The following is a 107,641-nucleotide window of genomic DNA, read 5'->3' as shown; positions in this document are numbered from 1 at the left end:
TACGGAAGTGAACCGCAGCCTTCGTGGATGGATGGAATACTTCAAACACTCCTCCAGGTGGACGTTTCCCCGTCTCGACTCATGGGTTCGTCGGCGACTGCGCAGTATTCTGCGTAAGCGCAGCGGACGAAAGGGGATCAGCCGAGGCCGCGATCATAACAGATGGCCGAATGCTTTCTTTGAGCGCCATGGGTTGTACAGCCTCGTGGCAGCCCATCGCGCAATGCTCCAGTCCTCAGCGGGGTAAAACCACCAACCGGAGAGCCGTATGCGGGAGATCCGCACGTACGGTTCGGAGGGGGGAGGGACTCGGCAACGAGTCCTTCCTACCCCTATCAGCGGTCTCCTGCGCCAAGGTGCGCTTCCTTCGCTGCGGAGCCTCGGCTTGCCGGGTACCGCGGTAGGGATGGAATCTTGGAGCGAATCCCATGGATTGTCGAGGTAGCGGCGCAGCCCAGGGGCTTTCATGACCGTCTGTCCTGAACCGGTTTCCTTTCGCCACAAGATCGGGGACGTCCTTCTTCTCAGTCTCCTCTTCCTTCTGGGGTTCCTGGCCAGGTTCGTCTTCGTTCCCCTGATGCCTCTGCTGGAAGGGGAACTGCGCATGGGGCACGCGCAAGCCGGTTCGCTCTTCCTGTGGATGGCCGTGGGGTTCGTCTCCGGCCAGATCATTTCGGGTTTTCTCTCGTCGCGCATCCACCATCGGGGCACCCTCATCCTGTCCGGTTTGTCGGTGGGAGGCGTGCTGATCTTCACGCCCTGGGCCCACTCCCTGGCGCTCCTGAAGCTTCTTCTGACGGCGCTGGGATTGGCCGCCGGGATGCACCTGCCGTCCGCCGTGGCCACGCTGGCCGCTTCCGTTTCCCGCCGGGACTGGGGAAAGGCCATGGGGCTCCATCAGACGGCCCCGAGCCTCGGCATGGTGCTGGGACCGCTCCTGGTGGAAGGGGCTCTGGCCTGGATGTCGTGGCGGGTCCTGGTGGTGACGCTCGGTGCCCTTTCGGCGGGGGCCGGGATCCTCTACGCCTGGAAGGGCGGAAGCGGCGCCTTTCCGGGAAGGCGCCCCGATATTGCTTCGCTTGGGGACGTTCTGCGGCTTCCTGGGTTTTGGATCATCGTGGTCTTGTTCGGGGCGGGCATCGGCGCGGCCGTCGGCGTCTACAGCATGCTGCCGCTCTTTCTGGTGCACGAAAAGGGCTGGGCCCCGGGGCCGGCCAACATTCTTCTGGGCCTGTCGCGGCTGCCGGGCCTGCTCTTGACCTTCCTCGGGGGGTGGCTGGCGGACCGTTTGGGTATCCGGATCACCATGGGAAGCGCCCTCATCCTGTCGGGTCTGGCCCTCGTCGGGATGATCCCGGCGCAGGGACGCCTCCTGGTGGTTCTCGTCTTCCTGCAGCCGGCGCTCATCACCCTCTTTTTCGCCCCGGCCTTCGCGGCCCTGTCCCAGGCGGTCCCGCCCGTCCGGCGAAGCATCGCCACGTCCTTCGGCCCACCGCTGGCCTTCGTCATCGGAGGCGGCCTCTTTCCCTTCCTCATCGGCCGCTTCGGCGACCTGGGCGCCTTCTCCACCGGCCTTCTGGGCGCCGGGGCCTATGTGGCGGCCGTTTCGGCCCTTCTGCCCCTGCTGAAGTTCCACCCCTCGGCCGACGCGGAAGGCTGCTGATCCTTCCCCTTTCCCTCAAACCGGGCGGTATCTTCTTCGGGCGTCTCTGACACCGCGTGATGAGCGGGCGGGGATAAACCCCGCCCCTACCCAACAGATCAAGGCATCTTGTAGGGGCGGGCTTTACGCCTGCCCTTCAGGGCCTTCCGTGACAAGGAATCGTCCAATTTAGGTTTCCATTAGTGGCTCGACAGAGAGGACGGGTTGTTCTCCCCTTGGCCGGTTTTACTTGCGCTTTGCTTGAAGGATCGGCGGTGATTGGCGATCGGCATGGCGAAAAGCGGGAAGGGGGTGTATGGTAGGCCGTCGGGGAGGGCCGAACGGCGGAGTCGGCTGGAGCTTTTCTCATGGAAGGGGATCTTACGGTGAAACCTCTTGTGCCAGGCGCTGCGATGTCTTCCGGGTTGCCGCTCATGCTGGCCGCGGCCTTCTTCTTCACCTTGGGAACCCTTGCCATCAAGCTGCTGGGGCCGCGATTCCGTGTGTGGGACATTGCGTTCTTCCGCTTTTCCGGAGGATTGGTGCTCCTGGTGCTTCTCTTTTTCCGGCACACCAATCCCTTTCGCGGGAGCAACCGGCGCCTGCTTCTCATCCGCGGCTGCACGGGCTCGTGCGCCTTTCTGTGTCTGGTGGCCGCCCTTCAGCTGCTGCCCATTTCCACGGCCATGGTGATCTTCTATGCCTTTCCGGCCTTCGCCGCCCTCTTTTCCTACGTCCTTTACCGGGAGGAGGTATCCCCTCTCGGCGCACTGTGCATCGCCGGAGCGCTGGCGGGCATCGCACTGCTTTTCGACTTCCGCTGGGACGGGGCTGCCCAGGGAAAGGCTCTGGCCGTCTGCGCCAGCGCCCTGGCGGGCCTCACCGTGGCCTTCATCAAGAAGCTTCGGGCCACCAACGGATCGGCCACCATCTACCTCTACCTGTGCGCCATGGGCCTCGTGGTGGTTTTCCCCGGATTCGTCTCCCATCCCATCCTTCCTTCTTCCGGGCTCGAATGGGGCCTCTGCGCCGGTCTGGTGGCGGCCACCCTGGCGGGCCAGCTCCTCATGAACCAGGGCTTCGCCTATTGCCGAAGCTGGGAGGGCGGGGTCTTCATGAGCAGCGAGGTGGTGCTCACCGTGGCGGCCGGCATCCTCGTCTTCGGGGATCCGGTTTCCCTCCGGTTCTGGATCGGGTCCCTGCTGGTTTTGGGGGGCGCGGTGGCCCTCAACCTGGAAAGGGCTTTGCCCGCCCGCACCGCTCCCGCCGCCCGTTCCTGACGACTGCGACGGTCGGCCCTGCATCGCGTCCCTTTCTGCCAGGTCTCAACCATTCGTGATACCGGGGGGTGTCTCCGGCCAGAAACGGTGAACGGCATTTCCGGACAGGGCTCCTGAGCGGCTGTTCGACAATGGCCCAAATTGGGCGATCTTTTCATGGGGTTTTCCTATCACCAAGGATGAGCGGGCGGGGATAAACCCCGCCCCTACCCAACAGATCAAGGCATCTTATAGGGGCGGGCTTTACGCCCGCCCTCGAAGACCGCACTAGGAACAAGAATCGTCCAATGTGGGAATTGCTGATTTGCGCCTTTCAATGGTCCTCCGTCCGCCGCGCGAAATCGGGGTCCTGGATGGATGGTGCATTTTGGACTCCCGCTGACGCGGGAGTGACGGTTTATGGGGTTCTCGGACAGGCTCCTACCGGGTGATCGCGATCCAAAGGGCCAGGAGGGCCAGGGACGCCAGGGTGACGGGCACCCCGTAGCGGGCGTGTTCCCGGAAGGAGAGGGACACGCCGTGGGCGGCCGCCTCCTCGATGACGATCAGGTTGGCGATGCTTCCGATGGTGACCAGGTTGCCCGCGAAGGTGCTGGAGGCGGCGAGAACGTACCAAAGGAGGTGGTTTCCCGCGGGAAGGAACTTGGAAAGCAGCATGACGGCCGGCACGTTGCTCGTCACGTTGGAAAGCACGACGGAGACCCCGGCCAGCACGTAGGGGTTGGTGACGTGCAGGCCCCCGCCGCCCAGGGCGGCCATGATCCGGTGGGGAAGCCCCGCCTTTTCCACGGCCGCCACCAGGATGAAGAGGCTGCAAAAGAGCGTGATGAGGTGCCAGTCCACCAGGCCCAGGATGGAGCGGGTCTTCATGCGGCGGCTGCACAGAAGGCAGGCGGCCACCGCCAGGGCCGCCATGTGCCGCGGGACGGGAGTGAAAAAGAGGACCAGGAGCACCCCCGTGTAGAAGAGCGCTTTGCGGGTTTGGTGGGCGTCCAGAGACGGCCACGTGCCGTGGGCTTCCTCCACGGAAGGGCCCGTCCAGGGAGGACAATTTCTTGACAGCACCCGGATGATCCCGTAGGCCGCCGCCAGGGAGGCCAGAACCGGCGGCAGGTTCCACAGGAAGAAGTCCCGGAAGTCCAGATTTCCCACCTGACCGATCAGCATGTTCTGCGGGTTGCCGATGATGGTGGCCGCCGATCCGATGTTGCTGGAAACCGCGAGGGCCACCAGGTAGGGCACCGGGTTGAGGGACCGTCGCGCCAAAGTGACGGTGAGTACGGGCGTGAAGGCCAGGCAGACGATGTCGTTGGCCAGGACGGCCGAAAGCCCGGCGCTGGTGAGCATGAGCAGCCAAAGGAACCGCCCGGGATGATCCAGCTGACGCGCCACCTTGAGGGCCACCCAGGTGTAGAAGCCCGCCAGCCGGAACTGAGCGGAAACCACCATGAGGGCGTAGAGGAGCAGGATGGTGGGAAGGTCGATGGCGTTCACGGCTTCGTGGGTGCTCACCGCCCCCAGGGAAACCATGGCGATGGCGCCCAGGAGGGCGATGCCCGTGCGGTCCAGGGCCAGACCGGGAACGCGCCCCAGGGCCACCCCCGCATAGGTCACGAGAAAGATCAGCACAATGGTCGTGTTCATGGCCGCCCCGCACCTCCCGTCGTTTCTCCAATGGAAACGGGCGGTCCATACACCAAAACGTGGGGCAGGGAAACTGCTTTTTCAAATGGCGGCTTCCGCCGCCGGCCCATCGTCTTCCGTCCCCGTTCCTTTGCGGTTTTCCTCTTCGTCCTGCGAGGCTTTCCGAGAACTCTGGAGATAACCGTTTTCGCCGTAGCGCAGCCCTTTAGGGCTGCGGAAGATCCCCCGGGCATCGGGTGGGCCATCGCTTATTTCTTGTCACTTCATGGGGTTACGATAACCCTTTCCGCGGGGCTGAAGCCCCGCGTCTACGACCTGAATTGGACGATTCTTTCTCATGGACAGGTTCCGAAGGGCGGGCGTAAAGCCCGCCCCTACAAAAGGGCACGGACCCATTGGGTAGGGGCGGGGTTTATCCCCGCCCGCTAATCACGCGGTGGAAAAGACACCCGAAGAAAAAATCGCTCAGTTTAGGTACGAGGAGGACAAGAATCCCCGTCCGGTTGCGCCGACAAGGTGTCCGAAGATTCTTCCCCCGGGCGCGCGGGCCATCGGCCCGCACGAGGAGCGGGCGAGACGCCCGCGCTCCCGGGAAAAACACCGTTCTCGGACAAGCTCCCAGGCTCGTTCTGGGTTTGGCATCCGATTTGCTAATCAGTGGAAGCACCTGGCAAGGCACGCCGTTTGGGTTGGAAGTGGAACCGGAGCTGTGAATCACAAGGAGAGAGGGCGCGCAGTGGAACCCACCCTGGATTGGCTGCTGACAAGCAGGAACAACAAACACGGGCCATGGAGTCGCGGGTCGCTGCAGCGGTATCCCTGAAGGCCATGGTCCCCGGACCATGGCTTTCGTGTCTGGGGGCGATGACAAGGGGCGGCGGCACCGGGCACCGTGGCGGTCATGAGGAGAGTGACCATGAATGGAAACGGTGCAAAATCCCTGATGGACCATGTGGAACAGGTGCGCGACGGCCGCCGTCGCTTCGAAAACGCCTACCAGGCCGTCGCCCGGATGATTCTGGACGACGGGGCGGGGATCGAGAAGGTGGTGGTCAACGGCAAGACCACCTACGACTTCAAGGTGTTCCGCCGGGGCCCCAAGCCCGTGGTGGGCATGTACGACGAGATCAACAGCTTCGTCTCCTTCGTCAAGGACGCCGCGGAGGGAGGTTCGTCCCGGGAGATGGCCTTCGTGCTGGTGGGCGAGCCCGGAAACGGCAAGACCTTCTTCGTGGAGACTCTGTGCTCCCTCTACCGCCAGTTCATCGCCCGGCCCGAAAACCGCCGCTACACCTTCCACTTCACGGGCCTGGACCGTCTTCCGGGCTACGGGCGCATCACCACCATCCAGTCCCAGACCTTCGAAGACCCCATGGTCCTGGCCATGAACCTTTTCGAATCGCGCCGGGACACGGAATCCTTCCTCCAGGGCCGCGTCGGGTTCAACGACGAGCAGCTGGAGGCGCTCTTCGCCGACTACCGCCCCCTGGGCGCCTGCAGCGAATACATCTGGAACGACATCCGTCAAGCCTGTGACGGCGACCTGGAGCGGATGCTCTCCTTCGTGCAGGTGGTGCCGGTGCCTTTGAGCGAGAGCCTGGGAACCATCACGGGAAAATACTCGGCCAAGGACAAGATCACCTCTTCCGCCGTGGATCTTCTGGGCGAAGAGTCCATCCAGAGGCTGCTCCACATCGCCGACGCCAACAACCCCTACCGGTTCGACCTGCGTCGGGGGGCTCTGGCCCGGGTGGCCGGAGGCGGCATCCACTTCAGCGACGAGATCTTCAAGAACAAGAAGGACCTGGTCCAAGTCTATCTGGGCGTGATCCAGAACCGCAACATCGAAATCGACGGATTCCGCTGGCCCCTGGACACCCTCATCATCGCCACCAGCAACAATTCGGAATTCAACCGCTTTCTCGCCGAACGAGAGGAAGCTCCCATCGTGGACCGGTGCCGTATCTGCTACGTGGCCCACAACACCGACTACAAGCTCCAGCAGAAGCTCACCGCCTACGCCATCGGAAGCGAGACCAAGACGACCCTCACCAAGGAGCGGCTCCACCAGGATCCCAACCTGAACTACGCCGCCTCCGTCATGGCCGTGCTCTCGCGCCTGTCCCGCTCGGAAAAGCTCACCCCCGTGGAGACCATGAAGCTGGCGGCGGGCGAGGTGGCCGGGGAAAAGAGCGTCAAAACCCTGGCGGAGCTCATCGACCAGCTCAACCACGAGCCGGACATCACCAAGCGGTTCGGCCAGAAGGGGCTGGGCCAGCGCAACCTGGGCCGCGCCCTGCAGCTGGCCATGGAGACCTCGGAGACCAACGAAGGCCAGTGCATCTTCGCCTACGACATCTTCAAGGCCTTCGAGCGGGTGATCCTGGACTACGTTTCGGAGGCGTCCGATCGGGCCAAGTACCTGGAGGACTTGAAGATCGCCAAGGGCCTCTACCGGGAGCGGATCACCACGGAGATGTTCAACGCCTACATGGACGAGCCCCAGGCTATCCGAAAGGACGTGATGAACTACGTGAACATGATCATCGGGATCGACGCGGATACGGTGGGGCCGGACCGCATGTGGAAGTACCGGGATCCCCAGACGGGTGAGCTCAAGGCCATCAAGATCGACGAAAAGTACGTGCGCAGCGTGGAGGAGCGCCTGGGGCTCAAGACCCGGGAGCAGCAGGAGTCGTTCCGGACCACCATCCGCAAGATCTACGGCCAGAAGATGTCGGTGGATCCCGACTACGACTTCATGGACAACCTGGAGCTGGTCAAGGCGGTGACGGACGTGCGGCTGAAATCGGATATCGCCGGCGCCGGGAGCCTCATCGGGGCCCTGGCCAACCGCACCAACGAGGAGAACCAGAAGCTCTACGACCGCATGATCCACACCATGCTCCACAAGCTGGGCTACTGTACCACGTGCGCCCAGAAGACCATCGAATACTTCTGCACCCAGGACGACGAGAACTGACATGGACCGCTACGACGACTGGACTTTACTGCAGATGGGCCGACCCGCCGGGGCCTCCTACATCCACAGCCTGAGTTCCGTGGAGGAGCTTTTGGAGCGGGACCGGCAGCGGGAAAAGGACGGCTTTCCCCGAAAGATCCGCATCGGGCGGCTGGTCAAGCCCAGCCGGGGCGGCAAGGAGCGGGTGATCCTGGTGCCCACCACGGTGGAGGAAAAGTTCATCCACGACACGCGCCCGCCCCAGGACGAAGGAGGCGGCGCCGGCGGCGGGGCCGGGGACGGGCAGGAAGGCGACGTGGTGAGCGAGGAGCCCATCCACGGCTCCAACGGAGGCGGCCAGGGCGGCGCCGGCCAGGGGGAAGGCGCCGAGCACGAGATCGAGGCCAGCGCCTACGATCTGGGGCGGATCCTGAGCGAGCAGTTCGAGCTGCCCAACCTCAGGAACAAGGGAAACAAGAGGACCCTTCGACGGATCGCCTTCGAGCTCACCGACCGCCACCAGGGCGCCGGACAGATCCTGGACAAGAAGGCCACGCTGCGCCGCCTGGTGGCCACCAACATCGCCCTGGGCCGCATCGGGCCGGACGCGGAGATCGATCCGGCGGAGCTCCTCATGGGACCGGACGACAAGGTCTATCGGATCCTTTCCCGGGAGCCGTCCCTGGAGGCGCAGGCCCTGGTCTTCTTCGTCCGCGACTATTCGGGGTCCATGAGCGGGCGGCCCACGGAAGTGGTGGTGGGCCAGCACGTGCTCATCTACAGCTGGCTCGTCTACCAGTACGAACGGCGCGTGGAGACCCGCTTCATCCTCCACGACACCGAGGCCAAGGAAGTGCCCGACTTCTACACCTACTACAACTCCACCATCGCCGGCGGAACCAAGGTGGCGTCCGCCTACCGGCTGGTGAACGAGATCGTGGAGCGCGACAACCTGGCCCGGGACTACAACATCTACATCTTCCACGGCACCGACGGCGACGATTGGGATTCCGACGGCAGCCAGACCCTGCCGGAACTGGACAAGATGCTCACCTACGCCAACCGGGTGGGCGTCACCGTGGCCCACGGCCACGGAGGCAACGGCTACCGGTCCCGCGTGGAGGAATACATCGGCCGGGCGAAGCTGACCGAGCGGTTTCCCGAGCGGTTCCGCCTGGACACCATCGAGGAGGGCGCGGGCGAAGATCGCCTGGTGGAAGGCATCCGCCGGCTGCTCTCCTGAAGAACTTGTCTGAAAACCCCTGGAATGCCCGCTCTTCTCCTAGGGCAGCCCTCGAATGCTGCGGAGGAATCCCCGGACGCTGGACGGCCCATCGAGTATCGCCCGTTATCTCCTTGGATTGCGGTGTCCCCTTTCCGCGGGGCTGAAGCCCCGCGCCTACGAAAGAAGATGGGCCCCCTGTCGATTGACTAGGAAGACCCGTTGCCGGACACGCTCTGGAGGCGGCGGGGGCGTCGCCACGGAGGCAAGAATCATGGAACTCATCGATCAACACACCAAAGCCATCATGGAAGGGTGCAAGGAAAGGGCTTGGGACGCGGGACTGCGGTTCGCCCCCGAAACCCTGGAATACATCGTCACCAACCGGGACCTGCTGGAACTCACCCCCAGGCACATGATCCCCACCCTCTACGACTACTGGGTTCACGACGTGGAGGTGCACCGGGAAAAGGGCCGTTACGAACTCTATCCCAACAACCCCTACGAGACCGTGATCAACACCCGTCCGGCCATCTCGTTCTACAACGACAACAACCCGGACTGGCTCAACGTGATGATCTTCTACCACGTGCTGGCCCACATCGACTTCTTCCAGAACAACCTGCACTTCGAAAACACGTGGGGGGAAGACTTCGCCGGCAAGGCCCTTTCCGACAAGCGGGCCATCGCCATGCTCCGCTCCGAAAAGGGCCGGTGGGTGGACTATGTCATCGAGTTCAGCCGCGGGATCGACAACCTGGTGGGCTACTACAGGGAGCTTTCGGGAAACGGCGGGGAGCGCCGCCCCAAGCCCTCGCGGCTCGATTTCTACTTCGACCACTTCCTGCAGCAGGTGCAGAAGATCCCCGTCCACGAATACCTGCGGGAAATCGACCGCTACAACGCGTGCCGCAGGCAATACGGGGACCTGGCCGATTCCTTCTTCTTTGCCGAGGTGCTCACCCGGTATCCCGAATTCGATTCCCTCTACGAAAGGCACCTTGAGCGCGATGCCGTTCGCCCCACGGATCTCCTGGAGTACCTGCAACACCATTCGCCGTTCCTGCAGCGGGAAGAAAACCGTTGGATGAAGACGGTTATGGAGATCGTGCGGAGCACGTCCCTTTTCTTCCAGCCCCAGATCCGCACCAAGATCATGAACGAGGGCTGGGCCAGCTACTGGCACGAAAAGCTCTTCCTGGCCGACGACCGCATTTCGGGCCACGAGGTGGGATTCGCCCGCATTCACGCCCTGGTCACCTCCATGCCCCGGGTGGGCCTCAACCCCTACGCGCTGGGCATGCGGCTTCTGAGCTACGTGGAGGAGCTGGCGGACAAGGGCAAATTGTCCCTGCCGTACCGGCAGATCACCGATGCCCGGGAACGGGTACGCTACGACGCCGGAACCGGCCGGGGGCTGGAGACCCTTTTCGAGGTTCGGCGGCATTACAACGACTTTCTCTTTCTCAACACCTTCATCGACCAGGACTTCGTGGACCGATACAGGCTCTTCGTGGTGGGCCGGCGCCTCAATCCCCACAAGGGGGTGTGGGAATACTTCGTCCAGAGCCGACGGGCCGAAGACTACAAGCAGATGCTCCTGGAATCCCTCTACCACCCGCCGGTGGTGGAGGTGGACGAATCCCTCATGGACGACGGATGCCTGTACCTGCGGCACCGGTTCGAGGGAAAGCCCCTGGTGCGGGAGTTCATCGGCAACACCATGCTGGGCATCTCCTTTCTGTGGGGCGGGCCGGTGAAGCTGGAGACCACCGAATGGGTGCGGGAACGTTCCGAAGCCTCCTCGCCCTACGCCACGCCACAGCAGGAGCAGGCGGAGCCGACGGCGCGCCGGGTGCTCTACACCATGGAGGACCGAAAACTCACCAGGGTCCTCCTGTGATCGAGGAAAGACCATGAACAAGAGCCAACAGACCCTCAACCGCCTCTTCGAGAGGATCCGGGAGCGGGAATCGTGCCAGCCCCTCACCTTCCAGGAATTCCTGGAGATGGCGGGGCGGCGCCCCGAGCGGATCTTCCGAAACGTCCACCAGCGCTTCCACGACATGGTCATGACCTACGTGGGAGAAGGCGTGGACGAATACCCGGACGATCCCGAATCGATCCACTTCGTCTACTACGACTGCAGCCGGCTCTTCGTGGAGGGAACGGATCATCCGTTCTTCGCCGACCGCCTCTTCGCCAACCGATTCATCAACCAGGTGGCCGCCTTCCGCCGCGGAGCCCAGCAGAACCGGATCTACATCTTCGAGGGACCGCACGGGTGCGGCAAGAGCACCTTCCTCAACAACCTGCTGCTGAAGTTCGAGCTCTACACGGGCACGGAGGAGGGGGCCTGCTACGAGGCCCTGTGGCGGATCGACAAGCGGGAGCTGGGCGCGGGGGCGGACCGGGAAGCCCACTACCTGCTCCACCAGCTGAAAAGCCTGGTGGAGGGACCGCCCGGGATCCGGTCGGGCACGGCCGACGAATCCCCCTTGCCCTTCACGGGAAAGGACGTTCTGGAGGTGCCGTGTCCGAGCCACGACAACCCGCTGCTGCTCATCCCCAAGGCCTACCGCCGGGACGTGCTGGAAGAACTCATTGAGGACGGGGATTTCAAGAAGCGCCTTTTCGGAGAAAAGCAATACGATTGGGTCTTCCGGGACCAGCCCTGCACCATCTGCCAGTCCCTCTACCAGAACCTGCTGGAAATCCTGGGAAGCCCGGAAAAGGTCTTCCCCATGATCTTCGCCCGGCGATACCGGTTCAACCGGCGCCTGGGCCAGGGCATCAGCGTCTACAACCCCGGAGACGAACCCACCCGGGACCGGGTGCTCACCAACCCCCAGATCCAGCAGCAGCTCAACGCCCTGCTCCGGGACAGCAACCGCGTGCGCTACCTCTATTCACGCTACGCCAACACCAACAACGGCGTCTACGCGCTCATGGACGTGAAGGCCCACAACCGGGACCGGTTCGCCGATCTCCACGGGATCATCAGCGAAGGGGTGCACAAGGTGGAGGAGATCGAGGAAAACGTCCACTCCCTCTTCCTGGCCCTCATGAACCCGGAAGACCAGGTGAACATCGCCGAAGAGCGCTCCTTCGCCGACCGCATCACCTACATCAAGATCCCCTACATCCTGGACTACAACACGGAGGTGAAGATCTATAAGAACATCTTCGGCGAGGACATCGAGCGCTATTTTCTGCCCCGGGTGCTGCCGAGTTTCGCCAAGGTCATCATCTCCACGCGGCTCAAGCCCCAGTCGGAGGCCATGGGCGAATGGATCAGCCGTCCGGAAAAGTACCACGCCTACTGCGACCGCAACCTGCATCTGCTCAAGATGGAGATCTACACGGGGCAGATCCCTCCCTGGCTGGACGAGGCGGACCGGAAGAACTTCACGGCCAAGCGGCGCCACCGGATCATCGGCGAATCGGAAACGGAAGGCGATCGGGGGATCACGGGGCGGGATTCCCAGAACATCTTCATCGACTTCTTTTCGGCGCACGCCCGCCCGGACCGGCTCATCACCATGGACATGGTCTACCGGTTCTTCCGCAAGATCCCCAACGGGTCCAGCGGCTATATTTCCCCGGACTTTCTGGACAGCCTGGTTCGCCTCTACGACTACACCGTGCTGGAGGAGGTGAAGGAGTCCCTCTACGACTACAACGAGGAGCGGATCGCCCGGGAGATCCAGAACTACCTGTTCGCGGTCAACTTCGAGCCGGGAAGCACGGTGCGCTGCATCTACACCGGGGAGATGGTGGAGGTCTCGGAGCAGTTCTTCGAAGGTGTGGAAAAGAGGCTCCTGGGAGGGCGGGCGTCCCCGTCGGACCGGCGCGCCTTCCGCCGGGACGTGCAGCACCGCTACACGTCCCGGACCCTCGCCCACGAGATGCGCCTGGAAGGGAAGCCCATCGAAGAGACGGAACTCTACCGGGATCTCCACGAGCGCTACGTGCACAACCTGAAGGAAAACGCTCTGGATCCCTTCCAGGGAAACGACAACTTCCGGGGGGCGGTGAAGGACTACGAAACGGACGCCTTCCGCACCTACGACGCCCGCCTGCGCCACGATGTGACGCACCTGATCGGAAATTTGACGAAGCGCTACGGGTACACGGTGCAGGGCGCCAAGGAAGTGACACTCTACGTGCTGGACAAGAACCTGGCCGAGTCCTTCCGTTCCTGATTCCCACCCGAAAGGAACGGTTCTTTCGCTGTGCTCTTCTTGTCTCCGCGCGATGGGCGGGCGCGGATAAACCCCGCCCGCTCAACAGGTCCATCCGCCTTCGGAGGGGCGGGCTTTACGCCCGCCCGCCGGAACCTCGAGACGGGGAGATTCGTTCATTCGTTCAATTGAGGATCTACGTCAGTGGATGGCCGGCAATCGGTCGGCAAAATCCGGATCGGTGAGCAGTCGGCGGGCGAACTTGATGTACTTGGAAACAATGGACCGGACGGCGAGTTGGAGGGCGTAGGGCCGCATGGGCTTTTCCAGGAGATGGGTGATGTCGGCCTCCACGCACGCGTTCACCACCTCGTCGCTGGCGTTTCCCGTGATGATGACGGCGTCCTGGGGAGCCATGGGGAAGCGGACCCGGACCCGCTCAAGGAAGTCGAAGGCCGTGCAGGATCCCATGTACACGTCCAGGATGAACACGGCCACCCCGGGCGGCTGCTCCAGGCAGTAGGCCGCCGCCTCATCGGGATCTCCGAATGTCAGCACATCCCCCCAGATGTAGAAGGACTCCAGCACTTCCTGCAGGAAGGCCAGCACATCGGGATCGTCGTCCACGATGATCACGTTGAGTGCACCGGGCATGGCCTACCTCCTTCACTTTCCGCGTAACGGTCATGGCAAGCTCGCCACTCCGCTCTCCCCATCGGCGTCCAATCGGGTTCCTTCGCGGTTCTCTGCCCCGTGACAACGGAGAATGAAACGCGCCCTTGAGAATCGGATCCCTGTAGGGGCGAATGGTAGGGGCGAATGATCCTTCGCCCCTACAGTCTGAGAATCCATTGTCGGACAAGGCCTCGGGGCCACGACCGACCTTCATGGTTGCAAAAAGATGAGGCTCCGGCAGGGGAAGCCGCTCCCGGTTCGCTACTTCTCATCCACAGGGAATTGGGCCCTGTGCCACTCGTGCCAACCGCCCTTGAGCGCATAAACCTTTTGGAAGCCCATCTCCATCAATTGCCGTGCCACACTGGCACTGGTCGCTTCGTTGGGTCAGGCGCAGTAGAGGACGATGGTCTTGGTTTTGTCGTATTTGCCGGCCCAGGAAGCCACGTCGCCCGGGTCCCCCCGGACGGCTCCCTGGATCTTGAATTCGCTGGAAGTCCAGTCCCTTCCGGCCCGAACGTCGACGACGATCAGGTCGGAGGATCCCAACATCCCTTTCAGTTCTTCCTTGGTCATCCTGGGCGCATCGGCGGCCCGCACTTCGGGCACAAGGGAGGCCGCGAAGAAAGCGAGCGAGATCACCAGGATGAAGGACCAAAGGACTTTGTGTCTCATACCGTTCCTCCCGTCCGTTGGTTGAAGGGCCCCTGCCGGAGCGTTCACGGGGAAGCGGAGGAAACCCGTTCTCCGCCGCGCCCTGATCTAATGTAACCACGAACCGCCGGGACGGCGAGAAGGGCGGGTGCGATTGCCGCCGCCGCGACCTTCCAGGGCGAGGGATCCAAGACGACCAGAGCGAGGCTCGATACGGCGTAGCCCGCGGCGGCCGCCGCGGAAAGAGTCAGACCGGGCGGTCTTCCGCCCTCGACCGTCGTTTTCTGGATTCGGTAGGCCGCCAGGTGGAGGATCCCGTAATGGAAGAGCCAGAGAATCCATCCGGCCCGAATGAGGACTTCCAGATTGGGGGATCCCGCCATGCCGGACACCAGCCAGCCCAGGATCCACGCCGCGGAAAATCCCTCGAAGATCCGAACCCGGGTAGCCTCCGAAAGGTAACCCTTCGGCAGAAGCCCCCTTCGGCTCATGCGCCGAAGGGTTCCGGAGGCTCCGGCCATGAGGGCGTTCACGACGGCGACGGATCCTGAGATGATGACCAGGCCCATGATCGTCCGCCCCGGCGGGCCTGCGATGCGACGCGCCGCCAGAAGATGGGGAAGGGTGGATGCGGCCAGCTTGGAGGCCGGAACGACCGCAGCGGCCATCCACGTCCAGGCAATGAGCACGAGGGCTCCGATGGCCAGGGCGAAGACCATGGCGCGGAAGGCTTCCGGCCGGTTTCCCTCCCCGGGCTCCAGGGCCAGTTCGAAGCCCGCCAGGGCCGTGAGCGCCAGAAGGCAGGTGCGGATGCCGGTGGCCGGCGTCGTTTGGGCGGTCTCACCCGGGGCAAAGGCGTCGGGAAGAAGAAGCGCCCAGGCCACGAGCACCAGCAGTCCCGCCAGGGCGATTGCCACGGCGCCGACCTGGATGCGCTCGGCCAAATCCCGCCCCCGGATCCTCAGGAGCCCGAGACCGGCGGGGATCAGGGCGGCAAAGGCGAAGTTGGGAAAGGCATGGTAAAAGATCTCGTTGAAGGCGAACCCGGCGCCGGCGCACACACCCGTGGCCAGTCCCGCCGTGAGCGTCCATCGGGCGGCGAGAAGCACGCCGGTCCAAGCCCCGCCCAGCCCCGCTTCCAGCACCTCTTCCGGAGAGGCCCTTCGTCCGATTGCGTCGCCGGTACGGCCAAGATTCCAAGCCGTCAAGCCGTGAAGGATCCCGGCGGCCGCCAGCGCCCCGGCAAAAGCCGGGCCGATCCGTCCGGCCGCGTTTCCCGCCAGGGCCAGGGTTTCGGGGCATACCATGAATCCAGCCGCCATGGCGGCCAAAGTCAGCAGATGCTTCACGGATTTTTCCCATCAAGAGCCGCTTCGGCGGGCCGCCTCAGAGGAGCGCCGGAGCAGGCTCTCTGCGCCATGGGACAGCGCCTGTCCTGTATCCGAATTGGACGATTCTTCCCCATCGCGAGGCTCCGGCGGGCGGGCGTAAAGCCCGCCCCTACGAAGGCGGATGGACCCGACCGATGGGGCCACCGAGAGCGTGATCCGCAAGCCCGCCCCTACGAAGGCGGATGGACCTGTTGGGTAGGGGCGGGGTTTATCCCCGCCCGCTAATGGCGCGGAGATAAGAAGAATCGGCAAAAGAATCGCTCCATTAGGCTCTACCGGTCTGTTGGGGATCCCCGTCACCTCGCGACCCTCGGGAACCTGACGTCGTTTGGCGGATCGGGCGGGAACTTGGAATCTCCGCCCCGCCTTTCAGTCCTGGTAAGTTTCGCGCATGAAGAAGGTGCAGGCAAGCACTACCAGGGAGGACAGGAAGAGGCAGGAAAGAAGCACCGTGTAGGCTTCCAGGGGATACCCGAAGGCCTTCCCGCCGCCGGCATAACGGTCCAGGATCCATCCCAGCAACGGCATGGCCACGGCGCCGCCCAGAAACGGAAAGAGGTTGAGGGATCCCAGGGCGGTTCCGGCGATCTGGATGGGAAAGAGCTCCTTGACGGCCGTGAAGGCGATGACCACCGTGGACGACGAGCTGATGGAAAAAAGGAGAAAGAAGGCCATGAGAGCCCACGTGGGAAGTCCGGAAGGAAAGATCCTGAGGAATCCCAGTTCCAGGGTCATGGCCAGGGCACAGGCCACCAAGGGTTTCTTGCGGCTTCGAAGAACCCGGTCCGACAAAAAGCCCAGGGCGGGGCTTCCGAAGATCATGCCCCAAGCGATCATGCTCAGCACGGACCCCGCCTGCTCCCGGTCCATGCCGTAGGTGTGCATGAGGTAGGGGCCGCTCCACAGGGCTCCGAAACCGAAAAAGATTCCGTAATTGACAAAGGACCAGAGGGAGAAGAGCCAGAACTGGGGCGAGGAGAGCACATGGCGCACCCCCTGGCGAAGGCCGCCGGCCGCGCCGGGACTGGATGTGGCACCGGTGGCCGGCTGGGCCGCCAGGGGCGGCCAGCCCTTGGCTTCCGGCCGGTCCCGCACCACCGCCCACACCAGGCCGGCGATCACCAGGGTGACGCCCCCGATGAGCTGAAAGGACAGACGCCATCCGAAGGCCGTGGTGAGCCGGGCCAGGAGCCAGGTGGCGGCCAGGATGCCCAGGCCGCCCACCGCATTGAGAATCCCGGAGACGAAGGCGAACTCCCGGGGCCGAAACCACTGGGAGAGGATCTTCATGGTGGGGATGAACACCATGGCGGCCCCCATGCCCACCAGGAACCGGCCGGCAAAGGCGGCCGTCAAATGGGGGGCCGTCCCGAAGAGGACACTTCCCGCCGCGGCCACCACCGTGAAGGCGCTCACCGCCTTGCGCGGCCCGATGGAATCGGAAAGAAGCCCGGCGGGAAACTGCATGAAGGCGTAGCAGTAGAAGTAAACGGATCCCAGGAACCCTAGGGCTCCGGCCGATGTGGAGAACTCCCGGGCCAGCTCCTCGGCCACCACGGAAAGACTCAGCCGGTGGAAATAGACGAAGAGATAGGCGAAAGCCAGCGTGGCGAAGATGTACCACCGATACCGAAGAAGCTCCCGCCTGTCTCCGTGCGTCACCGCGAACTCCCCACCATCTCCGCCCTGGCTTGCCGGATACGGCTGACGAAGAGCTGCGCCGTTTCCGTCACCAGATCGTAGTTTCCGTCCTTGGCCCCGGAAGTCAGCTCGCTTCCGGCTCCCACCGCGAAGCTGCCCGCGCGGATCCACTCCCCCACATTGTCGACGTTCACTCCGCCCGTGGGCATGAGGAGCGCCTGGGGGAACGGGCCTTTCATGGCCTTGATCACGGCCGGTCCGAAGAGAGAAGCGGGAAAGATCTTACAGACATCCGCTCCCCCCTGCAAGGCATGCATGAGTTCCGTGGGGGTGAACACCCCGGGCATGACCGCCACCCGATATTGATTGCACAGTCGGATGGTGTCCACGTCGGTTCCGGGCGAGACGATGAACCGGGCTCCGGCCATGAGGCACGCCTTGGCCGTTTCGCTGTCCAGGACCGTGCCGGCCCCCACCAGCACCTCGTCTTTGGGATAGGCCCGGCATAGCTCCCGGATCACCTCCAGGGCTCCCGGCACCGTCATGGTGATCTCGATCACGTCCACCCCGCCTCTTTTGACCGCGTCTGCGATCCGAAGGGCCCGGTCCGGGCTCTCGGCCCGCACCACCGCCACGATGCCCGTCTTTTCGATTCGTTCCAGGCAAATTCTCTTGTCCAGCATGATCCGTCTCCCGTTGAAAAGATCCGTGATCCGTAATCCGTATCCCGTGATCGGTGAGCCGTGATCCGGAAACCGTCATGGGCATGATTCCATCCCGGCCGGTGGCCTTCCTCGGCGATTTCCGGCAGCCTCCCAGGAGGCTGTCCGAAAACGTCGCGGATGATCTCTTTTCTCGTAGCGCTGCCCTTTAGGGCGGCGGAGGAACCTCCGGACGTTGGATGGGCCATCGCGTATTCCCGGTCATTTCATGAAGGTGCGATGGCCCTTTCCTCGGGGCTAAAGCCCCGCGGCTACGAAAAGAGCGGCCATGGCTCGGGCTCTTGTTCCGGAGAGCCATTGTCCGACGGGCTCCTAGACGCCGGAGAAGGCCGAAAAACCACCGTCCACGGGAATGACCGCCCCGGTGACGAAGGCGGCCGCATCGGACACCAGCCAGATGACGGCACCCAACAGATCCTCGGGGGTTCCGTAGCGCCCCATGGGCGTGGAACGCAGGATGGCGCGCCCCCGGTCCGTGGGCTTCCCGGTCTCTTCGTCCGTGAGCAGGTATCGGTTCTGCTCGGTCAGGATGAATCCCGGGGCCAAGGCGTTGACTCGGATGCGCGGGGAGTAGTGGTGGCTCACGTGCACGGCCAGCCATTGGGTGAAGTTGCTCACGGCCGCCTTGGCCGCCGAATAGGCGACGGTGCGGGTGAGCGGCCGGAAGGCCGCCATGGAGGAGATGTTGAGAACGGCCCCGGAACCCTGGCGGACCATGGGATCCAAAAAGACCTGGCAAGCGAGGAGGGTTCCCAGGAAGTTGAGGTCGAAAACCCATCTCAGGGCGTCTTCGGGAAGATCCAGGAAGGAGAGCTCTTCCGAGGTGGTGGCTTCCTTTTTGTTTCCGCCGGCGCCGTTGATGAGGATGTCCACCCGGCCGAAGCGGTCGAGCACCGCTTCCCTGGCCCTCAGGAGGCCGGCCTTGTCGAGGACGTCCACTTCCAGTCCCATGGCCTGGCCGCCCCGGGATTCGATTTCTTCGGCCACCGCCTCCGCCTTGTTCCCGTGCCGCCCCATCACGGCCACCCCAACGCCTCGTTCGGCCAGGGCGAAGGCCATCTCCCGGCACAGAATGCCGGCTCCGCCCGTCACGACCGCCACCTTGCCGGCGAGATCGAAGAGGGGATCGGCCTTTCTGGGGTCTTCAGATTCATGCATGGCATCACTCCATATTTAGGGTAGATACGCCGACATGGGACATGTCATCTCGGGGCCCTGGACGATGCTCCGCCGGCTCCGGGAGGCTGTCCGACGATGTCACCGATGACCGTTTTTCTCGTAGCCCAGCCCTTCGGGGCTGCGGATGGGCCTTCGGGCGTCGGATAGGCTGTCGGGTACTGCCTGCCCCATCCAGGGGTTCCGATGGCTCTGTCCCGCGGGGCTGAAGCCCCGCGGCTACGGAAGGAACGGAAACTTCCCTGCATCTTGAACAGGAAAGGGATTCCCTGACAAGCCCCCAGGCCCGTGCGACCCCCCAGGACGGTTGGTTGGGGCTTCCTTCTGGGCGGCGGCTCAACGGGGTCCCGAACCGCCCGAGGCGGCCAACAGGCGAAGCAGGTTTTCCGTCGCCGCCTTGGCCATGCGCGTCACCGCCTCGTGGGTGTGGGCGCCCACATGGGGGGTGAGGAGGAAGTTGTCCAGGCGGAGCAGCGGATGGTCGCCGGGGGGTTCCTTGGAAAAAACGTCGCAGGCGGCTCCGGCGAGCCGGCCGCTGCTCAAGGCCCAATGGAGGGCTTCTTCGTCCACCAGCTCCCCCCGCGCCGTGTTGATAAGATACGCCCCCGGCTTCATCAGCCCCAGCCGCTCCCGGTTCATGAGCTTTCGGGTTTCCCCGGTGAGAGGCACGTGCAGGGAGACGAAATCCGATACGGCCAGAAGCTCCTCCAACGAAAGCCGCTCCAGCTCGTGTTCCCGGATGAACCGTTCATCCTGGAAGTAGGGATCGTAAAAGCAGACCTTCATCAGGAGTCCCCGGGCGCGGCGGGCCACTTCCCGGCCGATGCCGCCGCAGCCCACCAGCCCCAGGGTCTTTCCGGTCAGCTCCGTACCCCGCACCCGGGACCACCCTCCGGCCTTGACCTCCGCCGCCGCCGCGTAGAGGTTTCTGGCCAGCACAAAGAGGAGCCCCACGGTCAGTTCGGCCACCGACACGTTGTTGGCGCCCGGGGTGGTGGCCAGCGGAATCCCCCTTTCCTCAAGGGCTTCCCGGTCGATGTTGTCCACGCCGACGCCGTACTTGGAAACGGCCTTCAGGCGGGGTGCGCCCTCGATCACCTTCCGCGACACCGGGTCCACGCCCACCAGAATCCCGTCCGCCCCGGATGCCAGGCGGCACATCTCCTCCTCGGTGAGGGTCCGGCCGGTTTCGTTGTAGATCACCCGGCAGCCCTTCAGCAGAGGTTCCATCTCTTTTCTGACTTCGTAGTACGATTTGGGAGTGATCAGAACGGTCCACACGGTGATGTCCCCCGTAGGTCTTGAAGCCTTTCGATCACGGCACGGGTGCCGTCGTAGGCCTGCTGGAAAAGGGCAAAGAGTTCCCGGTAGATCCCGTGGTTGTTCGGGTCGGGAGAGACGGTCCGTTCCGCCTTGTCGGGAAGGGGCGCCTGTGAGTAGTCGTCCAGGATCCCCAGGGCCTTGAGTCCCATGAGTACCGCGCCCAGGGTGGAGTTTTCCGCTCCGGGATACAGGAGGAGGGGCCTTCCCAGGACGTCCGCCAGAATCTGGAGCCACACCCGGGAGTGGGTGACGCCGCCCGAGATGATCACATCGCGGGCTTCGCCCGCCAGCTCCTGCAGGACGAGGAAATTGGCGTTCAGGCGGAAGGCCACCCCTTCCATGGCGGCTCGGACCAGATGCCGGAACCCGTGTTCCATGCCCAGGCCCAGGACGACCCCGCGGGCTGCGGCGTTCCAGTCGGGAGTCCGTTCTCCTGTGAGAAAGGGCAGGAACAGGAGACCGCCGGCGCCCGGCGGAACTTCCTCCGCCATGCGGCTGAGATCCTCGTACACCGGAACCGCCACGCCGTCCTCGCCGTACTCATAGGCCAGGCGGCTCCGCAGCCAGCCCAGGACAATGCCCCCGTTGTTGATGGCTCCGCCGGTCACGTAGGTGTCCCGGTCCAGCATGTAGCACCAGGTCCGGCCCCGGGAATCCAGCCTGGCTTCGGGTGAAAAGACGCGGACCGCTCCGCTGGTCCCCACCGTGGCCACGAAGCGGCGCGACGCATAGGTGCCCGCCCCCAGGTTGGCCAGTTGCCCGTCTCCGCTTCCGAGCACCAGCGGGAAGCGGGCCCCGATCCTTTCCTCCCATTCCCTTTTCATGGAAAGCACCGTGGTCCCGTCCGCCAGGGGGGAAAGCGAGTCCTCCTGCAGTTCCAGAGCCCGAAGCAGCTCCCGGTCCCATCCCTTCTCATGGAGGTTCAGGAGCCCTCCGCCGCTGGCCACCCCGAAGTCCGCCACCCAGCGCCCGGTGAGGCGGTGGAGGATGTATTCCTTGAGCGTGACGAAGCGCGCCGCCTTCCGGTAGGCTTCGGGCCGGCGCCGGCGGAGCCACAGGATCTTGGCGGGCGTGTAGATGGCGTGGGGCGGGCATCCGGTCCGCTCGTAGATGTTGCCGAAGGACCGAACGGTGCCGATGGCTTCCATGGGGCGCACGTCCGCCCACGTCAGGCACCCGCCCAGGGGATTTCCGGACCGGTCCACGGCCATCAGGGTGTGGAGCGCCGAGCTGAAAGAGGCGAACGCCAGGGGGGTTCCGGCCTGGGCCCCATGGGCGGCGCATCGGGAAAGGCACCGGATCGCCGCATCAGCCACCTGGTCGGGGTCCAACTCGGCGGCGCCTTCCCGGGTGTCGGTGAAGGCGTAGGGCACCGAGACGGAAAAGACCTTCCGCAGCGATGGGTCGAAGACCACCGCCTTGGTGGACGAGGTGCCGATATCGATGCCGCAGGTGTAGTGTTCCACGGGCGTTCCTCTCAATCCATGAGGCATCCGCCGTTGACGTCCAGGATCTCTCCGGTGATGAAGCCGGCATCCTCGGAGGCCAGAAAGACCACGGCGGCCGCCACCTCACGGGGTTCGCCCAGGCGCTTGAGAGGAATGGCCTCGATGACCTCCCGGCGCTTCTCCTCGGACCACTGGGCGCTCATCTCGGTGCGGATGGCGTGGGGCGCCACGCCGTTGACGGTCACGCCGTATTCGGCCAGTTCGCGGGCGAAGGTTTTGGTGAGGGCGTCCATGGCCGCTTTGGACGGGCCGTAGCCCGGGGCCGACGTGATGTCGCCCAGCTTGGCGGCGATGGAGGAGATGTTGATGATGCGCCCGCTTCGTTGCCGCTTCATGACCGGCGTGACGTGCTTGCAGAAGAGAAAGGCGCCCCGGACGTTGACGGCGAAGACCGCGTCCCAGTCCTCGGTTCGGATCTCTTCACCGGTGCGCCGGCGGATGATCCCGGCGTTGTTGACCAGGATGTCGATCCGGCCGTGGTCTTCCAGGACGGCCTGGACGACGGCGGCCACGTCGTTTTCGTTGGAGACGTCGCATTTGCGGAAACGGATCCGGGGGTTTTCCTGTTCCAGCTGTCGACCCCGTGCTTCGTCCACGTCACAGGCCGCCACCCGGCAGCCGTTTTGGGTGAGGGCTTCGGCCACGGCCCGACCGATACCGGTCACGGCTCCGGTGACCACAGCGATTCTTTCAGTCATGGATGCGCCTCCTTTTTAATATCTGATATACCAGTTGGCGTGTGCAGCTTCCCGCCGCGGCGTGCGCCGCTTTCTCCTAGCCTCCGAACCTCCGCGCCGCCGCCTCAAAGGATGGCTTCCGCCACCCGGTTGATGTGGCTGCGGAGGATGTCCACCGCCTTCTCCTTCTTCCCTTCCAGAATGGCTTCCAGGAGCCGGATGTGCTCCCCATGGGCCACCTCCATGCGGTCCCGGTCCAGATGGCGGCAGATGATGATCTGGTTCTTCACGTTGTGGTAGCTCTCGATCAGGTAGTCGTTGTGGGACGCGGTAATGATCAGCTCGTGGATGGCCTCGTCCAGCTCGTCGAAGTGGCGCCGCGACAGGGTCTCGGTCTCCCGGCAGGCGTTGAGGATTTCCCGGAGCTTTTCCCGATCCAGCTCGTGGAAGTACTGATCCAGGCAGTAGAGTTCATAGAGACGGCGCACTTCCATGATGTCCTGGATTTCCCGGCGGGTGAAGGAGCGGACGAAGAAGCCCACCCGCGCCTTGTTGACCACCAGGCCCTCGTTGACCAGGCGCCTCAGCGCGTCCCGAACCGGCATGACGCTCACGTTGAATTCCGAGGCCAGTTCCCGGGGGTTGATCTGCTCCCCCATCTTGAGATCCGTCAGGAGAATCTTCTCCTTGATGATCCGGTAGATCTGTTCGGTGATGCTGTCGGTCACAAGGTGCATGAGCAAGTGCGAAACTCCTTTCCCCGACGTGGGGGGACCGCTAGTCATCCAGACGCCCGGCGGCCGCCCACAGCCCGGTGGCCGGATTGGCGATGTAGTAGAAAGGCGTCCCGTCGGAGGCGGTATGACGGCCAGGTGTCCGTTCCGTGTATCGGTACCGCTCCCGGGCCTCTTCCAGGCTCATGTGCCCGAAGCCCACCGATTGGATCACCCGGCGGTCCACCGTGTCCGTGGCGATGGTCACGTGGAAGCGCCCCTCCGTGGACCCGTGGATGAGATGGGCGGCCACGGCCAGGTTTCGGCGCAGGTCTTCCCGGGTTTCCACCAGGCGGGTGATCCGCTCCGTTCCCACGTAACCATACTGGCGGATGATCCGGTCGAAAAGCGGGTCTTCGCCCAGCCTTTCCAGGCCGGGGGCGATCATGACCACGTGGCCTCCGTCCGCCACCGCCAGCCGCGTTCGGTAGACGGCCTTGCAGCCCAGCCAGGTGCTCCGGAATTCCTTCTCGTCCAGGTAGACCACGAAGGTGGAGACGGGTTCTTCCAGGCGCGTGATGTTGACGGAGCGGCTCAGGGCCACGGCGCGTTCGAAGAGCTTCCGGTCCCGTCCGATGTAGAGACCCGCCAGGCGCGAGGTGCCCGTGGCCGGGTCCACCAGGGTGTGGTTTACCGTGAGAAGGTAGCGGATGGCAAGGCCGTCCAGGAACCGGGTCTCGGCGTAGTCGTAGAGCTCGCGAACGGGGGTGCGGTCCCGGCCCAGGGTGCGTTCGATGCCGTAGACGGCGCTGATGTAGTGGGACTTGTTGATGATGTCCTCGCCTCCCAGGCCCACCACGATGTTCTTCGTGTAGTTGGCCATGCCCACCACTTCGTGGGGCAGCACCTGCCCGATGGACAGGATCAGGTCGAAGCCGCCTTCCGGCAGAAGCCGGTTGACGGCCACCACGATCTCGTCGGCGACCGCTCCGCGCGACACCCGGGCGGTCACCTCCCCCGGGATGGTCCCGATGGGCACCGTATCCCGGCGCCAGTGGTGTTCCAGGAAGGCCTCCAGCGGAATGTCTCCGAACATGGCGTGCAGCTCACCCGGATCCATGGGCCGGTGGGTTCCCGTGGCGGGCAGGACCTGCACCCGGGACCGTCGGGCCAGCAGGTGATAGAGCACGTTGGTGAGGGTCCCGGCGCCCGAATGGCGGCGCGTGCCGTCGGGAGGGACCAGCAGAACGCGGGAAGGAGCCGGTTTTAGGGAATCCACGAAGCGCCGCAGCAGGTCTTCCCATTCCCGCCGCTCCAGGGATTTCCCCGGGGGTGCTTCCAAGACGAATTCCGCCATGATTGAGAGGCCTCGCTATCCGAAGATCCAGTTGGGCACGAAGAGCACCAGCTGCGGGAAGAAGACCAGCACCACGATCACCGCCACGACGGCCGCGGCGAACGGCCAGCTCTCCCGGATGTATTCCTCGATGGAACATTCCATGATACTGCACACCGAGTACATGGAAACGCCCACGGGCGGGGTCAGAAGCCCGATGGCGCAGGTGAGCACCATGACCACGCCGAAATAGACCAGGTCCACGCCCACGTGGGCCATGATGGGCACCAGGATGGAGGTGAGCAGCAAAATGATCACCGTGGAGTCCACGATCATCCCCAGCACCAGCAGAAACGCCAAGACGATGGCCGTGATGGCGTGTCGGTCCTCGCTGAAGTTCAGGAGCACCTGGGAAAGGGTCTGGGGGATCATCTCCCAGGTGATGCCGTAGCTGATGAGGCCCGAAAGGGCGATGAGAAACATGATCATGCCCACGTCCATCACCGTGAACCGCACGGCCGAGACGAACTTTTCCCAGGTGAGTTCCCGGTAGGCCGCCACACCCACCACCAGGGCGTAGATGGAAGCGAAGGAGCCCGCTTCCGAGGGGACCAGCAGGCCGAAGCGAAGGCCCACGATGAGGATGAAGGGGAAGAGCAGGGCCCAGAGGCTCCGCACCGCCGTGGTGACCACGTCGCTCAGGGGGGCTCTCGACGGCCTTTCCGGCGCGTAGCCCTTGGCGCGAGCCGTCATGGAAACGGCCGCCATGAGAAAGATCATCATGAGGAGGCCGGGGACGATGCCGCCGGCGAAGAGCCTTCCGATGGAGACCTCCCCGATGCTGCCGTAGAGCACCAGGCCGATGCCCGGCGGGATGGCGACGGTGATGAGGCCGGTGAACCCGTTGATTCCGGCGGCGTATCCCCGGGAGTAGCCCCGTTTGAGCATCTCCGGGCCCAGGATTCGGCACTGCATGGACGCGTCGGCGATGGCCGACCCGGACACTCCTCCCATGAGGGTGCTCAGCACCACGCTGGTCTGGGCCAGCCCGCCGTGCATGTGGCCCGCCAGCACCGACGACAGGGCCATGAGGCGGGACGTGATGCCGGTGTTGTTCAGAAGATTGCCGGCGAAGATGAACATGGGGATGGCGAGCAGGGCGAAGTTTTGCGTTTCCGCCAGGATGAGCTGGGCCGGCATGGTGAAGGGCAGGCTGGGCTGCTGGACGAAGAAGACGAACCCGGAGATGCCGATGGCGAAGGCCACGGGCATGCCGAGAAGGAGGAAGAAGACAAAGACGATGAAAACCCAAAGCATGGGAGACTCCGGCGTTTAGGGTCGTGACGCGGCTTGCTCGGCGGTCGGCGCGCCCTCGGTTTTCCATCTTCCCACGGCGACGCGTCCCTTGATCAGGGTCGTGATGAGCAGCAGGAAGCTCCCCACGGGCACGCTCAGGGTCACCCACATGTAGCTGAACCCCGGGATCCCCTGGAAGGTCCGGAACCGGCTGGTGTAGCTGAGCTTGATGCCGTAGACGATGAGAAAGACCAGGAAGGCGGTGATGGCCAGGTAGTTGAAGATTTCAATGGCGATCTGCACCCGCGGGGGGAATTTCCGGACCAGGGCTTCCACTCGGATGTGCTTGTCCTTGCGAAGGGCGATGTCCGCACTGAAAAAGGCCGTCCAGGCGAAGAGGAACGTGGCCATGTCCATGCCCCAGCCCAGGGGGTGCCCCACCGTACGGGCCACGCCGCTGGCAAAGATCAGGACCATGATGGCCACCAGGAAGACTCCGGCCGCCAGCTCTTCGCCCTTGCACACAAGGTCGTAGATTTTCTTGATTCGTTCCATGGGGATCCTCGGCCTCCGCGCCCGGGGGAAATCAAAGGGGGGGCGACTGCGGAAGATGCCGCCGGGGATTCCCGGCGGCGACCGCGACGTCCACTATTCCTTGATTTCAGCCAGTTCCTTGTAGATCGTGTCCCGGGCCTCCAGGAGGTTCAGCTTTTCGTAGGCCGCCTTGCCTGCCGCCTTGAAGGCTTCCAGGTCCACGTCCGAAATGACGGTCATGCCCTTCTGCTGGACGATCTGCTTCACCTTTTCGGTGTTTTCCTGGATCATGTAGGAAGTCTGCAGACCCGCCCGGTCACATTCCTCCACCAGGATCTTCTGGTATTCTTCGGGCAGGCTGTTGAACCACTTGCTGCTGATGACCTGGAAGTTGATGAGCAGGAAGTGGCCCGTTTCGTTCACGTACTTGAGGACTTCGTAAAGCTTGCCGGCGGTGATGTTGTCGTAGACCAGCTCGGCCCCGTCCACGGCGCCCTGCTGCAGCGCGGTGTAGATCTCACCGAAGTTCAGCGCCGTGGGCACGGCCCCCAGGGCCCGCACCGATTCCTGCCAGATGGGCGCGGGAGGGGTGCGGATGCGCAGGCCCTTGAGGTCTTCGGGTTTGCGGATGGGCGTGTTGGTCATGAAGTGGCGGAAGCCCTGCACCCAGTTGAAGCTGAGCACCTTGAAGCCGAACTCGTCTTCCAGTTGCTTTTCCCACTTCTTGATGGTGGGGCACTTGTTGAGCTTGACCACCTCTTCGATGCTGCTCACGAAATAGGGAGCGTTCATGACGGCGATGCCCGGCACGTAGTTGCCCAGCCGTGCCGAGTCGGTGTTCTGTCCCACGGGAACACCCTGGCGGACCTGCTCCAGGATGTCTTCCTCCACGCCCAGCTGGGAGCTGTGGAAGACCTTGATTTCCAGTTCGCCGTTGGTTCGTTCCTTGACCCTTTGGGCCCATTTGAGGAAGCCGGCATGGTAGGGGTGGGTGGGGCCCAGCACGTGGTTGAAGCGCAGTTCATACTTGGCCTTGGCCTGGGCGGTGGGGCTCAGCGCCAGCACCACGGCCGCCAGCAAAACGGTGACGAATGCAAACCTGCGAGCCATTGGAAACCTCCTGTCTGTGAGTGCACTTGGGTGGATCGGACCTGTCTTTCGTAGCCCAAAGCGGTGGATCATCGCAACGCCATCACCCCCCCCTTTTGCTTCCCGACGGCCGGTGGGACGGGGTGGTCGGGCCGTCGGTCCGCGTCTTGTGGTGGCTCCACGGAGTCTCCAGGAGCTTGAGGACTGCCGTCTTACCTCGCATATCATATCTGATATATCAGATCAACCGTAAAAGGATCCCCCTTCTTCAGGTCGCTCCCGCGCAAGCGGGAGCCCACAGCTTATTGGCAGCCAGATTGGACGAGTCTTTCTCATGGACAGGTCCTGCAGGGCGGTCGTAAAGCCCGCCCCTGCAAAAAGGCACGGACCCCTTGAGTAGGGGCGGGGTTTATCCCCGCCCGCTGATCACGCGGTGTAAGAGACACCCGAAGAAAAAATCGCTATGAGATTTCAGCTTTCGGGCACGTTCCTACCAGAAGGACGCCCGGTACCAGGCGGGCAGCCGGTCCGTGGCGCGGTTCAGTTCGGCGTCCAGGCGGCGGCAGTCCGGTTCGTGGCGGGCCACCAGGTTCCAGAAGGCGGCGTCGTGGCGCAGGTGCCGGCTGTGGCAGAGCTCATGGACGATGACCAGCCGGGCCAGCTCCCGGGGAAGGAGGAGGATCGCCGCGTTTAGGCTCACGGTGCCCCGGGTGGAATAGCTCCCCCAGCGCGTCTTCTGGGTGGCGATGCGAACCGTCGTGTAGGAAAGGCCCGTTTCCCGGCTGAGCTCTTCCACCCAGGGAGGAAGCACCCGCTTCGCCTCTTCCCTCAGCCACCGGCGAAGGAGCCGGCAGCAGACGGGCACCTGCGAAAGGTCCCCGTAAAGGCGGATGCGCGGCTCGGGCCGGTGGCGCCAGGAAATCTCCATGCTCTCCGGCGGGCCGTCTAGGTAGGAGACGGTCCAGACGGTGCCCGCGGCCCGGAGATCAATCCTTTGGGGAAGCACGTCGGCGCGGGTCAGATCGCTTCGCCGGGCATCCAGGCCGGCCAGGCCCTCTTCGATCCAGCGGCGGTGCCGGTCCAGGATCCGGGGAAGGCGGCGCCGGTCGAAGCCCCGGGGGACGGTGAGCACCAGGCCCGCTTCCGGAACAATCCGGAGCGTCACCCGCTTGGCTCGGGCGTTCTCCTTGATCTTGTAGGGTGGGGGCCATGGGCCGCCGTGTGGTGGGGCCACGTTTCTTGTCTCCTGCTGTCTCATGAATTCCCATCACGGGGAGCCCGTGAAAACAAAGGATGTAGCGCACGTTTGGCTATCAGGTCCCTGTAGGGGCGAATGATGATTCGCCCCTACAGGCCGTTTTTTGCGCGCTGGGCTTCGCCCGGCGGCCCGGTGGTCGGAAACTCCGTCTCGGCCCCGAGGGCCGTTGCGACGCCCGCTCAGCTTCCGGAAGCCCGGGCGAAGAGCCGGTCGTAGAGGCCGGACGTTCGGGCGGTGGCCCGGGAGGCGGCCAGCCGAAGGATCTGCTCCGATCCCCATATCTCCACGGACTCTTTCGCCCTTGTGACGGCCGTGTAGACCAGCTCCCGGGTGAGCACGGGGCTGTCGTCTTCCGGAAGGATGAAGAGCACCCGCTGGAATTCGGATCCTTGGGCCTTGTGGACCGTCATGGCGAAGGCGGTTTCGTGGGGCGGCAGCCGAAGAGGCCGCACCTTCCTGAGGGATCCGTCCGCCAGGCGGAACCAGGCGCACAGGCGGCCCTCGTCGTCGGGGTCGGGCCAGATGAGGCCCACGTCGCCGTTGAAGAGCTGCACCTGGTAGTCGTTTTGGGTGATGAGCACGGGCCGGCCCTTGTAGTGGCGCGGACGCCCGCGGTCGCCCGCCCCTCCGACCCCCAGGGCCTCCTCCACCGCCGCGTTCACCGCCTTCACTCCCGCGGGGCCTTCCCGAAGGGCGCACAGGATCCGGAAGGAATCCATCCGTTCCAGGGCCCGGTGGATATGGCCGGAATCCAGGAGGCGCCGGTGATGGTCCAGGGCCCGTTCCCGCACTTCGAGGGGAACCCGGGAAGCCGGAACGTTTCGCATGCGGACGCCTTCGGAAGGGAGCTTGTGGTCGGGCGGGTCCGGTTCCAGGACGGACGCCACGTCCGATCCGGTTCGCACGGCCGCTGCCAGCCGCCCGATGCCGCTTTGGGCGTCGAACCGGTAGCTCTTTTGCAAAAAGACCGTGCAGTCGTCCAGCGGGGAGGCGTGGGGCGGGGGCCCGTGGAAGTCGAAAGGCAAACGGATTCCGGCCGCCTCCTCCATCTTCCACCGCCACAGCTCGCTGTAGGCGGGCGTTCGCCCGCGGCCGCACAGGTCCGCAAAGACGCTTCCGGCTTCCACCGACGCCAGCTGGTCCTTGTCGCCCAGAAGGATCAGGCGCGCGTGGGAAGGGAGCGCCGCAACGGTTCGGGCCATGAGGGGAAGATCGATCATGGACGCCTCGTCGATCACCAGCACGTCCACGTGCAGGGGGTTTTCCGGGTTGTGGCGGGGGATGGAGCGGCCCTCGCGGATGCCGATGAGCCGATGGAGCGTCACCGCGGCGCGGGTCAGTTCCTTTCCCGGGAGCGCATCCGGCTGCAGGGACCCCGCGGCTTTTTGGATCGATTCGGTGATCCGGACGGCGGCCTTTCCCGTGGGGGCCGCCAGGGCGATCCGGGGCGGCCGGTCGGGCTGGAGCGCATGAAGAAGGGCCAGGATGGCCGTCACCGTGTGGGTCTTTCCCGTCCCGGGGCCTCCCGAGATGATGCAAAGCCGCTTCAGGGCCGCCACGGCGGCGGCCGCGCGCTGCCAGTCCACCTCGTCCGGTGAGGACGGGGCGGGAAAGAGGCGGTCCAGGTGGGGCCGGAGCCGGGCCGGGTCCACGTCCGTCCAGCCTTCCGCCAGTTCCAGCAGGCGCCGGGCCAGGTCCTCTTCGAAGGCCCGGTAACGGGCGAGGTAGAGCCGCGTGCCGTCCAGGACCAGCGGCGTGAGGGAGTGATGAGTGACCAGTGATGAGTGACCAGTGGAGGCCATGTCCGGGGGCGTGGATACGGCCGGAGAGCGGCTGAGGGCCTGGATCCAGGGGTCCAGGGGGGGAGCCGAAACGGCGCCGTCTTCGCCCGACGGATCACCGAAGAGGGGCTTTCCGGCGTACTGCGCAAGATCCACGCACACGTCGCCCTCCGCCACGCGGAGGCTCACCAGCGCCGCGGCCAGGAGCACGGGCTCGCTTTCGTCTCCCGATATCCGTCCCACCCAGCGGGCGAACTGCCAGTCCAGTCTTCGAAGTACCCCCTTCCGGGCCAGCTCCTTGAGTCGTTCCAGGATCATGTCTCGCACCCTTCCCGCACCGATCCGTCCGCCGTCCGTTCCCCGTCGACGCCGCCCCTCCGGGGCCGCGTTTCAACATTCCCCGCTAGTTTGGCGCCAATCGCCCCCTCCGCGCAAGCGGACAATTGTCTGCACGCAAAGTCGTGGGCAGCGACTTTGACCTTGCCGGCTCGGGCGGCATTGTCCCCTTCATGCAGCCGCCATGTAGGGGCGGGGTTTATCCCCGCCCGCCTCCCGCTTTCTTGACAATCCTCTCGCTGAACCTAACTTAGTCGTGTAAATCCGGCCAAATACAAATCTCACGGCTCCTTCTCCATTCTCTCACCGCCGCTTCGCGGCAGCAGGGGGACCGGTCTTCATTCAGTGAGAAAGGAGGACAAAATGGAAGATCGCATCAAACTCTGGGACAGAATCAAACGAGGAATGGAAGCCGGGTTCGATGCGGCCATCGCGTCCGTCCACAAGATCACTGAAAAGGCGGGAGAGGGCATTGAGCTTACCCGGCTCCGACGCGAAAAGGCCAGGCTGGAGACGGAGGTCACCCGGCGATTGGCGGAGCTTGGAAACAAGGTGTACGAAAAGATATCGGCCGAGCGCCTTGACCACATCGCCGAGGAATTGGGGATCAAGGATCTGCTCATCGAGGTTGCCCAGGACGAGGCGCGCATGGTCGATATCGACCGGCGGATCAAAAAGGAACTGGAAAGGTCCGGCAAGAACTAGATCGGATTGGGACAATTCTTTCTCATGGATAGGTCCTGAAGGGCGGGCGTAAACCCCGCCCGCTCATCACGCATCATGCGAACGCAGGCCGGAACGTTTGCCTGCACATTTCGGGACCGTCCAGAGCCTTCCAACTCCTAGGAGCCTGTCCGAAAACGCCTGAGATGACCGCTTTTTTCGTAGCGCAGCCCTTTAGGGCTGCGGAGGAATCCGCGAAGTTCGGGCAGACCTTCGGGTATTCCCTATGACTTCATGGCGTTACGATGAACCGTTTCCGCGGGACTGACGCCCCGCGGCTATGAAGGCAACCCAAATCTCCGGCATCATGAGGCGGAGGGCCATTGTCGGACAGGCTCTTAGGAGCTTGTCCGACAATGGCAAATTTGCCTCGTTCAACGCCCACTCGTCATCCCCGCGAAAGCGGGGATCCAGTATTTCCACCAAGTTATGGACTCCCGCTTGCGCGCGAATGACGGTTGGGGGAGTTCTCGGACAGCCTCCTAGCCGAAAGCGATTCCGTCCCGGCGATCCGGGAGCGCTTCTCCTTCACTTATAGATCATCGTTGTCTCAAGGCTTTTATGGCCCACGAGTTCTTGGATTTCGCGGACATCCCTACCACTTATCAAAAGGTGGGTTGCAAAGCTGTGTGGAAGGGTGTGCGCCGAGGCCCGTTTGGTAAGTCCCGCCCGGCGTACCGCACGACGGATGGCACCTTGCAAGGTTTTCTCGTAAACGTGATAGCGGCGCATCTTGCCGTCCGCCGGATCGACGGCAATCTTGTCGGCCGGGAACAGGTACTGCCAGCCCCATTCCTTCCCGGCATCCGGATACTTTCTCGCCAGGGCACCCGGAAGAGGGGCCTCTCCGTAGCCTTTGGCCAAGTCGGCCTCGTACCATTTACGGACCTTGGCCAGGTGGGCCCGAAGCTCCTCCCGCACCGACTCGGGCAATAACGTCGTCCGATCCTTGTCGCCCTTACCACCCCGCACAGTTATCAACTCCCCATCGAAGTCGATATCCTTCACCCGGAGACGCAGCAACTCCATCAGGCGCAAGCCGCTTCCGTAGAGCAGCTTCACCATCAGCCTGTAATCGGGTTCTACCGCCTCAAGCAAGGTCTGCGCTTCGCTGACCGACAGCACGGTGGGAAGTCTTCGTCCCCGTCTGGCCCGAAGGGTCTGGCCCATTCCATTTAGATCCTTTCGCAAGACTTCCCTGAAAAACAGGAGCAGCGCACTGAATGCTTGATTCTGTGTCGAAGCGCTCACGTTCTCGATCATCGCGAGACGGGTAAGGAAGGCTTTCACATCGGACGCAGCGGGTTCCCCCATAAGCCCGGCGTGCTTGCGATAGGCCAGAAATCTCCGCGTCCACTGCAGGTAGGATTTCTCCGTACTCTTTGCGTAGTGGCGGAGTCGGATAACCTCCCGAAGCCGATCGAGTAACTTCTCATCCCCTCCGGGAATGACGACGTTTTTCCGTGTACCATCTTTGTGCCCACTTACGCCGCGATACTGATAACGGTAGATGCCAATGGCGTCCCCCGCCTGCTCAATTTGCCACGCCTTGACACCGGGACGTTCCCCCAGTGCGCTCAGGAACAAGTCCAAGGTTTGGCTCGAAAGTGCAGTCGCGGTGCTTCTCAGCAAAGACAACGAACTCCCGGACCCACCGTACCAGGTGGGATCGGTGTTTGAGCAGAGCCAACTTCTTTTCCCTCAGGAAGTTGGCGTATCCTTGCAGCACTGCCTTCAACTTTTCGTCCATCCCGGCCATCTTCAGTCTTCCGATTCTACACAATCTCCGTAACACTGCGCTTTTCTTGATTGGGTTAACCGAGATCATGAGTCCGGCCGACGCGTTTTCTCATTGTTATGATTGACAATAAGGCACTTGAGGGGTAGTGTGCTATGCTATGCGTGACGAACACAGCCTTGCTAGTGAAGATTGTGTAGAATAGGGAGTTCGTGGGACGCTGCAGCGAAAAGACTCGCCTCCGCGTCCGCCGTTGATCCGCGGCGCCCGCTGGGCGTCAAGATGACCCCGGGCCACTGGCGATAAAATTGAAACTATATGATTGATCCTGCCAGCCAAAAGGAACTCAAACAGGCGATTGCCGATTGTATCGGCACCGACCAAGGGGTGCTGAACGCGCTGCGGGAAGAGATCCGCCCGCTGAAAGGCGCCACGCGCGGCATTCAGCCGCGCGCCACGACGTCGATCTCTCTGGTCGGCACCGATGGCGGAAATAATCAGCTCCGGTTCGACCCCTTCCTGATCCAGCTGATACGGGTGGTAGACAGCAGCAACAACGAGTACTGTTTGGAGGCGGTCTCGCCAACGACGCCTATCGACAAACTAAACACGCGCCAATTCGCACCAGATGGATCGCCTCGGACGGCTCTGGGCGAGATGATGGCCTTTCTGGGCGTAGACAGCCTGCCGGTGCTCTCCCACATGATTCGGCCAACCGACACGGGCAAGCCGGTTTCCCCCAGCTGGGTGCAGGTTTACCGGGAACTGGTCGAGTGGGCCGTCTTGTTCGCCATCCTCAAGAAGGACTTTGGCACCGACACGTTGATCATCTGCGACGGTCTGTTGCGCAGCAAGGTCTTCGCCAAGGACCTTTTCCAGCGCTTGCTCCAAGGCATGAAGGACCATATTGAGACGCATTGGAACAGGAGCCGGCGTCGGGTGTATCTCGCAGGCGTGGCCAAACACAGCAAAGTTCTCTCCAGGTATCGCCTCGCCATGGCCCTGGAAGGCGTGCTTCAGACCGATTATCCGGCCTACGTGGAAGTGCCGCGCGAAGTGGAGGAGAATGCCTACGTCTGGTCGGAATTCGCACGCGGCGATGACCGCGTCGGTGAAGGAGGGGAGATCAACAAGTTCGTCGGCGGCAAAATGTTCCTAGTGAAGTTCGGCTCACAGCGCCGTGACCCAGTGTGGCCGGTGGACATCTTTGTGCCGCAGGTCGGGGAGGCCCAGGCCATCCTTGGCTCGATGCTCGCCGACGCGATCAACGGTTTCCCGGTGCCGCACTACCCCCGTTGCCTGCAAAAGGCGCATGAAAACGCCGCCCTGGTCGATTTCGATTTCGACATTCTACAAGACTTCATTTACGAGGGGGTGCGATCCAGTCTCGGTAAAGACGCGGGGGCTCTGGACGCGTTTCAGTTGCAGGATGCCGACCCCGCACAACGACGGTACGGATAGGAGCACAACATGGCAGAAATCGAACTGTTTCCCAGGGAAAAGGTCGTCGGAATCTTCCGAGGCTTCCAGCAAGGTGGCATGGAGTTTCATGCTGACTTGGTGCTGCCGTACCGAAACGAGTTCCAGAACATCCCGATGCACGGGCAGTTTCTTCTTGTCCAATTGGAAACGCCCGATGAGGCCGTTTTAGGACGCATCGCATCCTTCTCCTCGGAAGGCAAGCTGTCGTACGGATCAGGCGAAGAATTCAATATCCGCGCGGTCCGCGAAGACCGGCCAATCCCTGAAGATCTGCGCGAGCAGTATCTGAAGTACCGGGTGAACATCCGCGTGTTGGGCGTGTTACGCAAGAATGGGATGGGGCTGACCTTCGTCCCCTCGCATCGCCGACTTCCCCATGTGGGTAGCAAGGTGGCGTTCCCGAACAATGAGGTACTGCGCGAGATAGCCGGTCATAACATCGATGGGGCGCCCATCGGCCATCTGGCATTCGGCGAGTACATCTACGCAGCAGGCAGCAAATTATTTGAGGCGCAGGACTGGATGCAGGTGCTTAGCCCGGAGATTTTGGTGCGATTCCCGATTGAGTCGCTGGTATCGCGCCGTAGTTTTATCTTTGCCCGGGCCGGCTTCGGCAAATCCAATCTCAACAAGCTGCTTTTCTCTAAGCTCTACGAGACGACGCCTCACGTCAAAAAACGTGCTGGCAAGCAGGTCCCCGTGGGTACAGTGATTTTCGACCCGGACGGCGAGTATTTCTGGCCTGACGATAAGGGCCGTCCGGGGCTGTGCGATGTTCCGGCCTTGGAGGACAAGGTCGTCGTCTTCACCGACAGGAAAAACCCGAGTCCCTTCTACCAGTCGTTCGTTGCCGGCGGCATCAAGTTGGATATTCGCCGTCTGCGTCCAGGCGATGTAATTTCAATCGCGCTCGGGCCGGAACGTCAGGAGCAGCAGAACGTTCGCAAGCTGCGTGGGCTTCCGCAAGACCGGTGGGAATCGTTGGTCAATCTGATCGATAGCAACGGCAACAGCGCGCCGCTTGACGAAATCTGCCGACTGCTCGATCTCGAATCCCAACGGCAGGAGGCCGAAGCTCTGGCCGCCCGAGGCAACATGACGGCGATCGTGAAGATGCTGCATGACAAGAGCAGCCAGCTCATGGATATGCTGATTTACGCCCTCACCGAGGGGAAGCTGTGCGTTATTGACGTCTCGCAGATGCGCAGCGGCCAATCCCTCGTGCTTTCGGGGCTAATCCTGCGGCGGATTTTTGATCGCAATCAGCAGGAATTTACCTCAGCCGATCCAAAGACGATCCCGACCATCGCGGTCGTCGAAGAGGCGCAATCGGTGCTGAACGAGAAGGCACCGGCTGCGGAGCCCTACATCGCCTGGGTGAAGGAGGGTCGTAAGTATGACCTGGGTGCGCTGCTGATCACCCAACAGCCAGGCAGCATTCCGGTCGAGATTCTCAGCCAGGGCGACAACTGGTTTATTTTCCACCTATTATCGGCGGCGGATCTCACGACCCTGAAACGACCCAATGCCCATTTTAGTGATGACTTGTTGAGTTCACTCCTCAACGAGCCCATCCCAGGGCAGGGTGTGTTTTGGAGCTCGGTGGGTGGCAAACCTTATCCAGTCAGCCTCCGAGTCCTTTCATTCGAGAAGATGTTCTCGATGCGGGATCCAGACTACAACCAGCCTGCCGGCAAAACCTACGCTCAAAAGTTACGCAGTACCTTCTCGGGGATGGGGCAGATGGCGACTACAGCCCGCATTCCCGAAGCCGAGGGAGTGGTTGATTTTTCTGCTGAGAATGAAGTCGAAGGTTACGAGCCGGTGGACGTCAAGGAAAACATTGAACATCAGGCTATCGAAGCATTGCGAGCCGATGCCGACTTGCTGCGGAAACTCAAATCCCAAGATGGTATGCCTTGGTATGGCGTGCAAAAGTTTTTAATGGAACACTTACCAGAACATCTGGAAGATCGCCATCAATTTGCATACAACCTGGTACCGAAAGCGATGAACACGGTGTTCGGGGCACAACCCACGGCGTGGGAGACTTTCAAGAATCCCGCTACAGGGAAAACTTGGATAAAGGTTAACAAGTGACCGACGGTTTCCAGCCCAGCGATAGAGCTCTAAACGGAATTTGCCCCTACTTCACGATGTTCCCGCTCGATTTTCCGCACAACATCCTAAAGCGGCGAGCACAGGCAGGGGATGTGGTGCTTGACCCTTTTTGCGGGCGGGGCACCACCAATTTCGCCGCACGACTGGTTGGCCTCCGTTCCCTTGGGGTGGACTCCAGCCCGGTAGCCGCAGCTATCACAGCCGCGAAGCTCGCTAGGGTCACGGCTGATGACATCCTTGCCGAAGCACGCAGGATCCTGAGCGAGCGTGCGGCGCGTCACATCCCGACGAGTGAGTTTTGGCAGTGGGCGTTCCACCCGACCGTGCTGGACGCACTGTGCCGATTCCGGGAGGCATTCCTGGAGGACTGCACCACAGATGCCCGCATCGCACTCCGCGGCATCGTCCTGGGTGCGCTGCATGGCCCGAAGCAGAAGACCTTTCCGAGCTACTTTTCCAATCAATGCCCCCGCACTTACGCTCCAAAGCCTGCCTATGCAATCCGTTTCTGGCGGGAGAGAGGCCTTGTACCTGAGCCTATCGATGTCTTGGCCGTGATTGAACGGCGGGCGAAGCGCTACTACGCGACGTCTTCCGACATCACTGGAACCGTGCGATTGGCGGACAGCCGGGAGGCCGAGGCACTCCAGCCAGACACGCCGGAAACCCGATTTAGATGGGTGATCACTTCCCCGCCATACTACGGTATGCGAACCTATATCCCTGATCAGTGGCTTCGCAACTGGTTTGTGGGTGGTCCAGACGCTGTTGATTACACCAATTGCGCTCAGATCGTTCATTCAAGTCCAGAGGACTTTGCGGCCGACCTGCGTAAGGTATGGCGCAATGCGGAAATTGTATGCGCGGAGGATGCCAGAATGGTCATCCGGTTCGGCGGCATTACGGAGCGGCGCGCCAACCCGCTGGACATCATCAAGAACTCCCTCCGCGGCAGCGGCTGGCGCATCAGCACCATTAAGAAAGCTGGGTCTGCTACAGAAGGTAAGCGTCAAGCTGATGCTTTCCTTCGAAACAAAACTAAGCCCATGAACGAGTATGATGTTTGGGCTGTCAAGCAATGAAGCGTTACGTCAGTAATCTTTGGAGGCTAATGACGCCCAACAAGGCGCTCCACCGGACGGCAATTCTGCTGCGTTCCATTACCGCCGGTGAGCTTGGCCGTTCGTGGGACGCTACGCGTCCCACGAACGGGCGCTGCGGAATGGCATCCACGTGTTCGGGGACGCGCGATGCGCGCCCTCGAACACGCGGCTGCAGCGGACGGACGCTGCGGCGCTAAGACTCGCCTCAGCGTCCGCCGCTGATCCGCGGCGCCCGTTAACAAGCCAAAACAGATGAAAGCAGATGTTCGAATCCAGTACTGACGCCAAGAAGAAGATCTCGCAGATGCTCGTGAAGCTGGGTGAGGGCTACATCCAAATGGGTGCTACCCGAGAGCTGAGGGAAAACTACCTGCGAACGTTGGCCACGGCATGGAATATTGCCTGCTTGGATCCAAAATTACGAGCCAAGGCGATGAGAGATGCCGTTTCCAAATTCATCGAGGCGAATCCTGGTAAAGAGCATGAGGCATCATGCTATGAAGAGGACATGAAGAAGCTGATTCAAAGGAAACTCAAGCTCTTTCCTCGCTCAAGGGTTCAGGTGGTGGACGTGAAGATTTTTGAGGAAGACGACCAAGAAAAGGTGGCCGTGCTTTCGCTCAGGATATAATTGCGAACAACTGCTTGCACAACGGACCGCCTATGGCGCCGGCCGCCTCCGACGAACAACGGTTGGGGCCATTTTCGGCGCCCTTCCGCGACTCGGTCTCCCGGCAAGAGGGCGTCCTGTGGGGCAGGTGGAAAAGCCGGGTACTCAAACCGAGACCAGAGACGAAGGAAACGGGAAGCAGGAGCGTCTAGAACCGAGACAACACCTTAAGTGTCTCCAAACGCCGTCTTGACAAGGGGGTCCGCCTCACCCTGCAGGGTCCGGTCGAGGCGTTCCACCAGGTCGCGGCGCGGTTTGGTGAAGAAGACGCCGGCGCCGGGGCCGGTTTCGGGGCGCATGCCGCGAAGGAAGAGGTAGAAGACGCCCCCGAAGTGGCTGTCGTAGTCGTAGCCGGGAAGGCGGGCCCGCAGATACCGGTGGAGGGCCACGGTGTAGACGAGCACCTGGAGCGGGTAGCGGTGGGCGTGCATGGCCCGTTCCAGGGAGTCCGCGGCGTAGTCTTCCACGCGGTTTCCCAGGTGGTTGGACTTGTAGTCGGCGATGTAGTAGCGACCGTCGGATCGAAAGGCCAGGTCGATGAAGCCTCGCATGAGCCCCCGCAGGTACCCGAAGCCGAGCCCTTCCAAGGATCTTTCGTAGAACGGCTCTCCCCGGACGGCTTCCGCCAGGGAATCGGGCGTGAGAAGCCCGAGGGAGTAGTGGAATTCCAGCTCGTCCAGCCGGTTCCGGCTTTCGATTCCTCGAAGCTTCAGGCCGTCCGCGTTGAGCGGGGTGTCCAGGACCCGTTCCATCCATTGGACAACCGTGGGCGTCCAGGTTGAATCCAGGCCGTGCCGTCGCAGGGCGTCTTGCACCACCGCTTCCAGTTCCCGTCCCGCGGCCGCGGGAAAATCCAGGTTTTCCAGGATTTCGTGGAGACATTCGCCCGGGCGCGGTCCCCGGGGAAAGAGAAAGACGGGGTCGTCGGCCTCTTCGACCGGGGCCTCCGCGGCGTCGGCCGGGACGGAATCGTAGTCGGGCCCGTGGGGGTCGGCGCCGGAGACCAGGTTGGTGTAGCTGGTGATCCGCCATTCGGGTCCCCAAGCCCGGGAGAAGTTCCGGGCCGCCAGGGAAGGGGCGGTCGCGGCCTGCTGCTTCAGCCTTTCCGGGGTCTCCCAATGGGCGTCTTCCAGGGAGATGATTCCTCCGGAATCCTTCGCCAGTTCGGCCAGCTCCTCCCGCAGGGCCTCTTCGGTCAGTGCATCCATGCGGTTTCCGAAACCGCCCGCGGAACCTTCGCCATCCGGATCCGGAAAGAGCAGCCGGGCCATGGCGGACCGGGACGCCTCGTTGATCTTTCCCCAGGTGGTGACGCACAGGTGCTTGGCGCGGGTGAGGGCCACGTACAGGAGGCGCATCCGCTCGGCCAGGTCCTCCCTTTCCTGCAACGCCCGGTGGTCCTCGATGTCATCGGACCCCAGGTCCACGCAGAGCCTGAGGTCTTCGGGGTCGTGAAACCTCACCGCGTCCCCGTCCCCGGAAGGGCCTCCCGACCAGGGAAACGGCACGAAGACCACCGGGTATTCCAGGCCCTTGCTCCGGTGGATGGTCACCACCTGCACCAGGTTTTCGTCGCTTTCCAGCCGGAGCTGTTCTTCTTCGGCCGCTCGGTGCGAGGCCCTCTTGTCCTGGAGCCACCGCAGGAGCTTTTCCGTTCCCGGGTGGGTCTGGGAGGCCGCGTGCAGGAGTTCCAAAAGATGCAGGATGTTGGTGAGGCGCCGTTCCCCTTCCGGAAGGGAACGCACCCGGCCGGTCACGCCTTCCCCCTTGAGCAGTTCCAGAAGGCCCGAAAGGAATCCGTAACGCCGCCACAGGTCGTGGTAGCGGAAAAACCGCTGCTGGAGGCTTTCCAGGAGCGCTTCGTCGGCATCGAGCCTTCGGATCGAGGGGGCGTCCCAGCCGAGCATTTCCGTGGCCAGGGCTGCCCGGAGGAGCCCCTCGTCGCCGGGATCAGCCAGGGCGGCCAGGATCGCGAGCATCTCTTCCGCTTCTCCGGACGAAAAGACGCTTTCCCGCTGCAGACTCACGCTGGCGATTCCCCGCTTGCGGAGGGCCTTTTGGACCATGTCCCCTTCCCGGTGGGATCGCACCAGCACGGCGATGTCCCGGGTCTTCAGGGGCGCATCGCCGATCCGGGCGCGGCCTTCGGCGGCCAGGTTGAGAAGCCGCGCGATCTCCCCCGCGCAGTCGGCCGCCGCGGCGTCGTAGGCGTCTCCTTTCGTGATGTTCCCTTTGTTGAGCTTCAGCCCTTCGGAGCGGAGAAACCGGATGCGGAAGGCGGCGGGCCGGGTTCCGTCCACCAGGAGGGGGCGGGCGTCGGTTTTTCCGGCGCTTTTCACCGGATGGAACGGGATGTCCTCATCGTAGACGAAGGGCGCCGGGGCCCGCCTGAAAAGGAGGTTCACGGCTTCCACCAGGTCGGACGCCGACCGCCAGTTGGTGTCCATGGTGTAGATGCTGCCTGCGCCGGCATCGCGGCGGGCCTGCATGTAGGCGAAGATGTCCGCCCCGCGGAAGCTGTAGATGGCCTGCTTGGGGTCGCCGATGAGGCACAGGGGCTCGGGGTTTTCGGGAAGATCGTAGATCCGCTGAAAGATCCGGTACTGGACGGGGTCGGTATCCTGGAATTCGTCGATGAGGGCCACGGGAAACCGGTCCCGGATCCGCCGGGCGAGATCCGCCCCGCCGGGCCCGCACAGGGCCTTGTCCAGCGCGTTCAGAAGATCGTCGAAGGAAAGGAGCTCCTCCTGTTCCTTTCTCCGGGCCGTTTCTTCTTCCACGAAGCGGGAGGCGTCCCGGAGGATTCGGATCCTCTGCAGGCGGCTTGTTTCCCGGAGGCGGTCCCGGAACCGGCCGCACAGGTCGAAGAAGGGATGGGACGGGGTGGGCCGGCCCGCCTTGGTCCCCTTTTCTTCCAGCATGGCGGGAGTGAAGCGATAGAAGCCTTCCGGAAGGTCCAGCGGGGTCTCTTCCTGGCCCGCCAGGGCGTCCATGGCGTCCAGGGCCTTTTGGACGACGGAGCTGTTGTAGGACCTTCGGTTGAGGGCGTCGGATTTCCGGAAGAGATCGACGACATCTTCCCGGTACCGTTCCCAGCCGCGCCGGACTTCCCGGAACATCCGGTCCAGCTCGTCGAATCCGGGAACGTCTTCGGGTTGGAGTTCAGGCAAAATCTTCGGAGCGGGGGTTCCCCGTAGCACCTGGAGCGACTGCAGGAGGCCGTCGGGGCCGTTCCAGGTCTGCAAGAACCACCGCGTTTCCGTTTCCCCGGCCCCGGCCAAGGCGCGTCGCCAGAAGTCCGCGGCCGCCTGGCGCCGGAGTTCCTCTTCGTCGGTGGTCAATTCCGGGTGAAAAGGCGCCCCGCTTTCAAAGGCGAATTCCTGGAGCATCCTCATGCAGAAGCCGTGGATCGTGAAGATGGCCGCTTCGTCCAGGCGGCCGGCGGCGTCCCTAAGCTTCCAGGCGGCCCGGGCGAGTCTTTCCGGGTCCAGACGTCCCGCCAGGCCGTCCAGCAGCGGATCCTTCGCCGGGCCGGCTGTCCCGGCCGTCTTGCAAGCGAAATGGTCGGCGGCTTCCCGCAGCCTTTCCCTGAGCCGCCCCCGCAGCTCCTCGGTGGCCGCGTTGGTGAAGGTCACCACCAGGATACGGCCGATGTCCAGGTCCCTTTCCAGGAGGGTCCGGAGGAAGAGGAAGACGATGTTGTAGGTCTTTCCCGTGCCGGCGCTGGCCTCGATGAGGCGCACGCGTTGCGGTGGCCGTTTCCGGGGGTCTGGGGGTTTGCTGCTGTGATCTGCGGGGTGCTTGCCGTGTCTCCTGGCTCTTTGTTGGCTTGTTTGGCGCGCTCCTGGGTGGTTGTCCTGTCCTTTTTTTTCTGTTTGCGTTGCTTTGGGGTTCTCTTTGCTTTTTTCGGCGCGGTTTTTCCGGGTTTCTGTCTCGCGGCGTTGTTCGCGGTTGGGGTTCCAGGCCGTCCCTGCGCGGCTTTTCTATGTCTGGGGGGGCTTTCGGCGCGCTCTTGGGGTGCGCTCCGTGGGAGAACGTTGTTCCGTCCGGTTTTCGGACGGGCTCGTGTGGGACGCGCCGGTGGTTGTTGGGGTTCTTTTTGCTCTTGCTCCGGTGGCCTGGAGGATGGGATGGAAGACGGCGCGGGCGATCCGGCGAAAGTCGTCGTCCAGGGGATCCCTTCCGCGGAACGCCGTGGCGACGCAGGCATGGAAGCCTTCAGCCCTTTGGTTGTAGTCGTTCTTTAAGGTGCCCTCGCACCGGGTCCGGAGGGTGTCCGGCGGCTGGCCCTTGGCGGCTCCGGCAGCGAATTCCCAGCTGGTGTCGGGAAAGAAGGGTATCGGTCTTTCCTGCCCTTGCCGCCAGAGGTCCAGGAGGGTGCGCAGGTGATCTTCGGGCTCCGGCACTTCGCCTAAGCGAAAGACCACGTCCTTGGCCACGTGAACACTTTCCAGGGCGACTCCCGGGGGACGTACGGCTCAGAGGGCCAGGTGGCGGATGCCCAGGCGGATCCGGTCCTTGCCCTTGATTTTCGCCGGGCGCACCTGCATCAGGCCCCGTTCCGTCACCTGGGGAATCCAGCCCCGGAGCCGCACACTTCCGAGATCCAGGTCCACCTCCACCGCCTTCCTGGATGTTCCCGCCCATTCCCGCGCCCTTTCCGCCATCTCCTCCATGGCCCGAAAGGTGTCTCGAAAGACCACCTTCCCGGCCGCTCCCTGGGGGAGCACCCCCCGGGCGCGGAGGAGTTCCCAGGTTTCTTCGGGATCCCGCCCGTCCAGGACCGCCTGGAAGATGTCCGTTTCCACCCGGTATCGGTCCAGCCCCGCCACGGTGAAGGGCTCTTCGTCCTGGATCGGGTCTTCCTCCCGGTAGGGGGTCATGCCCAGCGCCTTTTCCAGGAACCACCGGGACGGGTTTTCGAAAAAGCGCACTAGATCCTCCAGGTTCACTTCCGGTACGGTATGGACTCCCGCTTGCGCGGGAGTGACGGTTTGAGAAGTTCCCGTATGGTTTCCCGGGTCCGTGTGGCCGGGAAAGAACGGCGGCGTCTCGTCCCGTTCTTCCGTCCTGGCGGCTTCCAGCCACTGCCGGTCGTAGGAGAAAAGCCTCGGGTCGGATCCGTCGTAGAGGCGGCGGCTGAAGGGCTGGAGCGGGTGGCGCACCACGATGTCCGCCGACGGCGGCCGCCCGTCCGAAAGCACCCGGGATCCGTCCAGGTAGTCCAGCAGTTCCGACACCAGGACGCTCGGAACCCGCTCGCTGTCGTCCCGGATGTCCCGGCCCACGTAGCTCACGTAGAAGACGTCCCGGGCCGAAAGCAGGGCTTCCAGAAAAAGGAACCGGTCTTCCCGGTTGCGCAGCCGGTCCCCGGGCTGCGGATCCCGGGCCGCCAGGTCGAACTGCGGCGGGTGGTCCATGCGGGGAAAGTCGGAGTCGTTCATGCCCAGAAGGCACACCACCCGGAAGGGAATGGTGCGCATGGGAACCAGGTTGCAGAAGGTGACGCCTCCGGAAAGGAAGCGGCGGATGCTGGGGGCCGAATCCAGGAGCGCGCCCAGGTGGGCCTGCACCACCTGGACGGAAACGGGCTCGGTCATGCCGGCCAGGTCCGCGAAGCCGCGGAACCGGTCCAGGGCCCTGCGGAACGAACGGAGGCTCCCTTCCCATTCCCCTTCCGGGTGGAAGAAGTCGTCCAGGAGCCGGTTCAGGAGTTCCTGCCAGCGGGACGGAGGGTGGGCTTCCTTGAGGGTTTCCTGCCAGAAGGCGATCCGGTCCAGCAGGTCCTGGAGCTTTCCCAGGCACTCGGCCCAGGCCGCTTCCACGTGGGGATAGGCGAGTATCCGGCCGCAGAAGATCTCCCGGGGCGGCAGGGCGTAGCCCGCAAAGAGCCGGTCCAGGCCCATCTGCCACGTGTTGGCGGGGTCCGCCGGCAGTCCCCATTGCTTCTTTCTCTCGCCGTCCAGGCCCCACCGGATGCCCGTTTCCCGGACCCAGGTGCGGATCCGGGCGAGGTCGTCCGGGGTGAGGTCGAACCGGGCGGCCACGGCGGGCGTTTCCATCAAGGAGAGCACATCGGAGGCGGTGAGGCGCCGGCGGGGGAGGCTCAGCATCTCCAGGATCTTTTCCAGCAGGGGATCTTCCAGGGGGGCTTTTCGTTCCGACAGGTTCCACGGGATGCGCGGGTCGTCCCGGGTGCCGAAAACGGCCTCCACGTAGGGGGCGTAGACGTCGATGTCCGGCGCCATGATCACGATGTCTTCGGGTGCGAGGTCCGGCAAGTGGTCCAGCATCCAGGCGATCCGGTCGTGGAGCGCCTGCACTTCCCGCATGGGGGAATGGCAGGCGTGGACCTGGATGGACGCATCCGGCCCGCTGAGGGGCTGCTTCGCGTCGGGGTCTTTGGGGCGGCCATCTGCCAGGTGAAAGATGTCGTGTTGCACGCATCCCAGAAGGGAGGCGGGGGCGGGTTCTTCGAAGAGGTCTTCTTCCAGCGCCTCCGTCTCTTCGTGGATCTTCTGGAGGCTGTCGAAGAAGAATTTCCCGGACTGGGCCCACGATCCCATGAGCGGGTTGGCGTCGTCGGCGAAGGCGGACGTCGGGGCCCCGGTTCGGGCTTCCCGCCGGATCCGCTGCTTTTCCGTTTCCACGTCGCCCCAATAGGCGCCGCTGGGATTGGGGTAGTAGAGGGTCACGGGAAGTTGGGAGGCCAGGCGGACGAAGACTTCCAGGTGCACGGGGGCCAGATGGTTCACGCCGAAGAGGCTCACCCGGCGCGGAAGGGCTTCCGGCCGTTCGGGCGCCCGGCCGCCGCCCGCGGCCTTGCGGAACTGTTGGTGAAGACGGGCCTGGTGCGGTTCTCCGATGGCTTCCGCCAGGCGGCGCCACAGCACCGGTTGCCAGCCTTCCCCGTTCCCGTCTTCCCAGGAAAGGAGCATCTCCTGCCGATAGACCAGGTAGCGGTCGAAGACGGCGGCGATCCGTTCCGCCAGCTGGTAGGCCTTGAGGCCCAGGGGATCTTCCGAAATGTAGCGCCGAAGGTCCGCGAATTCCTCCCGATCCAGGAAGTCGGGAAGGTGCCGGAAGATGTGCCAGGTGAGCACCGGGCGGCTCCAGGATTCCGGCTGGATCTCTAGGCCCAGCCATGCCCCGTAGACCGTCCGGACCAGGTCCGCGGGGACGAGAAAGCGGATGTTGGCCGCAACGCCCGCGGTGACGGCCAGCCGGTGGGTGAGCCACCGGGCCATCCCCATGTCCTGCACCACCACGGTTTCCGGTTCCAGGGGATCCGGAGGCGGCGAAGAGATGTCCCTCGCAAAGGCTTCGAAAAGTCTTTCCGTTCGGTTGCTCTGAACTGTCCGCCACATCGTTGGGATCTCCCGGGGGATGGGTCCGCGCGTTGTCACAGGGTCGACGATGGATGCCGCGTCCGAAGATATGCCACAGGGCCGCCCTCATCACAAGCCGTTGGGAAGGGAGTCGGGCGACGTCCGCCTTTTCGTGGGGGCGGCGGGGTGTGGAGGGATGTGAGCTGAAAATGTAACGTGAGAGAGAACCGCGAATGGGCGCAAATGGGCGTCTTGCGTCGCGGGAGCGGCCTTGGCCGTCGGATCGCCGGCCAGCCGGCACCTACTTACATCTGACGATCATGGCGAAGCTCGCCATCCCGTATGGATGAAAGAGGGGGCCCGGGCGAGGGCCTTTCGTGGGAGCGCCGCAAGGCGCGATTTTCTTTGCGTGACCGCGCGGCTGTTGGATTGCCGGCCACCCCCATCGCGGCTTGCGCCGCTCCCACAAGAGACCCAAGCCAAAGTTGTTTTCACAACAAGATGTCCCGCTCCCTCATTTCTGATCATGATGCTTTCTTTGCGCCTTTGCGTGAGACTTTTTTGCCTTCCGCCAAGCCGCCATTTTCTTTCACATTGAATTGGACGATTCTTTCTCATGGGCAGGTCCTGAAGGGCGGGCGTAAAGCCCGCCCCTACGAAGGGGACTGGACCTGTTGGGTAGGGGCGGGGTCTATCTCCGCCCGCTAATCGTGCGGAGATAAGAAGAATACAGTACCCGCGAGGCTTGTCCCCGGCTTGAACGGGGAGCAGGGATCCAGGATTTCCAGTAAGTTATGGACTCCCGCTTGCGCGGGAGTGACGGTTGGGGGAGTTTTCAAACAGGCGCCTACTCCACCTTGAAGAACTTTTCCTTTTTGGCGCCGCACACGGGGCAACGCTCGGGGGGCTCGTCGGCCACCGTGTAGCCGCAGATGGGGCACAGGAACCAGTCCTTCACGGGGAAGTTTTCCGGATCCTTCAGGGCCTCTTCATAGAGGGACGCGTGGACCTTTTCCACCTCGTTGGCGTAGGTGAAGCTGATCTCCGCCTGGCGATGGCCTTCCGCCTTGGCGTCTTCGATCATCTGGGGATACATGCTCTTGAATTCGTGGGTTTCGCCGGCGATGGCTTCCTGGAGGTTCTCCTTGGTGCTCCGGATGCCCTTGAGAACCCTCAGGTGCTTGTGGGCGTGGATCGTTTCCGCCGCGGCGGCGGCTTCAAACAGCTTGGCGACTCCGGGATAGCCCTCCTCACGGGCCTTTTCCGCAAAGGCCAGGTACTTGCGGTTGGCCTGGGATTCGCCTGCAAACGCTTCCTTCAGATGTTCTTCCACCTTTGACATACGTACCTCCATGGTCCATGTGGTTTCACGTTAAAGGGGCTCTTGTCGGATGGTCGGCCCGGGACGGGCCGTGGAAACCAATCCCTTGAAAGCTAAGAGCGGGCCCGTGGGGTGTCAACACGCGCGGGCGGCTCCTTTCTTGACACATTCCGGCGGATTTGGAAGGATACAAAACCGAATGTTCCCGCTCTCCCTCTGACGATTCCCCGCGAAAGATCCTTTGATTCCATTCCCGCTGAAGCCGGTTCCTTTCGACTTTCCACAGAGGTCTGCAGGCGTTGTCCATCGTCCTTTGATCAAAACAGGAGGTGACCATGAGTGAGGTCTTTACCGTGGGCATGAAGAAGGAACTGACCCTGAAGACCCAGCCGGAACATTCGGCCCGCCGCTTTTACGAAAACCTTCCCGACGTCTTCGCCACCCCCTTTCTGGGGGGACTCATGGAGCAGGTTTCGGCCATGCTCATCGACGAGCACCTGGAGCCGGGCATGCAGTCCGTGGGCATGTCCATGAACCTGAAGCACCTGGCTCCCACGCCCCTGGGCATGGAAGTGCGGGTGGTGACCGAGGTGACGGCCGTGGAAGGGCGCAAGCTCACCTTCAGGCTGGAAGCCTACGACGAGGTGGAAAAGATCGGGGAGGCCACCCACGAGCGGTTCATCATCAAGGCGGACAAGTTCAACGCCCGGGTGGAGGAAAAGGCCCGCAAGGCGGCCGAGTCCTGAGAGCTTGTCCAAAATGTTTTTCCGGCATGGAAGGCCGGGACCCCCCTTCTCATTGTAGCCGCGGGGCTTCAGCCCCGCGGAAAGGGTCATCGTAACTCCATGAAGTGACAGGAAACAGGCTATGGCTTATCCGACGGCCGGGGATTCTTCTGCAGCCCTGAAGGGCTGCGCTACGAGAAAAGAGGTCGTCCGCGGCGTTCCCAGGCAAGCTCCTGAGGGGGCCGCCCGAGCGCCGCACCGCGCGGAGAAAAGAGGTCCCCGTGCGAGGGCCTTTGCCGTCCTATCACACGAACCCGAACCGGGAGGGCGCCATGGGAGTGCAGCAGCTGGATGCGTTTTTTCGGCCGCGGAGCGTGGCCGTGATCGGCGCTTCGGAAAGTCCGGAGAAGCTGGGTCACGAGATCCTGCGGAACATCCTGGAAGGGGGATTCCCCGGGGCCATCTATCCCATCAATCCCAAGAGTGAGACCATCCTGGGGCTGCAGTGCTTCAAGAACGTCAAGGAGGTTCCCGACGGGGTGGACCTGGCCGTGATCATCATTCCGGCCCGCTTCGTTCCGCAGGCCGTCGCCGACTGCGGAGAAAAGGGCGTGCAGGCCGCCGTGGTGATCACGGGAGGATTCAGCGAGGCGGGGCCGGAAGGGGAGGCGCTCCAGCAGGAGGTGGTGCGGGTGGCCCGGGAGGGCGGCGTGCGCCTCATCGGGCCCAACTGCCAGGGGGTGAACAACCCCTACCATCCCCTGTGCGCGTCCTGGCCGCTGCTCCAGCGCCAGGGCCGGGTGGCGGTCATCAGCCAGAGCGGCACGGTGGGCGCGGCCATGATGGACTGGTTTTCCGACGAAGAGCTGGGCGTGTCGTGCTTCGTCAGCCTGGGGAACCGGGCGGACGTGGACGAGACGGACCTCATCCGCTACTTCGATCAGGATCCCAACACCCGGGTGATCGCCTTGTACCTGGAGGGGATCAAACGGCCGGCGGAGTTTCGCCGGGCCATCGACGAAGCCGGCAAGCCCGTGGTGGTCCTCAAGGCCGGACGCACTCCCAGGGGAAAGGTGGCGGCCGAATCCCACACCAAGTCCCTGGCGGGGGCGGATGCGGTCTATTCGTCCCTTTTCAAAGCGCACCGGGTGGTGCGGGCGGAAACCATCCAGGAATTCTACGACTTCGCCAAGGCTCTCGCCTACCTCAATCCGCCGCCGGGAAACCGCATCCTTTTCATCACCACGTCGGGAGGAGCGGCCATCCTGGCCACCGATACGGCCGAAAGGGAGGGGCTGGACGTGGCGCCGCTTCCCGCCGAACTGGCCGACGCCCTGGAAGGGGTGATTCCGGCCCACGCCATTCGGGCCAACCCGCTGGATCTCACCGGGGACGCCCATGCGGCCATGTACCAGGCGGTCCTGGAACGGGCCCGGCCCTATTACGACATCATGGGCATCATCTTCGGGGATCCGGTGGCCGACGCCTCCACGGTGGTCACCCCGGGCGCTCATGAAGTGGTCATTTTCCTGGGCGGGGCGGACGTGGAGAAGGTGGAGCGAAAGAAGATGCACCTCAACGGCATTCCGGTCTTTCCAACTCCCGAGCGGGGTGTGCGCGCCCTGGCGCAGCTGCTCCCGCCCGAAAAGAAGCGCAAGCCGGCCCGAACCACGGTTCCCGCGTCTCCGGCCGGCGGCAGGCATCCGAGCCTCAGCGAATGCCTGGAGTTCCTTGAAAACCATGGGTTTGAGTGCGTCTGCCATCGGTTCGCGGAAAGCCCGGGCAAGGCGGTCCATCTGGCCAACCAGCTGGGCTTTCCCGTGGCGCTCAAGATCGACAGCCCGGACATCCTCCACAAGTCCGACGTGGGAGGCGTGCGCCTGGGACTCCGGTCGGGCCAGGAGGTGCGGAAGGCCTATGAGGAGATGATGGAAAGCGCCCGAAAGGCCCGGCCCGACGCCGACATCCGGGGCGCGGTGGTGAGCTGCATGGCTTCGGCGGGCCTGGAGGTGATCCTGGGCATGAACCGGGATCCCCAGTTCGGCCCGGTGATCCTCTTCGGTCTGGGCGGCGTGACGGTGGAGCTCTTCCGGGACGTGGCCATGCGGATCCTTCCCATCACCCGGGAAGACGCCTTTGCCATGATGGAGGAGATCCAGGCGGCGCCGCTTCTCGACGGCTACCGCGGCGCGCCCCCGGTGGACAAGGAGGCGCTGGCCGACGCCATCCTCAAGCTGGCCCATCTGGCTGAAACCCACGAAGACATCATGGAAATCGACCTGAACCCCGTCTTCGCCTATTCGGAAGGCCTGGTGGTGGCGGACGCCCGGATCATCTGGCGGGGAGCGTGAGTCGTGAGTCGTAAGTCGTGAGGCGTGAGGGAAAACGCGGGACGGTAGGGGCGAAAGATCTTTCGCCCCTGCGCTCCCGGATTTCCGCCGGATGCATCATTCCCGCGGAAGCGGGGATCCGAAGATCGCCTCCAGTTCACCGAGTCTTGCCGGATCCAGCGGCTCGGGCAGACGCCCGCCGAAGAGCCTTGCGGCCAGCAGGCACCGGGCCGCATGTTCCAGCTTTTCCAGCCGGTAGAAGGCCTGGCGCAGGTTTTCGCCCACGGTGAGAGATCCGTGGCGTTCCAGCAGAACGGCCTGATGCCGATCCACGAAGGGGGCGATGGCCCGGGGGACCTCTTCCGTGGACGGGGTGGCGTAGGGCGCCGTGGGGACCGGGCCCACCGAGATCCAGACTTCTGGAAAGACATCGGCCGGGAACGGAATTCCGGCCAGGGTCAGGGCGGTGAGAAGGGGCGGATGGGCGTGGACCACCGCGTGCACGTCCGGACGCCTTTCGTAGACCAAAAGGTGCATGCGGATTTCGCTGGAGGGCTTGCCTGCGCCGTCTCGCACCTCACCGTGCCGGTCCACCACCAGGAGCTCTTCCGCCTCCACATCACCCTTGGGCCGTCCGCTGGGGGTGATGAGAAAACGATCGTTATCCAGGCGGCAGCTCACGTTGCCGTCGCTTGCCGCCACGAGCCCTTCCCGGGCGAGCTGCCGACAGATCCGGATCATCTCCCGCCTCATGGGGCCGTCCGGCCCGCCTTCCCACCTCTTGCGCATGAACGTCTCTCCGTTTTCTTCATTTTCCGGGGGGTGTGTGCTAGATTCGCCGGGATCTTTCCAAAATACCGCCATCTCATAGCACGGGACCGCCCTGGACGCCAGATGCGCCGGGGGCGGCCCCATTATCAAGGAGGAAAAGAACCCCCATGATTCGTTGGTTCAGAAGGAAGAAAGAGGACGCACCGGCGCAAGAGCCCCCGGTGGAAAGGGAAGAGGCTGCGGAAGTTCCTGAAGGTGAGCAGGAACCGGCCGGCCGGGATGCCGTCGAGATGTGCGAGGACGAGAGGGGCCGGGAGGCAGCGGAAGCGGCCGCCGGCCATGAGGAGCCCGAAGAGGCACCCTCTGAGGAAACGACGGAGAGCGCCGGCGAGATACCGGAAGAGAGCGCCGAAGAAGCGGAAGAGAGCGCCCAAAGGGGGCGCTTCTTCTCCCGCCTCCGGGAACGCCTCCACCGAAGCCGGGAACGGCTGGCCGACCGGGTGGACCGGCTGGTGCTGGGCAAGAAGACCATCGATGCAGACGTGATGGACGACCTGGAAGAGATCCTCATCACGTCCGATCTGGGCGTGCAGGCCACCCAGTTGCTGCTGGAAAGGGTGAGCGATCGGGTCAAACGCAAGGAGCTCCAGGATCCGGCGCGCCTCCGGGAAGCCCTCCGCGAGGAGATCGCCCGGATCCTTTCCGTGGACGCGCCCCCCTTTGATCCTGCCGCCGCCAAGCCCTTCGTCATCATGGTCATCGGCGTGAACGGCGTGGGCAAGACCACCACCATCGGCAAACTGGCCCGTCGGATCAAGACGTCCGGGCTTTCGCCCCTGCTGGTGGCCGGGGATACCTTCCGGGCGGCGGCCATCGAGCAGCTGGAACGATGGGGAGAGCGGATCGACGTGCCGGTCATCCGGCAAAAGAGCGGAGCGGATCCGTCGGCCGTGGCCTTCGACGCCCTGGACGCCGCCCAGGCCCGCAAGGCGGACGTGGTCATCGTGGACACCGCCGGGCGCATGCACACCAAGGTGAACCTGATGGAGGAACTCAAGAAGGTCCACCGGGTGATCCAGAAGAAGATGCCCACGGCGCCCCACGAAATCCTTCTGGTCCTGGACGCCACCACGGGTCAGAACGCCATCAGCCAGGCGCGCCTCTTCCGGGAAGCCATGAACATCACGGGCCTCATCCTCACCAAGCTGGACGGCACCGCCAAGGGGGGCGTCATCGTCCCCATCTGCCATGAGCTGAAGCTGCCCGTGCGCTTCATCGGGATCGGAGAAGGGATGGACGATTTGCGGCCCTTTGATCCCCGGGAGTTCGCCGAGGCCCTTCTCTAAGAGCGTGTCCGAGAACGCCGCGGACGACCTCTTTTCTCGTAGCGCAGCCCTTTAGGGCTGCGGAGGAATCCCCGGTTGTCGGATAGGCCATCGCATACGGCCGGCGACTTCAAGGTGTTACGATGGCCCTTTCCGCGGGGCTGAAGCCCCGCGGCTACGAGGAGGACCCAAATTCCTCGGCCTTGTAAGTCGGAGAGCCATTGTCGGACGGGCTCCTAGGAGCTTGTCCGAGAACGGCAAATTTGCCTGGTTCAACGCCCATTCGTCATCCCCGCGAAAGCGGGGATCCAGGATCACCGGCAAGTTATGGACTCCCGCTTGCGCGGGAGAGACGGGTGGAGGCGTTTTTGGACAACCTCCGAGGCGGGCGAGACGCGCATGGATCTTTCTGCACGAGGCGGCTTGCCGGCCATGCGGATCGGGACTCGCGCCCACGGGCGCGGAAGGTGTGGCCACTGTAGGGGCGAAAGATCTTTCGCCCCTGCGGGCAGCGCCGCGATCAAGTCCTCCGCGCCTGGCTTCTTGCTCCTTCCCCATACGCTCTTGGCCCTCAAACAAGGAGACGTGCCATGTCGGGCCCATTTGAAGGCATTCGGGTGTTGGATCTTTCGCGGCTGCTTCCCGGCCCCTTTTGCTCCATGCTCCTGGCGGATCTGGGAGCCGACGTGATCAAGGTGGAAGATCCCAAGGTGGGGGACTACATCCGGTGGTGGCCGCCCAAGATCGGCGCCAACAGCGGCTTCCACGTGGTGCTCAACCGAAACAAGCGGTCCCTCACGTTGAACCTCAAGGAACCGGCCGGCCGCGACGTGTTCGTCCGGCTGGCGGCCTCGGCGGACGTGGTGCTGGAGGGCTTCCGCCCCGGCGTCATGGACCGCCTGGGGGTGGGCTATGGGGCTCTGCGGGAGGTCAATCCCCGGATCATCTACTGCGCCATCACCGGATACGGCCAGGACGGACCCAGGGCGGATCGCGCGGGGCACGACATCAACTATCTGGCCCTGAGCGGCGTTCTGTCCTACTGCGGCCGGGGCGGAGATCCCGTGGTGCCCGGTGTTCAGATCGGCGACCTGGGCGGCGGGGCGCTCACGGCCGCCTTCAGCATCGCGGCGGCTCTCTTCTGGAGGGAGCGGACCGGGGAAGGCCAGATGATCGACATATCCATGACGGACGGAGCCGCCGCCTGGAACTGCCTGAGATGGGGAAAGTTCCTGGCCGACGGCCGGGTTCCCGAACCCGGCGACGACCTTCTGAACCACGGCCTGGCCTGCTACGACGTGTACCGCACCCGGGACGGCCGGCACATGAGCCTGGGGGCCCTGGAGCCCCAGTTCTGGAAGGCGTTCTGCCGGGTGATGGGCCGGCCGGACTGGGACCGGCCGGACTACTTCCAGCCCGGACCGCACCAGAAGGAACTGAGGGATCAGGTGGCGGAGGCTTTCGCCGGGAAGACCCAGGCCCAGTGGGTCCGGATCTTCGAGGCGGAGGATTGCTGCTGCGAACCCGTTCTGAACCTGGCCGAAGTCCTGGACGATGAAGCCATGCGGCACCGGCGGATGGTGGTGGAGCTGCACCACCAGGCCTGGGGCGCCTACCGGCAGATGGGGCTGGCTCCCAAGTTTTCAAAAACCTCCGGAGAGATCCGAACTCACGCCCCCGACCTGGGAGAACACACCCGGGACGTGCTCCTGGAGGCGGGCTACGACGAGGGGGCCATCGAGAAACTTCGGGCGGAAGGTGTCGTTTGATGTGAAGAAAAACCGCGAATGAACGCGAATAAACGCCGATGGAAATGACTGGTATGTGGGAGCGGCCGGCGCCCCGGCGCAGGTTCTTTCATGCAGACGGGGTGGCGTAAGGGAGACCGTGATCGTTTATATGAAACGCGGCCTCGTTCCGTTCGCGCGCATGGCGTGTAGGGGCGAATAATCATTCGCCCCTACAGGGGGGCTGCTTGCCAGAGGGGCGTTTTATCCTTCGTTGTCACGGGCCGTCCGTGATGGGGGTTGATCTGAAGGAAAGCCGCCAATGAGCGCCGGCAGGCGCCGATGGAAATGACGGGGATGGGGCAACACCGGTGTCCAGGGACGAACGAACCTTCCCCTTCAGCGGGTGTGGCCGGGAAGTTCGATGGTGGCGCAACTGCTGCCCGGGGAACAGCTCTTGGTGGTGACCTTGGCGCCTTCGCCACCGGAAGAAGACGATCCGCCCATCATGTAGCTCACCCGGCTCAGGACCCGCTCCAGCTCTTCTCCCTGGCACTTTTCGCACTTCATTTCCACGGGGGCGCTGCTGCTGGATACGAGAACTTCCTGGATATGATCGCACCGGATGCATCGAAATTCGTAGATCGGCATGGCTTCACCTCGCGTGTTCATGGACTCGTGCCTTGCAGCACCGCCCGCCTCTTAACAAACCCATGCCGGCAAGTCAATCCGGGATGGCCGAGCGGACCGGCATAGAGCCCGCCCTTGCGGAAACGGCTCCACTTCTTGGGTAGGGGCGGGGTTTATCCCCGCCCGCTGAGCGCGCGGTGGTGGAGAGACCTGATGAAAAAAGACTCCCCGCTTAGGATTTTGTCCCTGTGTGCTCCGGATGAGGAGCGGTCGTGTTTCGGGTGCTGCCCTCCCATCCGACCCGCCCGCTACGACCCTCTCGACTGGGTCGGAAGTCTCAAACGGGAATTTCGGGACAACCGGGAGTCCCTTCTTCGGCGGTCCCGTCCGTGGCGGCCCGTCGTGGGGTTTTCCTGCTGGGCCCTGGGGTATCTGGATGGGCAGGGCCGGCGGATCGGCTGCCTGCTCCACCCCGCGCAAAACGGCGGCCGGGATCTTCGGGACGCCGTGGGATACCGGGCCAAGTGCGCGCGGGAGCAGTGCCTGGCGTCCCGGGTCTTTTCGCGACTGGATCCCCGGGAGCAGCGATTCTGGCTGGAGCCGGCCGCCGGTCTGAACGCCTTTTTCTACTCGAGCCCCCGGGCCAACCCCCTTTTCCACGTCCTCTTGTGGGGCGAGCGAGTTCTGGGCGCCCTGGCGTCCCTTGCGTCCGTCCGGGGCTGGTCCGCCACCGAACTGGTCTGGCGCTATCCCTTCCTCACCGATTCCCGGTACCGCCCCCGCGCCCATCGATTTCTCGCGGAAGTGCTGCTGGAAGGCCGCCCTTTGCAGGACCTGCCGGAAAACGACCGCCTGGAGGCGGCCATGGGCCGGCTGGCCGATCTTTTGGAATCGGGGCTTCGGCGCCGTTGGCCCGAAAACGACCAACGGGACACCGTCCATGTGCATCGGGCCGGGACGCGGGAGAGCTTCGCCGACTTCGTCCGCCTTCGGCTGGGGTGCTTCAAGGCGCCCCGTCAGATCCTGCGCTCGTTGGAAAAGGAGGCCGTGAACCACGCCCGACACCTCCTTTCCACCCCCACTCACCCGTCCTCTAATCCTCTAATCCTCTAATCCTTTAATCCTTCCATCCTTCCTTCCGCGAGTCGTTCCGTCACCTGCTCGCAGGCAAAGAGGAGGGATTCCAGATCCAGGGTTTCCAGCACCCTTTCATCGAAAAGAAACTTCACCCGGGCCGGGAATCCGTCTTCCGGATCTTCCGGCCACCACAAGAGGCGAAGGGGGACCTTGGGAAGAACTTGGCACTCGCCCATCCAGTCGGCTTCGCCGTTTTCCGCCTCCAGCTCCACGAACCAGGGGGCGGCGGCCCGGACCAGGGCGTTGCGGTCCGCCGCGAAAGCCTTGGCCAGCGGTTCCTCGCAGTGAGCCCGGAGGCTCTTGATCTTGGAGATGGAGTTGGGAAGGCTTTCCATTCCCACCCAGGTGCCGGAAGGTTCCACGGCTCCTCCGATCACGTAGTTGAAAAGAAAGATCTTTTCCCAGGGGTTGATCTCGCGATCCGACAGGGAGACCACATCGGAAGGGGAGATTTGGACCACATCGTCCAGATAGGGGAGCGTGAGTCGCACCTGCCCGGTGTCGGGATCCTTTTCCACCTCGGCGCCCAGCCGCGGGGCCAGGGCTTCCAGGTCCCACCCGGCCAGTTCCTTCCTCAAAAATTCCAACGTCTTTTCGAAGCTTTCCCTCTTTCTTCCGATGCCCGCTTCGAGCTGCCGATCCAGGCGGCTTTTCAGGCCTTCCAGGCCCTGCGAATCCAGATGGGGGCAGGAGTTCACGGGGATCTCGCCGACCACCGCCTGGGTGGCATAGGCGAGACAGGTGGGCCGGCCGCATTCGCCGCAATTGGTCTTGGGAGTTAGTTTGAAAAGGTCGATGGGGGTGATCCTGTTTTGGATCATCCGGCGTCTCTGTTGGTCCATGGCCGCCTCCTGAGATCTCACCGTTTTCTTTCATGCATAAGTACGATGGCTCCGCTTGTCAGGGGGCGGGCGGGAAAAAGCGGCTTCATGCCGATCTTGACGGTGGCAAGGCCTCATCTTAATTTTTCAGTGGCTCTTAAATCCTGCGTGGTGGATCGGCGCAAGCCGCGATTCGGATTCAACACAAGGAGAGAAACAAGGGAGTGAAATGGTGGTAGCCCCGGCTGCAAACGTGGTGGACGAGATCCTTCACATGAAAAAGCGCATGGATGCGCTCTACCGCAGCTGCCTGGAGGCGGCCCGACGCGGCCCGGAGCCTGACGAAGGCGAAGGAAAGGCCCGTCCATGGGAGCCCGCCGTGGATGTGTACGAGGACGAGCGCACGTGGATCGCCGTGGTGGATCTTCCCGGGGTTTCGGAAAAGGACCTTCTGGTGGAGGCGGCGGAAGGAGAAATTTTCGTCCGAGGAACAAGTTCTCTGCGAGAACCGGCGGGCATGAAGGCGGTCCTCCGGGAACGCTCCTGCGGGCCCTTTCAGAGGAGGCTCGTGATGCCCAAGGAGGCGGCACAAGACCGGGTCTCGGCCGAGTTCCGCGACGGGGTGCTCACGATCCGCGTTCCCAAGAAGGAAGTGGATTCCAGAAAGATCGTGGTGCGGTCCGATCTCTGAGCATCCCCCGATTTTCCTTGACACGTCCGAATATCTGAAGACATAGGAGCACGGAAAAGGCGAGCTCCGTGCCGGCCCGGCCGGCGCTCGGGGCGGTTTCAGAAAACCCTCAAACAACACTTGTCAGAGGAGGCTTAAAGACGATGGGAAACCGATTCCGGACCACCCTGCTTTTGGCGGCCTTGACGGTCCTGATCGTCGGGATCGGAAGGCTTCTGGGCGGCCCGCAAGGGATGGCGATCGCCTTGGTGTTCGCCGTCGTGATGAACTTTGGGACCTACTGGTTTTCGGACAAAATCGTGCTGGCCATGTATCGGGCTCAACCGGTGGACGAGCGGGAGGCGCCCGAACTCTACAACATGGTGCGGGAGCTGGCGGCCAGCGCCGGACTCCCCATGCCCCGGGTCTATATCATTCCCAGCGAAACCCCCAACGCTTTTGCCACGGGTCGAAACCCGGAACACGCGGTGGTGGCGGTGACGGAGGGCCTTTTGCGGCTCCTTTCGGCCCATGAGGTCCGCGGCGTTCTGGCCCACGAGCTGGCTCATATCAAGAACCGGGATATCCTCATCGGAACCATTGCCGCCGCCATGGCGGGGGCGGTGATGTTCCTGGCGGACATGGCCCGCTGGACCGCCATCTTCGGCGGCTTTCGCGGAAACGATGAAGAGGGGGAAGGGGCCGGAGGCCTCTTCGGAACCCTGGTTCTGGCCATCGTGGCGCCCATTGCGGCCATGCTGATCCAGATGGCCATTTCCCGATCCCGGGAGTACCTGGCGGACGAGACGGGAGCCCGCATCGCCGGACATCCCGAGTCCTTGGCCAGCGCCCTGGAAAAACTGGCGGTGGCGTCCGAGAGAATCCCCATGGTGGAGGCCAAGCCGGCCACGGCCCACATGTTCATCGTCAATCCCTTGTCGGGAAGGAGCCTGGTGAACCTGTTCAGCACCCATCCGCCCATCGAGGAGCGGATCCGCAGGCTTCGCTCCTTCGCCTACTGATTATCCGGGCGACGGCGAGAGGCACCCATTCGAGGCACGGCTCAGGCCGTGCCTTTTTGCTTTTGACAGGCCTTCCTTTTTTCATTAAAGGTGGCCGTTGGGCCTCATGTGCGCCCTTTCACATCATTCACCAGGGGTCCGGTGATAAGAAAACAAGGATGAAACAATGGCTACCGTGATTGTCGTAGGAGTGCAGTGGGGCGATGAAGGAAAGGGCAAGGTGGTGGACCTGCTCACCGGGGACGCCCACTGCGTGGTTCGCTTTCAAGGGGGCAACAACGCCGGTCACACGCTGGTGGTGGGCGGAAGAAAGATCATCCTCCACCTGACGCCTTCGGGCATCCTGCACCGGGACAAGGTGTGCATGATAGGAAACGGGGTGGTGGTGGATCCCGGAGTGCTCCTCCATGAGCTGGGGCGCCTCAAGGAATTCGGCGTGGACGTGACTCCCGAGCAGCTGGTGCTGAGCCAATACGCCCATGTGATCATGCCCTACCATCGGCTCCTGGACGCGGCCCGCGAAGTGAAGAAGGGAGCGTCCAAGATCGGCACCACGGGGCGCGGTATCGGGCCGTGCTACGAGGATAAGGCGGCCCGTTCCGGCATTCGAATCCATCACCTGCTGGATGAGAAGGTGTTTCGACAGCGGCTGGAAGGCGTGCTCGAGGAAAAGAATTTCATGTTCCAGCACTACTTCGGCCGGGAGCCCCTGGATACGAACGCGGTGGCCGACGAGTACCTGGAATACGGCCGCAAACTGGCTCCTTTTGTGGGCGATGTGTCCGTGCGTCTGCAGCGCGCCCTGGAACGCGGCGAGAACGTGCTTTTCGAAGGAGCCCAGGGAACGCACCTGGATATCGACCACGGAACGTATCCCTTCGTCACGTCGTCCAACACGGTGGCGGGCGGCGCCTGCTGCGGCGCCGGAATCGGCCCCACCAAGATCGACCAGGTGCTGGGGATCCTCAAGGCTTACACCACCCGGGTGGGCGAGGGCCCCTTCCCCACGGAACTCACCGACCCCACGGGAGAGCGGATCCGGGAATGCGGCGGCGAGTTCGGGTCCACCACCGGAAGGCCTCGCCGGTGCGGCTGGCTCGACCTGTGCGTGGTCAAGGACTCCGCCCGTCTGAACGGCCTGACCAGCCTGGCCATCACCAAGCTGGACGTGCTCACCGGTCTTCCCACGCTCAAGGTGGCCGTGGGCTACCGGTGCGACGGCCGGGAGCTCGACGGCCTGCCCCGGGAAATCGAGCTCATGGAGCGCTGCGAACCCGTCTACGAGGAATTTCCCGGCTGGGAGGAAGACATCCGGGGCGTGCGCCGGTTCCAGGACCTTCCCCGAAATACGAAGAATTATCTCAAGGCCCTGGAAGAGTTCGTCGGGGTGCCCTTGAGCATCGTCTCCGTCGGCCCCGGCCGGGAAGAGACCATCGTCCTGTCCAATCCCTTCTCCTGACCCATGAGACGCCCGGAGCGCCCCGCAAGGGCCGCCTCGCCCGCTGGGCGCAAAGGACGCCGCTGAAAATCACGCCGACAAAGCAAAGAGCCGCACGGGAACCCCCCCTGCGGCTTTTTTGATCCCCTCCGGTCCGCCGGTGGACATTCCGTTTGCTCCCGCGGGAAAGCTGGTCTAAACCTATCCAAAAAACCAAAAACCTTTGGAAAGGATTCCCATGACGACCGTGTCCCGCCGGCACCGCCTTGCTCTCTTCCGGTCTTTTCTGATTTTGGCCTTTCCGGCGCTCCTTCTGGCTTCCATGCCGGCGGGCGCCCAAACGGCGTCCGGTCCGCGCCAGGCGGTTTCCGATTCCGCGGCGCAGACAGTTGCGGACGCCAAGGCCCGCGAGGCTTTGCGCGACCTTGCGCAAAAGAACGCCCTGACGGTCCGCGCCCTGATCGGCTACGGTCGCCTTCCGGCGACCGCCATGGGCCCCTTGGCCGGTCTTCGCGCCAAAGGCATCGATGTGCTGGGGGCGACCCCCGAGCAGCTGTCCACCATCCTTCAGGAACACAAGGCGGCCCTCAGCCCGGCCGAAGTCCAGGCCCTCAGCCAGGTCGCCGATGCCATGAACGAGGTCCGCCAAGGGGCTTCCGGTGCCGAGAATCCGCCCGCTGCGGCTCCATCCACACAGGCACCGGCAGACAGTGCCGACTCCGGCCTCTCCGCGCTCCAGCCCCTGTCGCCCATGCCTCTGCCTCCAGCGCTTCCCATGGTGGAACTGGGCAGCACGCAGTACGCCGGCATGATCACCACGGCCAAGGAAGCCACCCGCATCCTCATGGGGGAGATGAGCGAAGCCCAGGCTGCGCAATTCGAAAAGCGGTGGGCATCCTACTATGACTTCCCTTCGCAAGAGATCCTCGAATACTTCCGGACAGCCACGCCCATCCTGGCGGAATTTCTGAATATTCGAGGCGCCATCGCCTCCACCTCCGCAGCCTTCGACGAGGCATGGACGGAAGCGCAGTTCGCCGCGGCCTACGACAGCGAGGAAGGGGCGGCGTCCGCCTTGGCCCAGGCCAATATGCTCAAGGACTATCTCGTCTCGCTGGAGGCCCGCGCACGGCAGCTCGCTCAGGCCATGGAGGCCCTGGGGCAGCCGCCGGATCCCGTCGAGGCCAAGGAAGAGGCGCGAGCGCGCCACAAATCCGCGGTGGAGACCATCGCCAGTCTTTTTGCCCAAAAGGCCCCGCTGGAGGGCGTCTGGTTTGGTTCCGGGGAGGGGGACACAGACGGATGGATCGAAGGCATCAAGGGGATTCCGCTCCTCTTCGTGGTGTACGCCGTGGGAGATCCGCAAAATCCCACCTATCGTGCGCTTTATCTGGACGCCAACGACAATGAGGATAAGGAAGACCCCTTCATCGGGATCTTCGGCATGAACCCCGGCGATTCGCCGTATATACCCGCTCTGGCTCCATATTTTGAAGAAACCAGACTGAGCCATACCTACGAAGTCAAGGATGGGGACGAAACCAGCGTCTTCCGCATCAATGCCGAGAAGCTCGAGGAGGGAGAAGACCGCGTGGAGTACCCGCCGCCCGTGGCCCTGGACACGGTGGAGGCGGCCTATGAAAAGATGCGCCGCAAGCTGGACGCCCGGCGAGCGGAGCTGGAAGACACCAAGCTCGCTCCCACCGAAACCATAGAGGATACGCACAAGCAGGTCGCAGCCCGCATGGGAGCGGAAGTGGGACTGAGTTTGGCAGAAAAAGCTTCCCTGTCAGAGCTCAACGACGTCCGCCGCCACAACCAGTGGACCCCGATCTTCATTCAGGCCGCCCGCCAGTGGCTCAAGGAACGCCCTTTTTCTGAAAAGACCACGCTGGCCCAAGATCGAAAAAGATTCTCCGCCTTGTTTGCAAGTACGCTCGGTCCGCAGGCTCCGCAAAAGGAACAACCCGCGCTTGCCCAGACGGCGAGGCAGGGAACACAGCCTAAAGAAGAGGAGGGCGCCGCCGATGCCAAGGGGGCTTCCCAGGCCGAAGAGGCGGAACGCCGCGCGAAACTGGAGCGCATCGAGTTCCACAAGCAAAACATGATCATCATCCAGCGCAACCTGGAGCGGGACCGGGCGGAGCTGGCCAAGGAAACGGATCCCGAGCGCAGGGCGCAGCTGGAATTCCGCATCGTAGGGGCCATGGCCGACCTGCAAAGCGAGAAGGACCTGGTGGCCTCCATCGAGACCGGGGAACTCGTCCATTCCCGCTCCCCCTTCGACGACTATGCCCATGCGGGATTCGTCGCCAATATCCGCAAGAGCCAGCAGCGCATGGAGCATTTTCAGCGATCCAGCGATGCCCTGTTCAAGCTGGCCGGCATGCTGCCGGGGGAGGAGGGACGGGAGGCCCGCGCCTTCGTGGAACGCCAGCTGACACCGGACGTGCGCCTGAACATGGATCAGACGGCCGTGAAACGCATCGCCGACGCCCTAGGCAAGAAAGTAGAAGGGCACTTCCTGGCCATCCAGGCCCAGAGCGACGAAGAGGCCGCCTATGCCAACCTGGGCCTGGAAGCCTCCCAGAACATCAAGAGCGCTGCGGACACCGGCATGATGGTTGCCTCCCTTTTCGGCGGCCAATATGTGGATGCCGCCTACCAGGCCGCCACCGGGTACATTGAGGGAGGTCCTACGGAGGCGGTCCTGCGCACCGCCGCGCTGTTCGGCCCCACGGCAGGGGCCGCGGCCGAGGCCATGCGCGGCTATCAGGAAGGAGGTCTGGAGGAGGCGCTCAAGCGGGGTGCCGTTTCCTTTGCCCTTTCCAAGGGCCTGGAATACGGCATGGGCAAGGTCCTCGGAAAGCCGAAAACCGGCCCGGACGGACCGGATGTCCCCACAGGGAAAAAGCCCCTGCAAACCGTGGACGGACCGGACGTGAAGACCACCAAGAGCGGAAGCGTTCCGGAAGCACCGGCGGTGAAGCTGCCCAAATCTGCGGATCAGCGGGCTCTCGAACAATTCCAGAGGGCCCGAAAGCAGGGCGAGAATCTGGTGGAGGATTTCCGGCAGGCGCAAAAACGCCTCTCCCAGGCCGGCTCCTCCGGGGCCTCTGCGGAGGAGATCCTGCGCCTTCAAGCCGAGGTGCGTGAGAAGGTCGCGGCCATCAACGGCAACCCCCACGCCAAAAACTTCCTGAAATACAAGGGAGATCCCCTTTCCCAGAGGGCCTACAACGCCCACCTGCGAGCCGTTCATGCCGACGTGGAGGCGCGGTTCCATGAAAATATGCGGGCCAGGGGCTGGAATCAGCAGCCCCTCAAGGAAATGCGCAACTCCTCCAGCGCCGGTTCCGTGGGCATGGACTTCGATATCGGACTCGACGAGCAGATGGTGCAGTCTCTCACCCGCGACGGCAAGCCCGCCAAGGTCCACCAATGGCAGCAAGACGCCCAGAGGGCCTGGGAAGAGGCCTATGAGGCCTCCACCGGCCGGAGCGCAAAGCAGGCATGGGAAACCGTGACCACCAGCGGCCACGCCGAAAGCTACAAGGATCTGCAGTGGCTGGAAAAGGATAAGTCCAAAGTCTCCAGGATCTGGGGGCAGCAGGCCGCCGACGTCACCCGCTACAAATCGTGGCACATGCAGGGGGATCCCGATCTGAGCCGCATGGAAAAGCTGCAGGAGATCGCCCGCGGCGCGGCCAAGGACATGAAAACAAAGCTCGATCCCATCCTGGACAAGGTGAGGCCCACTTCGAGCAAGGGCCTTTCCGATCTCGACAAAGCCCGCAGACATTGGAACCAAGTGAGAAAGGTTCTTGCGGACTTCGGTGAAAACAACATCGACCCCATCACCGCCGAGCGGCGCATCCGGGAGCTCACCGGCGGAAAGAGCATTCCGGATGTGGTGGAGGACATGACCTACCTCTTGGAAGGGGCGCTCAAGTTCGCAAACCTCCGTTGAAGGTCCCGATACACAACAGGGAAACGGCCGATTCCACAGGAAGATCGGCCGTTTCCCATCCTCACGAGGCGGCGGCCAGGCGCACCAGGGTGGCGTGGTCCGGCTCCGGGGCCCCGCAGCGCGGACAGCTCCCTGCGCCCGGAGTGTAGAGCCCGCCGCAGGCCATGCAAACCCGCTTCTGTTGGTCCAAGGAGACCTTCTCCGGCCATTCCATTCCGGCGATCTTGAAAACCCGATCTCCCAACTCGAAGTAGTCGAAGAGGTCCTCGGTCATAGGCAGGGTGATCGTTTTGCCCCTATCGGTGCGAATGCGAGCCCGAGGCCGGAGGACCACCTCGTCGGGCAGGCCCCCATCCCGGCGCCTCCTCACCTTTTTCATGAAAAGGTCTTCCACCACCCCGCTCCAGCTCTTCTCCGATCCTTTCCGAGCCCGGAGCGCCAGGAAAAAGGTCACCACGGCCGCGAAGCCGAAGGAATAGAGCACATCTTCGTTGATTTCCCCCATCTCCCACCAGATGACGCCCAGGATCACAGGCAGGATGACGGCGAAAAAACCCCATGCGTAGATGCGCGAATGACGACGGTAAGTGCGCAACCATTCTTCCGTCTGTTGCGGGGTGAGGGGTGCAGACGCTGCGTTCGGATGTCGGTGCGCCGTACTTTGCGTCATGGAAATCTCCTTGAGAGTTTCGACTGTCTCCTTCCCGCCCCGTCAACGGGAGCAGGCAGGACGGGGTCAGGGCAGGGAGAGCACGTGTTTCCGGAGCCGGTTGCCGTCGACGGCCAGGTACTGCGCCCCGGACGAGGTGAACACGGCCCGCGGGGGAATGACGTCGTGCGTCCGGTCCTCACCGCCGAAAACCACGATGTGCATCCTCTTGTCCTTGTCCATGGCGAAATAGACCAGGTGCTTCCCGTCGGGACTGAACTGCGGCGGCTCTTTGTCGTAGATTTCCCGAAACTCCGGACCGGCCTGGCCGTCCAGGTACGCACGCCAACTCTTTTTGCCCTTCTCCAGCCAGGCCACCCGTCCGCCGTCGGGACTGAAAACAATTTGGCGGGGGGATCCTTTCCCCCGGCCCACCTCCTTGCCGTCCACGACCACCGCGTAGTCCTGGTCGTTCAACCGGAAGCCGGCGGCCCAGCGACCGCCGTCGGGGCTAAAGGCCTCTCCGCCGATACTCTTGAGCGGGCCGAATCCGTGGGACACGATCCGCCCATCCACCACCAGAAAAGCCTGCTTGTCCCGATAGGCCGAGTAGATGTGGCGCGATCCGTCGGGGCTGAAGACGGCGGGGTTCCAGATTTGGTGGAATTCGGGGCCGATTTGGCCGTCGATCACCATGGATTCAACGTTTGCGCTCACCTGGGCCACGAAGGCGTAGTGGGCACCGTCGGAGGTTACCGTGAACTTGTATCCGGATCCCATGGTGGGCGTGAGTTCCTCGCCGTTGCGCACCAAGAAGCGGTTTTTGTCCTCCTTCTCGGCGATATACCAGAGTTCGGCGCGGTTTTTCGTGAAAAGAGGCCTTTCGACGATGCTTCGATACTTCCTTTCCTCGGAGCCGTCTTCGCGGACGACCATGGCAAACTCGGCACCCGTCTCGGGGATTTTTCCTCTTTCCACCCACGCGGCCTCTCCGTCGTGGGCTATCGCAGCGGCACTCATGGCAAGGCGGTTGGCCGTCCGGCGGACCTCTTTGCCGTCCAGATAAACCACGTTGGACCCTTCCGTGCGTCCCCCCACCAGGAGGTGGTCCCCGTCGGGACTGGCGGCCATGAACTCGATCTCGTCGAACGCCAGCACCTGGGCTCCATTGCAGACCAGCACCTCCTTGTCGCCCATTTCCGCCTGAAAACAGAAGCGACCTCCCCCGGGGAAAAAGCCCATGCCGTAGGTCATGATATCGTCATACCAGGAACCGGCTACGCCGTTTATAACGACGCGCTTCTTTCCATCCTCTTCCCCCTCCACCCAAGCCACCTGGCGCAGATCTTCGGAAAACCGTACGGCCTGCTTTTTCAGGGCGTACGGCGGGAGCTCGAAATCAGGGTTTTCCATCGGCGGGGGAAGCGCCGACGAGGCGGACGTGGACAGGGGGTCCCGTTGCCCCACGGCGTACAGCCGACCGTCGTGTTCGTAGACATCTCCCGGCATGGCCACCAGCACCCAACCGATGCGTCGGTAGTTATACTTGAGGACGCCCAGTTCATGGTTGCCCACATATTTCTTCACCTGGTAGGCCATGTAGACGCCCACGGCGCGCGGCCCTACGGGGCGGCCGGAACGGGCATCGGCGCTCGGGGTCCAGCGCGCCGTCCCTTCATGGCTCTCCTCGAACCCGATATCGGAGGCACCCGATGCCTGGTCCACGGGGAAGAAGAGAACGCTCTTGCCCACCACACGGTAGGCCACCTTGTCGCGAACTTCCTGGTCGCTCAAAGGGATGGCGGGATTTTCCGGGGCGTCCACTCGGATGACCACGGGGGTGCCCAGGGCGGCCACGCCCAGGAAGCGATGGTAGGATGCCCCTTCCTGGGCGAGACGTCCCGGGTCGGGTAGGAAAGAGGCTCGGTTTTCGAAAAACCCGCGTTCCCTTGCGGCTATCGGTGGATTCTCGGGAAGAAGGTTCGGCGCCACGCGCTCAAACCAAGGCTCGTCCGCCGCTGTGGCCTGTCGCAGCCCCTCGATTCTCAACTTGACACGGAAGGTGCCGGGGACCTGATCGTTGATGGGAAATTCCAGGCCGTCCTGAGGACCGGCATCGGTGGGGAGGGGGGGCGCCAAGGTGGACGGTTCGGGTGCAGCCTGGGCGGTCTCAGGCCCACTCGATTCCGGTTGCCCAGCCTCATTCGGTACTTCCGGGCGACCGTCCGCCGCCTGGATCCAGCGTTTGCCGCCGCTTCGCAAAAGAGCCCCTGCGGGCACGACGGCTGCTGGATCAACCGGGGCCCACGCGAGATGCCCGCCGCACTCCAGAAAAGCAGCCAGCTCATCCAGCTCCTCCCGAAAAGACGCCATGGCGGGATCCGACGTCCATTGCCGGATCCGCTCCAGATCCGCCTCCAACAGGTCGAGCCCGGCCTCCTGGCGCATGCGCAGGGCCAGCTTGACATATTTGTCCGACAAGCGGCCCCAGCCCCGCAGCGCGCGCACCGTGACCTTGCCCTGCTGCTCCATCTGCAAAAGCCCGTCGGGACCCGTGGCGATTTCCACCTTCACGGCATCCGAGGAATCCGCGGCGCACCAAGCCGCCGGCGGCGCGAGCAAAAAGAACGGCATCGTCAAAATGAACAAGAAAAACCGCATCGGAACCTCCAGTTTACAGGAGCAGCCATCGGGAAAACGGCACGCGAAACCACCCCCCAAGGGCGATCATGTGCCATGGGCCTCCTTGCGAAGCGCCCGAACCACGGCAGTTCCGTCCTGCCCCCTGGGCACGGGGATGCGGACGGAAACGCGATGCCGAAAGAGGTACAGGATCCTCCCGGACATCATCAGGACCGAATAGACCAGAAGGATATGCGGCAGGGGGGCGTTCTCCATCCTGACCGATTCCAGGCGGCTGCCGAGCATCCCCCAGGAATGCACCGTGCCGTTCAGGTACACGCCCCGGCGGCCCACATACACCTGTCCGGGCCGATGAAGATCGCGGCGGCGTGTGAGTCGGGGGAGCCCCACGGCCAAAAGCCACAAGACGGCCATAAGCCCCATGAGGACCGCGAAAACGCCAACCGAAGCCGCGTCCCGCAGGGCGATCATGAACCCCAGGCCGACCACCAGGGAGACGGCGAAGATCAGAAACCACAACGCCTTCTTCCGTTCGATCTCCTGTCCGAAATTCCACCGGACGTACCGGAGCCATTCTTCGGGCTCGTAGGTGAAGTGGGCCAGATGGCGCCCGGCCGCCATCTCCCGAAGCAGGATGATCTGGCGCCCGAAAAGCCCCATTCCCGCCAAGGCCCCGAAGAAAAAGACTCCCCCCACGAGGATGGAGGCGTAGGCGGCGCCGCTTCCCCCGGTGCCGTACACAAAAGGCCAGGCCGTCATGCCCGCAAAGACCGCGGCCAAAAACGCGGACCAGCGAAACCCTTGGGCTGCCGAGCTCGTCTCCACGATGCCGGGCGAACCAAGCGGCACGGCAAGGGCAGCAAGCACGACAGCGGCCGCCGCAAGGAAATGCGGCCAATATTCTCGGAGGGGATACTGGAGATGGGCCAGGATGGAGTAGAAGCGAAAGTCCTCCGCGCCGATCCTGCGGTACTCCAAGTAACGGGATCCTTCTCCTTCCTGGAGCGCCACGTAGCCGTGCCGGCCCGGCAGGGACGAAAGGGGGGCGGAGCCCGGTTCCCTGTAGTCCACGCCTCTTGCCTCCACGTCCCGGAAAACCCCGATCCAGGCCGGATCCTTCGCGTCCGTGACACGGCCGGCGGTTTCCGCCGCCACGAACTCCGCCATGGAGCGGGGCTTTCTTTCCAACGAGGCTCCGGGATACACCGCCCCTCGGCGCTTTTGCGCTTCCAACCGTTCTTGCCAGTCCACGGATTCCAGGCGGATCAGCACCGGAGCCGGGAACCACCAGGCCATGAGCAGGCCCACGGCGGCGACGGCAACAACCACGTGACGAACGACAAACATCATACGGACCCCTCCGGGGAACACCTGAGAAGGTCTGGTCCCCTCTTTCCGGGCCGTGGAGGCCCGGGTTTATTCCCATCCTCCCCGGTGTGTCCCGATGATCCTGCTTCCCCGGCCGTAGTCGAACCTGTCCGGATAGAGCGTGGCCGAGATTCCCCGCGACGGATCGTAGAGAGTGACCGTTCTCTCGGAGGAGGATCGTCCCTTTTCTTCGAAACGGAAGAGCGCCTGGCCGTTGGTGTACTCGACCCAGCGCACGCCTTGGGCGGTGGTTTCACGCTGGACATAGTGGTTGGGATCGCGGGCGTTCACCCAGCGCTCCGTTGCCCGGCCTTTCGGGGCGGTTCCGGAGGCGGAATCGCCCACAGGAAGGGTCTCCACCCGGGCGAAGCCTCTCCCTCCGGACTGCGGGTTATGCGCCCAGGTGGCGGGATCGGAGTCCACCACGGTATACGTCCCGGCCGGGAGCTCCACCATGGGCCTCGCGGTCCAATTGGCATTGGGAACACCGCCCTGCCCCGGGGCCCCTTGCGTCTTCCAGGGGCCAAACAGACGCCCCGAGGAGTCGCGCAGGGCGATGGTACCTGGGGTCGCCGTGCCCTTGCCGTGATTCCAATGGTAGGTGGAGATGGCGGCCAGCACACGGGGGCTCTTGAGAGAAAAAACCGTGGGTTGGGTGGGGCCGTTGTCCACGGAGGAGGTGTTGCCGACCTCAAAGGTGCGCTCCGGGGAACCGGTCCCTGCCGCCGCCGGACCGCCCTGGCCGTCCACACGCACGGAGGAAAGCACGGCGTCGATGACCTCCTGACGGCCGGCGGGGCCGCGAACCACTATCAAGAGCACCGCACGGCCGTCGGGCATGGGAGGAAAAAGGAAATTCACGGCCGAGCCGTCATCGGCGCGCAAGACGTCCACGCCGCCCAGGTGCACGGTTCTCAGCCCGGAAAATTCCGACTTCGCCCGGTCGTAACTGCCCACGACACCGCCGGACACCCCGTGTTTCGGGGTATCAAAACTTCCATCCCAGTGGATGTGGATTTTCCCCGATTCGGGATCAGGCTCCGTCGTGTACTGCCACGACGCCGGCACCGCGAAACGGACATTGCCAATGGCCACGGGCTTCCAGTCTTCGGGGACGGAAACGTCCGGCGCGCCAGCGGTTGTGGGAGCGGGCTGAGGCGGAGTCGTCTTTGCCTTCGGGGAGGTGGTCGGCGGGGAGGACCCATTACTATCCCCACCGGACTTGCCGGTATCCGAAGCGGCACCCAAACGCTCTCCGGTCCATGGATGAACGGGGGCCTCTTCGCAGTACCCCCAGGCCCCGCTGAACCGGTCACCGCTGAAGATCCACTTTATGCGCCCCCAATAAAAACGACCCTTTTTAGCGGTGGCGCATCGTTTATTGGCCGCATCCTCGATCCAGTATCCCTCCAAGACGTTACCGTTCATTTCTGCGACAATTTCGCCACGGTCCTGGGGATAGGAGCCGCTTATGGCTCGGCTGTCCTGGGTGAGCGTCAATTCCCCTTCCGAAGTGCGCCATTTGCCGGATACGCTGGCTGGCGGCGAAGCGGGGGCGGGTCGGATGGTCTGATTCTGTTGGGTCGCAACGCCCTTTGCTTTTGGCGAGGGAGCTTCGGCCGCTTTCTGCTTTTCACGGTCAGCCAGGAATTTTTCCAGACCGGCCACCCGATCTCTTATGGCCGGGTCATCCCAAAGGGCCAGTCCCTCCTTGTATTTCCGGATGGCCTCTTCATACTTTTGCACTCCTTGCAACTGTTGCGCCTCGGACCAAAGGGCCTTGGCCTTGGCTTGTTTCTGAACCGTTGTCTTCAGCCGGGCCACGTCCCGCTCCAGGGCGCTGTCTTTCTGAATTCGCAGACTTTCCTCGTACTGGAGGATCGCCTGCTCCAGATCGCCATCCTTTTCATAGCGCCGGCCAAGCGTTCTCTTATCCTCGGCTCGTTTGACCTCCCCCTGGTGATATGCCAGCTGACGGAGCAACCCATTTTTGGCCTGAGGCGGATGTTCCCACTCCTCCAGGGCCTTTTGCAGGATGGGGATGGCCAGCCGATGCTCATGGTCCGCGCTCAGGGCTTTCACCTTGTCCCACATTTCCTGCATGCGCTGTTCATATCGCTTCTGAAGGCTGGCCAACCGTTCCTTCAAGCGGAGAAACGCCGGATCCCTCACGGCCGGCGGCAAAGGACGTTTCGGGTCCTTGAGCATCCTGTATTCCAAGGTTTCGATTTCGCTCCTGGCCCGCAACATCTGATTTTTTTGCATCAGGGCCTCGATTTCCGGGAACGTCTTCTCCTTGGTTTCCCGCCACCTTGTCGCCCACTGCTCGTAGCGGGCCTTGAATTGTTCCAGATCAGCCTGTTGCTGGGCGCTGCGGGCGCCGATCTTGTTCAGGGCCAAGTCCAGGTTGTCCACGGCCCGATCCACGTCGCCCGTTTCCAAATTCCTGACGGCGTGATTCTGCAAATGGGATCCCACCAATGCCCGAACGGAATCCACGTCCTGGGGAAGGAGCAGATCCCGAATGGAGGCGAAGCGATCCGCAATATTCCGTGCGCCCTCTTCCTCTTTCATAACCCCATGGGTAACATCCTGCATGATGGCATCGAATTCAGGCTGAACGCTTCTGGCATTTTCCTCGGCTACCCGTTGCCGCCATAATTCGAAAACAGCCTGCGCCTGGTCGTAGCGCAACTTGGTCACCTTGTTGAAGCATTCGTATTGGGCTTGTTTGTCGGTGGGCAGAGGCGTCTTCCAGATGGACAAGGGGCCGTTGCATTGGCACGGACCGTGGCCGACATCGGATTCGAAGCCGGGGTTGAAAAAACCGCCCAGAGAACCACCACACCCGGAGCACAAACAATCGAGGAATGGTTTGGCGTCGGCGTCCGCCAATCCCATTTTTTTCATATTGGCCAAAGTCTGCTCGAAATTCTTCCGGTCCAAGATCATCTGCCGCATGACCTTGGCCAGCTCGTTCTGCATGGCCGCATACCCTTCCAACTCTTTTTCCTGGGTGAAATATTCCCAGATGGTGTCGGGGAGGTAGAGAAGACCGATAATGGCGTCCTTTCCCATATAGACGCCCGTCTTGAGCAGGGTGAGCGTCACGTGTTTGGTCATGGACGGAGACCTGCCCGCCTCGACCTCTTTCGTGAACCGGTCGATCTCCTCGCGTTGGGCCTGCTCGAAGGCCGGCCCGATCCCTGTGCCCTCCCAAAAAGCATGGTAGTAGCAGTTGCGGAAATAATCCCACAGGGTGTCCGTGGCCTTGACGTTGTCCAGCGTGATGGAAACGCCCTGATAGGCTATCAGAACCGCATTTCCGGCAGTCATGATGACTTTCATGCCCTTGCCGAGCGCAGGGCCGATATCCTTTTTCCAAATAGTGCCCGAAGATTTGATCTGCTGAATCCGCTTCAGAGCTCTGGCTTCCGCAACAGCACCTCTGGCAAGAGTTCCCTCCAGGCCTTTGACCCCCTTGGTCGCGTTCTCTATGCGCTCGATGGCCTGCCCGGCCCTGTTGGGAGGCAGATGGGCGATTTCTTTGCCTAATGCTTTCTGGAGCTTGGAGATCTTGGACGGGTCTTTTTGGGCGACCTCCACCAAGGTATCGATCATGTCGTCCGTGGAAGCCTGCAACGCGCTTTGGTGGAGATTATGAATCACCGAGGCGTCCTTGCCCGTGAAGGGATTGCGTCCGCTGAGCTCGATGATGTCGGCGGACTGGTCAAATCCGGTGATGTTTTTGGGGTTTTCCGGCAGGCCGTACTGCCGGCGGAGGTGATTGTTCGCGGCGTGGATGCGATTGTGGTATTTGGCGGCCTGATAGTCGAATTGCCGGGCCTGGGCCTCGAGATACTCCGCCTGACCGGGATTGGAGCTTCGAATGGACTTGGCCTGGGCCCGCAGGGCGTTGGCCTTCTTGATCTTCATCTCGGCCATGTCCTTCATGGTGGCGCTGAAGCTGGAAGCTTCGTCGATGCTCATGGGTTGGGATGTGCCGAGTTTGGCCTGGGCCGAGGCGGCGCGCGGGTCCTTGTAGGCCGTCCCGCCGTTTTGATTGACGTAATCAACGATCCTCTGAAATTCTTGCGGGTCGGTATATTCCGGGTGGGGCATGAAGTCCGTTTCCGTTTGAATTTTGCCGGCCGGAGGATCGAGCCCTTTGCTGCGGAAATGCTCCTGAACGATCTTTTGATAATCGGCGTCGATCTTCTTGATGTCCTCCAGGCGCACTTTCTTTCCGCCCTTGCCCAGCACGTTGACGTCGGTATCCGTACCCGGGTTGTATTTGCGGTTGCTGATGCTGGGATCGAAGCCGGCCTCCCTTACGGCCTTGGTCGCAAATTCCTCGTTGAGCCGAAAGAAATCCTCTTGGCACCGCCGGTAGGTGGACATGGAGATCTTGCCCTCCTGGGCCAGCAGGTTGACCTCCTTGTTGTGGACAAAGAGCATCATCTCCTGGGCGGGAGACGCCTTGCCCAAGGCAAAGGCCTCGGCCGCTTCCTTGAGGCCGGGAGTCCAGGCCAGAGCCTGTTCCGAAAGAAGGAGGGACAGAAGGACAAGGTGTATCAAACGTACCCAGGCGATTCTCATCATAATCCCCTCCTGCAGGGCGCTCTCGTGGCCAACGGAGCTTGTCCGACATGACTGATTTCCGACATTGAACGCCCATTCGTCATCCCCGCGAAGATTGTCCACGGCTTGAACGGCGAGCGGGGATCCACGATTTCCGTCAACTTGTGGACTCCCGCTTGTGCGGGAGTGACGGTTGGGGGAGTGCTCAGACAGCCCTCCTACGGATGTTTACGCACGAAGCCTTGCACCCGCTCCAGCAGCCGGGGAAGGCTGTCCATCTCGTCCTCAGCAACGGTGAGATCCGGGGTCAGTCCCGTTCCCGTGCAGGTATCCCCCCCGGGAAACAGCACTTCCTTGTTGGTGTAGCGCAGCACGGACCCGTCCGACAGTCGGGCGTCGGTCTGGGACACGCACTTGCCGAATGTGGGGCGGCCCACCAGCGCCGCCCGCTGAGTGCGCTGCAGGATGCCGGCGAAAACTTCCGCAGCGCTGGCCGTTTCCGGGCCCACCAGGAGGATGAGCGGCATGGTGAATTTGTCTCCCGGCGGAGCGTGCACCTCCATGGCGTAGCCGTCCCGGCCGCGAACAATGCCCAGCACGGCTCCAGCCGGAAGAAACATGCCGGCCAGATCAAAGGCTTCATACAAATCCCCGCCAAGGGCGTCCCGCAGGTCGATGATGAGGGGGGCCGCCTCGTGGGTGGAAGCCGTGCGGGTCAGGAAGTCCAAGGTGGCGCGCAGGGCCGGTCGGGTAACTCCCCCGACGAAGTCCCGAATGCGGACCAGGCGCTGCTCTCCGGGCGGGATGACCTCCACGTCCAGGGGGGCGAAGGACTCCCGGAGAACCGAAAAATGTTTCGTGCCCCCGCCCGGCAGGGACACCGTCAGCCGGACGGTGGATCCCTCCTCGCCCCTGAGGTGCAGGGCAATACTTTCGGCATCCAGACCGGCCACCGTCCGGCCGTCGATCTCCAGCAGGCGAACCCGGTCCGGGACCCCCGCCCGGTCCGCCCCGCCCCCTCGGTAAACGTGAAGGATGGGCACCGATCCCCGCAGGGACAGGCCGGCGCCGATTCCCACCCAGGCATGCCTTGCCGCCGTGAGAGCCCGGTACTCTGCCGCCGAAAAGATCCGGGCATAGGGATCGATGTCCCGCAGTTTCGTCGCCAGGTTTTCTTCCGACAAGGCGGCCAAGGCGGCCTCGCCCGGAGGGTTCAAAAGGTGGCGGCGCAGGATGTCCCGGATCGCTTCCAGCGGCGCCGCGTGGAGACACGACGCCGTCAGGAGCACGGCCAGGAAAAGGGCCGCGGTCGATACCCCTCTCACTGGGCCAGTTCCATCTGCATCTTCATGAGCAGGTCGTATTCCTTGCGAAGAGCGTCCCGTTGCGCCTCCAGCTGCTTTCTGCGCAAATCCACGTCGGAATCTCCCAGGCCGCTCCCTTCCAGGGCGTCCAGGGAAGATTCCTGGCGCTTCAGGCCGGCCTTGAGATCCGCCAGACGCTTCTGCATCTGGGCCACCCGCTTCTGATCCACGCCCTCCTGGGAAGACAACGCCCGGATTTTCTTGTCCAAGGCGGCGATGTCGGCCTGCATGGCATCCACCTTGGCCTTGTCTTGCTGCACTTTGACGTATGCTTGGGACTTCTGCGCCTCCAGTTGCCCCTTCTCGGCGTCCAGTTCCCGCTGGACGGCGCGAAGCTGCTCCAGCCTCGCCTCCCGCTCCTGGATCCGCTTCTGGTATCCACCTCCGCTCAGGCCCGCCACTCCGCCGAAGAAACCGCCCGTTCGAGGGTCGGGCTGTCCCGCGCATCCGACAAGCAGGCCGAACACCACCGTCATCGAGAGCAATGTGCGCATGTTCATACGGACAACCTCTGATCGATCTGAGCCAACTGCGAACTTCCTTCCCGGAGCTTGTCCAGGTTTTTCTGGAGGGCCGCCACTTCCTTTTCCAGGCGGACGAGGTACTGGTCATCGGCGGGGCGGCTCTTCTTTTCCTGCGCCAGGATGGCCGTCTGGACCTCCAGCTCCTTGGCCAGTGTTTTCTCCAGCTTCTTGGCGTCGTCGATCTTCTTCTGCAGGGCGTCGCTCCTGGCCTGAAGGGTCTTCTTGTCCACTTGCCCCTTGTCGTATTTCGCCCTCAGGGCCGCGGACTCCTTTTCCAAGGCCTTGATATCTTTCATAAGCTTGTTGTTGTAGGCGACGGCCGTCTTGTTGTATTCCTGGGTGCTGGCGATTTCGGCGTCCAGGAATTCCTCGGTGGTGGCGTACGCCTGTTTGCGCTTGGCCACTTCGTTGCCCACCAGGAAACCGGCCCCGGCGCCCAGAGCCGCCCCGATGGCGGCGCCCTTCCCGTCGCCGATGGCGTAGCCGAGAAGTCCTCCGACGAGGGCGCCCACGCCTGCGCCTTCCGCCTTGGTGCGTGTCTGGTCCGACGTGCCGGCGCAGCCCGTCAGCAGGGCCAGCACGAGCGCCACAGAACCGATTCTCCGAGCCACTCTCATGATCGTTCCTCCTTGCATCCAGCGAATGGTTTAGGAATCCACAAAGCCCTCGAAACGCTTACGAAACTCCTCGAGCCAGGCGTCCGGGTCGGCCCGGCGCCGCTCGGCGAACTCTTGAACGTGTTCCTTGACCAGCTGCATGACCAGCTGCTCCCGTTTGGTCATCTTCGCGGCTTGAAGTTGGGTGAAGGCGAAGTCGATGTGCTCGCGACGGTATTCGCCCAGTTTGCTCACCTTGTCGCGGTAGCCCTGGAGTTGGTCGCGCGCCGCCGTTTCCAGTTCCTTCATGGACTTCTCCACGGCCGCCACCTGCCCCTGGTACCGTGTGGACGTGGCCGCCAGCTCCTTGGCCGTCTCCAGAGTTCCGGCCAGACGTTCCAGGCGGGACAGGTAGACGGACAGGTTCACCCCGTTGCGGCCGGCGTCCTGGGCCAGGCTGCGGGCGCTTTCCCGCTGGGCCAGCTCCAGGCGCTCCCGGGCTTTGTTCAGGGAATCCTGCACTGCCGCAAGGGGTCGGCTCAGTTCCGGATTTTCCTTGATCAGACGCCGGATGACGGGGTCGGCGGCGTCAATCTGCACGGAGGCCTGGCTGACCAGGTTGTCCAGGGTGCGGCCCACGGGCATGGTCCGGCGCAGCTCCGCCTTGTAGGCTTCGTACTCCTTTTCGATCTGGTTGAGCTGGGCCGTACTGACCACCACGTTGGACCCAAGGGCCAGGCGCGCGCCGGTGTTATAGGACTTGCGCTCCTCCACCTTCTTGGCGTCCGGATCCCACCCGTAGACATCCAGTTCGGCCCGGAGGGAGCTGCGCAGTTCGGCCGGGGGTGTGGAAACGCTGCCTCCGCGCGCGGGCACCCCGCCGGGCTTGCCCTGCCAGATTTCGGGACGAAAGAGGCCGGCTGTCATCTCCTGGGCATTGCCGAAGAGATCGTGGAACCCGTGAAGGTCCGGCCGTCGCAGTCCGATGGGGCGCAGCTGGTGCTTGGCGTTTCCCAGGTGCCAGGCGAACTCCGCCGCCTGGGCCGCAGGGAACGGCAGTCTGTCGTCGAAGGTTCCCGCCTGGATGGCCTCCAACCCGCCCCGGGCGCAATACTCCCACTCGTCTTCCGTGGGCAGGCGCACAAAGCCCGGCACGCCGTCCACCTTGGGCAGGGATTCCGCGCGTTCGGGGTGGGCCGGGTCAAAAAGCCACTGGTTGTAGCGGCGAATGAATTCAAGAACATCGCCGTGGCTCACATAGGTGAGAGGCTTCATGAGGGCCTCGCGCAGGCTTCTCCCCTGCAGGGTCGGGAGGCTCTTCACCTCGGGATCGCTGCTGGCCTTCAACAGGGCGTCCATGCCCATGACAGCGGCGAACTGGCCCCGGGTCAGTTCGTACTTGCCCAGGATGATCTCCCAGGCCCCGTCCCCGCCGGACGGGAACGAACCGCTGATCTGGGTGCGCTGCAGCCCCTCGAAGATTCCGCCCGACGCGTCGCCGATCTGGATGATGCGCTTCTGATCCCCCCAAAAGCCCGTACCGGGAACCTGGACGCGCCGGAAGACCATCTCGGCGCCCTCCGGCATGGGCAGAATGATGTCCCCCTCGGCCGGCTTGGGGTTGTACGGGCTCTGGGGCGGCACGCCGGCCAGTACCGGGGTCGCCGAGGCAAGGATCATGGCCAGGAGAAGGCATGCGGCGGCTTTCGGCCGCTTCCACAAACCGTCACTGTTCACGAATAACCTCCGCAGGGTCGATGCCCGTGGCCCTCCAGGCGGCCGCCAACGAGGCCAGGCCGGCCAGGGCGATGGTGGAAAGGCAAACCAGGGGAACATGAGAGCCCGGGAGGATGCAGAAGGCCTCGCCGGGGGCCAGGTCCATGGCGAAACTGTGGTCGATGACTTCCGCCAGGGCGGCATAGCCGACGAAGCCGGCGGCGAGTCCGAGGGCGGCCAGGATGAGTCCCTGCACCACGGGGAAGAAAAAGACATGTCCGCGGGCGAAGCCCAGGAGCCGGAGCACGCCCAGGTCCCGGCGCAGTCGATCCACGGCCGCGTACAGGCTGGACACCAGCACGCCGGTGCCCCCGCACACCCCCAGGACGGCGATGAGCCAGAACAGATGGGAAAGGCCCCGGTCCAGGATCCGGATGCGCTCGATGGCCTCCACCTGGGCCGCCACCTCCACGCCCTGGTCCTTGAGGCGGCGATACAGCCCGGGCACGTCGTCGATGGTCTTGGCATAGAGTCGAAAGCCCCGGTATCCGCCGCGGGCCATCTGGAACGTCTGCGACGCGGGGTCGAAGGTCACGGCGCGCTGGGTGGCGGTGCGTAGCACGCCCATGAGTTCCACGGGCAGCACGGGGCGGTCCAGCGCGGTCGTTCCGGCGACCCGGACGGGAAAGGAGACTTCCGCCGTGCCCGGAGCGAGCACCTGGAGGGTTTCACCCACCGCGGGACTCTCGGCGGCGGGCCAGAGACAGGGCGGTACGCCTCCTTCCCTGGAAAGGCCCGAAAGGCCGGGCCAGGGTGTTGCGGTCCAGCCCAGGAGCGCGGCTTGGGCTTCGTCCAGGGACAGGCCCACGGGGGAGAACCGGCGTTCGCCGACACTCACGACGATGTCCCGGGCGTAGGGCAGCAGGACCCGCCTGTATCCTCGAAGCTTTTGCTCCACGGCCCGGAGGCTCGATGGGGTCACCGGGGAGGCGGGTGCCAGGAGCTCGTAGCAGGCGAACCCGTCCGGCGGGACCCGCCCCAAAAGCTTGCGCACTCGCTCCCTGCCGATCTCCACCATCCGGCCGAAGCCGGTGTTGATGACCAGGCCCGACCTCACGATGGGCGGCAGCGGCTCCGGCAGGAGGAGCAGCGCGCCGTCGAAGCTCGGATAAGGACGCGGGGTCTCGCCCGGCCAGCCGCGGGCCGGGGCGGCGTAGCCCTCCTTGTAGGCTTCCACGTCCAGCACAAAGGCAAGAGGGGCATAGACCCGCGGGAGGGAGCCTGCACGTGCGTCCAATACGGCCGCAACCCGCAGCCGGTCGGTCACGGTTTCACCCCGGCCGCCCCGGGTTCTGGTGATCCGAACCTCCAGGTCGTCTCCGGGACCCGCGCCGGCCAGTCGGGCGGCCTCCGCCGTCAGGACCACCTGGCCGTCTTCAGGCACGATGCCTCCGTTTTCCAGGATGAGCGGGTCGCCGGCGGCCGTGGGAATGAGGTCGAAGAGCGCGGTCTTGCGGTCCGGTGGCAGAACCACGGTGACGACCGAGGAGAGGGGAAGGATGGTGGGGGTCAGAAATCCCACGCCCGGCCATGCGGCCACGTCCTCAAACCATTGGGGGCTGAAGACGCGGGTCTGGGTGGGCCGGATTTCGCGGAAGACGGGATCCTGGACGAGGCGCTCGCGTAGGGTCCGGATGGTGCCGTGTTTCAGGCCCAGCAAGACCAGGAGCGGAGCGATGACCGCCGCCAGGGCGACCACCAGGCACAGGGTCAGAATCCACTCATGCCGGAGGTGAGCGGCGGCCAGCAGGGGAACCTGACGCAGGGGACTGTCCGGGCGGCTCACGGGGCGCCTCCCGCTACAGGCCGGCAGACCGACCGGGTGGCGACGGCCGAGACGACTTCGAGTTCGAAGGAGTAAACCGCATCCGCCCGATCCATGACCAGATCCGTGTCGTGGGTCACCACGACCACGGCCGCGCCTTCTTCCCGGGCCAGTCGGTGCAAGTCGCCCATGATGGTCCGGGCCCTGGCCTTGTCCACGGCGGCCGTCGGTTCGTCGGCCAGGACCAGGCGCGGTCCGTGGGCCAGAGCGCGCAGGATGGCCGCCCGCTGGCGCTGCCCGATGGACAGGGAGGATGGCATGCGGTCCAGGCAGGACTCCAGCCCCATGTCCCGCGCCAGGGCTTCGAGGCGCCGGCGTGACGGCCGGCCGCCGTTGATGGCTCCGGGCAGTTCGATGTTTCGGCGCACGGACAAGAAAGGCAGGAGCCCGCCGGTCTGAAGGACGTAGCCGAAGTACTCCCGGCGCAGGGCCGCCAGGGACGATTCGTCGCCGCGGCTCCACAGGGCCGCGGCATCCCACGGCGGAGCCGGTGGGCGGGGCGCGATCTCGAATCGATCCACCCGCGTGGGGGCCATGACCAGAGCCAGAAGATCCAGCAGCGTGCTCTTGCCGCAGCCGCTCTCTCCCACGACGGCCACCATGCTTCCCGGGGCGACGCGAAAGTCCGGCACGTGCAGCTCGAAGACGCTTTCGTTCTGGCTGCGCGTCTTGACCAGTCCTTCAAGACGGACCATGGGCGCGTTCATGTGGGGCATGGCCGACTCTAGGGCAGATAGTCCAGGTGCAGGGGGTAGACCATGTCCTGATCCGGGTCCGTGTCGTTGAGGCGGAACCAGGCGTCCACCTGTTCGTTGATGGTTCGGTACTGGTCGAGCTTGGCCAGGATGCTCCATTCCAGCTGAGAACGCTGCTCGGCCGTCATGCTGGCGAACATGTCCTCCGTCAGGGCCAGGATGTCGCTCTTATACGGCAGGCTCTGAATGAAAGCCGGCAGGAGGCCGGTGTCGGCCAGGCGCACGGCGCCTCCCAGGTCTTCGGGGCGTTTCATGGCCTGACCGGCTACGCTCTGGAGCGCATCGAAGAACTGGCCCTGGGTGACTTCGGCGCGCATGAGGGCCTGAACCACCTGGTCCAGGGTCTGGGCCAGGGTGGAAAGCTGCTCGCGGGTGACCAGGACGCGCACCTCCAGGGCCTTGTTGGCCGGGTTCACGAGATCGCGGTCCAAGGTCCAGGCCACGATGTCCTTGGGCGGAGCGGCCTCCTTGCCCACGTACTCGATGAGGGCCGCTTCCCAGAGCTTGTCGAACTCCGCCAGGGGCGCCGCCTGCGCAGCGGTTCCGTTCCCCATGGTCTGGTTCAGCAGAGCGGTGATGCGACCCGTGAGGTGCTCCACCAGGGCGCGGTACTCGCCTTCTTCGAAGGCGTTGACCTCCTTGATGGCCGAGCTGGATTCACTGCCGCGCACCCTCGCCAGATGGCCGAATTGGGCCTGGGCGAGAGGGTGATCCTCCTTGGCGCGAGGGTCTTGAAGGTGGATGGCGAAAAGATGGACCTGGGCGTCATCGTACTCCCGGCGCAGATCCGTCTCGTCCTTTCCGGTGGTGTTCTGGGGATGGCCCTTGGGATGGGAACTGGCGTCGCCGATGAGGATCACGAAGCGAAGAGCTCCCTGGCGCCACTTGGAATGCAGGGCCAGGTCCACGCCGGCGAAGACCTCCTCGGCGTAATCGACGCTGCCCACGGCGGTGGCGCCTGCCTCACGCTCCAGAAGCCCCACCAGATCCTGAGCGCTCACCAGTTCCGGGGTGAGACTGCGGGCCACGTACTCCAGCTGGGGGGCGACCTCCAGGGAGTCCCGGAAGACCACCAGGCCGAACCGAAACCGGTCGGCCGTCTCGGCGCTGAACTGACGGCTCATCTGCGCCACGGCGTCCCGGGTCATGTCGATGAAGGGCTGCATGCTGCGGCTGGTGTCGATGACGAAGACGATATCGGCCTTGACGTCCTGGAGCACCGCTCCGCCCTGGCCGCGCCCCACCTGGGCCTGCTCCAGATAATCCGGGTTTCGGACGGTGTCGGCGCCGCGGGCGCCGGGCACGGCCGCGGCCACCTGGAGCAGCCGGACATCGTCCCCGTTGATCTGGGTCTGGCTCCACTGCAGGATGGGCAGCACATAGAAACGCTTGGTGATATCCACAAAGCGCTTGGGTTCCATGCTGACGACCTGGTCGGGGATCTTTCCGGACGCTATGGCCTCATAGAGGGCCTTGGCCCGGCCTGCCATGTCCATGTCGTCCACGATGGATTCAAGGTCGGCGCGATGGCGGAACATGAGCACGGGACTGCGCCCTTCCAGTTCGTTTCCGGGATGGGTGTAGGAAACCAGGAGTGCCTGGCGCCATTCCAGGACGTCCTTGGCCTGCATCCAGCCTTCCGGCGCCGTGCGCGTGCGGCCGACCTGGTACCAGCCCTTGGGATCGTCGGGTCGGGAAAGATCGATCTCCCGCCGGTTGAAGACATAAAGGGGTTTGAAGGCCGGGACATTGGCCTGGACCACGTTGGCCGGGTCCGCCAAGGCCTCGCGATGGATAGCGGAGAAGGGGCGGGGAAGGACGCGCAACGGCAGTTGCGTGGCCGCCTCAAGGCAGGGACTTCCGGGCGGGCAGACGATCCCGTCGTCCGTTGGCTTACCCGCGGGATGCCCGGTCGTGCCTTCCAGGGCCGAGAGGTCGTTGGCCGGGGTGGGTCCCTGCGTTCCCTCCAAGGCGGAAGCTCCCGCCGGCGGCCCGTGCCCCTGAGTTCCCTCGAGATCCGACGACTGGGCGAAAACCGGGCCGCACGGGACCGTCAGGGCCAGGACCATCGCCATCCAGAAAACTCTGCGCACAAAAGCCGGGTAAGTGGACATGTCTCCTCCTGGAACGGGGTGGGGTGAATGGTCGGGGTGATGGGGGTGGCTTGTATTCTTTGCGGTGTGCGGGCTCGTGCATGCGGTCCACCCTGAGTCTTCCTGCGTTCAGACCAGGGCGAGACGGCCCCTGAGCCCATCCGGCGAGGTGTGATGAGGGATCCCTTTTGACGCTTTTTCCGATAGCAGGCGCTTTGACGGGTGTCAAGGCTATTCGCCATGGATCTTGTTCCTCCCTCGGCTTGACAGGACAGCGCACGGGCGGGTATGGTGAAAGCAATAACGATCTCTGATCTATAAGCCTTATGTCGGCGCTCCATGCGCCCTTGTCCTTTCGGCTCACGGAGGATTCCCTTCTCATGGCCCATCGTCTCGAGAAGCGCTCCCAGCCAACCGCCCATCCGGGTCTCCAGCACCGTTTACCGCTCCCTCCCCATCCCCTGTGTTCCCGATCCCTTCCAACGGAATCCCGCTTATCCTCTCTTTCCAGGACGCTGAATGTTTTCCCGCTGAGTTGTTCTCTGCTTTCCCACGGTTGAACCGGCACCCGATTCCATCGATTTTGCGGAAAGGAGGTGAGAACCGCTGAGCGCTGTTTGGGACTTTCCGGGCGGTCTTTCGGATGGGACCGGGCCCGGAGGAGAGAAGAAGTCACCTTGAACCCAAGGCGAACAGGAGGCGGGAATGAAACTGACACGCAGGGACTTTCTCAAGATCTCCAGTGCGGCGACGGCCGGGCTGGCTCTTGGGGGGTGCACCACCATGGGCTTCAACATGCAGCCCGTCCAGGAGCAGGCATGGCGGTTGCGCACGCAGGACGCCAAGGAAACCCCCACCATTTGCTGCTATTGCGCCGTGGGCTGCGGCATCATCTGCCACACGGACAACCGATCCGGCAAGGTGATCTACACCGAAGGCGACGCGGATCACCCCATCAACGGGGGGGCGCTTTGCGCCAAGGGGGCCGCCGCCTACCAGATCGCCCGAAACGAAAAGCGCATCACCAAGGTGCTCTACCGCGCCCCCTACAGCAGCCGCTGGGAGGAAAAGAGCTGGGATTGGGCCATCAAGGAGATCGCCAAGCGGGTCAAGGCCAGCCGCGACAAGAGTTTCACCGTGAAAAACGCCAAGGGCCAGGTGGTGAACCGCTGCGACGGGATCGCGTCGGTGGGAAGCGCGGCCCTGGACAACGAGGAGTGCTGGATCTATCAGGCGATGCTGCGCGCCATGGGCCTGGTGTACATCGAACACCAGGCACGTATCTGACACAGCGCCACGGTAGCGGCTCTGGCAGAGTCGTTCGGACGCGGCGCCATGACCAATCATTGGATCGACATCAAGAACAGCGACTGCATCCTCATCATGGGGAGCAACGCGGCGGAAAACCACCCCATTTCCTTCCGGTGGGTCACCGAAGCTCAGAAAAACGGCGCCACCCTCATCAGCGTGGATCCCCGGTTCACCCGCACCTCCAGCAAGGCCGATTTCTACACGGCCCTTCGTTCCGGAACCGACATCGCCTTCCTGGGCGGCATGATCAACTACATCCTGTCCAACAACAAGTACTTCAAGGAATACGTGGCCCGGTACACCAACGCCTGCTTTATCGTGGGCAAGAAGTACGGATTTCACGACGGGCTCTTTTCGGGGTTCGACCCCAAGACCCGAAAGTACGACAAGTCCTACTGGGCCTATGAACTGGACGAAAACGGGGTGCCCAAGAAGGACTACACCCTGAAGCATCCCCGCACGGTCTTTCAGCTCCTGAAGAAGCACTTTTCCCGCTACACCCTGGACAAGGTTTCCGCCGTGACGGGAACCCCCAAGGAAGATCTCGTCAAGGTCTACGAGCTCTACAGCGCCACCGGAAAGCCCGACAAGGCGGGCACCATCATGTACGCCATGGGCTGGACCCAGCACACGGTGGGCGTGCAGAACATCCGGACCATGGCCATCATCCAGCTGCTGCTGGGCAACATGGGCGTGGCCGGAGGCGGCGTGAACGCGCTGCGGGGCGAATCCAACGTGCAGGGATCCACGGACCACTGCCTGCTCTTCCACATCTGGCCGGGCTACCTGCCCACACCCACGGCGTCGGCGGCCACCCTGGCCGACTACAACAAGAAGTACACGCCGGTTTCCCACGACCCGCTGAGCGCCAACTGGTGGCAGAACCGCCCCAAATACGTGGTGAGCTTCCTCAAGGCCATGTTCGGCGATGCGGCCGACGCCGGAAACGACTTCGGCTACGGCTGGATGCCCAAGCTGGACGACGGCAAGGCCTACAGCTGGCTGGATCTGTTCGACGCCATGTATCGGGGTGAGTTCAGCGGCTTTTTCGCCTGGGGCCAGAATCCGGCCTGCAGCGGAGCCAATGCCGCCAAGACCCGGGAAGCCCTGACCAGGCTGGACTGGATGGTGAACGTCAACCTGTTCGACAACGAGACGGCTTCCTTCTGGAAGGGGCCGGGCATGGATCCCGGGAAGGTGAAAACGGAGGTCTTCTTCCTGCCCTGCGCTGCCTTCATGGAAAAGGAAGGTTCCGTCACCAACAGCGGCCGCTGGGCCCAGTGGAGATACAAGGCACAGGATCCGCCCGGTGAGGCCAAGCCCGACGGCGACATCATGGTGGAGCTCTTCAACGAGATCCGAAGCCTTTATGCCAAGGAAGGCGGGGTCTTTCCCGATCCCATCCTGAACCTCAAGTGGGATTACACCACCGACGGCAAGTTCGACGCTCACAAGGTGGCCCGAACCATCAACGGGGAATTCACCCGGGATGTGACCATCAAGGACAAGACCTACAAGAAGGGGCAGCTGGTTCCGTCCTTTGCGTTCCTCCAGGCGGACGGGTCCACCACCAGCGGCAACTGGCTCTATTGCCAGAGCTACAACGAAAGCGGCAACAACATGGCCCGCCGGGACACCACGGACGCCAGCGGCATCGGGCTCTATTCCAACTGGGCGTGGTGCTGGCCCGTAAACCGCCGGATTCTCTATAACCGGGCCTCGGTGGACCTCATGGGACGCCCCTGGAACCCCAAGAAGCCCGTCATCGCCTTCGCCGGGGAGGTGAGGGACGGCAAGTATGTCACCAACAAATGGGTGGGCGACGTGCCTGACGGCGGCTGGTATCCCATGATGAATCCCGACGGCACCCTGCGCACCGACACCAAGTACCCGTTCATCATGAAACCCCACGGGTTCGGCGGCATCTTCGGCCCGGGCCGCAACGACGGCCCCTTCCCGGAACACTACGAACCCATCGAATGCCCCGTGGAAAAGAATCTTTTCAGCTCGCAGTTCACCAACCCGGTGGCGGCCGTTTACGGAACGGAAAAGGACGTCTACAAGACGTGCGATCCCCGGTATCCCTTCGTGGGTACCACCTACCGGGTGACGGAACACTGGCAGACGGGGGTGCTCACCCGCTGGCAGCCGTGGCTGCTGGAGACGGAGCCGCAGCTTTTCGTGGAGATGAGCGAAGAGCTGGCTCGTCTACGTGGAATCAAGAACGGGGAGAAGGTGATCGTGGAGTCGCCGCGCGGGGCAGTGGAGGCGGTGGCCATGGTGACCAAGCGGTTCCGCCCCTTCCTGGTTCAGGGCCAGGAGATCCACCAGGTGGGCTTGCCGTGGCATTACGGATGGGTGTGGCCGCCGGACGGCGGGGACAGCGCCAATCTCTTGAGCCCCTCGGCGGGTGATCCCAACACCCGGATCCCGGAAACCAAGGCCTTCATGGTCAACGTGAGAAAGAAAGGGGTGTAAGCCATGGCAGGGATGAGCTTCCTGGTGGATACGAGCCGCTGTACGGCCTGCCGTGGGTGCCAGATCGCTTGCAAGAACTGGAACCAGAACGGCGCCGGCATGACCAAGAACCTGGGAACGCACCAGAATCCGCCCGATCTGGACGGCAACACCTTCAAGCTGGTGCGCTTCAGCGAACATCTGAAGGACGGGAAGCCCGTCTGGTACTTTTTCGCGGATCAGTGCCGCCACTGCATCGAGCCCCCGTGCAAGGACGCCATCCAGGGGTACGTGGACGGCGGGGTGATCCACGACGAGGAAACCGGGGCGGTGGTCTATACCGAAAAGACCAAGGGGGTGCCCGTGGACGAGGTGCGGGCGTCCTGCCCCTACGACATCCCGCGGGCCAAGGACGACGGCACCGTGGTCAAATGCACCATGTGCATCGACCGGGTGAGGAACGGCCTCAAGCCCGCCTGCGTCAAGGTGTGCCCCACCGGGGCCATGAATTTCGGCACCCGGGACGAGATGATGGCGCTCGCCCAGGAGCGGCTGGCCGCCCTGAAGGGAAAATTCCCCAAGGCGCAGCTCCTGGACCCGGACGATGTGAGGACCCTTTATCTGGTAACGGACGATCCGGCCCTCTACCATCCGTACGCGGTGGCCGGAGTGCGGCCGGGGATCAGCCGGAAGCTGGCACTTCGGAAGCTCTTCTTTGCGCCGGCCCGCAACGTGGCCAAGGGACTTCGCATGGGTTGACGCGGCGGGCTGCAGGACCGGGTCACGAATCGCCCCCGCAAGAACGGATTGGCCTTGTTGCGTAGGGGCGGGGTTTATCCCCGCCCTCTGAGCGCGCGGCGATAAACGAGCCCCATGGAAGAATCGCTCGGTTAATATGAAAGAGAACCGCGAATGAACGCGAATAGACGCAAATCTTCTTCGTTGTAGAAACTGCGAAGGCTGCAATGAGGGTGCCCGGCAATGCAATGGGCGCGCAGTGACTCATAGAGAATGGCATATCGCGGCGTTCCGACAAATGCCCTTGCTTCTGCCCGCTCTTTCATCCATGCGGGGTGGCGCGAGGGGAGCCATGACCGTTAATATGAAAGAACTGTACTTTCGGTATCTTGCAGGAGCATCGGGAGCTCCAATCAACACCTAACAGGTGCGGCATCACCTGTGGGAGCACCATCACCTGTGGGAGCGGCGAAAGCCGCGAAAGGGATGGCCAGCCGTTCCGTGGCGTTGCAGCCGGCCGTTCCGTGGCGTTGCGGCCACCACCCCATCGCGCCTTGCGGCGCTCCCACAAAGACTCCTTGCCCGGCCGGTTCTTTCATCTGTACGGGGTGGCGCAAGGGGAGCCATGACTGTTAGGTGGCAAAAGGTTGCAGGCTTCCGCTCACGCGGGAGTGACGGTTTTTGAAGAGGCGGCGCCGTCCGCCTCCTTTGGTGTTGGGTCTCCGGGTTCCCGTTTTCCGGGCCGACGTGTTCGGTTCGAGTTGCTCATGGACGTGTCCGAATACGAACTGAAGCCGATTTGCTTGCTGCTTCCTCAGCAAAGAAAGGGTTCTTCCCGATGCACGATTTGAAGGAACTGTCCACCATCCAACGGGCCGTGGAAGTCGCTCGAAAGTCCAAACCCGCCTACGCCCACCTTTATCCTTTTCTGGAGCCTCTCTTTCTCGCCCAGGAAAAGATCAAGCCTCAACTGAATCTGCGTCCCCTTTCCATCAAAAAGAGCGAAACGGAGGAAACGTGGCGCCAGGGTCGGCCGTTGCTCAAGCGGTGGGAGTTTCCCATCGACCATGACGGAGCGGATAGGATGCTGGCCGTTCTGGAAAAGGCCATTCCTTCGGACAATGAAGAACTTCGAAGGGCCCATGGGGCCCTGGAGAAGGCGCTGCGCCGGAATCCGTCGGCCCGTGCCGCCATTTGGGAAAGCTTTCTGCACCATGAATGGAACCCCTGGGAGGAATGGGTGGAGGTGGAAGGTGTGGACGTCGCTTCCCTGCTCTTTCTCGCCCGAAGCTGTCTTAGGCCTTCCGTGGAATGGACCGCCGGGGATCTCCGCCGCCGGTTTTCCTTCGATTCCCTCTGGAAGGAAGGGTACTGCCCCCTGTGCGGGAGCCTTCCTTCCCTGCTCACCCTGGAGGAACAAGGAAAGCGCCGGGCCCATTGTTCCTGGTGCGCCACGCCCTGGACCATCGCGCGGTTCCAGTGCCCTGCGTGCGACAACCGGCGCCACGACCGCCTGGGCTACCTCTTCACGGAACAGGAGCCCCACTACCGGATCTACTACTGCCAGGAATGTTCCCACTATTTCAAAGCCTTGGACAGGCGGGAAATCCTGAGTCCCTTCTGGCTCCCTTTGGAGGAATGGACCACCATCCATCTGGATCTGGTGGCCCAGAGGGCCGACTGGAAGACGCCGCCGTCTCCGGCCCCGGCCGTCTACGGGAAAGGAGTTCCTCCCCTTGTGTCTTGACTCCCGGAGACGATCCCGTCATTATGTCACGACAATCAGGCTGGCATCTTTGGTTTGCGAAAATCCATTAAAAACAGCCGGATGAATCTTCTCGGGCGGGAGCGGCGATTGCAGCCTTGATGACCTACATACGAAGTTGGAACAGAATCTATCGGAAGCGCACCGGCACCGCCGAGAGTGCGCTCCGAAGCGCCTTGCAGGACGGATGCCGGGTCCTGATCGGTTCCGGTGCGTCGGAACCCCAGCACCTGACCCGCACCCTGGTGGACCTGCTCCCCGGGTACAGGGATGTGGAGATCCTCCAGGCCCTTTCCCTGGGGGCTCTGCCCGAAGACTGGAGCGAACTGTCCCGCCACGCCCGGCTTCGCACCTTCTTTGTGGGCCCCAAGGCCCGGCGGGCGGTCAACGCCGGCCTGGCGGACTACATCCCCGTCTATTTTTCCCAGGCCCCCCGCATCCTTCGAGAGGAAAGCCCGCTCAGTGTGGACATCTGCCTCATTCAGGTGACGCCGCCCGACGAGCACGGGTTCTGTTCCCTGGGCATCGGGGTGGACATGGCCAAGATCGCCATCGAACGGGCGCAGGTGGTCATCGCCCAGGTCAACCCCAACATGCCCCGGACCATGGGGGACAGCTTCGTGCACGTGAGCCGGATCCACCATTTCGTGGAGCATCGGGAGCCGCTCCTGGAGGTGGTGTACCGGGAAAAGAGCGCCATGGCCGAGCGGATGGCCAAGTACGTTTCCAGTCTGGTGGAGGACGGATCCACCATCCAGGTGGGCATGGGACGCATCACCAATGCGGTTCTCATGAACCTGACGGACAAGAAAGACCTGGGCGTCCACGCGGAAATGATCACCGACGCCCATCTCCACCTGGTGAAGCAGGGGGTCATCACCGGCAGCCGCAAGACCCTGCACCGGGGCAAGATCATCGCCAGTTTCTGCCTGGGATCCCGGTCCCTTTACGATTTTGTGCACAACAATCCCCAGGTGGAGTTCTATCCCATCGACTATGTGAACGACAGTCGGGTCATCAGCCAGAACGACCAGATGGTGGCCATCAATTCGGCCCTGGAGATCGACCTTACCGGCCAGGTGTGCGCCGATTCCATCGGCCACAAGGTCTACAGCGGCATCGGCGGCTACGTGGATTTCATGCTGGGGGCTTCGTGCGCCCGGAAGGGCAAGACCATCATCGTGCTCCCCTCCACCAGTCCGGACGGCAGGAAGTCCCGGATCGTGAGCCATCTCACGGCGGGGGCCGGCGTGGTCAGTTCCCGGAGCGCCGTGCAGTACGTGGTGACGGAATTCGGGATCGCCTATCTCCACGGAAAGACGGTCCGGGAGCGGGCTCTGGCGCTGATCAACATCGCCCATCCCAAGTTCCGGGAAAGGCTGCTGGAGGAAGCCAAGAAGCTTCGCTACGTCTACCAGGATCAGATCCTGCCCCCCATTTACGAGCCGCTTTATCCGGGCCAGTGGGAGACCTACCAGATCTTCCCGGGCAACGAGAAGGTCTTTTTCCGGCCCATCAAGCCCACGGACGAACGGGCGCTCCAGGAATTCTTCTATTCCCTGCCCGATCAGGACATCTACTATCGCTTCCTTTCGGCCATGCGCGTCTTTCCCCACCGGGACACCCAGGCCATGTGCAACATCGACTACGAGCACGAAATGGCCATCGTGGCCGTCACGGGGGAGATCGGCGCCGAGACCATCATCGGCTTGGGCCGCTACATCCTGGACCAGAAGACCAACATGGCCGAGGTGGACTTTGCGGTGCGGGCCGAATGGCAGCGCAAGGGGATCGGGACCTTTTTGTTGCATTACCTGTGTGAGATCGCCAAGAGCAAGGGCATCAGCGGTTTCACCGCCTACGTGCTGGCGTCCAATCGCAAGATGCTCTCCGTCTTCCACAAGGTGGGCTACGTGATCCACAGCGTCCTGGAAGACGGCATCTACGAAATCTCCTTCCGGTTCGACGAACCGGCCCAGGTGTGCCTCACGGAAGGGGAGACCGCGGCCAAGGAGTCCGCCAGATCATGACCACGAGGATGGAATCCCACATCTGTAGCGCCGCACCCATTTATGAAAAACCCTTGGAGCGGCCGGTCGGGATCCGTCCGAGAGATATCGCCTTCGACATCGACGGGGTGGTGGCCGACACCATGCAGGTGTTTGTGGACCTGGCCCGGACCCGGTACGGCCTGACCCATCTCCGCAAGGACCACCTCATCTGCTACAACCTGTATCAATGCGTCCCGGCTCCCGCCCATGTGATCGACGACCTCATCTGCCTGACCCTGGACGATGACCATACGCTGCGCGTCCCGGCCATGGAGGGGGCGGCGGAGGTTCTGACTCGACTGGCCGGCTACGGCCCGCTTCGGTTCGTGACTGCGCGAATATGGCCGGAGTCCATCGTGCGGTGGCTCGAAGGGCTGCTGCCGGAGGTGCCCGCGGGGTCCATCCAGGTGACGGCCACGGGGGATCCCGAAGTGAAGCACCGCGTGCTGAAGGAGATGGGAGTCCGCTACTTTGTGGAGGATCGTCTGGAAACGTGCCGGCTCCTGGCCCAGCGGGGATTTGTGCCGATTCTCTTCGATCAGCCCTGGAATCAGGAAGGGGCGTCTTTCCCCAGGATCTACAGTTGGAGCGAGCTGAACGATCTCTTGGCGTGGGAAGACTGATGGAAAACACGGGAGGTTGACCACGACCTTCCGCAATCTGGAAGGATTGGACGGATGCTCGGGCGAATGAGGGACACCCTTCCCTTCGTGATCAAGGCGGACCGGGAAGGGTTCCTGCTGATCGTGAACGGCGAGATCCCTCTGCCGGACCTGCTGGAAGCCCTGAGGACCAAGCTGGAGGAGTCCAAGGCGTTTTTTCAGAACTCGCGCATGATCCTGGACCTCCGCCGCCGGACCTTCGACCCCGATGAAATTCATGCCGTGCGCGCGCTGCTGGAGCAGGCGGCCGGAGTGGAACTGGCGGAAGTGCGCCTGGGGTCTTCCAACGGCGCCTTTTTCCGGTGGGCCGGCGCGGTGCTGGGAGTGAAGGTCTCCCTGGAGGGGGAAAGGGAGAGGGCGGCCGCGGCCCCCCAGGAGCCGCCCCCCGGCGCGGAGCCTCCGCTGGTGGTGCGTCAGACGTGCCGGTCCGGAACCCGCATCGAATCCCCGGCGGAGCTGGTCATTCTGGGGGATGTAAACCCGGGGGCGGAGATCATCGCCGCGGGGGACATCGTGGTCTTTGGAACGTTGCGGGGCGTGGCCCACGCCGGGGCGGAAGGCGATCGAAGCGCCAAGATCTGGGCCCTGCACATCGAACCCCAGCAGCTACGCATCGCCGACGTGGTGGCCCTGCCTCCCCGGGGGCGCAAGCCCAAGCCGAAACGCTACGAAGTGGCCGAAGTGAAGGGGGACCTCATTCAGGTGGTCAGCTATTGACACCCTCGGCGGAAGATGCCACACAGGCACCTTGGCGCACCTTTGAGCCATGACCCGAAAGGGTCTCTTCAAGATCAAGGAAGGAAGGACCATGGCAGGAAGAACAATCGTTGTCACCTCCGGCAAGGGCGGCGTCGGCAAGACCACGACGGTCGCCAACCTGGGGACGGCCCTGGCCAAGAAGGGCTACAGCGTCGTCATGATCGATGCGGATATCGGGCTCCGCAACCTGGACGTGGTGATGGGCCTGGAAAACCGCATCGTCTACAACCTGGTGGACATCGTGGAAGGCAAATGCCGGACCGAGCAGGCCATGATCCGGGACCGGAAGCTCAAGACGCTGCATATCATTCCCGCAGCACAAACCCGAGAAAAGGACGCCGTCAAACCGGAGCAGATGAAGGCGCTGTGCGGGGAGCTGGCCCAAGAGCACGACTTCGTCCTTATCGACTGTCCGGCCGGGATCGAGCGGGGTTTCAAGAACGCCGTGGCGGGAGCCCAGCAGGCCCTGGTGGTCACCACGCCGGAGGTGTCAGCCATCCGCGATGCGGACCGCGTCATCGGCCTCCTGGAAGCCAACCTCCTGAAGGATATCCATCTCATCATCAACCGGCTCAACGTGAAGATGGTCAAGAAGGGCGACATGATGTCCACGGCGGACATCGTCTCCCTGCTTTCGGTCCCCCTCATCGGGGTGGTTCCGGAAAGCGAGGAGGTGGTCGTTTCCACCAACCGCGGGGTGCCGCTGGTCCATGAGCGCGGCAGCCGGGCGGGAGCCGCGTTTCAGAAGATCGCAGCGAGGCTGAACGGTGAGAACGTGCCGTTCGACGACGACCAGGACGGGGGATTCTTGAGCCGGGTCAAGCGGATCTTCGGAGGTTGATAAGGAGGGAGCCGGTATGTTGAAGGCCATTCAGAGGTTCTTTCGGGAGAGGAACAGCGCGGAGACGGCCCGCAAACGCCTGGGCGTGGTGCTCATGCACGACCGGTTGGATATCTCGCCGGATCTTCTCGAGGCGCTGAAAAACGATATCATCGAGGTGCTTTCCAGGTACATGGAAATCGACCGCAATTCCATCCGGGTCGATTTCGAAGAAGGCAAGGAATATACGGCGCTTGTGTCCAACGTGCAGGTGAAACGCGTCTATCGGAACGTGGCGGCCACCTGAGACCCCGGTGCGTCCCAAGGCGATGGCGGCCCGAGCCGACATGTGAGCGAGAGGAAACCATGGCCCTTCAAGTCCTTCTGTCCGCCACCCTCAGAAGATGCGTTCCGGACTATGATCCCACCGAAGGCATCCGCCTGGAGGTGGAGCCTGGAACCACGGTTCGCGAGGTGATCCGCCGGCTGAACCTTCCGGAAAAGGAGATCAAACTCATCATGGTCAACGGCCTGGCGTCGCCCCCCGACACCGCATTGCAGGGAGACGAGCGGGTGGCGTTCTTCCCTCCGGTGGGCGGTGGTTGATCCCTGTGGACAGCGGGAGAAACCGTCTCAAATCCCCTTGAGCCATCGGGAAACCTCTTCCTTCAACAGGGCGTAGTAGGCCATGCTTCCCCCCAGGCCCTTCCTCCCGAAGAAGTAGTTGATCTCCAGAAAAAGGGGCGTCTTCCAACGCGCCCATCCCGCCGCCCCGGAGGCAAACAAGAGATCGATTCCCGCCAGATTGATCCCCGTCTCGGCGCAAAGGCGTCGCACCCACCGGCGCCCCTCGGCCTGGAGCTCCGGGTCCCCGTGCCGATCGATGCGGGCGCCGCGGGCCGTATTGTGCAGGAAACGGGTTGGGTCGTCCTGCACCCGCCAGTAGCTCACGATCCTGCGACCGATCACCACCACCCGAAGATCCCGGCCGTCCGTCGGGACCAATTCCTGGACCAGGAAACCCGGAAAACCGCAGCGTTCCATTTCCGTAAAATAACGGAGACGGAATCGGGCCTCCTCGGTGGAAGAGACCGGAAACACCTGCTCGCCTTCGCCGCCGTGATTGCCCTTGAACACCACGGGGTAGCGCAGGGACGCCAGGAAGCCTTCCGGGCAGTGGGCGGTTGAAAGAAAGAGGGAGGTTTGGGGATGGGGAACCCCCCGGGCTCGAAAGAGGCGGATGTCCCCGATCTTTCCCGGGTAGAGAAACCGCGCTCGGTAGTCGGGAAAGACGTGGGGACAGTGCCGGACCGCCATCCGGTAGAGGGACTTGGAACAGCCCTGTGGCAAAATGACCGCACGGGCCCTGCGGAGCCATTCCCGGTCTTCCTCGTTCGGTTCCCGGCCGGCGCACAGGCGGTTCACGTCGCCGGGGATGACGGGATGGTACGATACGATCATGGCTTAACGGGCGTGCCCTCTACCACAGGGAGGCCGCCCGGGGGTGAGCGGCCCTTTCCTGCAGGAAGATGGCTCCTTGCTCGCAGTGGGCGCGGCAGATCCCGCACCCGTAGCAGCGCAGGGGATCCACGAAGGCCGTGCGCCGATGGGCCGAATAACCCAGGGCCCCGAACTGGCAGGCCTGGAGGCAACGGCGGCACCCGATGCAGCGCTCCTCATCCACCCGGGCCACGTATTCCCCCCGGAAAAAGAGGTGGAACTGGTACTGGTAGGCCTTCATGGCCAGGCAGTCCGCACGGTCGCAATTGCACACGGCGCCGATGAAGGGCGTCTTGAACGTCCAGATGGTGTGGATCAGCCCTTCCTTTTCGAAATCTTCCGTGAGGGCCATGGCCCGTTCCACCGTAAGCCGTTCGAACGGGTCCGTGTGGGGTCCGAACTGGAAGGTCTCCAGGAAGGCTTCCTTGATCTCCAGGAGCTTTTCCGGATCCAGGGTCAGTCCGATGCAGTACCGGGCTTCCTTGGCTCCCGTGCTGCTTTTTCGGCACACGCAGGGCAGCCGCACGATGGAGCCGGCATTGCGATAGACCTCGTAAAGATCTTCCTTGGGGATCACCTGGCCGAAATGATCCCGCCGGTATTTCTGCTCATAGAATCGGTATCCGATCTCCCTCAGCCAGCGGGGTACCTTCAGGGCACGCTGGAAGGTTTCTTCCAGTTCCCGGGCCTTGTCGGTGGCCACGTCGCAAACGAATTCCTTGATATAGCGGCGCCGCTCCAGGTCGCTCAAGAGGTCTTCGGCGTAGTTGGCGGCGTTGTGGTACCACTTCTTTCCTTCCCCGTGTTGATGGCAGAATTGGCACATGGGATGACCTCGCTTCCTTGGGAATCGTCATCTGAACATCGCGTGGAAGAGTCGTTTTGCCACCCGCTCCGAGATTCCCATCCTACAAGAAGATCCTCGTCAACGCCAGGCGGGGGCCGATCGGGGGGCACCCGATGCCCTTATCCTCATGGCGGGTCAGGCGGCGGGCGTAGGGGCGAAAAATCTTTCGCCCCTACAGATCAAGGTTTTGCCCACTTGCGGAGTTCAGCCGTGCGACCAGGAGGAATGTCGCGCTTGGGGGGATCAACCCCCGCCCCCACCCAAGAGGCCCATGCGCTATGGTAGGGGGCTTGGGGAAATTGCCAGGTTCAAGCCGGGGACAAGCGACGCGGGGATCCAGGAGTTCCGGCAACTTATGGACTCCCGCTTGCGCGGGAATGACGGTTTGAGGGGTTCTCGGACTCGCTCCTAGGAGCTTGTCTGAGAACGGGTTTTCTTGATGAATCGACAAGGAACCCGACATCTTTCGTAGCCGCGGGGCTTCAGCCCCGCGGAAAAAGGCAATCGTAACCACATGAAATAAAAGGCCGAATCCGATGGCCTATCCGACGGTCGGTGGATCCTCCGCAGCCCTAAAGGGCTGCGCTACGAAAAGAGAGGTCACCCCCAGGATTTTCAGACACCCTTCTGGGAGCCGTGGGCCACAAAAAGGGCGCACCGTGGTGCGCCCCTTTGCCTTAGAAGTCTTCGAACCCCTCGTGGCTTTCTTCCGGTGGCCGGGCCGGACGTCGGCCCGCCGGAGGTTCCAGGGCTCGGGGTGCGGCACGCCCGTTGCCCTTGCCGGAAGCCCGGGGTTTGGCTCCCTTGCGGACGGGAGCTTGTGGAGGCGCTTCCTCCTGACGCCTTTCCCTCTTTCGCTCCCCTTCGACCAGCGCTATCAGCGAATGGACCACCTCATCCATCTTCTGGGACTGCTCCCGGAGGGTTTCGGCGGCCGAAGCGGTCTCTTCCGCGTTGGCGGCATTTCGTTGCACCAGATGGTCCATTTCGGAAATGGCGCGACTGATCTGTTCGATTCCCGAAGCCTGTTCCCGGGATGCCTCGGCGATCTCGCCGATGAGATCGGCCAATTGTCCGCTCCGCTGCTTCACATCGCCGAAGGACGTGCTGGTGCGGTCCACCAGCTGCGAGCCCACCTGGACCTTCTTCATGATGTCCTCGATGATGGTCGAGGTGTTTCGGGCCGCCTCGGCCGCCCGCATGGCCAGGTTGCGGACTTCGTCGGCCACCACGGCGAAACCGGCTCCCGCCTCGCCGGCCCGGGCGGCTTCCACCGCCGCGTTGAGCGAGAGCAGGTTGGTCTGGAAGGCGATCTCATCGATGGTCTTGATGATCTTTTGGGTTTCCTCGCTGGCCCGCGAGATTTCCCGCATGGACCCCTGCAGGTCCTCCATGGCCCCCGACGCCTCTTCGAACTTGTCGCGGGTTTCCCTCACGATGGAGGCGGCGTGGGCGGCGTTGTCCGCGTTGCTTCGGGTCATGGAGTTCATCTCTTCCAGGGAAGAGGACGTCTCCTCCACTCCGGCCGCCTGTTCGGAGGCCGCCTCGGCCAGGGTCTGCCCCGCCGCGGCCAGTTGATCCGATGCCAGAAGCACGCTGCTCGCTCCCTGGCTCATGCGGGCGGCCAATCCCTTGATGGGGCGCGAAACCAGACGCACCATGGCCCAATAGACCACCAGGCACAGGGCGATCACGCCCGCGAAGGTGGTCGCGGAAGCCTGCAGCAAAATGCGGTCAAAGGAGGCATCCCTTTGAGCCCGGGCTTGCGCCACCACCTTGCCGATCCGTTCCTCCACCTGGGCGCTGGACGTTTCGGCAAAGGCCCGGGAAAGCCCCACCTCAACGGTTCCCAGCTCTTCTCCTTCAAAGGCGACCGGTGCCGTCACGGGAAGAAGGCCTTCCTTGGACGCCGGTTCTTCGGTCAGAGCCTTGCCCTCCTTGTCGTAGAAGACCACGTAGGCCACGTCGGGGTCCTTGGCCGCGCTTTGCGCCAGCCCCAGCAGGGAAGCGAAATCGTAGCCCACGATGAGGGTGGAGCCCGTATGAGCCAGAAGCCCGGCCAGCGACTCGCCTTTCAATACGAGGGACTTTTCCAGCAATTCCTTCTCAACCTTCTGCTCCTCCCGCAAGGCGCTCACCATGGTGGCGGTCAGGTCGTTCTGGCTCTTGGAGGCCGTGACCACCAGAAAGCCTACCACCACGCCCACCAGCGAGAGGCTCAGAAGGACCACTACGGCTATGAATCGGGCTTCGACGCCGAATTTCTTCCACATGGCTACTCTCCAAAGACGCCGAACTTGATGGCTTTGAGGCATTCTTCAACGGGCGTGTAGTCGGCCGGATCGGTCCAGCCCACGATCTTGGCGCGCTTGGCGGCTTCCGAATCAGCGGGCATGGCTTTCAGGGCGGCCGCCACCTTGTCCGCCAGGGCCGGGTCCGTCTTTTCCAGGGCGGCCAGGGGCCATTCCGGATAGAGCCGGGTGCTGTGCACGAAGGGGAAGTCGTCTTCCACCTTGTGGATGATCCGGAACTCATCCATGCGGATCTTTCCCTCGTCCTGCATGCGTTCCAGCGTGTCGGAACGCACCGTTCCCACTTCGGCCGTGCCGTTCTTCACCGCCAGGACCACGTTGTCATGCTTTCCGCCTTCCAGAAAGGCTGCGCAGTCCTTGGTGGGGTCGATCCCGTTTTCCAAAAGAAGTCGCCAGGCCATGTGGGCGCCGCCGAAAGAAGATTTGTTCACGCACATGAACTTCTTGCCCTTGATATCTTCAAGGGTTTGGACGGGGCTGTCCTTGCGGACGAAGATCACCCCGCCGAACTCCTTCAAGGCCTTGCCCTGAGTCGAATTCACAAGGGTCGCCACGGCGCGGACGTTGTATTTTTTCTTGAGCTCCACGTAGAAGGCGGAGTTGGCCAGAACGAAATCCACCCGTCCCTCCTTGACGGCCGGTTCGATGGCCTCGAACTTGAGAGGAACGATGGTGCATTTTTCTCCGGTCCTTTCCGTCAGGTAAGCCCCCGTGGCCCCCCATTTGGCCATGCAGGTGGGAGCACCCCGCTTGGCCAGGACCCCGATCTTGTAGTCCGCATGGCTGGTGGAGGTGAACCCCAGCAGAACGAGAAGAGACAGCGAGAAAACCATTCCCTTGGCCAGTTTGCGGGTGAGTGTCGTCATGGAATAACCTCCCTTTTCGTAATGTAGTTTTCAGTTCCCGGCCTAAAACCGAAAGGCGTGGCGTACCCATAGAGCAAAATCGGCGGGGAGATCCGGAACCTTTAGGTATTTTTAATTTTTTCGATGCCTTCAAGCTACTGGAAGTCACTGAAAGTCTCTTTAACATTCCGTAAACACGAGATTCTCATCCTTCGTTATCACGGGCCCTCCGTGATGGGGGTTAATATGAAAGAGAACCGCGAATGAACGCGAATAGACGCAAATCTTCTTCGTTGTAGAAACTGCGAAGGCTGCAATGAGGGTGCCCGGCAATGCAATGGGCGCGCAGTGACTCATAGAGAATGGCATATCGCGGCGTTCCGACAAATGCCCTTGCTCCTGCCCGCTCTTTCATCCATGCGGGGTGGCGCGAGGGGAGCCATGACCGTTAATGTGAAAGAAAATAGCGGTTTGGCGGGAGGTAAAAAAGGTCTCGCGCAAAGACGCAAAGAAAGCATCATGATCGGAAATGAGGGAGAGGGACATTTTGTTGTGAAAACAACCTCGGCTTTGGTCCCTTGTGGGAGCGGGGCAAGCCGCGCTGGGGGTGGCCGGCTATTTCGTGGCGATGGTGCCGCTCCCGGCTCCTTGCGGCGCCCCCACAGAAAGACAGCGCCGCGGTGCAGGTTCTTTCATCCTGGCGGGGAAGGGGCCGTCTCTATACAGACCGGTGTGCCGACTAACCGGGTTTCGGCCCGAGCCCAATGGCTTAGTTGGCTATCAGTTCCGTTCAGCCTTGCAGGTGGCGCCGCAGGGCCCGGGCCGTGGCCGAAGGAAGGTCTTCAGCCCGGCGGGCCAGTTCTTCCGGCGGGCCGCAGGCCGTCAGCCGGCCGCCCTCGTCGGCGCTTCCGGGGCCCAGGTCCAGCACGTAGTCGGAGGCGGCCACCAGGTCCAGGTTGTGCTCGATGACGACCACCGTGTGCCCCTGGTCCACCAGGGCCCGAAGAACCCCAACCAGCCGGTGCACATCGGCCCGGTGCAGTCCGGTGGTGGGTTCGTCCAGCAGGTACAGGGTGGGGGCCTTGTGGTTGGTGAGTTCCGCCGCCAGCTTGATGCGCTGGGCCTCGCCGCCCGACAGGGTGGGGCTGGGCTGGCCCAGGGTGAGATAGCCCAGGCCCAGATCGTCCAGGACCACTAACGGCCGGAAGACCTTGGGAACGGCGGCGAAGAAGTTCCTGGCTTCCGTGACGGTCATGGCCAGGACGTCGGCGATGGAAGCGCCGCCGTAGCGGATGGCCAGCGTTTCCCTGTTGAACCGGCGCCCGCCGCAGGTGGTGCAGGGAACCGTCACGTCGGGAAGGAAGCTCATGGCCACCCGGGTCCGACCCTGGCCCTGGCACGATTCGCACCGGCCTCCCTTGACGTTGAAGGAAAAGCGTCCCGGCTGAAAACCCCGGGTGCGGCTTTCCGGAACGGCGGCGAAGAGCTTTCGGATCTCGTCCCAGATGCCCACATAGGTGGCGGGCGTGGACCGGGGGGTGCGGCCGATGGGGGCGTGGTCCACCTCCACGACCCGCTGGATCGGCTCGTGGCCTTCCAGGGCCGCAAGGGGCCAGGCGGGGTCCCACGGGACGCCCTTCTTGATTCCCGCGAGGGCCGTTTGCAGGACCTCATGGACCAGGGTGCTCTTTCCCGATCCCGAAACGCCCGTGACGCAGGTGAGGGTCTGGAGCGGAAAGGCCGCATCGATCCCTTTCAGGTTGTTGGCGCGGGCTCCCCGCACGGTGATCCAGCCGGCATGGCCGGGGACTTTCTTTTTCCGGTGCGGATTCTCTGCGGGAGCCTTGCGGCCGAACCAGCGCCCGGTGAGGGTGTGGGGTTGTCGGACCAGGTCGTCGTAGCGGCCCTGGGCCGTGAGCCTTCCGCCGCCGGATCCGGCTTCCGGTCCCAGTTCCAGGATCTTGTCGGCCAGGCGCAGGGTGTCCGAATCGTGCTCCACGACGATCACGCTGTTTCCGCGGTCCGTGAGTTCCCGAAGCCCCGCCAGCAGCTTCTCATTGTCCACCGGATGAAGGCCGATGGTGGGTTCGTCCAGGATGTAGCAGACGCCCCGGAGCGTGGATCCCAGTTGGGCCGCCAGGCGGATCCGCTGGGCTTCGCCTCCCGACAAAGTGTGCCCGGCCCGGCCGAGGGCCAGGTAGTCCAGGCCCACGCGGCGCAGGAACCCCACGCGCTCCAGGACTTCCCTGGAGATGGGCCCGGAAACCGGCTCTTCGGAAGGCCCGAAGGGCAAAGCCTTCCAGGTCTTTTCGAACTCCTTCACCGGAAGGTCCGTCAGAGCCCCGATGGTCCAGCCGTGAACCCGCACGGCCCGGGCCTGTTCGTTCAGCCGTGTTCCGCCGCAATGGGAACAGGTTTCGTCGCCTTGCAGGCCGCTGCCTTCGCAGTGCGGGCAGGCGCCCAGGCGGCTGTTGAAGGAAAAGAGCCGCGGATCCAGCGGCGCGAAACTCCTTTCGCACCGTCGGCAGGTGAGATGACGGCTGAAGAAACGGTCTTGATCCCCGGCCGCCACCACGGTGCCCCCGCCCAGGCGCAGGGCCTCCAAAATGCGGCGCTGCAGTTCGCCCTGGTTCAGGCTTCCGACGTTCTCCTCTTCCAGGACCACCACCTCGATGTCGTGTTCCCGGTGGCGGGCGATGGCCGGCAGGGGATCCAGGGGATGAAGGATTCCGTCGATTCGAACGCTCCGGTAGCCCAGGCGTCGGAGTCTCATGAAGAGGTCCCGGTAGATCCCCTTGCGGCCGCGGACCAACGGAGCCAGAACGGCGGCCGGCCGTTCCCGGAGTTCCCGTTCCAGCAGGTGCACGATGGTGTCCGGACTCATGGCGTCCACCGGACGACCGCATTCCGGGCAGTGCTGGCGGCCGATCCGGGCAAAGAGAAGGCGCAGGAAATGGTAGATCTCGGTAATGGTTCCCACCGTCGATTTCTTTCCCGGCTGCGCGGTCCTCTGCTCGATGGCCACCGTGGGCGGGAGCCCCAGGATCTGGTCCACGTCCGGTTTTTCCAGAATCTTGAAGTACTGGCGCACGTAGGTGGAAAGGCATTCCAGGTAGCGGCGCTGGCCTTCCGCAAAGAGAATGTCGAAGGCCAGGGAGGATTTGCCCGATCCGCTCAGGCCCGTGATCACCGTCATCCGGTTCAGGGGAAACCGAACCTCCTCCAGCTGCAGGTTGTGCTCCCGGGCGCCGCGAACCACGATCTCCGACGGCGGGACCGAAGCCCGGGCCGGGCCGGAGGGGGCGGGCCGGGCGGTGCCGTCTGCGGGGACGCTCCCGGCGTCTCGTTTCAGAAAACGGGAGGCCAGGAACCGTCCCGTGTGGCTTGCGGAATTGGCGGCGATCTCCTCCGGACTTCCCGCAGCCACCACCGTGCCGCCCGCGTCTCCTCCTTCCGGGCCCAGGTCGATGATCCAGTCGCAGGCCCACAGCAGTTCCAGGTTGTGTTCCACCACCACCACGGTGTGGCCCCGATCCACCAGGTGATGGAGCACCTCCACGAGCTTTTCCAGATCGTGGGGATGAAGTCCCACGGTGGGCTCGTCCAGCAGGAAGCAAACGCCTTTGGAGGATGCTCCCGCCCGGCCTGGACTCAGGTACCGAAGCAATTTGAGCCTCTGGGCTTCCCCTCCGGAGAGCAGGGTCAGCGGCTGGCCCAGCCGCAGGTAGTCCAGTCCGATGGCCACCACCGGTTCCAGGGCCTTGCGGACGGCTTCGTTTTCGGGAAAGGCTTCCAGGATCTCCGCGGCGGTGCTCTCCAGGATGTCGGCGATGGAAAGGCCCTTGACGCGCACGTCCAGCACCTCGTCGCGGAACCGGCGGCCGTTGCACACGGGGCAGCGCACGTAGGCGTCGGCCAGGAACTGCATCTCGATCTTCTGAAAGCCTTCCCCCTTGCAGTGGTCGCAGCGTCCTCCGGGGACGTTGAAGGAAAAATGCCCGGCGGAATAGCCGCGCAGCCGGGCTTCCGGCGTGGAAGCCAGCATCTTGCGGATGGGGTCCAGCACCTTGGTGTAGGTGAGAAGGTTCGCCCGGGGGGAGCGGCCCACGGGGCGCTGATCCACCAGGACCATGTCGTCCACGCGATCCGCTCCTTCCAGGGCGCTGCAGCGGCCGGGCTGTTCGCTCGGCCTTCCCATGAGCCGCAGCCAGTTGTGGTAGAGGGTGTCCTCCACCAGCGTGCTCTTTCCCGATCCGGAAACGCCGCTCACCCCCACCAGGCAGCCCAGGGGAATGGAGACGGTGATGTTCTTCAGATTGTTTTCCGCGGCGCCCCGGACCACCAGGGCCCGGTTCCCGTCGGGGCGTCTTCGGGGGCGATGGGCGGAGGCGCCGGGCGGGATTCGCTTTCCGTCGTCTTTCAGGTAGAGGCCCGTGAGGCTGCCTTGAGCCCGGGCCAGCCCTTCGGGCGGTCCCTGGTAGAGGACCCGGCCACCCCGCTCGCCGCCGCCCGGTCCCATGTCGATCACGTGATCGGCCAGGCGGATCATGTCCGGGTCGTGCTCCACCATGACCACGGTGTTTCCCAGAGATACGAGCCGGTGGAGCTGATTCATGAGGCGCTGCTGGTCCCGTGGGTGCAGGCCCACGCTGGGTTCGTCCAGAACGTAGAGAACGTGCGTGAGAGCGGAACCCAGGGCGCGGGTGAGATGCACCCGCTGCACTTCGCCTCCCGACAGGGTGCGGGATTGGCGGTCCAAGGTGAGATAATCCAGCCCCACGTCCACCAGGAACTGAAGCCGGTTTCGGATTTCCTGGGCCAGCAGGGCCGCCGCCGGGTCTTCTTCCAGCTCCGGCCAGGGCTCCCGGAAGAAGCCGAGACACCGCCCCACGGGCCAGGCGCACAATTCGTGGATGGAAACCCCCCGCATCCGATAGACGCGGACCGCATCCCGGAAGCGGGATCCGCCGCAGGCCTTGCAGGTCAGGTAGGCCCGGTAGCGGGAAAGAAAGACCCTCACGTGCATCTTGTAGGTCTTGGTTTCCAGCCAGTCGAAAAACCCGCGGACGCCGTAAAAATCGCTCGTTCCCTCAATGATTTGCAGGCGATGTGTCTCGGAAAGATCTTCAAAGGGGACGTCGGTGGGGATGCCTCTCCGGCGGCAGAAGTCCATCAGATCCTGGAATTCCATGCGATCGGGAGTCCAGGGACGGATGGCCCCCCGTTCGATGGACAGCCGCTTGTCCGGGATGACCAGATCCAGGTCCACATCGATTATCCGGCCGAATCCCCGGCATTTGGGGCAGGCGCCCAGGGGACTGTTGAAAGAAAAGAGGCCGGGACTCTTGGGTTCCACCGCCACATCGCAGCGAGGGCAACGTAGGTCCCGGGAAAAACGCAGCACCCGGTCGGGAAGGACCACCACGCACGCCGTGCCCCCTCCCATGGAAAAGGCCGTGCGGAGAGAATCCAGGACGCGCTCGGGCGCGGCCTTCTTCCAAAGGAGCCGGTCCACCACCACCAGGATCTCCTCAGGTGGCTCGCTCATCCTTGGCCCGCCGGCAAAATCTTCCAGATCGAGCACCACGCCGTTGGAATAGATCCGAAGAAACCCCTGGGAAACCAGACGTCGGACCCAGTCCGTGCCGGAGGGGGTGTGGGGAAAACAGACGAGCAGGCGGCTTTCAGGATCCAGGGATTCAAGTGTTTGGAGGACCGTCTCGGGGTTTTCCTCCCGGATGGTCTCCCCGCATCCGGGGCAGACGGGGACGGCCAGGCGGGCGTAAAGATACTTCAGGTGGTCGTTGATCTCCGTCATGGTCCCCACCGTGGACCGGGAACTTCGAACGGATGTTCCCGATTCGATGGCAATGGCCGGAGGAATCCCTTCGATGACGTCGGCGTCTGGGCGGTCCATTCTTTCCAGAAACTGGCGGGCGTAGGGGGAAAAGGTTTCCACGTACCGGCGCTGCCCTTCGGCGTAGAGCGTGTGGAGCGCCAGGCTCGATTTTCCGGAACCGCTCACGCCGCTCACGGCAATGAGGCGATGCAGGGGGATGTCCAGGTCCAGGTTTTGGAGATTGTGCTGGCGTACGCCGCGAAGTCGAATATGGGTATCCATGCGTCTGTTCTTGCCATTTCCCAGTGTCTCACTATAATTACGGCTCCTCGGTCCGGGACCTTTCCCGCGCCGGGGCCGTGCCGTCCGCAGGCAAAGGCGCTTTATAACCCGGTCGGGTCCAAAAGGAAAAGGTCGCTCCAGGGGATTCTCTGTCTGCACGCAAACCGCCCCCGGGAGCTTGTCCGAGAACGTTGCGGATGACCGTTTTTCTCGTAGCGCAATCCTTTAGGGCTGCGCAGGAACCTCCGGGTGCCGGATGGCCCATTTGGTATTGCCTATCACTTCATGGGGTCTCTATGAAACGCGACCTCGTTCCGATGGTGCGCGCGGCCTGTAGGGGCGAATCATCGTTCACCCCTACAGGGGGCTGCTTCCCGAAGGTGCGTTTCATCCTTCGTTGTCACGGGCTCCCCGGGATGGAGGTTAAGATCACCCCTTTCCGCGGGGCTGAAGCCCCGCGTCTGCGAAAAGAACGGAAATTTCCCGGCATCTTGATCCGGAGAGCCGTTCTCGGACGAGGTCGTGGGCCGTGACGGGAGAATTATCCCAACAAGGGAAAAAGGCCAATAAGGCCTGAATTGGGCGATTTTTCCCCATCTCGAGGTTCCGGTGGGCGGGCGTAAAGCCCGCCCCTACGAAGACAGATGGACATGTTGGGTAGGGGAGGGGTTTATCCCCGCCCGCTAATCGCTCGGAGATCATTAGAATACAAAGAATCGCTCCATCTAGGTAAGGAAAGTCTCCAACCCTGCCGGTGCCTTGGTGGGTCGAAAAAACAAGCGAGAGATTCAAGGATTTCTTGAGGGTGGCCGAAATTGAAAAGAGCGGAAAGCCCATGATTTGAAGGACAGGCGGGGAGATTCGAAACGGACGGGAGGTCGTCAGTGAGGCGTCTAAAACAGAAGATGGGGGATATCCTGCTGCGGGAAGGGCTGATCACGGAGGATCAGCTCCAACATGTCCTTGACTTGCAAAAGAAGCACCGGGCTTATGTTCCCTTCGGCGAACTGTGCGTGAAGTGCCGTTTTATCAGCCGATCCGATCTCAGGCGCATCCTCCGAAAGTACCGGATCGAGCTTCCCATGGGGGAAGTGCTGCTCAACATGAAGATGCTCACCCCGGAGCAGCTGGAAGAAGCCCTGGAGGCCCAGCAGGGAAGCAAGAAAAAGCTGGGAGAGATCCTCATCGAGAAGGGGTTCATCACCGAACGGGACCTGGTCGGCGCCCTGAGCATCCAGCTCGGCATTCCCAGGATTCTTCCCACCGTGGGGCTGGTGGACAAGAACCTTCTCAAGGGCCTCAGCCCGGCCTTTCTGAAAAAGAACCTGGTTCTGCCCGCCTTCAAGGAAGAATCGGTGGTCACCGTCATCATGGCGGACCCGCTGGATGGCGAGCTGATCCGGCATCTGGAACAGGTCTTCCGTTGCGAGGTGGAACCGGCCATCGCCACCCGCGACGAGATACTCAAGACCATCAACCTGCAATACCACGAACTGGAGCTGGGTCCCGAGGTCAAACCCGTCGAGAAGCCCGAGCTGGTCATTGGGGAGAAGTCGCTGCTGGAGGCGGGGGCGGACAATGTGGTGGAGATCCTCAACTTCGTCATCTCCAACGCCATCATGGAAGGGGCCAGCGACATCCACATCGAACCTCTGGAAAATCGGGTCCGTATTCGGTACCGGATCGACGGGATCGTGCACCACCGGACGGACCTGCCCATCGCCCTGGCTCCCCGCCTCATCAGCCGCCTCAAGGCCCTCTGTGCCCTGGACATTGCCGAAAAGAAGCGTCCCCAGGACGGGCGCATCCAGGCGCGGGTCATGAACAAGGAATTCGATCTTCGGGTTTCCACCTATGTTTCCATGTACGGGGAGACGGTGGTCATCCGCATTTTGCCTCGCGAAAGCACCCTGATCGATCTGAACGCCCTGGGCTTCAACCCGGCCAACCTCAGGGCTTATAAGGAAATCTTGGATTATCCCCAGGGAGTGATCCTGGTGACCGGCCCCACCGGCAGCGGCAAGACCACCACCCTCTATGCCTCCATCAATTATCTCAACAACATGGAGCGGGTCATCATGACCGTGGAGGATCCCATCGAATACGCCATCGACGGGATCGTCCAGGGGGCGGTGGCCCCGCATCTGGGCCTGACCTATCTGGACTGCATCAAGGCCATGATGCGCCAGGATCCCGACGTGCTCATGGTGGGCGAGATCAGGGATGCCACGGCGGCGGAAGCCGTGATCCAGGCGTCCCTGACGGGCCACAAGGTGCTCACCACCTTCCACACGGACGACACGGCCGGGGCTCTCCTTCGCATGATGGACATGGGGATCGAGACCTTTCTCATCAGCTCCACGGTGGTGTCCGTGGTCTCCCAGCGCCTGGTGCGCGTGCTGTGCCCCCACTGCAAGGTGCCCTACGAACCCAAGGAGGAGGAGCTGGCCTTCTTTTCCACCATCGATCCGCTGGATCCCAACCAGTTCACCTTCTATGCCCCGGAAGGATGTCACCACTGTTATCACACGGGATACAAGGGACGAACCGCCGTCCACGAGCTGCTCGTGGTCAACGAAGCCGTTCGGGACGCCATCCTGGCCCGCAGCACCTCGGGCAAGATCCGCCGAATCGCCCGGGACCACACCCGCTTTGTGACCATGAGCGAGGACGCCTTCTACAAGGCGACCCTGGGCGTCACCTCCATCGCCGAGATCATGCGGGTCATCTACCACGACGCCACCAAGGGCCTGGCCAAGCGTTCCGCCGAAGAGGTGATCGCCCTGTGCGAGGGGAGGGAGAACGAACTACCGTCGCAGCAGGTGGCCGCTTAGCCCAAGTTTGTCATCTATATGCTGCATAGTGCGACATTGTACCGATTTTGCTCATCTAACTATCTGAAAGGCCGTTGAAGGGGCATCGAAAAGTGGGTGTAGTGGTAGAAAATAGACGGCCAGCATTGACTCGCCTTCCCTCCTCATGCTAATGTCCTGCTACTATGTTCATTCGACGAGTCAGAAAAAAAGATCACCAAACGGGAACCACCTACTTCTACCACCAGTTGGTCGAGTCCTACAGGACTCCCAAGGGGCCTAGGCAGAGGACTCTTCTCAATTTGGGAAAGCTGGACCTCGAGCCCAAACAATTAAAAGGATTAGCAAATCGCATTGAAGAGATCCTCAC

The 107,641-nt window shown here is 63.3% G+C and carries 70 protein-coding genes and 2 pseudogenes; 32 read left to right on the top strand and 40 right to left on the bottom strand.

Going from position 1 to position 107,641, the window contains the following annotated elements; genetic code table 11:
- Positions 1–7 precede the first annotated feature (7 nt).
- The 3 genes from BUB04_RS20280 (at position 8) to BUB04_RS08550 (ending at position 2,922) form a co-directional block, all read left to right on the top strand.
- On the top strand, positions 8–247 hold the full coding sequence (locus BUB04_RS20280) for a group II intron maturase-specific domain-containing protein (protein WP_084076317.1): 240 nt from the start codon (positions 8–10) through the stop codon (positions 245–247).
- Between the two features lie 219 nt (positions 248–466).
- Complete coding sequence (locus tag BUB04_RS08555) at positions 467–1,663, top strand: MFS transporter (protein ID WP_073038580.1); 1,197 nt, start codon at positions 467–469, stop codon at positions 1,661–1,663.
- A 392-nt stretch (positions 1,664–2,055) separates the two neighbouring features.
- A complete protein-coding gene (locus BUB04_RS08550; RefSeq protein WP_073038579.1) occupies positions 2,056–2,922 on the top strand; it encodes a DMT family transporter in 867 nt (288 codons plus the stop codon).
- Positions 2,923–3,342: 420 nt separating this feature from the next.
- Here the strand turns inward: BUB04_RS08550 and BUB04_RS08545 are convergent, their stop codons facing one another.
- A complete protein-coding gene (locus BUB04_RS08545; RefSeq protein ID WP_073038578.1) occupies positions 3,343–4,566 on the bottom strand; it encodes an anion transporter in 1,224 nt (407 codons plus the stop codon).
- 916 nt (positions 4,567–5,482) lie between these two features.
- Between BUB04_RS08545 and BUB04_RS08540 the strand changes: the two genes are divergently transcribed.
- The 4 genes from BUB04_RS08540 (at position 5,483) to BUB04_RS08525 (ending at position 12,955) form a co-directional block, all read left to right on the top strand.
- Complete coding sequence (locus tag BUB04_RS08540; protein ID WP_073038577.1) at positions 5,483–7,549, top strand: serine protein kinase; 2,067 nt, start codon at positions 5,483–5,485, stop codon at positions 7,547–7,549.
- A gap of 1 nt (position 7,550) precedes the next feature.
- Complete coding sequence (locus BUB04_RS08535) at positions 7,551–8,771, top strand: DUF444 family protein (RefSeq protein ID WP_073038576.1); 1,221 nt, start codon at positions 7,551–7,553, stop codon at positions 8,769–8,771.
- Between the two features lie 253 nt (positions 8,772–9,024).
- Positions 9,025–10,653, top strand: a complete 1,629-nt coding sequence (locus BUB04_RS08530) for a SpoVR family protein (RefSeq protein ID WP_073038575.1) — start codon at positions 9,025–9,027, stop codon at positions 10,651–10,653.
- 13 nt (positions 10,654–10,666) lie between these two features.
- Positions 10,667–12,955: a serine protein kinase PrkA gene (locus tag BUB04_RS08525; RefSeq protein ID WP_073038574.1), complete on the top strand. Its 2,289-nt coding sequence runs from the start codon at positions 10,667–10,669 to the stop codon at positions 12,953–12,955.
- Between the two features lie 180 nt (positions 12,956–13,135).
- On the opposite strand, the gene BUB04_RS08520 is transcribed toward BUB04_RS08525, so the two are convergent.
- The 16 genes from BUB04_RS08520 to recD form a co-directional block, all read right to left on the bottom strand.
- On the bottom strand, positions 13,136–13,588 hold the full coding sequence (locus BUB04_RS08520) for a response regulator (protein ID WP_073038573.1): 453 nt from the start codon (positions 13,586–13,588) through the stop codon (positions 13,136–13,138).
- 282 nt (positions 13,589–13,870) lie between these two features.
- Positions 13,871–14,284, bottom strand: coding sequence for a rhodanese-related (seleno)protein (locus tag BUB04_RS08515; protein WP_263577200.1), 414 nt, complete (start codon positions 14,282–14,284; stop codon positions 13,871–13,873).
- A gap of 44 nt (positions 14,285–14,328) precedes the next feature.
- Entirely contained in the window at positions 14,329–15,612 is a 1,284-nt protein-coding gene (locus BUB04_RS08510; protein WP_073038571.1) for an APC family permease, read from the bottom strand.
- 411 nt (positions 15,613–16,023) lie between these two features.
- On the bottom strand, positions 16,024–17,316 hold the full coding sequence (locus BUB04_RS08505) for an MFS transporter (RefSeq protein ID WP_073038570.1): 1,293 nt from the start codon (positions 17,314–17,316) through the stop codon (positions 16,024–16,026).
- Complete coding sequence (locus BUB04_RS08500; RefSeq protein WP_073038569.1) at positions 17,313–17,978, bottom strand: bifunctional 2-keto-4-hydroxyglutarate aldolase/2-keto-3-deoxy-6-phosphogluconate aldolase; 666 nt, start codon at positions 17,976–17,978, stop codon at positions 17,313–17,315. The genes BUB04_RS08505 and BUB04_RS08500 overlap by 4 nt, the downstream gene beginning before the upstream one ends.
- Positions 17,979–18,329: 351 nt before the next feature.
- Complete coding sequence (locus BUB04_RS08495; protein ID WP_073038568.1) at positions 18,330–19,175, bottom strand: SDR family oxidoreductase; 846 nt, start codon at positions 19,173–19,175, stop codon at positions 18,330–18,332.
- A gap of 354 nt (positions 19,176–19,529) precedes the next feature.
- Complete coding sequence (locus BUB04_RS08490) at positions 19,530–20,474, bottom strand: phosphoglycerate dehydrogenase (protein ID WP_218588401.1); 945 nt, start codon at positions 20,472–20,474, stop codon at positions 19,530–19,532.
- Entirely contained in the window at positions 20,459–21,982 is a 1,524-nt protein-coding gene (locus BUB04_RS08485) for a gluconokinase (RefSeq protein WP_073038567.1), read from the bottom strand. The genes BUB04_RS08490 and BUB04_RS08485 overlap by 16 nt, the downstream gene beginning before the upstream one ends.
- Before the next feature lie 11 nt (positions 21,983–21,993).
- Positions 21,994–22,722, bottom strand: coding sequence for an SDR family NAD(P)-dependent oxidoreductase (locus BUB04_RS08480; RefSeq protein WP_073038566.1), 729 nt, complete (start codon positions 22,720–22,722; stop codon positions 21,994–21,996).
- A gap of 104 nt (positions 22,723–22,826) precedes the next feature.
- Positions 22,827–23,438 carry a GntR family transcriptional regulator gene (locus tag BUB04_RS08475; protein ID WP_073038565.1) on the bottom strand — a complete coding sequence of 204 codons (612 nt, stop codon included), beginning with the start codon at positions 23,436–23,438 and terminating at the stop codon, positions 22,827–22,829.
- 40 nt (positions 23,439–23,478) lie between these two features.
- On the bottom strand, positions 23,479–24,771 hold the full coding sequence (locus tag BUB04_RS08470; protein WP_073038564.1) for a nickel-dependent putative hexonate epimerase: 1,293 nt from the start codon (positions 24,769–24,771) through the stop codon (positions 23,479–23,481).
- 15 nt (positions 24,772–24,786) lie between these two features.
- Positions 24,787–26,067: a TRAP transporter large permease gene (locus BUB04_RS08465; protein WP_073038563.1), complete on the bottom strand. Its 1,281-nt coding sequence runs from the start codon at positions 26,065–26,067 to the stop codon at positions 24,787–24,789.
- A 15-nt stretch (positions 26,068–26,082) separates the two neighbouring features.
- Complete coding sequence (locus BUB04_RS08460; protein ID WP_073038562.1) at positions 26,083–26,601, bottom strand: TRAP transporter small permease; 519 nt, start codon at positions 26,599–26,601, stop codon at positions 26,083–26,085.
- A gap of 93 nt (positions 26,602–26,694) precedes the next feature.
- Entirely contained in the window at positions 26,695–27,690 is a 996-nt protein-coding gene (locus tag BUB04_RS08455; protein ID WP_073038561.1) for a C4-dicarboxylate TRAP transporter substrate-binding protein, read from the bottom strand.
- A gap of 469 nt (positions 27,691–28,159) precedes the next feature.
- A complete protein-coding gene (locus BUB04_RS08450; protein ID WP_178371943.1) occupies positions 28,160–28,903 on the bottom strand; it encodes a M48 family metallopeptidase in 744 nt (247 codons plus the stop codon).
- A gap of 203 nt (positions 28,904–29,106) precedes the next feature.
- Positions 29,107–31,026: an exodeoxyribonuclease V subunit alpha gene (gene recD, locus BUB04_RS08445; RefSeq protein WP_073038560.1), complete on the bottom strand. Its 1,920-nt coding sequence runs from the start codon at positions 31,024–31,026 to the stop codon at positions 29,107–29,109.
- Positions 31,027–31,407: 381 nt separating this feature from the next.
- Between recD and BUB04_RS08440 the strand changes: the two genes are divergently transcribed.
- Positions 31,408–31,749: a hypothetical protein gene (locus BUB04_RS08440; protein ID WP_073038559.1), complete on the top strand. Its 342-nt coding sequence runs from the start codon at positions 31,408–31,410 to the stop codon at positions 31,747–31,749.
- A gap of 546 nt (positions 31,750–32,295) precedes the next feature.
- On the opposite strand, the gene BUB04_RS08435 is transcribed toward BUB04_RS08440, so the two are convergent.
- Positions 32,296–33,360, bottom strand: coding sequence for an integron integrase (locus tag BUB04_RS08435; protein ID WP_337833396.1), 1,065 nt, complete (start codon positions 33,358–33,360; stop codon positions 32,296–32,298).
- A 463-nt stretch (positions 33,361–33,823) separates the two neighbouring features.
- Here BUB04_RS08435 and BUB04_RS08430 point away from each other — a divergent pair, with 463 nt between their 5' ends.
- From BUB04_RS08430 to BUB04_RS08415, 4 genes are all read left to right on the top strand, one after another.
- Positions 33,824–34,966: a hypothetical protein gene (locus BUB04_RS08430; RefSeq protein ID WP_073038558.1), complete on the top strand. Its 1,143-nt coding sequence runs from the start codon at positions 33,824–33,826 to the stop codon at positions 34,964–34,966.
- Between the two features lie 9 nt (positions 34,967–34,975).
- The gene (locus BUB04_RS08425; RefSeq protein ID WP_073038557.1) at positions 34,976–37,087 is read left to right on the top strand and encodes an ATP-binding protein; all 2,112 of its coding nucleotides are present in this window, start codon (positions 34,976–34,978) and stop codon (positions 37,085–37,087) included.
- A complete protein-coding gene (locus BUB04_RS08420; protein ID WP_218588400.1) occupies positions 37,084–38,190 on the top strand; it encodes a DNA methyltransferase in 1,107 nt (368 codons plus the stop codon). Before BUB04_RS08425 ends, BUB04_RS08420 begins: the two co-directional genes overlap by 4 nt.
- A gap of 283 nt (positions 38,191–38,473) precedes the next feature.
- Positions 38,474–38,842, top strand: coding sequence for a hypothetical protein (locus BUB04_RS08415; RefSeq protein WP_073038556.1), 369 nt, complete (start codon positions 38,474–38,476; stop codon positions 38,840–38,842).
- 206 nt (positions 38,843–39,048) lie between these two features.
- Here BUB04_RS08415 and recB read toward each other — a convergent pair.
- From recB to BUB04_RS08395, 3 genes and pseudogenes are all read right to left on the bottom strand, one after another.
- Positions 39,049–42,639: pseudogene (recB, locus tag BUB04_RS08410) on the bottom strand (exodeoxyribonuclease V subunit beta); the annotation flags it as partial.
- 225 nt (positions 42,640–42,864) lie between these two features.
- Positions 42,865–46,248: pseudogene (gene recC, locus BUB04_RS08400) on the bottom strand (exodeoxyribonuclease V subunit gamma).
- A gap of 808 nt (positions 46,249–47,056) precedes the next feature.
- On the bottom strand, positions 47,057–47,551 hold the full coding sequence (locus tag BUB04_RS08395; protein ID WP_073038552.1) for a rubrerythrin family protein: 495 nt from the start codon (positions 47,549–47,551) through the stop codon (positions 47,057–47,059).
- A gap of 314 nt (positions 47,552–47,865) precedes the next feature.
- On the opposite strand from BUB04_RS08395, the gene BUB04_RS08390 reads away from it, so the two are divergent.
- Entirely contained in the window at positions 47,866–48,276 is a 411-nt protein-coding gene (locus tag BUB04_RS08390) for a thioesterase family protein (protein ID WP_073038551.1), read from the top strand.
- Between the two features lie 311 nt (positions 48,277–48,587).
- A complete protein-coding gene (locus tag BUB04_RS08385; RefSeq protein ID WP_073038550.1) occupies positions 48,588–50,606 on the top strand; it encodes an acetate--CoA ligase family protein in 2,019 nt (672 codons plus the stop codon).
- A 96-nt stretch (positions 50,607–50,702) separates the two neighbouring features.
- On the opposite strand, the gene BUB04_RS08380 is transcribed toward BUB04_RS08385, so the two are convergent.
- Positions 50,703–51,374 (bottom strand): class II aldolase/adducin family protein, encoded by a 672-nt coding sequence (locus BUB04_RS08380; RefSeq protein ID WP_073038549.1) that lies wholly within the window; start codon positions 51,372–51,374, stop codon positions 50,703–50,705.
- 149 nt (positions 51,375–51,523) lie between these two features.
- Here BUB04_RS08380 and ftsY point away from each other — a divergent pair, with 149 nt between their 5' ends.
- Together ftsY and BUB04_RS08370 are read left to right on the top strand one after the other, a co-directional pair.
- Positions 51,524–52,702 carry a signal recognition particle-docking protein FtsY gene (ftsY, locus tag BUB04_RS08375; RefSeq protein ID WP_073038548.1) on the top strand — a complete coding sequence of 393 codons (1,179 nt, stop codon included), beginning with the start codon at positions 51,524–51,526 and terminating at the stop codon, positions 52,700–52,702.
- Between the two features lie 569 nt (positions 52,703–53,271).
- Positions 53,272–54,450: a CaiB/BaiF CoA transferase family protein gene (locus tag BUB04_RS08370; protein ID WP_073038547.1), complete on the top strand. Its 1,179-nt coding sequence runs from the start codon at positions 53,272–53,274 to the stop codon at positions 54,448–54,450.
- 357 nt (positions 54,451–54,807) lie between these two features.
- On the opposite strand, the gene BUB04_RS08365 is transcribed toward BUB04_RS08370, so the two are convergent.
- Positions 54,808–55,059 carry an FmdB family zinc ribbon protein gene (locus BUB04_RS08365; RefSeq protein ID WP_073038585.1) on the bottom strand — a complete coding sequence of 84 codons (252 nt, stop codon included), beginning with the start codon at positions 55,057–55,059 and terminating at the stop codon, positions 54,808–54,810.
- 192 nt (positions 55,060–55,251) lie between these two features.
- Between BUB04_RS08365 and BUB04_RS08360 the strand changes: the two genes are divergently transcribed.
- Positions 55,252–56,151: a hypothetical protein gene (locus tag BUB04_RS08360; protein WP_073038546.1), complete on the top strand. Its 900-nt coding sequence runs from the start codon at positions 55,252–55,254 to the stop codon at positions 56,149–56,151.
- Here BUB04_RS08360 and BUB04_RS08355 read toward each other — a convergent pair.
- Positions 56,148–57,017, bottom strand: coding sequence for a DUF3786 domain-containing protein (locus tag BUB04_RS08355; RefSeq protein WP_073038545.1), 870 nt, complete (start codon positions 57,015–57,017; stop codon positions 56,148–56,150). The genes BUB04_RS08360 and BUB04_RS08355 overlap by 4 nt on opposite strands.
- A gap of 208 nt (positions 57,018–57,225) precedes the next feature.
- Between BUB04_RS08355 and BUB04_RS08350 the strand changes: the two genes are divergently transcribed.
- The 4 genes from BUB04_RS08350 (at position 57,226) to BUB04_RS08335 (ending at position 64,096) form a co-directional block, all read left to right on the top strand.
- Complete coding sequence (locus BUB04_RS08350; protein WP_073038544.1) at positions 57,226–57,687, top strand: Hsp20/alpha crystallin family protein; 462 nt, start codon at positions 57,226–57,228, stop codon at positions 57,685–57,687.
- A 143-nt stretch (positions 57,688–57,830) separates the two neighbouring features.
- A complete protein-coding gene (gene htpX, locus BUB04_RS08345) occupies positions 57,831–58,688 on the top strand; it encodes a zinc metalloprotease HtpX (protein ID WP_073038543.1) in 858 nt (285 codons plus the stop codon).
- Positions 58,689–58,854: 166 nt separating this feature from the next.
- Positions 58,855–60,147 carry an adenylosuccinate synthase gene (locus tag BUB04_RS08340; protein WP_073038542.1) on the top strand — a complete coding sequence of 431 codons (1,293 nt, stop codon included), beginning with the start codon at positions 58,855–58,857 and terminating at the stop codon, positions 60,145–60,147.
- Positions 60,148–60,364: 217 nt separating this feature from the next.
- Complete coding sequence (locus tag BUB04_RS08335; protein ID WP_073038541.1) at positions 60,365–64,096, top strand: hypothetical protein; 3,732 nt, start codon at positions 60,365–60,367, stop codon at positions 64,094–64,096.
- A gap of 61 nt (positions 64,097–64,157) precedes the next feature.
- Here the strand turns inward: BUB04_RS08335 and BUB04_RS08330 are convergent, their stop codons facing one another.
- From BUB04_RS08330 to BUB04_RS08280, 11 genes are all read right to left on the bottom strand, one after another.
- Entirely contained in the window at positions 64,158–64,766 is a 609-nt protein-coding gene (locus BUB04_RS08330; protein ID WP_143156417.1) for a DUF7489 domain-containing protein, read from the bottom strand.
- Between the two features lie 66 nt (positions 64,767–64,832).
- A complete protein-coding gene (locus BUB04_RS08325) occupies positions 64,833–67,406 on the bottom strand; it encodes a TolB family protein (RefSeq protein WP_073038539.1) in 2,574 nt (857 codons plus the stop codon).
- A gap of 66 nt (positions 67,407–67,472) precedes the next feature.
- Entirely contained in the window at positions 67,473–68,738 is a 1,266-nt protein-coding gene (locus BUB04_RS08320) for a hypothetical protein (protein ID WP_073038538.1), read from the bottom strand.
- Positions 68,739–68,804: 66 nt separating this feature from the next.
- On the bottom strand, positions 68,805–73,358 hold the full coding sequence (locus BUB04_RS08315; RefSeq protein WP_073038537.1) for a hypothetical protein: 4,554 nt from the start codon (positions 73,356–73,358) through the stop codon (positions 68,805–68,807).
- A gap of 197 nt (positions 73,359–73,555) precedes the next feature.
- Positions 73,556–74,662 carry a S41 family peptidase gene (locus BUB04_RS08310; RefSeq protein ID WP_073038536.1) on the bottom strand — a complete coding sequence of 369 codons (1,107 nt, stop codon included), beginning with the start codon at positions 74,660–74,662 and terminating at the stop codon, positions 73,556–73,558.
- Complete coding sequence (locus BUB04_RS08305; RefSeq protein ID WP_073038584.1) at positions 74,659–75,195, bottom strand: hypothetical protein; 537 nt, start codon at positions 75,193–75,195, stop codon at positions 74,659–74,661. The genes BUB04_RS08310 and BUB04_RS08305 overlap by 4 nt, the downstream gene beginning before the upstream one ends.
- Positions 75,196–75,197: 2 nt before the next feature.
- Entirely contained in the window at positions 75,198–75,842 is a 645-nt protein-coding gene (locus BUB04_RS08300; RefSeq protein ID WP_073038535.1) for a YMGG-like glycine zipper-containing protein, read from the bottom strand.
- A 30-nt stretch (positions 75,843–75,872) separates the two neighbouring features.
- Positions 75,873–77,558: an SUMF1/EgtB/PvdO family nonheme iron enzyme gene (locus tag BUB04_RS08295; RefSeq protein WP_073038534.1), complete on the bottom strand. Its 1,686-nt coding sequence runs from the start codon at positions 77,556–77,558 to the stop codon at positions 75,873–75,875.
- Positions 77,548–79,383: an FtsX-like permease family protein gene (locus tag BUB04_RS08290; RefSeq protein ID WP_073038533.1), complete on the bottom strand. Its 1,836-nt coding sequence runs from the start codon at positions 79,381–79,383 to the stop codon at positions 77,548–77,550. Before BUB04_RS08290 ends, BUB04_RS08295 begins: the two co-directional genes overlap by 11 nt.
- Positions 79,380–80,117, bottom strand: a complete 738-nt coding sequence (locus BUB04_RS08285; protein WP_143156416.1) for an ABC transporter ATP-binding protein — start codon at positions 80,115–80,117, stop codon at positions 79,380–79,382. Before BUB04_RS08285 ends, BUB04_RS08290 begins: the two co-directional genes overlap by 4 nt.
- A gap of 29 nt (positions 80,118–80,146) precedes the next feature.
- Positions 80,147–82,291: a vWA domain-containing protein gene (locus BUB04_RS08280; protein WP_073038531.1), complete on the bottom strand. Its 2,145-nt coding sequence runs from the start codon at positions 82,289–82,291 to the stop codon at positions 80,147–80,149.
- A gap of 684 nt (positions 82,292–82,975) precedes the next feature.
- Here BUB04_RS08280 and fdnG point away from each other — a divergent pair.
- The 9 genes from fdnG (at position 82,976) to BUB04_RS08230 (ending at position 93,439) form a co-directional block, all read left to right on the top strand.
- On the top strand, positions 82,976–86,059 hold the full coding sequence (fdnG, locus tag BUB04_RS08270; protein WP_084076311.1) for a formate dehydrogenase-N subunit alpha: 3,084 nt from the start codon (positions 82,976–82,978) through the stop codon (positions 86,057–86,059).
- Between the two features lie 3 nt (positions 86,060–86,062).
- On the top strand, positions 86,063–86,797 hold the full coding sequence (locus BUB04_RS08265; RefSeq protein ID WP_073038528.1) for a 4Fe-4S dicluster domain-containing protein: 735 nt from the start codon (positions 86,063–86,065) through the stop codon (positions 86,795–86,797).
- A gap of 817 nt (positions 86,798–87,614) precedes the next feature.
- Positions 87,615–88,523: a formate dehydrogenase accessory protein FdhE gene (locus tag BUB04_RS08260; RefSeq protein ID WP_073038527.1), complete on the top strand. Its 909-nt coding sequence runs from the start codon at positions 87,615–87,617 to the stop codon at positions 88,521–88,523.
- A 119-nt stretch (positions 88,524–88,642) separates the two neighbouring features.
- Positions 88,643–90,571 (top strand): bifunctional acetyl-CoA hydrolase/transferase family protein/GNAT family N-acetyltransferase, encoded by a 1,929-nt coding sequence (locus BUB04_RS08255; RefSeq protein WP_073038526.1) that lies wholly within the window; start codon positions 88,643–88,645, stop codon positions 90,569–90,571.
- Positions 90,568–91,215 (top strand): 5' nucleotidase, NT5C type, encoded by a 648-nt coding sequence (locus BUB04_RS08250; protein ID WP_084076310.1) that lies wholly within the window; start codon positions 90,568–90,570, stop codon positions 91,213–91,215. Before BUB04_RS08255 ends, BUB04_RS08250 begins: the two co-directional genes overlap by 4 nt.
- Positions 91,216–91,269: 54 nt before the next feature.
- Positions 91,270–91,971 (top strand): septum site-determining protein MinC, encoded by a 702-nt coding sequence (minC, locus tag BUB04_RS08245; protein WP_073038525.1) that lies wholly within the window; start codon positions 91,270–91,272, stop codon positions 91,969–91,971.
- A 91-nt stretch (positions 91,972–92,062) separates the two neighbouring features.
- Complete coding sequence (minD, locus tag BUB04_RS08240; protein ID WP_073038582.1) at positions 92,063–92,854, top strand: septum site-determining protein MinD; 792 nt, start codon at positions 92,063–92,065, stop codon at positions 92,852–92,854.
- Between the two features lie 16 nt (positions 92,855–92,870).
- Positions 92,871–93,140, top strand: coding sequence for a cell division topological specificity factor MinE (gene minE / locus BUB04_RS08235; protein ID WP_073038524.1), 270 nt, complete (start codon positions 92,871–92,873; stop codon positions 93,138–93,140).
- 59 nt (positions 93,141–93,199) lie between these two features.
- The gene (locus BUB04_RS08230; RefSeq protein WP_073038523.1) at positions 93,200–93,439 is read left to right on the top strand and encodes a MoaD/ThiS family protein; all 240 of its coding nucleotides are present in this window, start codon (positions 93,200–93,202) and stop codon (positions 93,437–93,439) included.
- Between the two features lie 27 nt (positions 93,440–93,466).
- Here the strand turns inward: BUB04_RS08230 and BUB04_RS08225 are convergent, their stop codons facing one another.
- From BUB04_RS08225 to uvrA, 5 genes are all read right to left on the bottom strand, one after another.
- Positions 93,467–94,294 (bottom strand): ATP-grasp domain-containing protein, encoded by an 828-nt coding sequence (locus BUB04_RS08225; RefSeq protein WP_073038522.1) that lies wholly within the window; start codon positions 94,292–94,294, stop codon positions 93,467–93,469.
- A gap of 19 nt (positions 94,295–94,313) precedes the next feature.
- Positions 94,314–95,159, bottom strand: coding sequence for a 4Fe-4S binding protein (locus BUB04_RS08220; RefSeq protein ID WP_073038521.1), 846 nt, complete (start codon positions 95,157–95,159; stop codon positions 94,314–94,316).
- A gap of 698 nt (positions 95,160–95,857) precedes the next feature.
- On the bottom strand, positions 95,858–97,453 hold the full coding sequence (locus tag BUB04_RS08215; protein ID WP_073038520.1) for a methyl-accepting chemotaxis protein: 1,596 nt from the start codon (positions 97,451–97,453) through the stop codon (positions 95,858–95,860).
- 2 nt (positions 97,454–97,455) lie between these two features.
- The gene (locus BUB04_RS08210; RefSeq protein WP_073038519.1) at positions 97,456–98,358 is read right to left on the bottom strand and encodes a phosphate/phosphite/phosphonate ABC transporter substrate-binding protein; all 903 of its coding nucleotides are present in this window, start codon (positions 98,356–98,358) and stop codon (positions 97,456–97,458) included.
- A gap of 769 nt (positions 98,359–99,127) precedes the next feature.
- Complete coding sequence (gene uvrA, locus BUB04_RS08205; RefSeq protein WP_073038518.1) at positions 99,128–104,458, bottom strand: excinuclease ABC subunit UvrA; 5,331 nt, start codon at positions 104,456–104,458, stop codon at positions 99,128–99,130.
- Positions 104,459–105,342: 884 nt separating this feature from the next.
- On the opposite strand from uvrA, the gene BUB04_RS08200 reads away from it, so the two are divergent.
- Both BUB04_RS08200 and BUB04_RS20400 read left to right on the top strand, forming a co-directional pair.
- Positions 105,343–107,292: a GspE/PulE family protein gene (locus BUB04_RS08200; protein ID WP_143156415.1), complete on the top strand. Its 1,950-nt coding sequence runs from the start codon at positions 105,343–105,345 to the stop codon at positions 107,290–107,292.
- Between the two features lie 164 nt (positions 107,293–107,456).
- The coding region (locus tag BUB04_RS20400; RefSeq protein WP_492215216.1) for an IS1634 family transposase N-terminal domain-related protein at positions 107,457–107,641 on the top strand (185 nt) is incomplete at its 3' end.

Origin of the sequence: Desulfacinum infernum DSM 9756 (assembly GCF_900129305.1) — a bacterium.
GTDB classification, from domain to species: Bacteria; Desulfobacterota; Syntrophobacteria; order Syntrophobacterales; family DSM-9756; genus Desulfacinum; species Desulfacinum infernum.
This window is presented reverse-complemented; position numbering and strand designations above follow the sequence as displayed.

Bases quoted from the DNA above. Each gene is read 5' to 3' on its own strand.
- BUB04_RS08555 (WP_073038580.1), top strand. From the start codon at position 467: ATGACCGTCTGTCCTGAACCGGTTTCCTTTCGCCACAAGATCGGGGAC.
- BUB04_RS08550 (WP_073038579.1), top strand. From the start codon at position 2,056: ATGTCTTCCGGGTTGCCGCTCATGCTGGCCGCGGCCTTCTTCTTCACC.
- BUB04_RS08545 (WP_073038578.1), bottom strand. From the start codon at position 4,566: ATGAACACGACCATTGTGCTGATCTTTCTCGTGACCTATGCGGGGGTG.
- BUB04_RS08540 (WP_073038577.1), top strand. From the start codon at position 5,483: ATGAATGGAAACGGTGCAAAATCCCTGATGGACCATGTGGAACAGGTG.
- BUB04_RS08535 (WP_073038576.1), top strand. From the start codon at position 7,551: ATGGACCGCTACGACGACTGGACTTTACTGCAGATGGGCCGACCCGCC.
- BUB04_RS08530 (WP_073038575.1), top strand. From the start codon at position 9,025: ATGGAACTCATCGATCAACACACCAAAGCCATCATGGAAGGGTGCAAG.
- BUB04_RS08525 (WP_073038574.1), top strand. From the start codon at position 10,667: ATGAACAAGAGCCAACAGACCCTCAACCGCCTCTTCGAGAGGATCCGG.
- BUB04_RS08520 (WP_073038573.1), bottom strand. From the start codon at position 13,588: ATGCCCGGTGCACTCAACGTGATCATCGTGGACGACGATCCCGATGTG.
- BUB04_RS08500 (WP_073038569.1), bottom strand. From the start codon at position 17,978: ATGCTGGACAAGAGAATTTGCCTGGAACGAATCGAAAAGACGGGCATC.
- BUB04_RS08495 (WP_073038568.1), bottom strand. From the start codon at position 19,175: ATGCATGAATCTGAAGACCCCAGAAAGGCCGATCCCCTCTTCGATCTC.
- BUB04_RS08480 (WP_073038566.1), bottom strand. From the start codon at position 22,722: ATGACTGAAAGAATCGCTGTGGTCACCGGAGCCGTGACCGGTATCGGT.
- BUB04_RS08475 (WP_073038565.1), bottom strand. From the start codon at position 23,438: ATGCACCTTGTGACCGACAGCATCACCGAACAGATCTACCGGATCATC.
- BUB04_RS08470 (WP_073038564.1), bottom strand. From the start codon at position 24,771: ATGGCGGAATTCGTCTTGGAAGCACCCCCGGGGAAATCCCTGGAGCGG.
- BUB04_RS08465 (WP_073038563.1), bottom strand. From the start codon at position 26,067: ATGCTTTGGGTTTTCATCGTCTTTGTCTTCTTCCTCCTTCTCGGCATG.
- BUB04_RS08460 (WP_073038562.1), bottom strand. From the start codon at position 26,601: ATGGAACGAATCAAGAAAATCTACGACCTTGTGTGCAAGGGCGAAGAG.
- BUB04_RS08455 (WP_073038561.1), bottom strand. From the start codon at position 27,690: ATGGCTCGCAGGTTTGCATTCGTCACCGTTTTGCTGGCGGCCGTGGTG.
- recD (WP_073038560.1), bottom strand. From the start codon at position 31,026: ATGATCCTGGAACGACTCAAGGAGCTGGCCCGGAAGGGGGTACTTCGA.
- BUB04_RS08440 (WP_073038559.1), top strand. From the start codon at position 31,408: ATGGAAGATCGCATCAAACTCTGGGACAGAATCAAACGAGGAATGGAA.
- BUB04_RS08430 (WP_073038558.1), top strand. From the start codon at position 33,824: ATGATTGATCCTGCCAGCCAAAAGGAACTCAAACAGGCGATTGCCGAT.
- BUB04_RS08425 (WP_073038557.1), top strand. From the start codon at position 34,976: ATGGCAGAAATCGAACTGTTTCCCAGGGAAAAGGTCGTCGGAATCTTC.
- BUB04_RS08415 (WP_073038556.1), top strand. From the start codon at position 38,474: ATGTTCGAATCCAGTACTGACGCCAAGAAGAAGATCTCGCAGATGCTC.
- BUB04_RS08395 (WP_073038552.1), bottom strand. From the start codon at position 47,551: ATGTCAAAGGTGGAAGAACATCTGAAGGAAGCGTTTGCAGGCGAATCC.
- BUB04_RS08390 (WP_073038551.1), top strand. From the start codon at position 47,866: ATGAGTGAGGTCTTTACCGTGGGCATGAAGAAGGAACTGACCCTGAAG.
- BUB04_RS08385 (WP_073038550.1), top strand. From the start codon at position 48,588: ATGGGAGTGCAGCAGCTGGATGCGTTTTTTCGGCCGCGGAGCGTGGCC.
- BUB04_RS08380 (WP_073038549.1), bottom strand. From the start codon at position 51,374: ATGCGCAAGAGGTGGGAAGGCGGGCCGGACGGCCCCATGAGGCGGGAG.
- ftsY (WP_073038548.1), top strand. From the start codon at position 51,524: ATGATTCGTTGGTTCAGAAGGAAGAAAGAGGACGCACCGGCGCAAGAG.
- BUB04_RS08370 (WP_073038547.1), top strand. From the start codon at position 53,272: ATGTCGGGCCCATTTGAAGGCATTCGGGTGTTGGATCTTTCGCGGCTG.
- BUB04_RS08365 (WP_073038585.1), bottom strand. From the start codon at position 55,059: ATGCCGATCTACGAATTTCGATGCATCCGGTGCGATCATATCCAGGAA.
- BUB04_RS08360 (WP_073038546.1), top strand. From the start codon at position 55,252: ATGAAAAAAGACTCCCCGCTTAGGATTTTGTCCCTGTGTGCTCCGGAT.
- BUB04_RS08355 (WP_073038545.1), bottom strand. From the start codon at position 57,017: ATGGACCAACAGAGACGCCGGATGATCCAAAACAGGATCACCCCCATC.
- BUB04_RS08350 (WP_073038544.1), top strand. From the start codon at position 57,226: ATGGTGGTAGCCCCGGCTGCAAACGTGGTGGACGAGATCCTTCACATG.
- htpX (WP_073038543.1), top strand. From the start codon at position 57,831: ATGGGAAACCGATTCCGGACCACCCTGCTTTTGGCGGCCTTGACGGTC.
- BUB04_RS08340 (WP_073038542.1), top strand. From the start codon at position 58,855: ATGGCTACCGTGATTGTCGTAGGAGTGCAGTGGGGCGATGAAGGAAAG.
- BUB04_RS08335 (WP_073038541.1), top strand. From the start codon at position 60,365: ATGACGACCGTGTCCCGCCGGCACCGCCTTGCTCTCTTCCGGTCTTTT.
- BUB04_RS08330 (WP_143156417.1), bottom strand. From the start codon at position 64,766: ATGACGCAAAGTACGGCGCACCGACATCCGAACGCAGCGTCTGCACCC.
- BUB04_RS08325 (WP_073038539.1), bottom strand. From the start codon at position 67,406: ATGCGGTTTTTCTTGTTCATTTTGACGATGCCGTTCTTTTTGCTCGCG.
- BUB04_RS08320 (WP_073038538.1), bottom strand. From the start codon at position 68,738: ATGATGTTTGTCGTTCGTCACGTGGTTGTTGCCGTCGCCGCCGTGGGC.
- BUB04_RS08315 (WP_073038537.1), bottom strand. From the start codon at position 73,358: ATGATGAGAATCGCCTGGGTACGTTTGATACACCTTGTCCTTCTGTCC.
- BUB04_RS08305 (WP_073038584.1), bottom strand. From the start codon at position 75,195: ATGCGCACATTGCTCTCGATGACGGTGGTGTTCGGCCTGCTTGTCGGA.
- BUB04_RS08300 (WP_073038535.1), bottom strand. From the start codon at position 75,842: ATGAGAGTGGCTCGGAGAATCGGTTCTGTGGCGCTCGTGCTGGCCCTG.
- BUB04_RS08285 (WP_143156416.1), bottom strand. From the start codon at position 80,117: ATGGTCCGTCTTGAAGGACTGGTCAAGACGCGCAGCCAGAACGAAAGC.
- BUB04_RS08280 (WP_073038531.1), bottom strand. From the start codon at position 82,291: ATGTCCACTTACCCGGCTTTTGTGCGCAGAGTTTTCTGGATGGCGATG.
- BUB04_RS08265 (WP_073038528.1), top strand. From the start codon at position 86,063: ATGGCAGGGATGAGCTTCCTGGTGGATACGAGCCGCTGTACGGCCTGC.
- BUB04_RS08260 (WP_073038527.1), top strand. From the start codon at position 87,615: ATGCACGATTTGAAGGAACTGTCCACCATCCAACGGGCCGTGGAAGTC.
- BUB04_RS08255 (WP_073038526.1), top strand. From the start codon at position 88,643: ATGACCTACATACGAAGTTGGAACAGAATCTATCGGAAGCGCACCGGC.
- BUB04_RS08250 (WP_084076310.1), top strand. From the start codon at position 90,568: ATGACCACGAGGATGGAATCCCACATCTGTAGCGCCGCACCCATTTAT.
- minC (WP_073038525.1), top strand. From the start codon at position 91,270: ATGCTCGGGCGAATGAGGGACACCCTTCCCTTCGTGATCAAGGCGGAC.
- minD (WP_073038582.1), top strand. From the start codon at position 92,063: ATGGCAGGAAGAACAATCGTTGTCACCTCCGGCAAGGGCGGCGTCGGC.
- minE (WP_073038524.1), top strand. From the start codon at position 92,871: ATGTTGAAGGCCATTCAGAGGTTCTTTCGGGAGAGGAACAGCGCGGAG.
- BUB04_RS08230 (WP_073038523.1), top strand. From the start codon at position 93,200: ATGGCCCTTCAAGTCCTTCTGTCCGCCACCCTCAGAAGATGCGTTCCG.
- BUB04_RS08225 (WP_073038522.1), bottom strand. From the start codon at position 94,294: ATGATCGTATCGTACCATCCCGTCATCCCCGGCGACGTGAACCGCCTG.
- BUB04_RS08220 (WP_073038521.1), bottom strand. From the start codon at position 95,159: ATGTGCCAATTCTGCCATCAACACGGGGAAGGAAAGAAGTGGTACCAC.
- BUB04_RS08215 (WP_073038520.1), bottom strand. From the start codon at position 97,453: ATGTGGAAGAAATTCGGCGTCGAAGCCCGATTCATAGCCGTAGTGGTC.
- BUB04_RS08210 (WP_073038519.1), bottom strand. From the start codon at position 98,358: ATGACGACACTCACCCGCAAACTGGCCAAGGGAATGGTTTTCTCGCTG.
- uvrA (WP_073038518.1), bottom strand. From the start codon at position 104,458: ATGGATACCCATATTCGACTTCGCGGCGTACGCCAGCACAATCTCCAA.